Genomic DNA, 81,702 nt, shown 5'->3' on the forward strand with positions numbered 1-81,702 from the left:
TCGCCTTCCTTCTTCCGGCCACCTTGGCTTGCAGTAGGGTGGCGCGCCCGAGACCGGAGGACATAGGTCAGAGGGTTTGGGCCCCGGCATTGTGAACTGCCGGGGCCCCGCTGCAACCGTGCGGCTGGATTACTCCTCGCCAGCGCGCAGGATCGCGAGGATCCGCAGGATCTCGGTGTACAGCCAGACCAGAGTGACCGTCAGGCCGAAGGCCGCAGTCCAGGAGTAGCGCTGCGGAGCGCCGTTGCGGACGCCTTCCTCGATGGACGTGAAATCCATGATCAGGGAGAACGCGGCCAGGCCGACGGCCAGGACGCCGATGAGGACGCCCAGCGGGATGCCGAAGATTTCGACGCCGGTGCGCAGGCCCCAGGGGTCTTCGGAGACGCCGAAGATCATCAGGCCAAGGTTGACCAGGCTGAAGACGGCGTAACCGATCATCGCGATCATGAAGAACCGGACGGCCTTGGGGGTGGCGCGGACCTTGCCGCTCTTGAACAGTGCCAGCGTGACGCCGAAGACGGCGAGCGTACCGATCACCGCCTGCAGCGCGATGCCCGGGAAGATTCCGTCCAGGACACCGGAGATGCCGCCGATGAACAGGCCTTCGAACCCGGCGTAGGCCAGGATCAGGGCCGGCGAGGGCTCGCGCTTGAAGGCGTTGACCAGGCCGAGGATGAAGCCGACGATCACGCCGACGATCATCAGGCCGGGGATCATCCAGCCGACCGCCGCGCCGACGAGCACCAGGGCCAGGCAGCCGAGGGTCTTCATAATGACGTCGTCATAGGTCATGCGGCCCATCTGGGCGGGGCCAGCGGCAGGCATGTTGTACATATCCTGCAGCTGCTGGCTGCTCATCTGGGACTGCTGGACCGTGGGGGCCGCGCCGAAGCCGACCGTTGGATAATTGCCGCGGGATTGTTCGCGGAAATTCTTCCCGTTGAACACGGGATTGCCGCCGAGTGCCATGTGACTGTCCTAACGAATGTGTGGGAGCCGGTTAGCTACCTAAACCCTATCAATGTCAACGATCGGGCAGGCAGAAAATTCCCCAGGTTCGCCGAGGCAACCACGTGGCGTGGGCAGGCGGTGGCTAAACTAAGTAAGGTCTGCCCTCCACCCACTACCGACTGGACCCGCATTGCCCCCCGTTGACTCTGCCCAAGAAGCTCCTCCCACGTCCCTACCGCTGCGCATGCTGCACGACCGCATCCTGGTCTCGCTCGACAAGGAAAGCAGCGAACGGCGCTCCTCCTCCGGCATCGTCATCCCGGCCACGGCACAGATGGGCAAGCGGCTGGCCTGGGCCGAAGTCGTCGCCACCGGGCCGAACGTGCGCCAGGTGGCCATCGGCGACCGTGTCCTCTTCGATCCGGAGGACCGCTCCGAGGTGGAGATCTCCGCCAAGGAATACATCCTGCTCCGCGAGCGCGACATCCATGCCGTGGCCGAACCGGAGGAAGCCGCTACCAGCATGGGCCTGTACCTCTAGGCAGCGGCCTTCAGCTGTTCCGGTCCGGGCAGGGTCATCAGTGCTTGCCTGAGGCTATAACAGGACTCCGCACAGCAAACACCAGGCATCCCCGATCATTTCGTACCAGACCATCCCATCCCCCCTTCCCAGTCCGTTATGCCGGGACAACGAACAGGACAACCGGATAGTTCAGGTGGGGACGGTTGCGCGTTCAGGAAGGCTTCCCCTGGTCACCGTGATGGTGCCCCAGGTGGGACTCGAACCCACACTTTGCGGATTTTAAGTCCGCTGCCTCTGCCAATTGGGCTACTAGGGCGTGCTCCGGCACCCATCAAGACTACTCGATGGCGCGCCTGAAGCGCGCAGCACGGAAGCTACAGTTCCGAGAACGGTCCAGCGTAGCGGAAGGTCCCGCGCCCGCAGGCACCGCCCAGCGCCAGCGCCATGAAATGGTCTCCCCAGGCCGGATCCGGTGCCTGGATGCCCAGCGATGCCGCCGGCACGAACCCGAACCGGGGATAGTAATCCAGGTGCCCGAGCAGCACGATGGAGCGCTCCCCCATCTCCCGCGCCACCCGGATGGTCTCCTGCATCAGGGCGGTGCCAATCCCCCGGCCCTGCTCCCCGGGCAGGACGGCAATGGGCCCCAGCCCGAGGGACGGCTCCTCGCCGATCCAGCCGCGGGTGGTAATGACGTGGCCCAGGACCCGGCCGTCCGCCTCCGCCACCAGGGACAGTCCGGGAATATACTCCCGGCTGCGGAACAGCCGGCGCAGCAGTTCCACCTCGGCCGGTTCGGGCCCGGGATCGTCGGAGCTCCGGAAGGCCTGGGCGGCAATCTCCAGGACGGCCGGCCGGTCCTGCGCTGTTTCGGGTCGGATAAGCATTCTTCGCAGTCTACGCTTTCGGAACCGCGCTTAAGCGTGCGCGGCGGCGGCCGGTGACCCGCTTCAGGTGACTAGCTGGCCGCCTTGACCGGCTCCGTCTTCTTCTTCCGTTCCCGCGCGGTGCCCACCGGTGCCACGGACGGGGTGGCCATCTTCGGCGTCGGGGACGTCGCCTCGCGGAAGGTGCGCTGCGGATCGTTGGCATTGAGGATCTGCGTGGTGTCCTTGCCGGCCACCCAGTTCAGCACCCAGTTGCCGATGACGCGGACCTTGCGTTCCATGGTGGGCATGGCCATGCCGTGGTAGCCGCGGTGCATCAGCCAGGCCAAGGGGCCGTGCAGCTTGAGGACCAGCTTGCCGGCACCCACCTTCGCCACGCCCTTGTACATGCCCAGGCCCGCGACCGCACCGATCGTGGTGTGCCTGTAGTCGGTGACCGGTTGCCCCGACCGCTGGGCCAGAATGTTCTTGGCCATGTGCTTGGCCTGGCGCAGGGCGTGCTGCGCATTGGGCACGCAGAAGCCGCCCACGCCGCCACCGGACAGATCCGGCACCGCGGCAACGTCGCCGGCGGCCCAGGCGCCTTCGACCACGCCGTCATCACCGGTCACGCGCAGGTCGGCACCGGCACGGATGCGTCCGCGTTCGTCAATCGGGAAGTCGGTCTTGCGGACCATGGGGTTGGCCTGCACGCCCGCGGTCCAGACCAGGGTGTCGGCGTCGAACTCGCCAGCGGGACTCTTGTCCGCCATGTTGATCAGCTTCAGGTGGCCCTCCTCCGCCGACGCCAGCGAGGTGTTCAGCAGGACCTCGATGCCGCGGCCGCGCAGTTCCTCCACCACCCGCTCGGCCTGCTTTTCGGTGACCTCCGGCATGATGCGGCCCATGGCCTCCACCAGGACGAAGCGCAGCTCCGAGACATCCAGCCGGTTGTTGCGTTCGGCGGCGGAACGGGCCAGGTCTTCAAGTTCGGCGAGGATCTCGATGCCGGCGAAGCCGCCGCCGACGACGACGAAGGTCAGGGAGCGCTTCCGGATCGCCGGATCGCTGGTCAGGGAGGCGGTTTCAATCAGCTCCAGGACCTGGTTGCGCAGGGCCATGGCCTCTTCGATGGCCTTCAGGCCGATGCCGGCCTCCTCGAGGCCCGGGATCGGGAAGGTGCGGGTGATGGAGCCGGCCGCGATGATGATCTCGTCGTACGTCAGCGGGAAGGCCGGTTCGTTGTCCACCGGCTGGATGGTGGCGGTGCGGGCGGCGTGGTCGACGGCGATGACCTTGCCGTTGATCAGCTCGGTGTCCCGCAGATGGCGGCGGTGGGACACCACCGCGTGCCGGGATTCGATGTTGCCGCCGGCCACTTCAGGCAGGAACGGCTGGTAAGTCATGTAGGGCAGCGGATCGACCAGGGTCACGATACCGCCCTGGGACTTGATCTTCTTCTGCAGTTTCAGTGCAGCGTAGAGGCCAACGTAGCCTCCGCCGACGATGAGAATGCGCGGGCGGTCGGACAACTCGGGAATCAGTGCCATAAATCCAGCGTAACAGGGTTTGTGAAAACTTTCACGAGTAATTTTTCGGGCTGTGCCTACCGCCCTTTCACCGCAGGGATGCTGCCTGTCTCCCCCTCCTCTTCCTGCGGGTTTTCCAGGGCGTATTTGCGGGCCCGCACCGTCTGGTAGGTCCCGCCGGCGATGACAAAGAGAATCAGTCCCGCGAAGCCGAAAATGATGCTCGCAGGAAGGACGTCGCCGCTGGAAGCCGGCTCGGCGGCAACCGGAACCGTCGGCTCGGGGATGGCCGGTTCTTCCGCAGGAGCAGGAGCCGGAGCGGACTCCGGCGGCGCGGCACTCCCGCGCCGGTGCACCCTGATCCAGTCCGCCATGCTGCCCAGCGGATTCGCCTCGACCACCGGCACCTGGGCGGTCAGGGCGGCGTTGGCATCCAGGATGCCGTAGCCGTAAATCGGATCCTTCCCCGGTTCCCCGCCGTCGCGGGCGGTGCTGATGATGCGGTTGACCACCTGTGCTGCGCTCAGCTCCGGATAGCGCGCCCGGATCAGGGCCGCAACGCCGGAGACCAGCGGAGCTGCGGCGGAGGTGCCGGACCAGTCCGCATAGAGTCCGCCCGGCAGGCCTCCGACCAGCTCCTCGGCAGGTGCTGCGACACCGATGCTGATCCCCTGCGAGGAGGAATCCCAGCTGGCTTCCCCCGCCCGGCTAAGCCCGGCAACCGTCAGCACACCGGGAATCGTGGCAGGAGCGCCCACCTGCACTATTCCCACCCTGCGGTTGCCGGCGGCGGCGACGATCACCACGTCGTGCTGCTCGGCATAGAGGAAGGCATCATCCCAGCTCTGCGGCCAGGCCGGAGAGGAGCTGCCCAGGGACATGTTGATCACCTGCGCGCCGTTGTCCACGGCCCAGCGCACTGCGGCCGGGATCTGGTCTTCGATGCTGATCCCGGCGGGATTCTGGGTCCCGATCCAGGCGGAAACACTCAGGATTTCGGCGGCGGGGGCGACGCCGATAATGCCGTCCGGCCCTGCGCCCGGGCCCGCTTCCGGCGCGGGGGACGCCTCAGGCGACGCCTCGGCACCGGCTTCCGGGGCGGTTTCCCCCGCAGTGGGTGCGGGCGCCGGGGGTGCGGGCGCTGCGTGGCCGCGTCCGGCCAGCAGCGTCGCTACCAGCGTGCCGTGCTCCGGGGTCTGTCCGATGCCCTGCTGGCCATTGGCGCTGCCCGCTCCGGAAACATCCGTGCCGCCCACGACGGCGCCGGCCAGGTCAGGATGCGAAGCGTCCACGCCGCTGTCGATGACGGCAACCTTGACGCCTTCACCCTGGCTGACCTTCCAGGCCTCGGCAATGCCGTACTCCGCGAGCCAGTACTCACGGTCGCGCGTCGCATCCGCGACGGCGGCGGGCGGAACCAGCAGTCCGCCGAACAGCGCGAACGCGCCGAAGACCGCGGCGATCCTGGCCAGGGCAAGGGATGCCTTCCCGGCACCCTGTCGATGGCCATTGAGCATGCTGTCAATCCTTCTCTTCAGACTGCGTCCCCGGTCGGCTGCGCGAAGATGCTATGTAAGCATTGTCACAGGCGCGCTGCGCTCAGGGCGATTCCGTCGAGAATATCGTGTTCGCTGGTCACAGCGGAGGTGACCCGCCCGCCGGTCAGCTCGGCCATGCGCTCGACGATGGTCTGCCAGATCAGGGCTCCGGCTCCGATAACATCCACGCGGCCGGGGTGCATGTACGGCAGGGCCGCCCGCTGGTCGTGGGTCATGTGCAGCAGATCCGTAGCGGCGCGCGCAGTCTGTTCCACGCTCAGCTCGGTGCCGTGGATGACGTCCGGCTGGTACTCGGTCAGCCCCAGGGCGTGGGCGGTCACGGTGGTGATCGTTCCGGCGACTCCGACGACCTTCGCCACGTCCCGCAGCGGCACCTCGGCCAGGACACCGTCGATAATCGCATTCACTTCGGCGCGGGCAGCCGCAATCTGGCCGGCGGCCGGCGGATCGGAACGCAGGTAGCGCTCGGTGAAGCGGACGCAGCCCATGTCCACGCTCCGTGCGGCCTTGACCCCGGAGGCATCGCCCACCACGAACTCCGTGCTGCCGCCGCCCAGGTCGACCACCAGGACACTTTCCGCCGCCGACGCGCCCAGCACGCTGGTGGCGCCGGCGAAGGACAGCCCGGCCTCTTCGGCGCCGCTGATGACCTCCGGTTCGACGCCCAGCCGCTGCCGGATGCCGTCCACGAAGGCCTGGCGGTTCGCTGCGTCGCGCGTGGCCGAGGTCGCCACGAAGCGGAGCCTGCTGGCCCCGTACTCCCGGATCAGGCCGGCGTAGTCCTCCGCCGCGGCGAAGGTGCGCTCCAGCGCCTCGTCGGCCAGCCGCCCGGTGGCATCCACCCCCTGGCCCAACCGGACCACGCGCATCAGGCGGACGACGTCGGCCAGTCGCGCGCCGCCGTCGTTGTTTCCTTCCGCAGGGGTGCGGGTATCCGCGATCAGCAGGCGGATGGAATTGGTTCCGCAGTCGATGGCGCCAACACGCATTAGTCCTCCTCGGTTTCCGGCGCTTCGGTTTCCGGCGCTGCCGGGCGGCGCTCGGCGCGCTTGCGCGCGAGCTCCTCCGGGCTCAGTCCCTGGGTCTTGGTGTGGCGGCTCAGGTCTTTGCGGGGGGCCTCCCCGCTGACATCCCAGGCGCCCTGGCAATAGCAGCGGTCGAGGGTCCACCATTCGGCAATCCGGTCCAGCGCTTCGTCGCCCAGCGGATTGATGCCCGGGCCCACGGCCAGCGAGTGCCCCACCAGCACATGCAGGCACTTGACGCGGGTGGGCATCCCCCCGGCCGTGACGCCGTCGATCTCCGGCACCGGGCCCACGCCCGTGCGCTCGCCGATCTCGTTGCGGACCGCCAGATACTGCTCATGCGCGGCGCGGTAGCGCGCGGCAAGCTCCGGGTCCTGCTCCAGCCGCTCGGTCATCTCCGCCATGACGCCGCCGGCCTCCAGCCGCGATACCGCGGACGTAATCACCGGATGCGTCAGGTAGAACGTCGTGGGGAAGGGAATGCCGTTGCCCAGGCGCGGCGCGGTGGTGGCCACCAGCGGATTGCCACAGACGCAGCGCGCCCCGATTTCGACGACGTCACGCACCGGCCGCCCGAGCTGGCGGCTGAGCGTCTCCAGGTCCTGGGGGGTGGGTGTGCGTTCTGCCTGGTCCATGACCGCGTTCCTTCCTGCCCCGGTTGACCCTGCTGTCCCGGTCACCCGTTGCGGTTACGGCCGGTTCAGTCTGTCGCTGAGCGATTGACGGACTCCCAGAGTGCGTCGACCCATGGCAGGTCCTCCGCGGATTTGCCTTCGGCGGAATCCGACGCGGATTCCGGAACGTCCCCAGTGCCGGGTTCGGCACCGAATACCAAGTATTGCTTCTCCCCCGGCATAACCAAAAACAGCCGGTCCCTGGCCTGCTGCTTGATATAGGCGGGATCATCCCACCGGGCCAGCTGCCGTTCGAGCTGGTCCTGGGTCTGCAGCTGCTGCGCGATTTCCGCTTCCAGCGCGGAAATTTCCCCCTGCTGCTGCAGGAAGGTCTTCACGGTCGGCGCCAGCATCACGGTGATGGCAACCAGTACGACGGCGAGTGCCAGCAGCCGTCCGGAAAAAGCCTTCGCGGGTACCGGCTTGGAATCCCCGACCGTCCGGCCACCCTGGCGGGCCTGGCCGCCGGGCTGGTCCATGCCCGGCGCTGCCTCGGAGCCCGCGGCGGCGTCTGCCGGGTCGCTCCGGGAGATGACGGCGCCGCCCATGCCGTCCGGCTGCCGGATGCCTTCGGCAAGCTGCCTCCGGGCTGCGAGGCGGGCTTCCGACGGCGTCGGCTTCCGCTTCCCGCCGGGATGCTGGCCGGAACTCTGCTGGCCATCGCCGGAGCGGTGGAAATTGAGGCGCAGGACCTCCCCGCCGCCGTCGTATCCCCGCCCCGGAACGCCGGCACCCGACGTCCCTGCCGGTTCCGCTGCAGCAGGATCCGGCTGCCCCTGGGCAGGGGCAGCTCCCCTGCCCGGAACTCCGCCGGCCGACCGCGCGGACCGGGGCATATTGGGACGTCGGGTGGACATTCAACTCCTCAGTTCACAAGCCTGGTCCGGAGCCGATGGGCCCCTCTTAAAGAGGGTACCCACCGAGCGCGCGAACTTAGGCCGTGAAACGCGGGAAGGCGTTGCGGCCTGCGTAGCGGGCGGCGTCGTCGAGTTCCTCTTCGATGCGCAGCAGCTGGTTGTACTTGGCAACGCGCTCCGAGCGGGCCGGTGCGCCGGTCTTGATCTGGCCGGCATTGGTGGCCACGCAGATGTCCGCGATGGTGGTGTCCTCGGTCTCGCCGGAACGGTGCGAGGTGATGGTGGTGTAACCGGAACGCTGGGCCAGCGAGATGGCGTCCAGGGTCTCGGTCAGGGTGCCGATCTGGTTGACCTTGACCAGCAGGGAGTTGGCGGTATTGTTCCGGATACCCTGCTCCAGGCGGGCGGGGTTGGTGACGAACAGGTCGTCGCCGACCAGCTGGACCTTGTCGCCGATCGAGTCGGTGAGGGCCTTCCAGCCGTCCCAGTCGTTCTCATCCAGCGGATCCTCGATGGAGACCAGCGGGTAGTCGCGGACCAGCTCTGCGTAGTAGGCGGACATCTCCGCCGCGCTCTTCTGCTGGCCCTCGAAGGTGTAGGAGCCGTCCTTGAAGAACTCCGAGGACGCCACATCCAGGGCCAGGGCGATGTCCGTGCCCGGGGTGTAGCCGGCCTTCTGGATGGCCTCGAGGATCAGGTCCAGCGCCGCGCGGTTGGAGGGCAGGTTCGGAGCGAAACCGCCCTCGTCGCCCAGGCCGGTGGCCAGGCCCTTGTCGTTGAGGACGGACTTCAGCGCGTGGTAGACCTCAACGCCCCAGCGCAGGCCTTCGGAGAAGGTTTCCGCGCCCAGCGGAGCGATCATGAACTCCTGGATATCGACGTCGGAATCCGCGTGGGAGCCGCCGTTGAGGATGTTCATCAGCGGGACGGGCAGCACGTGCGCGTTCGGTCCGCCGAGGTAGCGGTACAGCGGCAGGGCTGCGGATTCGGCGGCCGCGCGGGCCACCGCGAGGGAGACGCCGAGCATGGCGTTGGCGCCCAGGTTGGACTTGTTCTCGGTGCCGTCCAGGTCGATCATGGCCTGGTCGATGGCGCGCTGGTCAGCGGCGTCGAAGCCCAGCAGGGCCGGCTGGATCTGCTCGATGACGGCCTCGACCGCCTGCAGCACGCCCTTGCCGAGGTAGCGGCCCTTTTCCCCGTCGCGGCGCTCGTTGGCCTCGTATTCGCCCGTGGAGGCACCGGAGGGAACCGCCGCGCGGCCGAACGTGTCGTCGTCGAGCAGGACTTCAACCTCAACGGTGGGGTTGCCGCGGGAATCGAGGATTTCGCGCGCGTGGATGGCATCGATTGTCGCCATGAAAAAGTGCTCCTGTTCTTGGGAAGCTGTCTGACGGTGAAAACCGGGACCCCAGTCTCGGCACTAGCCTAGCCGAGGTCCCGGGGCTGCCGGTCATCGCGAAGCCGTGTTACTCAGGGCCGGCCGGCGGCTGATTTTCCGGGGCATTTGCGGCAACCGTTTGCCGGAACCGGCGGACCGCGGTGCGCAGCGCCCGCTCGGGGTCAAGTCCCTGCTCGGCGGCCCGGCCGACGACGGCGAACAGGAAATCGCCCAGGTCGTCTTCCGTCTGCGGTATCCGGTGTTCCGCGTCCTGCTGCCGGGCGTCCGGCTGCCGGCCTGCGCCGTGCTCCACCCCCGCCCGCCGCGCCCGGCCAAGGGTTTTCGCAGCCAGCGCAAGGGCGGGCAGCTGCTCCGGGATCCCGTCGAACGGCGAGGCGCGCTGCGGACGCTCGGCCTTCTTGATGTCATGCCAGGTCCGGACGATTTCCTCGACAGTGGCCGGGAAGGACTCCTGCAGGCTGCCGTCGGGCCGGAAGACATGCGGATTGCGCCGGATCATCTTCTCCGCCAGCCCGTCCACGACATCGGCCATGGCGAAGTTGCCGCGTTCCTCCTGCAGCTGGGCATGGAGCACCACCTGCAGGAGGACATCGCCCAGCTCGCCCTTCAGCTCCGCGGCGTCGGCCGCTTCGACATGGCCGGTCTCGATCGCGTCGATGAGCTCGTAGGACTCCTCCAGCAGGTACTCCACGAGCGATTCATGCGTCAGGGCCCCCATCCAGGGACAGTGGAGGCGCAGCTGGCCAATGATCAGGACCAGCCGCGCAAACGCCGGGCCGGCACGCTCCGGTTCCACCGGCTATCCGGCGAGGTTTTCGTACGCCTCGACGATGTAGTCCGCCAGCGCTTCGCGCTCTTCCAGCGGCAGGAAGGCGGCTTCGGCGGCGTTGAGCGTCAGGACCCGAAGATCGTCGAGGTCGTAGTCGAAGGCCTCCACCAGCAGCTCGAACTCATCGGTCAGGCTGACGCCGCTCATCAGCCGGTTGTCAGTGTTCACCGTGACGTGGAAGCCGGTCTGGTAGAGCAGGTCGATGGGGTGGTCCTCGATGGCTTCGCCGAACTGCTCGATCGCACCGGTCTGCAGGTTCGAGGACGGGCAGATCTCCAAGGGAATGCCGCGGTCCCGCACCCAGGCGGCGACGCGGCCCAAGGTGACCATACCGACGTCGTTGGCGTTGTCCTCGTCGGTGGTGAACTCGACCTGGATGTCCTCGGCAATCCGTACCCCGTGTCCCAGGCGCAGGGCGCGGCCATGGACCAGTGCGTCCACGATGCTGTCCAGGCCGGCGGCCTCGCCGGCATGGACGGTGGCCGGGAACTGGTTTTCCGCCAGATAGGTGAAGGCATCCTTGAAGCGGGACGGCGGGAAGCCGTCCTCGGCGCCCGCGATATCGAAGCCGACGGCTCCCCTGTCCCGGTGCCGGACCGCCAGCTCGGCGATTTCCATGCTCCGGTCCGCGTGGCGCATGGCCGTGATCAGCTGTCCCACCTGGATCTGCCGCCCGGTTGCCTCAACCGCTTCGACGCCGGCCTCCAGCCCCGCCTGCACGGCCTCCACGGCCTCGTCAAGGGTGATTCCCTTGGTGAGGTGCTGCTCCGGTGCCCAGCGCACCTCGCCGTACACGACGCCGTCGTCCGCCAGGTCCTCCACGAATTCCTTGGCGATGCGGGACAGCCCCTCCTTCGTCTGCATCACGGCGATCGTGTGGTCGAAGGTTTCGAGGTAGCGGACCAGCGAACCGGAGTCGGCGGATTCCCGGAACCACTGACCCAGGGCGACGGGATCCTCGGACGGCAGCCGGTGGCCGGCCTGGGCCGCAAGTTCGATGATGGTGGCCGGACGCAGGCCGCCGTCCAAATGATCGTGAAGCGACACCTTGGGCAGGCTGCGAAGGTCGAAGTCGATAGCGGAGGCAGGGACATCATTCACAATGGGCTCAGTCACAAGCCCCACTCTACAGTTTCCGCAGGGTCCCGCCCGTGTGCTTCGGACTGCTCCCGCCGACTGTCCCTGCGCTTGGCGAAGTGGTAGATGATCTTGTCGATCGTGAACCCGAGGATCAGTGCCAGCACGATCGCCACGCCCGCGCCCAGGAGCGGGTAGTCCTTGATCCAGGCGCCGGCGAGGAGCCCGATGCCCACCGAGTACAGCGACCAGGACGTTCCGGCGACGAGCGTGAACAACAGGAAGCGGTGGCGCGGGAAACCCGTGGCTCCGGCAGTCATGTTCACCGCAACCCGGCCCACCGGGATGTAGCGGGCCGTCAGGATCAGCAGTGCCCCGCGTTTGTCCAGTCCCTTCCGTGCCCAGGCGAAGGACTTGGCGACGCGGGGCCGGCGCATCCAGCGGAAGCGGTCGGCACCGATCCTGCGGCCGATGGCATAGGCGATGTTGTCGCCGATGATGGCCCCGGCTGCCGCAATGAGCATGACGATCCAGATATTGGGCATGCCCACGGACATGGCGATGGCTGCCAGCGCAACGACGACCGATTCACTGGGCACCGGCGGGAAGAAACCGTCAATGATGCACAGCGCCAGCAGCAGGAGGTACACCCAGGGCTGGCCGGCTGCGCCGAGGATCAGTTCATTGATGGTTTCCATAACTTCCAAGCGGGTGCTCCTTGCGCGGATCGATTCGCCGCGTCCAGCGACTGACTGAGGTCTTAACGATGCCACGGCCGCATTCGTGCCACCCAGCTGCTAGGAAATCCGGTCAATGATGAGCCGCTGTGCGGGACGGTCCCCTTCCGGAGCAATGACGACGGCGTGCTCCAGGGCATCCCGGGCCCGGCCGAATTTCTCCGGGGTATCGGTCAGCAGGGTCATGAGCGGCTCGCCGGCACGGACCATCGCCCCGGGCTTGGCGTGGATCCTGACGCCCGCGCCGGCCTGGACCGCATCTTCCTTCCGGGCCCGGCCGGCGCCAAGCCGCCAGGCGGCGACGCCGACGGCCAGCGCGTCCAGTTCCAGCAGGACGCCGTCCGCCGGTGCGTAGACCACGTCGGATTCGGCGGCCACGGGTAGCTTGGCATCGGGATCGCCGCCCTGGGCGCGGATCATGCGCCGCCAGACATCCATGGCGCGCCCGTCCTGCAGCGCCGCGGCAGGATCGGCATCGGGCTGGCCCGCTCCGGCCAGCATTTCGCTGGCCAGCTGCACCGTCAGTTCCACCACGTCCGCCGGACCGCCGCCGGCAAGCACTTCGACGGCTTCCTCGACTTCGATGGCGTTTCCGGCGGTCAGCCCCAGCGGCGTGGACATATTGGTCATCAGGGCAACGGTATTGACTCCGGCGTCCTTGCCCAGGGCCACCATGGTTTCCGCCAGCTCGCGGGCGCTGTCTTCGTCCTTCATGAACGCGCCGGAACCGACCTTCACATCCAGCACCAGCGAGCCGGTTCCTTCGGCGATCTTCTTGCTCATGATCGATGACGCGATCAGCGGAATAGCTTCGACGGTGCCGGTGACATCCCGCAGCGCGTACAGCTTTTTGTCCGCGGGAGCCAGCCCCGCTCCCGCCGCGCAGATCACGGCTCCGACGTCGGCGAGCTGGGCCATCATTTCGTCGTTGCGCAGCGCTGCCCGCCATCCCGGAATGGATTCCAGCTTGTCCAGCGTCCCGCCGGTGTGCCCCAGTCCGCGGCCGGACAGCTGCGGCACGGCAACTCCGAAGACCGCCACCAGCGGCGCCAGCGGCAGCGTGATCTTGTCCCCCACGCCCCCGGTCGAGTGCTTGTCGCTGGTGGCTTTGCCCAGGGCGGAGAAATCCATCCGTTCGCCGGAGGCGATCATCGCCGACGTCCAGTGTGAGATTTCCGCACGGTCCATGCCATTGAGCAGGATGGCCATATTCAGCGCGGCCATCTGCTCATCGGCCACGGCGCCGCGCGTGTAGGCGTCGATCACCCACTCAATCTGGTCCTGGCTCAGGATTCCCTTGTCCCGTTTGGTCCGGATAATGTCGACGGCATCGAACTTTTCAGTCATCTGGATCTCCTAAATCTTCGGCGAGGTTCTCCGGTCCGAACGCATCAGGCAGCACCTCGTCCATGGACCTGATGCCGCTGACTGTCAGCAGCTGCATCCCCGGTGCCCGGTGCTCGTACAGCAGCTGGCGGCAGCGGCCGCAGGGCATCAGGGTCCGGCCGGTGCCGTCGACACAGACGAACGCGGCCAGCCGGCCGCCGCCGGTCAGGTGCAACTGGCTCACCAGTGAACATTCGGCGCACAGGGTCAGACCGTAGGAGGCGTTCTCCACATTGCAGCCGGCCACGATCCGGCCGTCCTCGGTCAGCGCGGCTGCCCCAACCGGGAACTTCGAATAGGGGACGTAGGCACGGGCCATCGCGTCCCGGGCGGCCGTGGTCAGCGCGTCCCAGTCAACGGCATCCGGTTCCATGTCCTAACCCTTCACGTACGGGACGCCGCTGGCCGACGGGGCCCGCGATCTGCCAACCAGGCCGGCGACGGCGAAGATGGTCACCAGGTACGGCAGCATGGCCAGGAACTGGTTGGGAACGGGGGTGCCCAGGATGCTGAGCACGAACTGCAGGTTGGTGGCGAAACCGAACAGCAGGGAGGCCAGGAACGCGCCGATCGGGTTCCAGCGGCCGAAGATCAGGGCCGCCAGGGCGATGTACCCCTGGCCTGCCGTCATGTCCCGGCCGAAGCTGGAAACGGCTACCAGTGTGAAGAAGGCACCGCCGAACCCTGCCACCGCCCCGCCCAGCAGGACATTCCAGAATCGGGTGGCGTTGACCTTTACGCCCAGGGTGTCCGCGGCCTTGGGGTGTTCGCCGACGGCGCGGGTGCGCAGGCCCCACTTGGTGTGGTAGAGCGCCACGTAGATCACGATGACCGCCGCGTACATCAGGTAGCCGACGATGGTCTGGCTGAACAGGATCGGCCCGATGACCGGGATGTCCGCCAGCAGCGGGATCTCGATGATGGGCAGCCGCGGCGGCGAGTTCCAGGTTTCGGAGTCCCGGCTCAGGACGGTGGAGAACAGGAAGCCGGTCAGTCCGGACACCAGCACGTTGAGGACGACACCGACAATCACCTGGTTGACGATGTACTTAATGCTGAACACAGCGAGCACCAGCGAGACGAGTACCCCCGCGAAGGCCGCCGCGAGCAGGCCGACAAAGGCGCTGCCGGAGAGCGACCCGGCGACGGCGGCGGCGAAGGCGCCGAACAGCAGCTGGCCTTCGATGGCAATATTCACGACGCCGGAGCGTTCACACAGTACGCCGGAGAGCGAACCGAAGATCAGCGGCACGGCCAGCGTCACCGATCCGGCCAGCAGGCCGGACAGTGCCACACTGGGCGTGCCGGCGCTGCCCACCACCCACGTCAGGAACGCGGCGACGAACAGCGCGCCGAAGACCGCCAGGGACCAGCCGGGCACCGGGAGCCCGGCGCGGACCTTGGCAATGGCCAGCAGCGTGATGCCGACCAGCAGGACCGTGCAGAACCACCCCGCCACGGGGGCGGAGACCACCAGGTCCGGTACGAAGAACCGGTCACCTTCCTGCGAAAGGCGGAAGGTCGGCGTCGTACTGGGGCTGCCGATCGCGAAGACCACCAGCGAAAGCGCGGCGAGCACGGCGAGGATGACAGGCGTCTTCCAGCTGCGCACCTCGGCCGCGGCGCCGGGGCGCTGGCCGGGGGCGTTCCGCTCGGGAGCCGTTGTGGTGGTGGTGGTGCTCATGCTGCGCCTCCAGCGGGAACGGAGCTGCGGGCTTTGCGGGATGCGCCCCGGGTCTTCTGGCCCGGTTCGGGCAGCCGGAAGATGGACCGTACCAGCGGCGGTGCGGCGATGAACAGCACGATCAGGGACTGGACCACCAGCACGATGTCGATATTGGTACCGGTCAGGGTCTGCATGGTGACGCCCCCGGCGCGGAAGGCGCCGAACAGCAGCCCCGCCACGAAGGTCCCCCAGGGGCTGGACCGCCCCAGCAGCGCCACGGTGATGGCGTCGAAGCCGAAGCTGGCCGCCACCCCGGCGGTCAGGACGTGTTCGGTCCCGGCCACCTGCGCGACGCCGGCCAGTCCGGCCAGGCCGCCGGCGAGCAGCATGACGACGACGTAGCCTTTGGTCACGCTGATGCCTGCGGTCCGCGCGGCGTTCGGATTGGCACCGACGGCGCGCAGTTCGAAGCCGATGGTAGAGCGGTTGAGCAGCCACCAGGCAAAGACCGTGGCCAGGATCGCGATGACGAAGCCCCAGTGCAACCGGAAGCCTTCACCGAACAGCAGCGGGTACTGGGCCGATTCCGCCAGCTGCGGGCTGATCGGGTTCGACGAGCCGGGCCGCTGGAAGGCCGGCGTGTTCAGCAGGTAGAGGACCAGGTTGATGGCGATGTAGTTGAGCATGATGGTCAGGATGACCTCGTGGGCCCCGGTCCTGGCCTTGAGCAGCCCCGCTATCCCGGCCCAGACGGCGCCGCCGATGATCCCGGCCAGGATGACCAGCACCAGGTGCAGGCCGGCGGGCAGATCCAGGGTGAAGCCCACCCAGGCCGCCAGGGTGGCTCCGATGATGATCTGGCCCTGCGCGCCGATATTGAACAGGCCGGCGCGGAACGCCAGCGCGACGCCCAGGCCGGCGCAGATCAGGGGCGTGGCCACGGTGAGGGTGGCCGTCAGCGGGAGGATCATTTCCTGGAAGGTGTCGCCGCGGGGGTTGAAGATGGCGCCGGCGAACAGGGCCGCATAGGCCTCGCTGGCGGCGTTCCAGATGGCCGCGAAGGTGTCGCTGGGCCGGGCGAAGAAGTAGCCGGCGGCTTCGGCGACGGCCTCATCCGTGAAGGCGATCAGCAGCCCGCCGACGACCAGGGCCAGCACGACGGCCAGCACCGCCACCAGGGCATCGCCGGCCATGATCTTCTGCAGGACCGTCTGCGTCCGGTGGGCCTCGGCGAACAGGTCGCCGCTCTGGGCGGTGGCCGGGACGGCCGGCGGGGCCAGGCGGCCGTCGGCCGTTTCCGCAGCGGCTTCCAGCCGGTTTTCCTCCGCCTTGGCTTCCCTGTGCTCCTGGCGGTGCCCGTCCCGGGGCGGCTGGCGGTGCTCGGGGGTCATGGGTGTCCTCCCTGCGGGGTCGCGGGACTCTGCTGCTGTGCCTCGTCGGCGTTCATGCCGGCCATCATGAGGCCGAGCACATCGCGGGAAGTGTCGCCGGGGACGATCCCCATCAGCCGGCCGCGGTACAGCACGGCGATGCGGTCCGCGAGCTCCAGCACCTCATCGAGCTCCGTGGACACGATCATCACGGGAGTGCCTTTGTCCCGCTCGGCGATGATGCGCTTGTGCACGAACTCGATGGAGCCGACGTCGAGCCCGCGGGTCGGCTGGGAGGCAATGAACAGTTTCAGCGGGCGGGACAGTTCCCGGGCCAGCACCACCTTCTGCTGGTTGCCGCCGGAGAGGGTTCCGACGGCGGCGTCGATGCTTGGCGTGCGGACGTCGAATTCCGCGATCTTCTCCTTGGCCTGCCGGGTGACGGCGGCCAGCTTCATGCCCAGGCCCTTGGCGAAGGGGCGCCGGTCGTACAGGTCCAGCACCATGTTCTCCGCCACCGAGAAGGGGCCGACGAGCCCGTCGACGGTCCGGTCTTCGGGGACGAAGCCGACGCCGGCGGCCAGCACCTTCTTGACGCTCTTGCCCAGCAGCTCTTCGCCGTCGAGCTTGATGGAACCGTGCACGTGCTCCTGCAGGCCCAGGATGGCCTCGGTCAGTTCCGTCTGCCCGTTGCCCTGCACTCCGGCGATCGCCAGCACCTCGCCCTGGGCGATGTTGAAGGAGATGCCGTCCACGACGCGGCTTCCGGCGGCATTGGCCACCACCAGGTTGCGGACCTGGAAGGTATTGTCGCCGCGGTGCGGCGGTTCCTTTTCCAGGGTCAGGCTGACCGAGCGGCCCACCATGAGGGAAGCCAGTTCCGTGGTGGAGGCCGCGGGGTCGGCAGTACCGACGACCTTTCCGCGGCGGATCACGGTGATCTGGTCCGAGATCTCCTTGACCTCGCGGAGCTTGTGGGAGATGAAGACGATCGAGGTGCCGTTTTCCTTCAGCTGGCGCATGATCGCGAGCAGTTCGTCGGTTTCCTTGGGCGTGAGCACCGCCGTCGGCTCGTCGAGGATCAGGACCTCGGCATCCCGCACCAGCGCCTTGATGATCTCCACCCGCTGCTGCACGCCGACCGGCAGGTCCTCCACCAGGGCGTCCGGATCGACGTCGAACCCGTACTTGCCGGAGATGTCCCGGATCTTCCGGCGGACCTGGTCCAGGTCCAGCAGCCCGGCGGCCTTCGTGGCCTCGTTGCCGAGTGCCACATTCTCCGCCACGGTGAACACCGGCACCAGCATGAAGTGCTGGTGGACCATGCCGATCCCGGCGGCCATGGCGTCCCCGGGTCCGCCGAAGGTGACGGGCCGCCCGTCGATGAGGATGCGTCCCTCGGTCGGTTCATAAAGGCCGTAGAGGACATTCATCAGCGTGGATTTTCCCGCACCGTTCTCGCCGAGGAGGCAGTGCACCTGGCCCGGCTCCACAACCAGGTCGATATGGTCGTTGGCCACGAGGGAACCGAATCTCTTGGTAATTCCCTGCAATTCGAGTTTCACGGCTGGCACCAATCGTCAGCTACTGCTGGGGGCTGGCCGGCGACTCGACCGTGATCTCTCCGGAGATAATGCCGGCCTTGATGTCCTCCAGCTCGGTCTTCATCTCCTCGGAGACCTCGCTGTCCAGGTCGTGGAACGGGGCCAGGGCAACGCCGCCGTTCTCAAGGGTTCCGACGAACGGCGTGGAGTCGAAGTTGCCTTCCACATCGGAGCGGATGACCTCTTCCACCGCATCGCCCATCAGCTTCATCACGGAGGTCAGGATGTATTCCTCGCCCTTGCCTGCGGTCTCGTAGCCATCCGAATCCACCCAGATGACCTTGACGTCCTCGCCGGCGGCGTTGGCCTCGATCACGGCGTCCATGGTGCCCAGTCCAACCGGTCCGGCGACGGGCATGATCACGTCCGCACCTTCATTGATGAAGTTCTGCGTGTTGGTCCTGCCGCTGGCCTGGTTGTCGAAATTGCCGACGAAGGTACCGTTCTGGGCGGCCTTGTCCCAGCCCAGCAACTGGACGTTGACGCCCTTCTGCTGGTTGTAGTAGGCCACACCGTCCGCGAAGCCGTCCATGAATATGGTCACGGTCGGGATGTTCAGCCCGCCGTAGGTGGCCACCTTGCCTGTCTGCGACTGGCCGGCGGCCAGATAGCCGGCCATGAACGCGGCCTGGGCCGTGTCGTAGATGATCGGCTTGACGTTCTCCAGGTCGATGCTGTTGTCGTCGACGATGGCGAAATGGGTGTCCGGATTCGCTTCCGCGGCCGCCCGGGTGGTGTCCGCCAGCAGGAAGCCGACGGTCAGCACCAGGTTGCAGCCGGACTGGACCATACTGTCCACGTTGCCGGTGAAGTCCACCTCGGACTGGGATTCGGCCTGGCGGATGCTGATGCCCAGATCCTGCTCGGCGGCCTGCAGGCCTTCGTAGCTGGACTGGTTGAAGGAGCGGTCGTCGAAACCGCCGGCGTCGGAGACGATGCAGCCCGCGTAATCGCTGTTCCCGCCGCCTGCTGCACCGCCCTCTTCCGACGGCGGTGCGCCGCAGCCTGCCAGCACGAGGGCCGAGGCTCCCAGGAAGGCAGCCCCGGCGGTGGCCTTGCGTCCGGCCGTGGCGCGCAGTCGGTTCTTCGGCAACGAATTCTTCACTGTTCCTCCAGGACAATCGGCATCGCAGAAGGTTCGCGATGCTCCTCAGGGCGCGGTTACAGTGCCTACCCTAGTGCCACGCCGTCCCGCGGAGGGGAAGAACCGGAAATTTATTGAACGATTAATGAAGAGCATTCAAGAGCCGTTACCGGCAGGTAGCTAGTGCCGGTAGCCGCGGACGGCCCGCACGGCTGCGCCGGCCATGACCCGCACCCCGCAGCTGATCGCATGCTCATCCGGTGCGTAGTCGCCGCGGTGCAGGTCAAAGGTTTCCCCGCCAGGCCTCCGCGTACCCAGCCGCAGCATGGCGCCGGGTATTTCCTGCAGCATCCAGGCGAAGTCCTCCCCGCCCATGGACTGCGGGGTCAGTACCACGGCGTCCTCGCCCAGTTCGGCGCGGGCGGCAGCCTCGATCAGGCCGATCTCCCTCTCCGAATTCACCACTGGAGGCACGCCGCGGATGTGTTCGAGCTTCACGTCCACGCCGTACGGTTCCGCCACCTGCTTAACTACTTCGTCCAGAAGCTGGCCGGCCGAATGCCAGGCCTCCGCTTCCAGGCAGCGCATGGTCCCGGCCAGATAACCGGCGGCCGGGATGGCGTTGGGCGCCGAACCGGCGCGGATCTGTCCCCACACCACGGAGACGGCGCTGCGCACATCGATGCGGCGGGACAGCACAGCGGGGACCCCGACCGCGATCTGGGCCATGGTGTAGACCATGTCCTCGGTCAGGTGCGGACGGGAGGTGTGGCCGCCGCGGCCGGACAGCTCGATCCGGACGGTGTCCGAGGCGGACGTGATGGCACCAATGCGGGTCCCAATGAGGCCGACGTCGATCCGCGGGTCGCAGTGCAGCGCCAGTATCCGCGGGACCTCCGCCAGCACGCCCTGTTCGATGACGGACAGGGCGCCGCCCGGCATTGTTTCCTCGGCAGGCTGGAAGATGATCCGCACCCGCCCATCAAACGGTTGCTCGTCGTAGAGCCGGGCCAGCGCCAGGGCGACGCCGAGCATCACCGTGGTGTGGATGTCATGGCCGCAGGCATGGGAGATGCCCTTGTGCTTGGATGCATAGGGCAGTCCGGTTTCCTCTAGGATCGGCAGCGCGTCAATGTCCGCCCTCAGCCCCAGCTTGATCGGCCCCTCGCCGACGTCCACAAAGCAGCCGGTATCCTCCAGCCGCTTCGGAGTCAGGCCCGCGTGCTCAAGCCGGTTCACCAGCTGGTCGGTGGTCCGGTATTCCTTGTGTGAGAGCTCCGGGTGGGCGTGCAGGTCCCGGCGGAAACTCGTCAGTTCGTCCAACAGGGGCGCTACCCAGACGCCCATGTGGGGCAGCGTGACTCGATCGCCTACTTTGTTCTGCACATCACAAGGGTAACGTTTTTACAGGACGTCGTGGTCGCCGCTGGCTTTCAGGTGCTCCACGGCACTCTTGACCTGCTGCGCGTGTTCCTTGGTGGTCACCAGCAGGGCGTCCGGGGTATCCACCACGACGACATCGTCGATGCCGATCAGCGCGATGACCCGCTTGGTATCGGAAACCACGATGCCGGAGGCGGCCTCGGAGAAGACCCGTGCGCCCTCGCCCATCACCGTCAGGTTGGAGTTGACGGCTGCCGGGTTCAGCCGGCCGATCGCGGCGAAATCCCCAACGTCGTCCCAGCTGAACTCGCCGGGGATCATGGCGACATCGCCGGCCGCCGCCGCCGGTTCGGCCACGGCATAGTCGATGGCGGTCTTGCGCAGGGCAGGCCAGATCCGCTGCGTGACTTCGGCACGCCGGGGCGTGTCCCAGGCCTGGGCGATTTCCATCAGGCCGGCGTAGAGCTCCGGCTCCCCCGCTTCGAGGTGCTTGAGCAGCAGGGAGACCGGCGCAACGAACATGCCCGCGTTCCAGTGGTAGTCGCCGGTTTCCAGGTACTTCCTGGCGACATCCTCGGACGGCTTCTCCACGAATTCGGCAACCGCGAAGGCGCTTGGCGCCCCGCCGACGTCGAGCTTGCGGCCTGCACGGATGTAGCCGAAGCCGGTGGACGGATGGGTCGGCTTGATGCCGATCGTGACAATGTACCCCTCCGCCGCCGTATGGATGGCCTCGCAGACAGCTTCGCGGAAGTCGCTGTCCGGGGTGATGACCTGATCCGCGGCGAAGGAGCCCATGATCGTTTCCGGATCCCGGGTATAGAGGATGGCCGCAGCCAGACCGATCGCCGCGGCCGAGTCCTTGGGCTCGCTTTCAAGCACCAGGTCCGATTCATCCAGTTCCGGAAGCTGGGCTTTGACGGCAAGGCGGTGCGCTTCCCCCGTGACCACAAGGATGCGGCGGCCGGCAAGCGGCTCCAGCCGGTCATAGGTGGAGCGGATCAGGGTACTGCCCGAACCTGTCAGATCGTGCAGGAATTTGGGTGCGGCTGCGCGGGACAGCGGCCACAGGCGGGTTCCGGTTCCGCCCGCGGGAATCACTCCCACGAACCGGTCAAGCACCGCACTCCGCTGTGCGGATTCCTGGGGCCCGGTCTGTGCCTGGGGCCCTGTTTCCTGGGATACGGCTGGCGCCTTGTCTGTACTCATCAGTGCACATCCTAGACCACGGAGAAGAAGCGGATCCCAAAACGCCGAACACTACTAAACTTGGTATTCCTACAGCCTGAAACTGTGTGAAATTGGCTACACAACGGCGGGGGTCCCGCAATTAACGGTAGCCCCATCCGTAAAGTTCCACATAGGAACTACTAAATTGAATAAGCTTGAGGCCGAACCTAGATTAGGTTGGAGCTAAAGCGAGCTCGCCATCGTCGTCATCCTCTGCGTGGATCCCGCGCGAACGTCCTTGGCGACGCAGGAAGGTTAATTCAGTGTCGAAGACATCATCCGGCACCCTGTACCGCGGCCGTGAGGGCATGTGGTCTTGGGTCGGTCACCGCATCACCGGAGTCGCTATCTTCTTCTACCTGCTGGTGCACGTCCTGGATACCTCGCTGGTGCGGGTTTCCCCTGAGGCGTACAACGTCGTGATCCAGTCCTACCAGAACCCGATCATGGGACTCGGTGAGGCCGGCCTCGTCGCCGCCGTCGTTTTCCACGCGTTCAACGGCCTGCGCATCATCCTCGTTGATTTCTGGAAGAAGGGCCCCAAGTACCAGCGCCAGCTGCTGTGGGGTGTCCTTGGACTGTGGGTGGTTGTCATGGTCCCGTTCCTTATCCGCCACCTCTCGATCGTGTTCGGAGCCTAAATCATGTCGACTGCAAACATCGAGTCCCCGCGTTCGGGCCGCATCGCCCCGGAGTACACGCGGAACAAGTCCAAGGGCGGCAATTTCGAAATGCTGGCCTGGCTGTTCATGCGCCTGTCCGGCATTGTGCTCGTCGTCCTGGTCTTCGGCCACCTGTTCGTCAACCTGATGGTCGGCGAAGGTATCCACGCGATCAACTTCGGCTTCGTCGCCGGCAAGTGGGCGGATCCGTTCTGGCAGATCTGGGACCTGGTCATGCTCTGGCTGGCCATGCTGCACGGCGCCAACGGCGTGCGCACCGTCATCAACGACTACGCAGAGAAGGACGGCACCCGCTTCTGGCTGAAGACCGTCCTGTACGCGGCCACCGTGGTGATCATTGTGCTCGGCACCCTGGTGATCTTCACCTTCGATCCGTGCCCGACGGGTGCAGCCAGCGAACTGCTGCCCTCCTTCTGCCCGGCCCCGTAGCCCGGCTCACGCCTTCACCTTCAGATTCAACAGAAAGAGCATCCGGTATGCAGGTCCATAAGTACGACGTCGTCATTGTCGGTGCCGGTGGCGCCGGTATGCGCGCCGCCATCGAATCCGGGCAGCGCGCGCGAACCGCTGTACTGACCAAGCTGTATCCCACCCGTTCACACACCGGTGCGGCACAGGGCGGCATGTGCGCCGCATTGGCCAACGTAGAAGAAGACAACTGGGAATGGCACACCTTTGACACCGTCAAGGGCGGCGACTACCTGGTAGACCAGGACGCGGCAGAGGTCATGGCCAAGGAAGCCATCGACGCCGTACTGGACCTGGAAAAGATGGGCCTGCCGTTCAACCGCACGCCCGAAGGCCGCATCGACCAGCGCCGCTTCGGCGGGCACACCCGCGACCACGGCAAGTCCCCGGTCCGCCGCGCCTGCTACGCCGCCGACCGCACCGGCCACATGATCCTGCAGACGCTGTACCAAAACTGCGTCAAGCACAACGTGGAGTTCTACAACGAGTACTACGTCCTGGACCTGCTCGTCGTCGAGGACCCGGCGGCCACCGCCGCCAGCGGCCAGCCGCAGAAGCGGGTTGCCGGCGTCGTCAGCTACGACCTGGCCTCCGGTGAACTGCACGTCTTCCAGGCCAAGTCCGTGATCTTCGCCTCCGGCGGCGCCGGCAAGGTCTTCAAGACCACCTCCAACGCGCACACCCTGACCGGCGACGGCATGGGCATCGCGTTCCGCCGCGGCATCCCGCTGGAGGACATGGAGTTCTTCCAGTTCCACCCGACCGGCCTGGCCGGCCTGGGCATCCTGCTCTCCGAAGCCGCCCGCGGCGAGGGCGCCATCCTGCGTAACTCGGATGGTGAGCGCTTCATGGAGCGCTACGCTCCCACCATCAAGGACCTGGCCCCGCGTGACATCGTGGCCCGCTCGATGGCCAATGAGGTGCGCGAGGGACGCGGCTGCGGCCCGAACAAGGACTACGTGCTCCTGGACCTGACGCACCTGGAACCGGCGCACATCGACGCCAAGCTCCCGGACATCACGGAGTTTGCCCGCACCTACCTGGGCGTGGAACCGTACACCGAGCCGGTCCCGGTCTTCCCGACGGCGCACTATGCCATGGGCGGTATCCCCACCAACATCAAGGCCGAGGTACTGCAGGACAATGACACAGTGATCCCGGGCCTGTACGCCGCCGGTGAGGTGGCCTGCGTGTCCGTCCACGGCTCCAACCGCCTGGGCACCAACTCCCTGCTGGACATCAACGTCTTCGGCAAGCGCGCCGGTATCAACGCCGCCGAGTATGCCAAGACCGCCGACTTCGTCGAGCTGCCGGAGAATCCGGAGGCCTTCACCATCGAGCTGCTGGACACCGTCCGCAACGCCAGCGGCACCGAGCGGGTGGCGTTGCTGCGCAAGGAGCTGCAGGACACCATGGATGCCAACGTCCAGGTGTTCCGCACCGAGGAGAGCCTGCACGAGGCGCTTACGGTGATCGGCTCCCTCAAGCAGCGCTACAAGAACATCAACGTCCAGGACAAGGGCAAGCGCTTCAACCTGGACCTGCTCGAAGCGGTGGAGCTGGGCTTCCTGCTGGAGCTGGCCGAGGTCATGACCGTGGCGGCCCTGCACCGCCAGGAGTCCCGCGGCGGCCACTTCCGCGAGGACTTCCCGGACCGCGACGATGAGAACTTCATGAAGCACTCGATGGCCTACAAGGATGATTCGGCCTCGGCCGAGAGCATCGCCGGCATCCGCCTGGGAACAAAACCCGTCGTATTCACGCGCTACGAACCGATGGTGAGGAAATACTAATGAGCACCCCGACCGAAATTCCCGAAGGACCGTCAAAGGTCGAGTTGGCCCCCGGTGTCGGCGGCGGTGGAGAAATCCCCACCTTCGATATCACGCTGCGTGTCCGCCGCTACGACCCCGAGGTTTCGGACGAGGCCCGCTGGGACGAGTGGAAGCTAACCATGTACGGCACCGACCGCGTGCTGGATGCCCTGCACAAGGTCAAGTGGGAGCATGACGGCTCCGTCTCCTTCCGCCGCTCCTGCGCCCACGGTGTCTGCGGCTCCGATGCCATGCGCATCAATGGCCGCAACCGCCTGGCCTGCAAGACCCTGCTGAAGGACCTGGACACGTCCAAGCCCATCCTGGTCGAGCCGATCAAGGGCCTGCCGGTCGAGAAGGACCTGATCGTGGACATGGAACCGTTTTTCCAGTCCTACCGGGAGATCATGCCCTTCCTGGTCAACTCCGGCCACGAGCCGACGAGGGAGCGTCTGCAGTCCGTCGAGGACCGCGAGCGTTTCGATGACACCACCAAGTGCATCCTTTGCGCCGCCTGCACGTCCTCCTGCCCGGTCTTCTGGACCGACGGCCAGTACTTCGGCCCGGCGGCGATCGTGAACGCGCACCGCTTCATCTTCGACTCCCGCGACGATGCCGGCGACATGCGCCTGGAGGTCCTCAACGACAAGGAAGGCGTGTGGCGCTGCCGCACCACCTTCAACTGTTCGGAGGCCTGCCCCCGCGGCATCCAGGTCACCAAGGCCATCGCCGAAGTCAAGCAGGCGATCCTGAGCCGCTCCATCTAGCCTTCGGCTTTGCATCGATGGGCGTCCGCTGTACACCAGTGGACGCCCATCACCGTTAACAGGAAACGCGTTACCCGGAACCAGCGACAACAAGGGGCAGGACATGACCAGGACCGTGGACGTAACTTTCACCGGCTCGGGAGGGCAGGCTCTGGCCGGCGAACTGGACCTGCCTGAGGGCCGGGTCCGGGCCTATGCTCTGCTGGCGCACTGCTTCACCGGCAGCAACGGCGGCCCGGCGGCCAACCGCATTTCCCAGGTGCTGCAGCAGGAAGGCATCGCCGTCCTGCGCTTCGACTTCACGGGCCGGGTGGCATCGGGCGGGGAGCACGCCGATGCGGCGTCCGGCGCCGATGATCTGCTCTGCGCGGCCGATTTCCTGCGCACGCACCACCGGGCACCGTCGCTGCTGATCGGCCATTCCCTGGGCGGTGCCGCGGCCCTGGCCGCCGCGGGCCGCATACCGGAACTGAAGGCCGTCGTCACCGTCGGCACTCCCGCCGATCCGGCCCGGCGCCGGCACATCGCCGAACTCCGCTGCCCGCTGCTGGTCCTGCACTCCCCCATCGACAACACCGTGGGCGTCGGGAACGCGGGCCGGATCTTCGCCGCGGCCCGGCACCCGAAGTCCTTCGTCTCCCTGGACGGGAGCAACCACCTGCTCACCGGAAAGGGGCAGGCCGCGCGGGCGGCGGCGCTGATTGCCGCCTGGGCGGCACCCTATCTGGGCATGGAGGACGACGGCGGGACGCTGGAACCGGGCCTGGTAACCGTCGTGGAGAACGGACAGGGCAAGTACGGGCAGACGATCCGCGCCGGCCGCCACACCTGGTTGGCCGACGAACCGCTGTCCCTGCCCGGTGCGGCGGACTCGGGCCCGACTCCGTACGATCTGCTGCTGGCGGGGCTGGGCGCGTGCACCTCGATGACCATGCGCATGTATGCCGACCGCAAGGACATTCCACTGGAGAACGTCACCGTGGGCCTGCGGCAGGAGCGCATCCATGCCGCCGACTGCGAAAGCTGCGAAGGCAGGGACGGCCACATCACGCTCATCAGCCGGGAAATCGCCATCGAAGGGAACGTCACCGCCGAGCAGCGCGCGGGACTGCTGCGGATCGCGGATAAGTGCCCGGTGCACCGGACGCTGCACGGCGAGATGGAGATCGTGACCAAGGACGTCTCTGCCCCCGGCCAGTAGCGGGGAGGGGGCGGTTGTTACCGGTGCGCGGCGCGGGCACGCTGGCGCAGCGACAGCTGCCGGCCTTCGCGCCGGGCGGCCTGCCGCTTGGCTTTCACGTCCGCCATTCCCACGGCTCCCCAGGCGGTGGCCATCAGGTAGACCTGGCTCAGCAGGAAGAACCACACGAACAGGCCCAGGATCACCGCGAACGGCGCCAACAGCGGATTGTTCCCGACATTGCCCAGCAACGTGGAGCTGAACATCCGCAGCAGCGTGCTGCCGGCGCCGGCAATCAGCGCCGCCTGGAAGAGCACGGACCGTGGCATCCGGATCCCCGATGCCGCCCGGAACAGGACCACAGCCACCAACATATCCAGCAGCAGCATGACCAGGACACCGGCCGCCCGGGTGAAGAAGGCCGCGATCGCCGATTCGATCGCCAGGAAGTCCAGCACCGCGCCCAGTGCGGTGTTCGAGACGGCCGCGACGACGGACGTCACCACCAGCGTGATGCCGAGGATCAGCAGCGTGCCGAGGTCCTTGAGCTTGATCAGCAAGAGATTGCCCTGCAGCGGCGGAAGGGCGAAGACGCCGCGCATCCCTTCGCGCAGGCTGGCGATCCAGCGCAGCGAGGTCAGGAGCATGGCGGCCGTGGAGATCACCAGCGCCCAGCCGTAGCCGGATCCGGAGGCGAACAACTGCTCCTGGCTGGCCAGGCCGCCGCTGCCGGTATCGATCAGGCCCGGCGTACTTTCGGCGACGCTGCGCACCACCATGTCCTGCAGGGCCTGGTTCCCGGCGGCCACGATGCCGAAGATCGAGAAACCGGCCACCAGCAGCGCGGCGATGGAGAAAAACATGTTGTAGGAGGAGCCTGCAGCCATCAGCGGACCGTGCCGCGTGCTGTAGAGCTTCCACACCCGCATCGGCAGAACAGTGTTCAGCTTGGCCACCAGGAACTTGGCTCCCGCCAGCAGCTTCGACAGCGGCCCGGCATCCTCCCGGCGGACCCGGCCAAAAGCCCGGCGGGCGTCCAGTTCCTCCATCCGCAGTTTGGCCCGATCCAGCGGATGGGACGATTCAGCGTTCCGTCCGGCTGACCGGGACTGCGCCTTCCCTGCCTTGCGGTTGGTCTCCAAAGCTCAATTCTTCCCGTAGTATCCACACACCGGTTTTGTCATGCTCGTAGAGTCCCATGGTACGCACGGGGAAGGTCGCTTCGTAGTCCCGCAGCTTCACCTCGGCCGCGTCCATGCTGGTTTCGCTGACGTCCTGGGCCACCGTGACGTGCGGGTGGTAGCCGAACGGCAGCTCGCGCTCCAAGGGTCCGGCTTGCAGCTTTTCGTGCAGGGCGACGCATTCGGCGAAGCCGTCGTCCAGGGTCACGAAGACCACCGGCGATACCGGACGGAAAGTGCCGGTGCCGCGCAGGGTCACCGTGAAAGGCCGCTGCTCCAGCGCCACCCGGCGCACATGTTCCAGCGTTTCCTCCCAGTCGTCCGTGGGCGTGGTGGTCACCAGTGTGATGTGCGCGGGAACGACGGCGGCCATCGGGTCCCCGAAGGACGCCCGCCAGCTCCGGAGCTCGGAGGCCATCGGCTCGGGAACGGCGATGACGACCCCGACCCAGCATGACTCGCCGTCAGGAACAGCCACTGGCTACCGGACCGCGTCGCTCATCGCGGCCTGCAGCGGCAGTGCGGCCTGGGCCGGCAGGAAACCCATCCGGTCATACACCTGGGCCAGCGTGCCCGCCGCGATCTCGCGGGCGCGGGCGGCGCCGCGGGCCAGGATGCGGTCCAGCTCCGCCGGGTCCCCCAGCAGCTCGTTGGTCCGGTTCCGCAGCGGAGTCACGAAGTCCGTGACCACCTCGGCCAGATCAACCTTCAGGTGGCCGTACATCCTGCCCTCGTACTCCGCCTCCAGCTCGGCGACTGTCTTGCCGGTCAGCGCGGAATAAATGGTCAGCAGGTTGGAGATGCCCGGCTTGCCTTCGCGGTCGAACCGCACCTCGGTACCGGTGTCCGTCACGGCGGACTTGATCTTCTTGGCCGTGACCTTCGGCTCGTCCAGCAGTTGGATCAGCCCGGCCGGGGACTCGGCGGACTTGGACATCTTTGCCGTCGGATTCTGCAGATCGTAGATCTTAGCGGATTCCTTCAGGATCAGGCCCTCCGGCACCACGAACGTTTCGCCGTAGCGGCTGTTGAAGCGCTGCGCCAGGTTGCGGGTCAGCTCCAGATGCTGGCGCTGGTCCTCCCCCACCGGGACGAGGTGCGCGTTGTACAGCAGGATGTCCGCGGCCATCAGGGTCGGATAGGCGAACAGGCCCACCGTGGCGGCGTCCTGGCCGTAGCGGGCCGTCTTGTCCTTGAACTGCGTCATCCGCGATGCCTCGCCGAAACCGGTAATGCAGTTCAGGACCCAGGCCAGCTGCGTGTGCTCGGGCACGTGGGACTGGACGAACAGGATGGCCTTCTGCGGATCGATGCCCGCCGCAAGGTACTGTGCCGCCGTCGTGCGTGTGCGCACCGCCAGTTCCTTCGGATCGAAGTCCACGGTCACCGCGTGCAGGTCCGGGATGAAGAAGACCGCCTCGTGCTCCTCCTGCAGCCGGACCCAGTTCCGCACGGCTCCCACGTAGTTGCCCAGGTGCAGCGAGTCCGCCGAGGGCTGGGCGCCGGAGAGCACGCGGGTCCGTCCGGCGGCCGTGCCGCTGCTGGTTTCCGCGGATTCAGTGATGCGTTCGGTGGTCATGGAGGCTTCTTTCACAATCCTGTCAGTGGCCCGCGGGGCCGGGAAGATCTGGCTGGAACCGGTAGTCGACGACCACCGGTGCGTGGTCGGAGAACCGGGCATCGTAGGAGGCGGCACGGTCGACGACGGCGTTGCCCGCCACCGCGGCAAGCTCCGGCGTGGCCATGTGGTAATCAATGCGCCAGCCGGCGTCATTGTCGAAGGCCTGGCCGCGCCAGGACCACCAGGTGTAGGGCCCGGGGACGTCGCCACACTGGCTGCGGTGCACGTCCGTCCAGCCCATTTCCTCGCCGAAGAAACGGTCGAAGTAGGCCCGCTCCTCCGGCAGGAAGCCTGCCCGCTTGACGTTGCCCTTCCAGTTCTTGATGTCCAGCGTGGTGTGGCCGACGTTCAGGTCGCCCACCACCAGCGCATGGTCGCGGGTGGCCTTCAGGACCGGCAGCCGCGTGCACATCACGTCCAGGAAGCGGTACTTGTCCTCCTGTTTGGGGGTGTCCGCCTCGCCCGAATGCACGTAGGCGCTGACCACCGTCAGCAGCTTGCCGTCCTCGAGCTTGAAATCGGCCTCCACCCAGCGGCCGGAGGTGGCGAAATAGTCGTCACCGATGTGGTCGCGGGTCTCCACCGGCGCAACCCGGGAGGCGATGGCAACGCCGGCACGGCCCTTGGCCTCAGCCTCGGCGTGGACGATGTACCAGCCTTCACCCAGCAGTTGGCGCAGGATGGCGTCCGGAGCGCGGACCTCCTGCAGGCACAGGATGTCCAGGTCGCGGTCCGCCAGCCACTGCTCCATGCCGCGCTTGTAGGCGGCGCGGATGCCGTTGACGTTGACCGTGGCGATGCGCAGGGCGCCGGGGTCCTTCGGTGCCGGTGCGGCGGCCGTTTCGGCCGCGGCGGCTACGGTCCCCGCCGTGGGTTCTGGAGTGGGCTGCTCCGCCGTCGTGGGAGCTTCCTGGATGGTGTCTAATGCCGGACTCGTCACCCGAACAACCTTACCCCCGCGCTTTACGGACATCTAACCGGCGCCTGACCGGCCACTAATCTACGACAGTGCCGGAAACCGGCTCGCCGCCGTCGTCGTTCTTGAGCATGCCGCGCGCATTGTGTGCCGTGATCTCGATGGTTTCGATGGCCCGGTCCACCGTGTCCTGGTCCTTGCCCAGGTTGTCGCGCACCACCCGGGCCTGGACCTGGACGATCTTGAAGCTGTGGTCCAGCTTCTGGTCGCGGATAGCATCGGCGCGGCCACCCTCATTCACCAGCGTGGTACCGCCCTTGCCGCGCTTGCCGCCGGCGTCCGGCGACGCCGGTGCCCGCCCGTAGGCCTGGTCGAACTGGGCCTGGGCATTGGCCAGCTTGGCGGACGCCCGCTTCGCTGCGGCGCGGATGCTGAAGACGACGAAGGCAAAGATCAGCAGCCAGCCCAGGGAGACAATCACCACGAGCCAGCCGACGACGTCGTTCTGGTTGGCTGCGAACACCACGGCGACCAGGAACACGAACAGCATCAGCGTCATGCCGATGGTGCCCATCTTCAGGCTGATACCACGGCGGGGGGTGCTGCCGGAGGCAGGATTGCTGGGATTACCGAGAGATTGCATGCGTTTATTCTCTCAAATCCCCGGACCCCGCCGTTCACTCTTCCCCCGCAGGCGAACGGCGGCCGGAACCGGCGGGCGCGGCGGCCGGTGCTGTTTCGAACATCCCCCAGACCGGACCCGCAACCAGCCAGATACCGGTGATCAGCGCAGCCCGGGAAATCCAGCCCCACAGCGCTTCGGCCTGGTCCGCCGGGGCGACGAGGAGGATGAGGAGCAGCAGGACCGCCACCGCGATGGCGCAGGCCGCAACAACGCGGAACCACTCAAGCCAGATAGCGCGCCGGCTGGGCATCGCGGAGACGACCGTGAAGACGCACGTGTCCCGCGTCCTGGCCAAGCTGGGGATCAGTTCCCGGGTCCAGGCGGCGATCTACTACCGGGAAACGCAACGCGCCGGGCGGCCCGAATAACCTCGGCCGGCAGGCGTCACGCTGCCGCGGTCAGCGCAGGAACAGCTGCCGCAGCCGGACCGTGGTCAGGACCAGGCCAAGCAGGGTCATCACCGCGTAGTACAGCACATGCAGCCCGGTGGCGGCGGTGATGGCCCCGACGCTGAGCTGGCGCAGCAGTTCAACGCCGTGCCACAGCGGCAGGGCCTGGATGAGCCACTGCACCGGCTCCGGGTAGACGGACAGCGGATAGAACGTAGCGGAGAAGAGGAACATGGGCAGCAGGAAGAAATTGACCCAGTCCATCTGCTGGAAGGTCTTCATGTAGCTGGTGATGCCCATGCCGAAGGCAGCGAAGCCGAAGGCAATCAGAACGGAAGCCGGGACCATGAGCAGGGCCCACGGCGTCGTAATCAATCCCATGGCGCCCATGACGGCGGTGAAGCCTGCCGCGTACAGGGCGCCGCGCAGCAGCGCCAGGAAGATCTCGCCGATGGCCACATCCAGCGGCCCCAGCGAGGTGGACAGCATCCCCTGGTACAGCTTGGCGAAGTTCATCTTGAAGAAGACGTTCCAGGTGGAGTCGTACACCGCCCCGTTCATCGCGGAGACCGCCAGCAGGGCGGGGGCGATGTACGCGGCGTAGCTGATCTGCTGTCCGCCGGGTCCGACGACGGTCCCCACCAGGGCACCCAGACCCACCCCCATCGACACCAGGTACAGCACCGGCTCGAAGAAGCCGCTGAGGATGACCACCCAGTTGCTGCTCCGGGTGGCCATCAGACCGCGGCCGATCACCGCGCGGGCATTGCGGGCGTACAGGGCGCCGAAGAGGCGCCGCTGCGGTTCCAGGGTGAGGTTGCGGCTCATTTGCCCACCCGCCTCATTTGCCCAGCCGCCGGGCGAAGATCCGCTTCGTCGCGGCCCAGCCGGCCGCTGCGAGCGCCGCCAGGTACAGCACATGGACTGCGGCCAGCCACACCGGCTCGGCATAGCCGTAGCTGAAGACCCGGCCCAGTTCCGTCCCGTGCCACAGCGGTGACAACCAGCCGATCCACCGGATGCCGGCGGGCAGCGTGTCCAGCGGGAAGAACGTGCCGGAGAACAGGAACAGCGGGGTCACGATGAAGCGCATGACCAGGGCGAACTGGCCCTTGTCCTGCTCCAGGCTGGAGGCGTAGGCCATCAGCGGAAGTCCGAAGGACAGGCCGCACAGGACCGCCAGGGGCACCGTCAGCCAGCCCCACGGGGACGGGCTCGCGCCGAAGAGGGCGACGATCGCGAAGTACAGCACCGACTGCACCAGCAGCCGCATGCAGACGGCGATGATATGGCCGTTGGCGATCTGGTGCGTCTGGAGCGGACTGGCGTGCGGGCCGTAGAAGGTCCGCCGCCACTTGAAACCGTCCATGATCGGGTAGGTGAATTCGGCGGTGACCGTCATGACGGCGGCCGCGGCGATCAGGGCGGGCGAGATGAAGGTCAGGTAGCTGACCCCGCCGAAGACCGCCTCGCCGCGGGCGGTGTCCACCAGCGTGGCCAGGCCCACGCCCATGGCGAAGAGGTACATCAGCGGGTTGCCCACGCTGTAGGCCAGCAGTTCCCAGCCATAGGCCTTCTGCACGCGCAGCACGTGCTCGGCGAAGTACCAGGAGCCGAAGCGGCGTGCCTTCGCGGCGGCGACGGCCGGCGGGTGGGCGCTAGTCAATGAGGCTCCTGCCGGTCAGGCGCAAAAAGACGTCCTCCAGGCTGGAGCGGCGCACCAGCGAGGTCAGCGGGTGCAGCCCGCGGCCGGTGACCTGCTCCAGTGCCGCCTCGCCGTCGCCGGCGTAGATGAGCACCCGGTCCGGCAGCGTCTCGGACCGTTCCCCGATCCCCTGCAGGTCCGCGGCGACGGTGGCGTTGCGTTCGGAACCGAAGCGCAGCTCCAGCACCTCGCGGGTGGAGTACCTGCGGATCAACGACGACGGCGAACCTTCGGCCATGATCTTCCCCTTGTCCACCACGATCAGCCGGTCGCAGAGCTGTTCGGCCTCGTCCATGTAGTGCGTGGTCAGAATCAGGGTCACGCCGGCTTCCTTCAGCCGGAACAGCCGGTCCCACAGGATGTGCCGCGCCTGCGGGTCCAGGCCGGTGGTCGGTTCGTCCAGGAGCAGGATCTTCGGCTCGTTGATCAGGGACCGGGCGATGGTCAGCCGGCGCTTCATGCCGCCGGAGAGCGCGTCCACCTTGGCCTGGGCCTTGTCCGTGAGCTGGGCGAATTCCAGCAGCTCATCCGCCCTGGGCCGCAGGTACCGCAGCGGCAGGCCGAAATAGCGCCCGTAGATGATCAGGTTGTCCCGGACCTTCAGTTCCTCGTCCAGGTTGTTTTCCTGCGGCACCACGCCCAGGTGGGCTCGCACCTCCGGCCCGTGCCGCTGCGGATCAAGCCCCATGATGGTGAGCTCACCGGAGGTCCGCTGGGAGACTCCGCCGATCATCTTCATGGCGGTGGATTTGCCGGCACCGTTGGGCCCCAGGAGCCCGAAGGACTCCCCCGCCGCCACCTCGAAGCTGATGCCGTCGACGGCGGCCATGTCACCGTACTTCTTGGTCAGGCGGCGCGCAGAGATGACCGGGGAAGGACGGCCGCCGGCGGCCACGGACCGGGTCTGGCTGCCAGCCGTCTGCTGGGCGTCTTCGGGCACCCATCCAGCGTAATACGCCTCACACCGGTTCCGTCAGCCTTCAGTGCTCCGCGGGCATTTCATCCGCGAGCGCCGAGGATGCGCCGGGCAGGGTCTGGGCGTTGAAGTCGACGATCTGCCAGCCGCGTTCGGGGTGCTGTTCCAGGACGGTCCACGCGCAGTTGGCCATGCCGGCGAACATTTCGCGCATGTGCGGCGGGGCGTCGAAGAAGGCCAGCAGGCCGCTGCGCAGCGCGGCCCCATGGCCCACGAGGATGCCCGTTTCACCTTCGCCCAGTGCTTCGGCCGCGTCCCGCATCACGGCGGCCATGCGCTCGTTGACCTCGGACGGCAGTTCCGCGCCGGGCACGCGGTAGTTCTCCTCGGAGAAAAACTTTTCGTAAATCTCCGGTTGCAGCACCTTGAACTCGGGGAAGGTCGTCCCCTGCCGGATGCCCACGTTGTATTCGCGCAGCCTGGCGTCGATGACCAGCTCGTTGCCCGTCAGTGCCACCAGTTCCTCGGCCGTGTGCCGTGCCCGCTGCAGGTCGCTGGACCAGACGAAGGTGGGATTGAAGGTGGCCAGCAGCCGCGCGGCTTCCTTGGCCTGCACGCGGCCGACGTCGTCCAGCGGGATGTCCGCGTGGCCCTGGGCCCGGTCCTGCACGTTCCATTCCGTCTGCCCGTGGCGCCACAGCACCAGCCGCCGCCGGCCTTGCCGGGTGGTTTCTTCCGTCCGCTGCATCTGTTCCGCTCCTTGGGAATGTCCTTCGAAACTCCGGCCGTCCCCATCGTGCCTGCGAAACGTGGCACGCGCCAAAACTCGTTACGCCGGCAGGCGGCCGCCCATCGCGGACGCCGCCGGCGCCCGGGACTGGACGGTGCCCGAGGTTGGGAACAATGTGACAGCAGGTGTTCACAGAACCTGATCCGGCCCGTAGGCTACGAGTGTTCCGTAGGGTAGCGGACCGTGCGCGCCCTGCTGCGCCTGGTCCGCCCGACTGGAAAGAGACCAGCATGCGCGACGATGTACGGGAGTGGTTCTCAGCCAGGAGCTATAAGGGCCGGCAGTGGTGCCGGGACGAACTGCTGTCCCGGAAAGGGCCGCAGCGGGTGAGCGTGGTCCTGCCGGCACGGAACGAAGAGGGAACGGTCGGAACGATTGTCAGGGCCCTGCGCAGCGAGCTGATGGAGACCGTGCCGCTGATCGATGAATTGGTCGTCATCGATTCGAACTCCACGGACGGCACGGGTGCAGCCGCCGCTGACGCCGGCGCCCGCGTGGTCCCCCAGGGAGAGATCCTGCCCGGCATGGGAAACATCCCGGGCAAAGGAGAGGCCCTGTGGAAGTCCCTGGCGGTCACCGACGGGGACATCATCGCGTTCATCGATTCGGACCTGCGCCACTTCGACACCCAGTTCGCCGTGGGACTGCTGGGTCCGCTGCTGGACAACCCGGACGTCCACTTCGTCAAGAGCTGCTATGACCGTCCGCTGGACGACGGCGTCACGGTCATGCCGGCGGGCGGAGGCCGGGTCACCGAACTCGTGGCCCGCCCGCTGCTGAACCTCTTCTGGCCCCAGCTGGCCGGCATTATCCAGCCGCTGGCCGGCGAATACGCCGCCCGCCGCTCGCTGCTGGAGCGCATTCCCTTCGTCTCCGGCTACGGCGTCGAGGTGGGCATGCTGATCGACGTGCTGAACGCCGTCGGACTTCACGGACTGGCGCAGGTGGACCTCGGTGAGCGGCACCACCGCAATTCCTCCGATTCGGCCCTGGCACGGATGGCCATGCAGGTACAGCTGACCGTCCAGTCCCGGCTGCACCAGCACGGGCGGATCACCGTGGCGGACCATCCCTGCACCCAGCTGACGCAGTTCCTGCGTGACGGGGACCGGTTCATCGCCGAGACGAACACCATCGAGCTCTCCGAGCGTCCGCCGATGATCGACATCCCGGACTACCGGACCGGGACCGGACGCCTGCCGGAGTTTTCCTTCACCGTCGACAGCGTCGCATGAGGGCCGGCCCCGCGGGGAACCGTCCGCTGCGCGTGCTGGTCAACGCCGGTCCCTGGCTGCCGGTGCCGCCGGCCGGCTACGGGGGCATCGAGACCGTGGTGGCCACGCTGATTCCGGAACTGCGCCGCACCGGCGTGCACGTTACGCTGGCCACCGTCGGACCCAGCTCGATTGAAGCGGACGCTTACCTCCGTCCGCTTGGCCAGCCGCAGTTCCGGCATATTGCGATGCCCTACAACCGTGTCTCCGGCATCGCCCACGCCCACATGCAGGGCGTGGTGGAGGCCATCCGGGAGGCCGCCGATGGTCCGGACCCGTGGGACCTGGTGCACGACCATCTGGAGGTGGTGGGGCCGTCCATCCTGGGAGCGATGGGAACGGCCGCGCCCCCGACGCTGCAGACCCTCCACTGGGACCTGCGCAAGCACGCCGATTTCTACTCCTCGTTCAACGGCCGCGGCCGGGTCAGCTTCGCAGCAGTGTCCCAGTCCCAGCTGGAGCGTGCCCCCGAAGCACTCCGGCGGCAGACCATCGGCGTCGTGCCGCTGGCCGCCCCGCGCCCGCTCGACGTCCACGTGGCGCCGGGTGAGCATGCCCTGGTGTTGGCCCGGATCACCGCGGACAAGGGACAGGACACCGCCGCCCGCATCTGCCGGGCCGCGGGCATCCCGCTGGTGCTCGCCGGGCCGGTGGCCGGCATCAACGATCCGGAGGAACTGCACCGCCGGACCGCCGACGGGGACGAAGCGCTGCTGTCCCACCCCGATGTGCAGTTCTACCTGGAGAAGGTGCGGCCGCTGGTCGACGGCGTCCACGTGCGGTGGATCGGCGGTGTGGCCGGGGAGGAAAAGGAACGCCTCCTGCGTTCGGCCCGCGCCCTGCTCACCCCGAACCGCTGGGCCGAACCCGGCGCCACCGGCGTGGTGGAGGCACTCACCCGCGGGGTTCCCGTCGTCGGAACGCCCCTGGGTGTGCTGCCGTCGCTGGTGGACCATGGCCGGACCGGCTTCCTGGCGGAGGACGAGGATGAGCTGGCCCGCTGCCTGCAGAAGCTGGACACCATCGATCCGCAGGCCTGCCGCGAGCGGGCGGCCGAATGGTCGCCGGAAACCACGGCGGCCCGCTACCTCGACCTGTACGGACAACTGCTCGAGAGGAACCGATGACCCTCAACATTGCTTTGATCGGTGCCGGCTCCGTGGGACGGCGCCATGCCGGCGTGCTCAGCGGGTTCGACGGCGTCAAGGTCGCCAGTGTGACCGATCCGCACGAGGCGGCGGCCGGAAAGCTGGCGCAGGAGTTGGACGTGCCGGCCTTCACGGATCCCGAGGCAGCGCTCGACGCCGTGGACGCCGACGCCGTGTACGTCTGTGTTCCGCCGTTCGCGCACGGGCCCGGCGAACGCGCCGCGCTGGCCCGCAGGCTGCCGCTCTTCGTCGAAAAGCCGGTGGGGCTGGGCCAGGAGATCGCCGAGGAGATCGGGCGCCTGGTCCAGGAAGCAGGCGTTGTTACGGGCACCGGCTACCACTGGCGGTGCATGGACTCGGTGGAGGCAGCCCGGAAGCTGCTGGCGGACAGCCCGCCCCTGCTGGCCAACGGCTACTGGCTGGACAAGCGCCCGCCCGTGCCGTGGTGGGCGCGGATGGACCGCTCCGGCGGACAGGTGGTGGAACAGTTGACCCACGTGCTGGACACGGCGCGCTGCCTGCTGGGCGAAGCCGTGGAAGTTTACGCTGTGGGCGTGCGCCAGCCGGCCGAAGCCGCGGGCTCCGGCGCGGGCTTCGGCGCCGCGGTTCCTGGCGCTGCGGACGACGGCGATGTCGACGACGCGACGGCCGCCACCGTCCGCTTCGCCTCCGGTGCGGTCGCGACGCTGGCGGCCACCTCCGTGCTGGCGGCCAAACACCGCGCGGCCCTCCACACCGTCAGCCGTGGTCTGTACCTGGAACTGTCGGAGGACGGATTGACCACCTTCGACGGCACCTTGCGGAGCGAGCAGAAATGCACAGAGGATCCCCGCATTGCCGTCGACCGTGAGTTCATCGAAGCCGTGCGCGGGGAACGCGAGGCCACCCGGGCCCCCTATGCGGAAGCCCTGCGGAGCCACCGGCTGGCCTGTGCCATTGCCGAATCCGCCCGCACCGGGCGCGCCGTCCGGCTGCCCGGGGAGGCCGCATGAGGCAGCGGCGCAACCTGGTCGTGATGGCACCCGGGCAGATCGAAATCGTCGAGGAACCGCTGCCCGAGGTGCCCGTCGGCGGCCTGCTGCTGGAAACCCTGACCACCGGGCTGTCCGCCGGCACCGAACTGGCCTTCGTCAAGGGCGACCACCCCGGCCTGCGCTCGCGCCTTGATCCGGAACTGGGCCTGTTCCTGCCCGATTCCGCCGAAGCCGGCTACCCGGTGCGCCGCCTGGGCTACATGGAAGTGGCCCGCGTGGTCCGCTCCCGCACCGAAGCCTTTGCCGAAGGGGACGTGCTGGCCACGGCCTACGGGCACGCCACCGCGCACGTGTCCAACCCGCTGGCGGAGCACCTCGTCCCGCTGCCGGCTGACCTGGATCCGGTGCTGGGCGTCTTCGTTGCCCACTTCGGGCCGATCTGCGCCAACGGCCTGCTGCATGCGGCCGCCGACGCCTGCGGTGCCCTGGTCCGGGATCTGGGCGCCGGCGTGGACGGCAGGCTGGTCCTGGTGACCGGGGCAGGGCCCATCGGGCTGGTCACTGCACTCTTCGCGCAGGCCCTGGGTGCACGGGAGGTGGCCGTGGCCGACTCCGATCCCCGGCGGCGGCAGCTGGCCGAGGACATGGGGTTCCTGCCCCTGGACCTCGACGACGATCCCGGCAGAGTCCTGAAGACCCGCTGGCGGCACGCTCCCGGGGACCGGGGTGCCGACGTCGTCTTCCAGTGCCGCGGCCGGCCCGAGGCCCTCCATGCTGCGCTGCGGGCAGTGCGTCCTCAGGGCAGCGTGATCGACCTGGCCTTCTACACGCAGGGCGCGGACGCCGTGCGCCTGGGCGAGGAATTCCACCACAACGGGTTGAGCCTACGCTGCGCGCAGATCGGCCGGGTGCCGCGCGGGCTGGCCGGCACCTGGGACCGGGGCCGGCTGTCCGCGGAGACGGTCCGCCTGCTGAGGTCCCGCGGCGGCGAGGTGCGCCGCCACCTAGTGACCGACGTCGTACCTTTCGACGACGCGCCCCGGCTGATGCGCGACGTCGCGCGCCGGCGGCGGCACGTTCTCACTGCCGTCTTCGCCATGGACAATTCGTTCCTGCGGTCCAACTGAGCCGGCGGCCGGAATGGACAGGCACCTGCCGCCGGAAACGGACCACGAGTATCCGCTACCCTCAGCCGTGCTGGTGGACGTCGACGGTACGCTGGCGCTGCGGGACGGCCGCAGCCCGTACGACGAATCGCTGGTGGCCCACGACCTGCCCAACCACGCGATCATCACGATCGTCCGGGCGCTGCACAAGGACGGCCACCGGATCATTGTGCTGTCCGGCCGCACCGAGGCCAGCCGCGAGGATACCGCCGACTGGCTGGACCGGCACCTGCAGGTCCCCCTGGATGCCCTGTATCTGCGGGCCAGCGGTGACCGGAGGCGCGATGTGGACGTCAAGTACGACATCTACCGGCACAACATCGCCAACCAGTACAGCGTGCTGTGCGTGCTGGAGGACCGGAACCAGGTCGTGGACCTGTGGCGGTCGCTGCACCTGACCTGCCTGCAGGTCGCCCCCGGCGACTTCTGACCCCCAGCCTTTCCCTCTTTCCCTCCCCACACACCGCCGAAACCTCAGTTTTTGCTGAAAATGCGCCCGAAAATGGGCAAAAACTGAGGTTTCGGCGGAAGGGGTGGGTTCGGCGGAAACGGAAGGGGTCAGTCCACGATGATCCCGGCCTGCCGTTCGGCGGCCTCCACGACGTTGGCTACCAGCATCGCGCGGGTCATCGGACCCACACCGCCCGGATTCGGGGAGATCCAGCTGGCCACATCCGCCGCGGCCTTTTCCACGTCGCCGGTCAGCTTGGCCTTGCCGGTCTTCTCGTCGATGACCCGGCTGACGCCGACGTCGAGCACGATCGCGCCATCCTTCAGGTCCTCGGCCTTGACCATCTCCGGCATGCCGGCGGCCGCAATGACCACATCCGCACGGCTCAGGTGGTCCAGGATGTCCACGGTACCGGTGTGGGCCAGGGTCACGGTGGCGTTGATGCTGCGGCGGGTCAGCAGCAGGCCCAGCGGGCGGCCGACGGTCACGCCGCGGCCGATCACCAGCACCTCCTTGCCGTTCAGGGAAATGTGGTGCCGCAGCAGCAGTTCCACGATGCCGTGCGGCGTGCACGGCAGCGGAGCGTTGACCGGGCCGGACACGTTGAGCACCAACCGGCCGAGGTTGACCGGGTGGAGGCCGTCCGCGTCCTTGGCCGGGTCCATACGCTCCAGGATGCGGTTGGTGTTGATGTGGTCCGGCAGCGGCAGCTGGACGATGTAGCCGGTGCACAGCGGATCCGCGTTCAGCGCGTCGATGACGGCCTCCAGGTCTTCCTCGGACACGTCCGCCGGCAGTTCCTGGCGGATCGAATGCACGCCCACCTCGGCGCAGTCCCGGTGCTTGCCGGCCACGTAGGAGTGGCTGGCCGGGTCCTCGCCCACCAGCACGGTGCCCAGGCCCGGGGTGATCCCCTTGGCCTTCACCGCCTTCACCCGCTGGGCCAGTTCCGCCTTGATCTGCTTGGCTGTCGCCTTGCCGTCCAGGATCCGCGCGGCCCGCGGCGTGCCGAACGGCGTTTTCGGATGCGCCGGTTCCATTGTCCCGGATGCCTGGCCGGAAGGCTGGGTCTCAGTAGTCTGGGCCATATTGTTTACCACTCCTCATGTCCGGGGTACAGCGGGAAATCCTGGACCAGCTTGGTCACGCGGGCACGCAGAGCGTCCACGTCGGTGCCCGGCTTCAGCGCTGTGGCGATAATATCCGCAACCTCCGTGAATTCGGCAGACCCAAATCCGCGGGTGGCCAGGGCCGGGGTGCCGATGCGCAGGCCGGAAGTGACCATCGGCGGGCGCGGGTCGAAGGGGATTGCGTTGCGGTTGACGGTGATGCCCGCCGAATGCAGCAGGTCCTCGGCCTGCTTGCCGTCCAGCGCGGAGTTGCGCAGGTCCACCAGGACCAGGTGCACGTCGGTGCCGCCGGTAAGCACGGAAACGCCGTGTTCGGCGACGTCCGCGGCGCTCAGGCGCTCGGCCAGGATGCGCGCGCCCTCCAGCACCCGCTCCTGCCGCTCCTTGAACTCCGGCGAGCCGGCGATCTTGAAGGCCACGGCCTTGGCGGCAATCACGTGCATCAGCGGCCCGCCCTGCTGGCCCGGGAAGACGTTGGAGTCGATCTTCTTGCCGAACGCCTCCTTGGCCAGGATCACTCCGGAGCGCGGTCCCGCGAGGGTCTTGTGCACGGTGGAGGTGACGACGTCGGAATGCGGCACCGGGTTCGGGTGCAGTCCGGCGGCCACCAGACCGGCAAAGTGCGCCATGTCCGTCCACAGCAGCGCGCCGACCTCGTCGGCGATGGAGCGGAAGGCCTCGAAGTCGAGGTGCCGCGGATAGGCGGACCAGCCGGCGACGATCACATCGGGCCGCTCTTCCAGGGCCTGCTCGCGGACCCGGTCCATGTCGATGCGGAAGGTGTCCGGGTCCACCTCGTAAGCGGCGACCTGGTAGAGCTTGCCGGAGAAGTTCAGTCGCATGCCGTGGGTCAGATGGCCGCCGTGGGCCAGGGACAGGCCCATCATCTTGTCCCCGGGCTTGATCATCGCGGCGAGCGCGGCGGCATTGGCCTGGGCTCCGGCGTGCGGCTGGACGTTGGCGTACTCAGCGCCGAAGAGCGCCTTCACGCGGTCGCGGGCCAGGTTCTCCGCCACGTCGACATACTCGCAGCCGCCGTAGTAGCGGCGTCCGGGATAGCCCTCGGCGTACTTATTGGTCAGCACGGAGCCCTGGGCCTCCAGCACGGCGCGCGGGGCGAAGTTCTCCGACGCGATCATTTCCAGGGTGTGTCGCTGGCGGCCCAGCTCGTTTTCAAGGACGGCGGCGATCTCCGGGTCCACCTCGGACAGCGGAGCATTGGTTACGGCGGTTCCGGCGGATACGGCAAAGTTGGAAGATGTCACGGAATTCTCCTTCAGAGGCGGGACTTCCACTACAGGTCAGGCTACCCGCTGGGTCCCCATTGGAACATGGAAAAATCCCGGCAGGCAGGAACATGACCCTCGGTCCCAGGCGTGCGATCCGTGGCCTACGCTCTGCGCGGCAGGCCACCGGCTTCCGCCGGCAACTGTCCGCGCCGCCGCTTCCTGATGGTGCTCCACCCTACGCCAGTCGCGACGGAACCAATCCTAAACCAGCCGGGCCGCCGCCGTCGTCCTTCTCCCCTTCCCACCCACCCCCGGTTCGCTCAGCGCCACACGCACGTTCAGAGCGCGCAAACGAGCGCTTCGCGCGGACTCAGCGGGGCCGGGGAAGAAAAGAACGACGGCGGCACGCGGGTACGCTAGGAACCGTGACTTCGCTGCCTGGCACCACTGACCCGAATCCCGCAGCGGCCGCCGGCACCGGCACCGCCGCCTATTCGCTGACACTTTCCTGCGCGGACCGGCCCGGAATAGTCCACGCCGTCTCCGGAGCCCTGGTGGCCGCGGACTGCAACATCACCGAATCCCAGCAGTTCGGCAGCCCGGACAGCGGCCGGTTCTTCATGCGGGTGGCGGTCGACACGGCGTCCTCCCTGGGGCGGCTGCGTGAGCGGCTGCAGCCCGTGGCCGAACAGTTCGGCATGAAGTGGTCCCTGAACCGCGAGGGCGTGCCAGTGCGCACGCTGGTGATGGTTTCCAGGGAGGCGCACTGCCTCAACGATCTGCTGTTCCATCAGCGCTCCGGCACCCTGCCGATCGAGATCCCGGCCATTGTTTCCAACCATGAGGACCTGGCCGGGCTGGCGGCCTTCTACGGGGTGCCGTTCCACCACATCCCGGTGACGGCGGATTCCAAGGAGGACGCGGAGAACCGGCTGCGGGCCCTGATCGCCGAGCATGACATCGAACTGGTGGTGCTGGCCCGCTACATGCAGATCCTCAGCAACGGCCTGTGTCGCGAACTCACCGGCCGGGCCATCAACATCCACCATTCCTTCCTGCCCTCCTTCAAGGGCGCCCGCCCGTATGCGCAGGCGCATGCCCGGGGCGTGAAGCTGATCGGCGCCACCGCACACTATGTGACCTCGGACCTGGACGAGGGACCGATCATCGAGCAGGAGGTCATCCGGGTGCAGCACACCCACTCCACCGAACGGCTGGCGGCCATGGGCCGGGACGTCGAGGGCCGCACCCTGGTCCAGGCCGTGCAGTGGCACGCCGAGCACCGGGTGCTGCTGGACGGACGCCGGACGATCATCTTCAACTAGCGCCATCGCGCGCGTCCCCACCCTCGTTATGCGGCTAGGCTGATGACATGGCTCACATCATCACCTTTGACGGCAAGACTCCGACCATCGACCCCACCGCCTTCGTGGCCCCCAGCGCAGCGCTGATCGGCGATGTCGAGCTCGCCGAGCAGGCCAGCGCCTTCTATGGCGTGGCCGTCCGCGGCGACACCGCCGCCATCCGCGTCGGCAAGGGCAGCAACCTGCAGGATAATGTGGTCCTGCACGCCGATCCCGGATTTCCGACGACGGTCGGCGCCGGCGTGAGCGTCGGCCACGGAGCCGTCGTCCACGGCTGCACGGTCGAGGACGACTGCCTGATCGGCATGGGAGCCACGGTCCTCAACGGCGCGGTGATCGGCGCCGGCACCCTGGTCGCCGCGGGCGCCGTCGTCCTGGAAGGAACCGTCGTTCCGCCGCGGTCGCTGGTTGCGGGAGTGCCGGCCAAGGTCCGGCGTGAACTATCGGACGAGGAGTTCGCCGGAGTCCAGCAGAACGCCGCGCACTACGTGGAACTGGCCCGCGCGCACGCCGAGGCGAACAGCGCCGGCTGACCTGCGTTAACTTCTTGACGCCAATCGGCACGTACTCCACCCTTCGTGTATGCCCGCTGCATCCACCTCAATGGCGAGGGGCTGGAGGCGGCCGGGGACCTGCTCGAGTCGATGCTGCGCCGGGCGGGCGTAGCCCGCGGCACCGTCCTGAGCGCCGGCGTCGGAATCCCCGTGCCCGTCGACAACGACGCCAATCCGGGCGCGCTGGCACAGGTGACCTGGGGGCCGCACAGCGCGGTGGAGAACCTGGCGTTCATACCATGATTGAACTGCTCAGCCGCGGCCTGCCCCAACCGATCCGCCGGCATCCGCAGCAAATGAGCCCCGGCGGCCAGGTCTTGGGTTAAACCCTTGACCCCAAGGCATGTGACGTGGGTAACATTCTTCAGCGGTCCCCACGGAACCGCACCGGACAACGATGTCAGCAGGAACCTGCATGCCTACCGCAAACACCATCCTCGAAATGCGTTCCATCACCAAGGAATTCCCCGGCGTGAAGGCGCTGTCGGATGTCTCCCTGAGGGTCCGGGAGGGTGAGATCCATGCCATCTGCGGCGAGAACGGCGCGGGAAAATCCACCCTGATGAAGGTCCTGTCCGGCCTCTACCCCTACGGAACCTACAGCGGGCAGATCTTCTACCGGGGCAACGAGGTCCGGTTCAAGGACATCCGCTCCAGCGAACATGCCGGCATCGTCATCATCCACCAGGAGCTGGCGCTGATCCCGGAACTGTCCATCGCGGAGAACATCTTCCTGGGCAATGAACCCACGCGCAACGGTTTCATCGACTGGCCGTTCGTGTACCGGAGAACCCGTGAGCTGCTGGCCATGGTCGGCCTGAGGGAGGATCCGCTGACCAAGACCAAGGACATCGGCGTCGGCAAACAGCAGCTGGTGGAGATTGCCAAGGCGCTTAACAAGGACGTCAGGCTACTGATCCTGGACGAGCCCACAGCGGCCCTGAACGAGGCCGATTCGCAGCATCTGCTGGAGCTGATGGACGGCCTCCGTGCCAAAGGCATCACCTGCATCATCATTTCCCACAAGCTCAACGAGATCGAGCAGATCGCCGATTCGATCACCATCATCCGCGACGGCCGGACTATCGAGACGCTGCGCGTGAAGGAGGAGGGCGTCGACGAGGACCGGATCATCAAAGGCATGGTGGGCCGCTCGCTGGAATCCCGCTTCCCAGACCACACGCCGAAGATCGGCGAGGTGTTTTTCGAAGTCAGGAACTGGACGGTCCGCCACCCCCAGGTGCCGGAGCGGCTGGTCTGCAAGAACTCCAGCTTCACCGTCCGGCGCGGGGAGATCGTCGGCTTCGCCGGCCTGATGGGCGCCGGACGCACCGAACTGGCACGCTCCGTGTTCGGCCGGTCGTACGGGCACTACCTCTCCGGCACCATCCTCAAGGACGGCCGGGAAATCGTCCTGCGCAATGTTCCGCAAGCCATCGCCCACGGGTTGGCCTACGTGACGGAGGACCGGAAGTCGCTGGGCGTGAACCTGCTGGACGATATCAAGACCACCACCGTCTCCGCGGCCTTGAAGAAGATCACCAGGCGGTTCGTCGTGGACGAGAATGAGGAATACCGCGTGGCCGAACGCTACCGGCAGTCCCTGCGCACCAAGGCCCCGTCGGTCGACGAGGGCGTGGCCAAACTTTCCGGCGGGAACCAGCAGAAGGTGGTGCTGGCGAAGTGGATGTTCACCGATCCGGACCTGCTGATCCTGGATGAACCCACCCGCGGGATCGACGTCGGCGCCAAGTTCGAGATCTACGGCATCATCCAGCAGCTGGCCAGCCAGGGCAAGGGCGTGATCGTGATTTCCTCCGAACTGCCGGAGCTGCTGGGGCTGTCCGACCGGATCTACACCATCTTCGAAGGCGCCATCACCGGGGTGCTCGCCAAGGAAGACGCCAGCCAGGAGAACCTGATGAAGCTGATGACCGCGGCCAGGAAGTCCGCCTGAGCGAGTTGAGGAACAATGAACGCCCTTAAGAAACTCTTCGGCGGCAACACCCGCCAGTTTGGAATGATCTTCGCGCTGCTGGCCCTGATCATCCTGTTCCAGGTCCTCACCGGCGGGTTGACGCTCACACCGAACAACGTGATCAACCTCTTCAACGGCAACTCCTACATCCTGATCCTGGCCATCGGCATGGTGCTGGTCATCATCGCCGGGCACATCGACCTCTCCGTAGGTTCCGTTGCCGCCTTCGCCGGGATCGTCGTCGCCATGACCATGCGGGACTGGAACCTGCCGTGGTACGCCGGCATCCTGGTCGGCCTGGTGCTGGGTGCGCTCATCGGCGCCTGGCAGGGATTCTGGGTGGCGTACGTCGGTATTCCGGCGTTCATCGTCACCCTAGCGGGCATGCTGCTCTTCCGTGGCGCCAACCAGTTCGTCGGCAAATCGAACACGGTTCCGGTACCGGAGGACTTCCAGTACATCGGCGCCGGTTACCTGCCGGAAATCGGGCCTAACACCGGCTATAACAATCCAACGCTCCTGCTGGGCCTGGTCCTGGTCGCCGTCGTTGTCTACACCGGCTTCAGGGCGCGGCGGACAGCGGTCCAGGTGGGCGGAGTTCCGCAGGAACTCTGGGTGACCATCACCAAAATGGTGGTGCTCTGCGCAGCCATCATTTACGCCACTCTGCTGTTCGCCAGCGGCCGGGTCGGCACCTCCTTCCCCGTCCCCGGCATCATCCTGGGCGTGCTGGTACTGGTCTACGGCTTCATCTCCACCAAGACGATCGCCGGCCGGCACATCTACGCTGTGGGCGGCAACCGCCATGCGGCGGAGCTTTCCGGTGTTCAGAGCAAGAAGGTGGACTTCATGGTCATGATGAACATGTCCATCCTGGCCGCCCTCGCCGGCATGATCTTCGTAGGCCGGTCCAGCGCCTCGGGCCCGTTCGATGGCGTGGGCTGGGAACTGGACGCCATCGCGGCCGTGTTCATCGGCGGCGCGGCGGTGACCGGCGGCGTCGGCACCGTGATGGGTTCCATCATAGGCGGCCTGGTCATGGCCGTGCTGAACAATGGCCTGCAGCTGCTGGGCGTGGGCGCCGACTTGACGCAGATCATCAAGGGCCTGGTGCTGCTGATCGCCGTGGCCTTCGACGTCTACAACAAGAGCCAGGGCCGCAGTTCCATCATCGGCCTGATGATGCGTAACTTCGGCATGCGCCGCGGCGCCGCGGAGGTGCCGGAGGAAACCAAGGAGCCTGTCGTCGTGCAGGACACCCGAGAAGTCATCCACCGGGAAAGCTGAAGAAAGTGCCAACCATGCGCAAGATTACGAAATCCCTCACCGTCTTCGCCGCGGCCTCGGCCCTGGCCCTGACTTCCTGCGGCCGCAGCGACGAGGGGGTCGCCCAGGGCGGGGCGGGCGGCTTCGAAACCGGTTCCGTGATTGGGGTCGCCCTGCCGCAGAAGACCTCCGAAAACTGGGTCCTTGCCGAGCAGCTTTTCAACGAAGGCCTGCGGGAAGCGAACTTTGAGGCCGACATCCAGTTTGCCAACGGCGGCGTCTCGGAGCAGCAGAACCAGATCAGTTCAATGGTCACCAAGGGCGCGGAGGTGATTATCGTCGGCGCGATCGACGGCTCGCAGCTGGGAACGCAGCTGGCGGCCGCCAAGGACGCCGGAGCCACCGTCATCGCTTACGACCGGCTCGTGCGGAACACGGACGCGGTGGACTTCTACGTCGCCTATGACAACTTCCGGGTCGGCGAGCTCCAGGGCCAGGCGCTGCTCGAAGGGATGCGGGCCAGGAAGCCGGAGGGCCCCTACAACATTGAGCTCTTCGCCGGGTCCCCCGACGATGCCAACTCCCAGATCTTCTTCGACGGCGCGATGAGCGTGCTCCAGCCGGAGATCGACAGCGGAAACGTGGTGGTGGGCTCCGGCCAGACCGCCTTCAACCAGGCGGTTACCCAGGGCTGGAAGGCGGAGAACGCGCAGCGCCGCATGGACACGCTGCTCTCCGCCAACTACACGTCGGCCGAACTGGACGGCGTCCTGTCCCCCAACGACACGCTGGCGCGCGCCATCCTGACCTCGGTCCGGGCCACCGGCAAGCCGCTTCCGGTGGTCACCGGACAGGACTCGGAGGTCGAGTCGGTGCGGTCCATCATGGCCGGGGAACAGTACTCGACCATCAACAAGGACACCCGGGATCTGGTGGAGCATGCGATCACCATGGTCAAGGACCTCTCCCAGGGCAGCGTGCCGGAAACCAATGACGATGAAACCTACGACAACGGCGTGAAGACCGTTCCTGCCTACCTGCTGGAGCCGGTCATCGTGACCCGCGAAAACGCCGCAGAGGCCTACGCGGATGTCCCGGCATTGGCCCCGCTGACACAGCAGTAGCTGCCGGCATAAGTACGACGGCGGCGCCCCGCTTGCCGCCGTCCTGCTGGGAGCCGGCCCGCCGCCGTCGGCCCCTTGTCCAACCCCGCAGGGCGGGGAATCATGGTGGCCATGGATCCCTTCCTGACTGCCCAGAAGATCTGGCCAACCATCCAGGCACATGATGCCCCCGCCCTGATCGATTTCCTCGTCAGCACCCTCGACTTCACCAAGATCGCCGTCTACATGGAAGGCGAGGCCTACGTCGCCCACGCCGAACTGGCCGCCCCGGACGGCGGCGTGGTCATGCTGGGCTCGCACAAACCCGGCGCCGACTGGTCCACGCCGCCGGGCACCGCCGGGATCTCCGTCTACTCCGCCGACCCGGATGCGCTGTACTCCAAGGCCAAGGCGGCCGGCGTCGAAATCATCCGGGAGATCACCGACGAGGACTACGGGGCCCGCGGTTTCGGGCTTCAGGATCCGGAGGGCAACCTCTGGTATTTCTCCACCTACCAGGGCGAGAATCCGACCATCAAGAACGACCCCGGCAGCGCCGGATAAGCCGGCGCCGGACCAGGTCAGTACCGGATCGCGTCGATCACCTTGACCCGGACTGCCACCAGGGCCGGGACCAGGCCAGCGAGCGCCCCCACCACGGTGGCCGCCGCGATGCCGACCAAGGCGGCTTCCAGCGGGAACGCCGGCACGTCGGTCAGGCCCTGGGCCATCAGCTCCACGACCCACGGGCTCTTCAGCACCGCGACCGCCAGCATCACGCCCGCCACCCCGGCCACGAAGGTCGCCACCACGGATTCGAGCATGATGCCGAAGAAGATCCGCCCGGACGTGGCGCCGAAGCTGCGACGGATGCCGATCTCCCGCACCCGGTACCGGACGGTGACCATCGAGATGTTCACCAGGCCGACCGCACCCAGGAGCAGGACCATGCCGGCAATGCCGCCGATGGCCAACTGCATGGTGGACAGCGGGTCCCCGAAGGCGGCGAAGTCGGTCCGGTTGACCATGACATTGTCGTTCGGGAACTGCGCCGCCAGCTCGGCCTGGATGGACGCAACCAGCGGATCCGCCAGTTCCGGCGGGACCCACAGCTGCATGGACACGGTCATGGCCGGGCCGCCGGGCAGCCAGCGGTCGTAGTGCTCGGACAGCATCATCGCCTGCGGCGGAACCTGCAGGAAGTCGTCCTTAATGACGCCCACGATCGTGGCGGTGATGCTGCGCTCGCCGGCGATCTGCACCACCGGATGGGTCCGCAGATCCGGCGCGCCGAGGGCGGCATGGAACCGCTCATTGACGACGACGGCGGGAGCCAGCCGCTCGCCGTCGTCCTCGGCGAACCAGCGGCCCTGGACCATGTCCACCCGGCGCATCGCGCCATAGTCCGGGTCCACCACGACGGTGTCGGACTGGCGGACCCCGTCGGGGAACTGGAACGGGACGGCCGACTGGTAGCGCAGCGACGCGTACCTGACCGCGTAACGGTCCGCAACAGCGGTGTAGGCCCGGCGGATTTCGTCCGTGTCCACCTGGCCGCCGTTCGGATAGACCTCCAGCGAAATGGTGGCCTCACGGCCGCCGCTGCGTTCGGACGATTCAACGAACCCCTGGCGGGCCATGTCCCCGAGCGCGACCACGCTGGTCAGCGCGGCCACGGACAGGGCGACGCCGATCAACGCCAGCAGGATCCGGGTCTTGTGCACCCGCAGCTCCGACCACGCCTCCACGATGGCCGCCACGGCCCCGGTCATTGTGCCGCCCCCGCCCGCTGGTCCGGGTACGCCGCGTACTCCAGGTCCCCGGGATGGAGCACTCCGCCCTCGAGCCGGTAGTGCCGGTGGGCCAGCGCCGCCACATTGGCGTCGTGGGTGATCGTCACCAGCGCCGCGCCCGATTCCAGCGCCACCGCATCCAGCAGCGCCATCACGGCCTGGCCGGTTTCGATGTCCAGTGCGCCCGTCGGCTCGTCCGCCAGGATGAGCTTCGGCGAACGGACCAGCGCCCGGGCAATCGCCACGCGCTGCTGCTCGCCGCCGGAGAGCTTGTGCGGCTGGTCCTTCAGCCGGGCTCCCAGCCCCACCTGGTCCAGCATTGCCGCGGCAATTTTTTCGCGCTGCCAGAACCGGCGTCCGCCCGCGTACAGCAGCGGTGTCATCACATTCTCCAGCGCCGTCCGGCCCGGCAGCAGGTTGAACTGCTGGAAGATGAACCCGACGGCGGCGCCCCGCATCCGCGCCCGGCGCTTCTCGCCCAGGGACCGCACCTCGTGGCCGTCGAACTCCATGCGCCCGGCGGTGGGCAGGTCCAGCAGCCCCAGGATGTTCAGCAGGGTCGATTTGCCCGAACCGGAGCGCCCGACGATGGACAGGTGGTCCCCCGCCGCCACCTCAAGGTCCACCCCGCGCAGGATGCGCAGCGGCTCATGGTCCGGGATCTGCACCGTGCGGGTGACACCGCTGAGCCGGATGAACGGAGCCGGACCCGGGCCGGCGGCATGTTCGGCCACGCTCAGCCTCCCATGACCACGCCGGGGCCCATCGGACCCATCGGACCCATCGGGCCGTTCTGGTCCGGCGCCGGCGATCCGGGAACAAACTGCAGGATCTGCTCGCCCGCGGAGAGGCCCTCGACGATTTCCACATTGCCGCCGTCGTTCAGGCCCAAGGTGACATTCCGCTCCTGCGGAGTGCCGGCGTCGTCCATAATCCACACGATGCCTGTGCCCACCGAGCCCTTCACCGCGGTGGTGGGAACGGTCAGCACGTCCGCGGCTTCGCCGGCGGCGATGTCGATGGTCGCACTCAGGCCGGCGAAGACCGGAACCTCCGCCGGTACTGCGCAGGTGACGGTGCCGGTGGCGGCGGCTCCCGCGTCCGGGACAGTCGGACCGAAGGCGGCAGGTGCGACGCCGGTCCCCGCCCCGGGGGCCGTCTCGCCGGCACCGGGGGCCTCGCCGACCTCCACCGCACCGCAGTCGAAGGGAGCCGGTCCGCCGGTGACTGTCACGGACGCACTGCTGGGCCGGCCCAGCAGCCGGAACTGCTGGTCCGGGGTGAGGCTGCCCGTCACCGAAAAGGTGCCCGGGTCAATCGTCGCCGCGTCCATGCCCACGGTGACCTGTTGGTCGGGCAGCACGCTGAGAGTCCCGACCGTACCGGCCGCGGTGGCGACGACGTTGGCGTAGGTGTACCGCGGCTGGGGCTGGACCACCGCAGGGAGCGCAGCCGGCACTTCCGCTGCCGCCGCGGCTCCCCCATCCCCGGTTTCCCCAGCTGGCGCGGACGGTGCCGGTACCGCGGCGGTGACCGGCGGCGTCGTCATTTCCACCGGCTGGCGCACCTGGAAGAGTGGATCACCGACGGCGACCGCAGAGCCCTCCGCCACGAAGATGTGGCTGACTTTGCCCTCTGCGGTGCTGCGCACCGTAACCGGCTTGTCACTGACGACGCTGCCCTGCAGCTGGACCACATTGGTGACCGTGCCCCGGCCGACGGCCACCGTGGGGGTCATCAGGGCGGCCTCCGGCACCGCGGGCACGCGTTCGGGTTTGATCCCGTCCACGAAGGCCAGCTTGAACAGTGCAGCCGCGATGACGGCGAAAACCGCCAGCCAGGCCACAGGCACGACGTATCTGCGTATGACACCCAATGAACCAATCCCCCTGGAATATTGCTGCTTGAGACTTCGCACCGCGGGGTGCCGTTTGAACATAGGCAGGCGCACGCGGCGCCGTCCATTTGTGTCGTCGCACGGCGGCAGTGCCGTTTGCCCGCCAGTGATGGACGGGGCCGTACCCGGCAGACAAGATAGGCTCATGAGCAAATCGCCGCTGATCCCCGCACCGCCCTGCGCTGAGCCGGGTGCCCAGAGTCCGCTGGTCGCAACGGGCCGTCCGCTCCGCTGGGGCGTTGTCGCCACCGGCCGCATCGCCGCCCGGGTCACCGAGGACATCGGCCGGCTGGAGGACGCGGTGCTGCAGGCGGTCAGCTCGCGGTTCGAGGCCAACGTGGTGGACTTCGCGGACCGCTTCGGCTTTGCCGGCTACTACTTCGACGACGGCGGCACCAAGGCGTTCCAGCGATTGTTCGAGGATCCACAGGTCGACGTTGTCTACATCGCGACCCCGCACGGGCAGCACTACGAGATCACCAAAGCGGCCCTGCTGGCAGGCAAGCACGTGCTCTGCGAGAAATCCCTGACCATCAACGCGGCCGAGGCTGCCGAACTGATCGAGATCGCCCGGTCCCGCAGGCTCTTCTTGATGGAGGCCCTGTGGATGCGTTTCCTCCCCTCCATCAACCGTGCCTGGGACATCATCGCCTCCGGTGAACTCGGCGAGATCCAGTGGGTCCAGGCGGACATCGGTTTCCCGGCTGCGTACGATCCGGCCAGCCGGCTCTGGAATCCGGCAGCGGGCGGCGGCGCCCTGCTGGACATGACGGTCTACCCGCTGACCTGGGCGCTCGGCGCGCTGGGCTTTCCCGCGGCGGTAACAGCCGTAGGTACCCTGAACGACGACGGCATCGACACCCAGAACGCCCTCACCCTGAGTTACTCGCACGGAGCGCAGGCCCAGCTAACCTCCTCCCTGCTGGCCAGTTCCCCGCGCACCGCCACAGTCTGCGGTTCCGAAGGCTGGTTGCGTTCCGGCTCCCCACTGCACAATCCGTCCGAGCTGATCGTCCAGGAACACTTGGGCGAACGCAGGGTCGAACGGTTCGAGCAGGTGGGCAATGGCTTCACCTACGAACTGCGGGAGGTCACCCGCTGCATCCAGGAAGGCCTGCTGGAATGCCCGACCATGCCGCTGGCCGACTCGCTGGACACCATGCGGCTGTTCGACGGCGTGCGTGCGCAGATCGGCGTTCGGTACGACGCCGACCGGTAGCCGGTTCTTCGGCGGGCGCATCCGGCGGCCGCCCAACAGCTACCGCAGTTGGGGGTCTGCCTCGCGTGGGCGTCCCATGGACGCCGCGGGGACCGGACGGTTGGGGTCGTCAATCGTCCGGCGGCGTCCCCTCAGCCGCTGCCGGACAGGGAAGGGGAACCCGGTCCGGCAGCGGACGATTACCGCTGCGTCCGGCGCCGCGGGGCGGTCCGGCGCAGCAGCACGGCTCCGACCAGCAGCAGAAGCAGGCCGATGCCTACTATTTCGACGTCGGTCAGCCCGGTCTCGGCCAAAGTCCCGGAGGCTGCGGCCCGGTTGGAGGAAGCAGCCGGGGAGGTGCCGGCCGCGGCACCGGTGCTGCTGTTGGCGCCGGTGCCGGTGGCAGCCGGGGTTCCGGCGTTGGCACCGGTGTCGCTGTTAGCGCCTGTCCCGCTGTTAGCGCCTGTCCCGGCACCCGAAGCCGCCATACCGAATGTGGTGCCGCCTGCGCCGAAGGGTGCAGTTCCGGTCGGGACAGCAGTTCCGGTCGGGACAGCAGTTCCGGTCGGGACAGCAGTTCCGAAGGAGGCAAAGACGCCGGAAGCGGCAGGAACAATGAAGCCGCCTGACTGACCGGCGGTCTGGACTGACGTCTCCGAGCCGGCGTCCGCCCCGGGGGCACCCGTCACGCCGCTATCGGAAGGAGTCTCGCTGCCAATGGGCGCACCTCCAGAAGACGTACCATCCACGGTTCCCTCAGGCTCCTCGCTCTCCGAAGGGGAAGCTGCAGGGTCCGCCGGTTCGGACGGCCCCGCCGGAGCCGGATCAGCGGGCGCAGCGGGAGCACCAGGTGCTGCGGGAGCAGCCGGCACGGCCGCACCACTGCCCACGCTCAGCCCTGCAGCGGCCGTCAGTGTCTCCGTCCCGGTATCCTGGCCGCCGAGGACCACCTCAGCCGCGACGGCAGCGTCAGCCAGGACAGCAGGATCCAGCGCAGTGCCTGGCTCTGCACCAAGCACGAGATCCGCATCCACCGCAGCATCAACAAGACTCGGATCGGAACCGAGAACCACATCAACAGCCGCATCAGCTACCAGAGCCGGATCAGACGCCACAGGTCCGGCCGCCCTCACCACCACGTCCGCATCCACTGCAGCATCAACCAGCGCAGCGTCCGCCACCGGTGCAGCATCGAGGGCTCCAACGGCAATATCCACCGAGGCATCTACCGCAGCGGGAGCAGTGCCGACGGCCAGATCGACGTCGGCCGTCAGTGGATCGGGTGAAACCAGTGCCGGGTCCACTCTGACCGGCTCGGCCACGGCCGCACCGACCGTCACGGCAGCATCGGCTGTCAGACCAAGGCCGGTATCCGCAGGCTGAGCGGTAGGCTCCTCCAGCAGTCCGCCGACCATGACTGTCACATCGGCGTGAGCATCTGCGGCCAGGGTGGCCGCATCAAGTTCGGCGGCCTGCGCCGCACCTGTGCCGAGGCACGCAAGTCCTCCGGCGATGGCAGCCCCGTACAGGGACCGCCTGATAAAGGCGTACATGATTGTTCTCCTGACAATGAGTAGTTTGTCGTCCCGCACGGGACAGATGCCTTCCGCTGCCCGCCCGGCGGACAGCATGGGCCTACTCAGTCAGGTGAAGATCCAGGGTCGTGGGGCAGTGAAGCCGGCAGGGTCCAGTCCGGGTTCTGTGCACTGCTCACGAGAACTGATGCCGGTACGAGAGCCGCATCGGAGAGATTAGCGGCGATGCCCTGACCGGATTCGGCAGTGTGCGCGCCGCGGGGCGCGGAAGGTGAGGGTGCCGCGGGTGTCGACGGTGCCGTCGGTGCTTCCTGTCCGGGGACATTTCCCTGCTTATCCACGGCCGACACGCCGCCTGACGAGGCAGCCTGAATAAAGGCCCCAGCAGCCAACGGAGCGGCAGGACCAGACGGCGTTATGGCAACCTGCTTCGCAAACTCCGTGATGAGTGCCGGAGCCGCAGCCACAGCGGGAACGTCACCTTCGGTGACCGCAGGAACAGCGCCGTCAACGACGGCGGCCGGAACGCCGGCGTCGTTCGCTTCAGTCTGGACCGGAACGGTTTGGGCAGCTGAGCCGGCGTCTGGCGTCCGGGGCGCGGCCGGCGCCGGAGCAACCGGCTGGACGACCGGCAGAACCGCAGCCGCCTCAGGCACAGCGGCAACCACAGTGTCCAGCACCGGTTCCGTGATCGTCTGGACGGGTGCTTCACCGACTAGGTCACCGACGACGGGAACGGCCGACACTATGTTGTCCGCTGCTTCGAGCGCCGGCTGGACCGTCCGGACAACGGGTTCAAGGACGGGTTCAATGACCGGCGCCACCACCGGCTTCACGACCTGCACGGTCTCGGCAACCGGGACGGCCTCCAGCACCGGCTGAACAGCCGCAACGGCAGGGGCCAGAGGCTTCGCGCCAGCGTCGGCAACCGATTCAATCACCGGCCGGACGACCTGCGGGAGCGCTTCCGGCGCCGCGATGGGAACCACGCGATCGGCGGCGGGCTGGACAGCCGCTGCAACGCGCTCCACGGTAGAGGTCACGGACGTGGAGGTCAGGGCATCCAGATGCGGGACGCCGGCGCGATCATCATTGGCGGCATGGGCAGTAACGGCTCCGAAGACCATCCAGGCCAGTGCAACCAACCCGGCCACCAAGAGGTGCCGGACAACCGCCGCAACTGGCAAGACCGGTTCGCCGCGCGCCATCACACCCCCGCCCCAAAAAGATGCTGCGGCCGCGGACCGGCCGCACGTGGTTACATCCTAGGCCCGGCCTTCAGGAACCGTCCAGAGGTACTGCGGCCCCAGGCGCCGTGCCTTGGATACTGCTCGTGGCTGTCAGCGGCGGCCGATACCCTGATCGCAGTGCTGTAATCCGCAGGATCCACAATCCAGGTGAGGAGCCCGGCCAATGACCCCCGCTGACGAGCCCGAAGCACCGCTGCGCAGTCAGGCGCAGGACAGTCCCTGGCACCTGCGGACGGTAGACGCCGTCACCGGAGCCTTGGAGGTGGATGCCCGCACAGGCCTCGATCCCGCTGCCGTGGAGGCCCGGCGGGCCGAGTACGGTCCCAATGCCCTTGACGAGGCGAAGCGCGAGCCGGCCTGGAAGCAGATCCTGCGGCTGTTGGCGGACCGCATGACCCTGGTGCTGCTTGCCGCCGCCATCGTCAGTGCCGTTGTCTCCCGCGAATGGGAAACCCCGGTGGTCATCCTGGTAGTGATCACGCTGAACACGGTGCTGAACTTTGTCCAGGAACGGCGCGCGGAGAGCAGCCTGCAGGCGCTGCGGAACATGTCCGTGGAACGGTCGCGGGTCCGCCGCGGCGGCCGGGAACTGCTGCTGCCGCGGACCGACCTGGTGCCGGGAGATATCGTGATGCTCGACGCCGGCTCCACCGTTCCGGCCGACGGGCGCCTGCTGGAGGCGGCCCGGCTGGAGGTGGCCGAGGCGGCGCTGACCGGCGAATCCCAGCCGGTTCTTAAGCAAACCAAACCGCTGGACGACGCCAACGCCCCGCTTGGCGACCGCAGCAACATGCTGTTCATGAACACATCGGTGACCCGCGGCCGGGCCACCATGGTGGTCACGGAGACCGGCATGCGCACTCAGATGGGCAGCATCGCCCGGCTGCTGGGCAGCGCCCAGCAGGAACGGACGCCGCTGCAGCGGCGGATCGACCAGCTGGCCCGGACGCTGACCATCGTCGCGCTGGTGGTGGTCGGGCTGGTGTTCATCCTGGGCCTGGTCCGGGGGCAGTCGCTGTCCGAGCTGCTGATCACCGCAGTGTCCCTGGCGGTGGCGACGATCCCCGAGGGGCTGACCGCCGTCGTTGCTTTCACCTTGGCCATGGGCGCCTCCCGCCTGGCCGGCCGCGGCGCCATTATCAAGCAGCTGTCCGCAGTCGAAACCTTGGGCAGCACCACGCATATTGCCACGGACAAGACCGGAACGCTGACGCTCAACCAGATGACCGCCCGCCGGCTCCACGCTTATGGACGGACCTTCCGGATCAGCGGCGAGGGCTACTCCACCGAGGGCCACATCCTCGCCGGCGACGGGCAGCCGCTGCCCGACCTTACCAAAGCCTTCGTGGCCATGGCGCTGTGCAGCGACGCGTCCGTGGACCGGGGCTCGCTGCTGGGGGATCCCACGGAAGGCGCGCTCGTGGTGCTGGCGGAAAAGGGCGGGATCGACGTGGACGGCCTGCGCCGGGCCCATCCGCGGATGGCCGAAGTGCCGTTCGATTCCGACTACAAATTCATGGCAACCTTCCACGCGGCCGAATCCGGAGGCACCCGGTGCTTCGTCAAAGGCGCGCCGGGCATCCTGCTGGAGCGGGCCGGCTCCGTCCTGGCAACGGAAGGCCCGCGGCCGCTGACCCAGGAGGACCGCGAGCGCATCAGCGGGCTGGTCAAGGAGCTGGGCGCCGAGGGGCTGAGGACCATGATGCTCGCCGGCCGGACGTTCGACGCCGGCGACAGCCACAGCGGCGACGGCGGCTTCGCTGACAACGACGGCCTGCACGGCGCCGTCACCGACCTGACGCTGTTCGCCCTGGTGGGGATCGTCGATCCGCCGCGTCCGGAAGCCGCTGCCGCGATCCGGACGGCGCAGGAGGCCGGCATCGCCGTCCACATGATCACCGGCGACCACCTGGTCACCGCGTCGGCCATTGCCAAGGACCTGGGCATCCCCGGCGAAGCTGCCACCGGCGCCTCCCTGGACGGGCTCGGCGAGGGGGACCTGCGGCGGCGGGCAGCCGGCTACGGGGTACTGGCGCGGGTGGCGCCCGAACATAAGATCCGCGTGGTCAAGGCCCTGCAGGATGAAGGTGAAGTGGTGGCGATGACCGGCGATGGCGTCAACGACGCGCCGGCGCTCAAGCAGGCGGACATCGGCGTGGCCATGGGCATCACGGGCACCGACGTCTCCAAGGGCGCCGCCGCCATGATCCTCACCGATGACAACTTCGCCACCATCGTCTCGGCCGTGGAGGAAGGCCGCGGCATCTATGCCAACATCATCAAATTCGTGAAGTTCCAGCTGACCACGGCCTGGGGCTTCGTGCTGATCTTCCTTGCCAGCGGGCTCTTCGGCATCGCCGGCGGCGCACCGTTCACTGCGCTGCAGATCCTGTGGGTCAACATCATCATGGACGGTCCGCCGGCCCTGTCGCTGGGCGTGGACCCGGCAGAGCCGGACGCCATGAAGCAGAAGCCGCGGCCGGCCAGCGAGCCCCTGCTCACGCGCGAGCGGCTGCTGCGGCTGCTGTTCCTTGGCGCGGTCATGGCCGCAGGAACGATTACCGTCCTGGCGCTTGCCCCGGGCTGGTTCCCCGGGGCGGACCCCGCGGTCACCGGAACGCTGGCCTTCACCACGTTCGTCTTCTTCCAGGTCTTCAACCTGCTCAACGTGCGCAGCGAAACCCGCTCCGTCTTCTCCCTGCAGACCTTCACCAACCGCAGCGTCTGGGTGGCGCTGGGGGCCGTCGTCGTCCTGCAGATCCTGGTGGTGCACCTGGACGTGCTGCAGGGCTTCTTCAGCACCGCCCCGCTGACCTCGGCGCAGTGGCTGGTTGCTCTCCTGATCGGGTCCTCCGTGCTGTGGATCGAGGAGATCCGCAAGGCCGCCGTCAGAACGGTGCGGGACAGGGCGGTGCGGGACAGAGCGACGCGTTAGCCGCGCTTGGCGCTATATACAACAGGCGGCGCGGTGGTTACGCTCCAATCATGGGCGCAGAGGTTAAGTCCAAGACGTTCACCCGCGAACAGCGGACCAGATACCGGCAAAGACTTCTGGAGAATCTCGAGAGCTTCGATCAGTACCTTTCCAGCGCCACCTTCGCGGACACCGGATCCATCGGCCTGGAACTTGAGCTGAATCTGGCCAACGCGGACTTCTCCCCCGCACTGCGCAATTCCAAGGTCCTGGCGGAAATCGGCGATCCCGCCTTCCAGACGGAGATCGGCACGTTCAACATCGAGCTGAACCAGCCGGCCCTGTCCGTCGCCGGCCACGGGCTCAGGGACCTGGAAGACAGCCTCCGCGACCAGCTGAACCGGGCCGATGACCGGGCCGCGGCAGCCAATGCGGACATCCTCATGATCGGGATCCTGCCCACCCTGAAGCGGGAACTGCTCGACGACATGTCCTGGCTGAGCGCGGGAAAACGCTACGCGGCCCTGAACACGTCCGTCCTGCAGGCCCGCGGCGAGGACATCCTGCTGGACCTGCGCGGCACCGAGTCGCTGCGCTTCTACGCCAAGAACATCGGGCCGGAGGCGGCCTGCACCAGCGCCCAGCTGCACGTCCAGGTCCAGCCCGAGGAATTCGCGCCGGTCTGGAACGCCGCCCAGATCATTGCCGGTCCGCAGGTGGCGCTGGCCGCCAACTCCCCCGTGTTCATGGAAACCCTGCTCTGGCATGAGACGCGCATCGAACTGTTCAAGCAGTCCATCGACACCCGGCCGCCGGAGATGCGGAACCAGGGCGTGCGGCCGCGCGTCTGGTTCGGCGAAAACTGGATCACGTCCATCTTCGACCTGTTCGAGGAGAACGTGAGGTACTTCCCGGCGCTCCTGCCCGAAATGTCACGCCGCCCGGGAGAATGCACCGCCGCCGGCGCGCCGCTGCTGCCGGAGCTGCGCCTGCACAACGGCACCATCTACCGCTGGAACCGCCCCATCTACGATCCCGGCGACCAGGTGCCGAACCTTCGCCTTGAGAACCGGGTGCTCCCGGCCGGGCCAACGGTGCTGGACACCCTCGCCAACGCGGCCTTCTTCTTCGGACTGGTCCGGGTCCTGCGCACCGCCGACCGGCCGCTGTGGTCCCGGCTGGCGTTCAAGACGGCCACGAACAATTTCCTGGCCTGTGCCCGCAAAGGGCTTGAGGCCAACGTGTACTGGCCGGGCATCGGCGACATTCCGGTGGACGAACTGATCATCCGGCACCTCATTCCGCTGGCCGCCGAGGGTCTGGCGCAGCTGGAGGTCGACGGCGACCTGGCCGCCCGCTACCTGGATGTGCTGACCGCCCGGGCACAGTCGGAACAGAACGGTGCCTCCTGGCAGATCAAAACCATCCGCCAACTGGAGGCGGCGGGACTGGACCGGGCCGCGGCCCTGACGGAGATGACGCGCCGCTACTCCGAGAACATGCACAGCAACGCTCCGGTCCACACCTGGCCGCTGCCGTAGCCGGCTGCACCGCACACCCGGCTCGGCGGCCGTGGCGAATGGGCTAACCTCAAGAAGGTAGAAATCTTGAGGGGGGGACATGTCCACGCCGGTTACGGACCAGGCTGCACGCCGGATTCGCCGGTTTTCCGCCGCAGCCTGGCTGGTCGGTGCGGCCATCGTGGCCACTGGCATCTTTGCCGCGCCGCGGCTGCTGCCGGGTTCTCTGCCCGCGGATGGCCCGCCCCTGGCGGCCGGCATCCGGGACGCCCGCGCGGAGTCGGATACCGATCCCTGGGAGCCCGGCAGCGGTGCGCCGACGCTCGCTCCCGAAGCACCCGGCAGCTGGTCCGGCTCCGGTGACGCGGTGCTGCACTACACCGCACCGGCCGGATCCGGCGGCCTGTTCCAGGCAGCGGCCACGTCCGAGGACTCCATCGAGGTATCCCTGGATGATCCCGCGGAGCCGGAATACCCCAACCACCTGATCTACGGCATCGGATCGGATGAGAGCACTGAAACCTTCGCCACCGAACGCGGCAGCTTCGTCCTCTACGTGACTACCGACGGAGACTGGACCGTGAGCATTGAAGAACTGAGGTATCTCGACGTCAACGGTCCCATGGCCGGAACCGGCCGCGCCTACCTGCGCTACGAGGGGGACGGTGCCGTCGCCGGCTTCAGCAACGACGGCGATTCCAACGTGACCGTCAAGGGATTCCAGGAAGGTGGCTGGGATCTGCTCGTCAACGAAATCGGCGACTACCGGACCCGGTTCTCCTGGCAGCCGGCGCCGGTGGTGTTTTTCGAGATCGATACCCACGGAGCCTGGACCTTCGAGGTCGAAGAATGACCGCGGCCGCCCGGCCCGGTAAATTCGTTCCTGCCACACATAATCACAGGGGGAAATCACTCCATGGCCTTTGCCCACACGCTGGCCCAGGCGCTCAAGGCCCGGATTCCGGTGCTGTACATCGAGAGCTACGAGGAAGCCCGCGTCCACGCAGAAGTACTCAAGTGCGCGGCGTCCCTGCGCAAACCCCGTCCGGTGTGGACCTGGAACGCCAGTTCCGGGCTAGTCTCCCCCTCGGACGGCCAGCAGGCCAACACCGCCAGCCCCGCACGGGCGCTGGACCGCGTGCTGGGCACCCATGATCCCGGCGTCTTCATCTTCTTCGACCTGCATGCCTACTTCGGGACGGATCAGCGGCCGGCGGATCCGGAAGTCGTGCGGAAGGTCCGCGACGCAGCCGCCGCGTTCCGGCAAGGCGGCAGCGCCCGGGTGCTGATCGTCGTCGCTCCCCTGCTGCGGATCCCGCCGGAACTGGACAAGGTGGTCACGCTGGTGGATTTCCCGCTGCCCACGCACGATGACATCAAGGCCATGCTGGACCACATGATCCGCCAGAATGCCGACGGCGGCCGGATCAAGGTCTCCCTCACCGACGAGGAACGTGAAAATATGGTCCAGGCCGCGCTCGGCCTGACCATGGCGGAGGCGGAGAACGCCTTTGCCCGCGCCATGGTCGACGACGGCCGGCTGACGGCCGAGGACGTGCGCGTGGTGCTGGACGAAAAGCGCCAGACCATCCGCAAGTCCGGGCTGCTGGACTACGTGGACCAGCAGATCAGCCTGGACGAGGTCGGCGGCCTGAACAACCTCAAGCGCTGGCTCGGCAAACGCAAGGGCTCCTGGCTGGAGGATGCCGCCGGTTTCGGCCTGCCCACTCCGAAGGGCGTCCTGATCACCGGCGTGCCCGGCTGCGGAAAGTCCCTGACGGCCAAGGCCATGGCGTCTGCATGGGGCCTGCCGCTGCTGCGGATGGACATCGGCCGGGTCTTCGCCGGGCTGGTCGGTTCGAGCGAGCAGAACATGCGCAATGCCATCGCCACGGCGGAGGCGATCTCGCCGTGCATCCTGTGGATCGACGAGATCGAGAAGGGTTTCGCCGGTACCACCGGTGAAGGCGATTCTGGTACAGCCGCCCGCGTCTTCGCCTCCTTCCTGACCTGGATGCAGGAGAAGCAGCATCCGGTGTTCGTAGTGGCGACCGCGAACAACATCGACCGCCTCCCGCCGGAATTCATGCGCAAGGGCCGCTTCGACGAAATCTTCTTCGTCGACCTCCCGACGGAGGCGGAACGCAGAGTCATCTGGGAGATCCAGATGCGGCGGCGGGCAACCGACCTCAACAAGCTCGAAGCCGTGGCGGACGATCCGGCAGCGATCGAACTGCTCACGGCCGCCTCGGCCGACTACTCCGGTGCCGAGATTGAGCAGGCAGTCATCGCGGCGCTCTTCGAGGCCTATGCGGAGTCCCGGCCGGTTCGGCTGGAGGACCTGGAACAGTCCATCACCCAGATGATTCCGCTGGCCGTCACCCAGGCGGAGGAAGTGGGCGTCATCCGGCAGTGGGCGGCGCTGCGTGCCGTGGCAGCCACCGGCAGCGAAGACCGTGAGGACAGCGCGGGACCCGCCGCAGCCGCGGTCTCGGCCGGCGGGGCCAGCGGACAGCCGGCCGTTCCCACCGAGCCGCCTGCCCGGGGCGGACGCACCGTCGACTTCTAGAACACCCACCGCCGCAGCCAGGAGAAGCCATGGACCAGAAACAGCTCATCGTCAGGATCAGTCCCGACGGTTCCATCAATGCCGAAACCAAGAATCTGTACGGGGACGAGTGCCTGGACTACATCACCGTCCTGGAGGACCTGCTGGACGCTCAGACCGTGACCAGCTCCTTCACCGAGGACTATTCGCGGCAGGCCGCGGTCACCAGCAACTACCAGCGCAATGACACCTCAGGGCAGTAATGATGCCCGAGCCCACTAACGGCAGCGCTCCCCCGACCGTCCCGGCGGAAACCATCCGCTACGCCCGCTTCCTTGCCGCCACGGACGCGGAAGGTCCCGGCCGGCGGGCCGCGCTCTGGCTGCAGGGCTGCTCCATCCGCTGCCCCGGCTGCTTCAACCCGCAGCTGTGGGCGGCCCGCGGCGCCACGGTCGCCGGCACCGCGAAGCTGGCCGCGCAGCTGGTGTCGCAGGCGCTGGAGGCCGGCTCCGAAGGGGTGACACTGCTGGGCGGCGAGCCGTTCGAGCAGGCGGCGGCCTCCGCCGTCGTCGCCCAGGCTTTCCGCGCTGCCGGGCTGTCCGTGATGACTTTTACCGGCTACGTGCAGGAGGATCTGCACCGCTGGACGGCTGACCGGCCGGATATCGCCGATCTGCTGGCAGCCACCGACCTGCTGGCCGACGGACCGTACCTTGCCGGCTTGCCCGAACGGCGGCGGCCGTGGATCGGCTCCACAAACCAGCGGCTGACCGCGCTGACGGACCGCTACCGGCCGCTGCTGGACCGGATCGGGACCCAGCCGGACCGGCTTGAGATCCGCGTGGCGCCGGACGGAACCATCGGCGTCAACGGGTGGGCGGAAGCGGACCAGCTGGATGCGCTGCTGGCCGGCCTGGGCCGGCGGGCGGACAGACCGGGAGCAGACAAGAACCTATTGCCGGCAGGCACAGAACCAGGAGGAGCATCGTGAGCGTTTCCATACTGCTCATACCCGCGGCGATCGCGGCAGCCGCGGCCATCAGTTCGGCCGTGGACAAGTCGGTCAAACCCGGCACCGGCGCCGGCACCAAGGAGAAAGCGCAGTTGCCGCAGGTCCAGGTGCGGACCCGCATGCGGGACCTCAGGCTGCTGCAGGCGGCGCTGGCCGACGCCAAAGCCCGGGTCCTTTCCGCCACCGAGTCGGAAATCCGGGCCGCCTGGAGCGACGCCACCGCAGCCTTCCGCCGCGATCAGGAGGGCATCTGGCAGGTGCACTTTACCGGTGAGCACATCGACCGGCGGCAGGCAGAGGACATCATCCGCGCGATCGATGCCGCCTACGCCCGCCACGTCCAGGCGGCCGTGGTACAGCGGCTGCGTGAACGCGCCGGCGCCGCCGGCATGGAACTGGCCTCCGAGACCGTGGAAGAGGACCAAAGCGTCACCATGGTCCTGAACGTCCGGCGCTGAGCGCGGCCGCAGACAGTAAGAGCATTCAATGGAATACAACGATCGCCGGCCGGGCACCGGATGGATGGCCACGGCCAGCCTGTGGCTGGTCTTTCCGCTGCTGACCGTGGGCGTGCTCGGCGGAGCCGGCTTCCTGGCCATCGGTATCCTGGCCCGCCGTGCTGCGTGGACCGCCTCCGGCGTGCTGTACCTGCTCATGGTGGTAGTTTCTTTGGCCATGATCGACAATGCCGTCGCAACCATGCGCGTCCTCCTCTGGATAGCCGGTGCGGTCCACGCGCTGGCCATCAACCCCGCCTGGCTCAGGGACCGCTGGTCCATCCGGGAGCAGAATCCGGGCCTCAGCCCCCTGGCCGCGTTGGTGCGCCGGTCGCCGTCCAGCCAGGGCACGACAGCGGTGTCCCAGGCTTGGCGGGCAACGGCCCGCCCGGCCGGCAGCCGGGCCGCGCGCTCCCAGAACGCCGGTGCCCCCGCCCCCGTTCCGGCTGAAGCCGAAGGCCTGCTGAGCGACTCGCGGCTGGATGCCCGCAGCTATTTTGCAGGCGGAACCGGCGGCGCAGAAACCGGCACGGCTGGGGCCGCCCGAACTGCCGGGGCGGGCGCCGCGGAACCTCTCGACCTCAACACCGCCACGGCCGGCCAGTTCGAAAAGCTGCCCGGCTTCTCCCGCAGCAAGGCCCGCAAGGCCCTCCGGCTGCGCGAAGCCCGCGGGCACTTCCAGTCCGTGGAGGACTTTGCCGCAGCTATGTCCCTGCAGCCGCACGAGTTCCAGCGGCTGCGCAGCCGGGTGGTCTGCAAACTGCCGCCGGCCGCGCCGACGGTCTTTGGCCGCATGGTGGACTACTAATGGCTTCCGAATCGGGCAGGCAGCCGGGTGCGTGGTGGAACATCACGCAGAGCTGGTGGCTGCTGGTGGTGGTCGGGACCTTCGGTTTCCTCGGCGGGGCGGCGCTGCTGACGGTCGGCGCCCGCGCCCGCCGGCCGCTGTGGGTTCTCGCCGGCCTCGTGCACCTGGTCTCTTCCGGGGCGGCCGTGGCCCTGGTCGATGAAGGCCCTGCCGCCGATGAACTGTTTATGTGGCTGGTGCTGGGCTCCTGGGTTGCCGGCAGCGCCTTCGCCGTATCCATTAATCCGGAGTTCCTGCGGATCAAATGGAACCGTAAACTCGAGCAGTCGCAGTCGGCGGCAACGAGGCGCCGCGCGGCCATGGGCCGGCCTACGGGCCGCCGGGCCGGCAGTTCGATCAACAAGAGCCGCGCCAGGACAGCACCGGCACCCCGCACCGCGGATGCACCTCCCGCCGCGCCGGCACCGTCCGCTATGGCAGCTCCGTCCGACACCGCACGGAAGAAAAGCCGGAAAGGCTCCGCCCCCGCACGCGCCAAACACACGCCACCCGGCTTCGGCCGCAAGGTCGATTACTAGATGCAGCGTTAAGCGCCACGACCCCGCGCCTTCCAACAGGAAGCGCGCGGGGTCGTGGGATTTTGGCTCTTCGCGCCCGCCCACCGGGCGTAGCGTCGGGAGCGCTAGCTCAGCGTGGCAAGGACCTCGTTGAACTTCGCCGACGGCCGCATGACCGCTGCGGCTTTGGCCTCATCCGGACGGTAGTAGCCTCCGATGTCCACGGGGGAACCCTGGACGGCCAGCAGTTCGTCCACGATCGCCTGCTCATTGGAGCCCAGCGCGTCGGCCAGGCCGGAGAAGGCCTGGGCCAGTTCCGTGTCCTCGGCCTGCTTGGCCAGTTCCTGGGCCCAATACAGGGCCAGGTAGAAGTGGCTGCCGCGGTTGTCGATCTCCCCGGCCTTGCGGCTCGGGGACTTGTTCTCCAGCAGGAAGGTGCCGGTGGCACGGTCCAGCGTGTCCGCCAGGACCTGGGCGCGCTTGTTGCCGGTGGTGCTGGCCAGGTGCTCAAAGCTGGCCGCCAGGGCCAGGAACTCGCCCAGGGAATCCCAGCGCAGGTGGTTCTCCTTCAGCAGCTGCTGCACGTGCTTCGGCGCGGACCCGCCGGCACCGGTTTCGAACAGGCCGCCGCCGTTGAGCAGCGGAACGATGGAGAGCATCTTGGCGCTGGTGCCCAGTTCCAGGATCGGGAACAGGTCGGTGAGGTAGTCGCGCAGAACGTTGCCGGTCACCGAGATGGTGTCCTCACCCTTGCGGATCCGCTCGATCGTGAAGGCAGTTGCCTTCTCCGGAGACATGATCTCGATCTGCAGGCCCTCGGTGTCGTGGTCCTTCAGGTATTCCTTGACCTTGGCGATCAGATTGGCGTCGTGGGCGCGGGTCTCGTCCAGCCAGAACACCGCCGGGGTCTGGGAAGCGCGGGCACGGGTGACGGCCAGCTTGACCCAGTCGCGGACCGGCACGTCCTTGGTCTGGCAGGCGCGCCAGATGTCGCCGGGGGCGACCTGGTGCTCGATCAGGACGGCACCGGAGCGGTCGACCAGCTGGACGGTGCCGGCGTCCTGGATCTCGAAAGTCTTGTCATGGCTGCCGTATTCCTCGGCGGCCTGGGCCATCAGGCCGACGTTCGGCACAGTGCCCATGGTGGTGGGATCGAAGGCGCCGTTGGCCCGGCAATCATCGATCACGACCTGGTAGATGCCCGCGTAGGAGCTGTCCGGAAGCACCGCAAGCGTGTCGGCCTCCTGGCCGTCCGGTCCCCACATGTGGCCGGAGGTGCGGATCATGGCCGGCATCGAAGCGTCAACGATGATATCGCTGGGCACGTGAAGGTTGGTGATGCCCTTGTCGGAATCAACCATGGCCAGAGCCGGGCCCTCTTCCAGGCCCTTCTTGATGGCCGCCTGGACACCTTCGCGGACGTCGGCCGGCAGTCCCTCGAGGCCGTTCAGGATGGAGGCCAGGCCGTTGTTCGGGCTCAGGCCTGCAGCGGCGAGCTTGTCGCCGTACTCGGTGAACAGCTCGGAGAAGTACGCCTTGACGACGTGGCCGAAGATGATCGGATCGGAGACCTTCATCATGGTCGCCTTCAGGTGCGCGGAGAACAGCACACCCTCTTCCTTGGCCCGGGCCACCTGGGCGGCCAGGAACTCGTCCAGGGCAGCGGCGCGCATCACGGTGCCGTCGACGACCTCGCCGGCGAGGACCGGGATCGACTCCTTCAGCACGTTGACCGTGCCGTCTTCGCGGACCAGCTGGATGGTGAGCGTGTCATCGGCCGGAATGACCACGGACTTCTCATTGGAGCGGAAGTCGTCTGCCTCCATGTGGGCCACGTTGGTCTTCGACTCGGGGGTCCAGGCGCCCATGGAGTGCGGGTTCTGGCGCGCGTAGTTCTTCACCGAAAGCGGCGCCCGGCGGTCGGAGTTGCCTTCACGCAGGACGGGGTTGACAGCCGAGCCCTTGATTTTGTCGTAGCGGGAGCGGATTTCCGCCTCTTCGTCGGAGGACGGATTGTCCGGGTAATCCGGCAGATCGTAGCCCTGGCCCTGCAGTTCGGCGATGGCGGCCTTCAGCTGCGGGATGGACGCGCTGATGTTCGGCAGCTTGATGATGTTGGCTTCCGGCTTCTTCGCCAGCTCGCCCAGCTCGGCCAGCGCGTTGCCGGTCCGCTGCTCCTCGGTGAGGTAGTCCCCGAAGACCGCGATGATGCGGCCGGCCAGCGAGATGTCGCGGGTCTCCACTTCCACACCGGCGGTCGAAGCGAAGGCCTCGACGACCGGCAGGAACGAGTACGTGGCCAGCATGGGCGCTTCGTCTGTATGGGTGTAGATGATCTTGGCCATTGGTGAGGCGTCTCCTACGAAGGTCTGCGGATATCTGGTGTGATGTATCCAAACTTACCTGAGTAGCTGCGCGGGTGCGGCAGAGATGACGACGGCGGCCCCCCGCCGCAGGTGCGCAGGGAACCTGGGCGGGGCCGCCGGGAGAGCCTAGTGGAAGAAGTGGCGGGCGCCGGTGAAGTACATCGTGATGCCGGCTTCCTTCGCCGCCGCGATGACTTCCTCGTCCCGGACCGAACCGCCGGGCTGGACGACGGCGCGCACGCCGGCGTCGATCAGGATCTGCAGGCCGTCCGCGAACGGGAAGAACGCATCCGAGGCGGCAACCGAGCCGCGGGAGCGCTCGTAGCTCTGGCCGTCGGCATCCGCCGGGCCCAGGGAGTTGGCGCGTTCGACCGCCAGCTTGCAGGAGTCCACGCGGTTCACCTGGCCCATCCCGACACCGACGGCGGCACCGTTGTGCGCCAGCAGGATCGCGTTGGACTTGGCGGCCCGCACGGCCCTCCAGGCAAAGGCGAGGTCCTTGAGCGTGTGCTCGTCTGCGGCGTGGCCCGCGGCCAGGGTCCAGTTCGCCGGGTCGTCGCCGTCAGCCTGGATGGTGTCCGCCATCTGCACCAGCATGCCGCCGGAGACCTGCCGGATTTCGGCCGGATCGCGGCGGTAGCCCTCGGGCAGGGCGAGCAGGCGGATGTTCTTCTTGGCGGACAGGAGCTCCACGGCCTCCGGCTCGAAGTCCGGGGCGATGACAACCTCGGTGAAGATGTCCTTGACTATGTTCGCCATGCCGGCGGTGACGGTGCGGTTGGCCGCGATCACGCCGCCGAACGCGGAGAGCGGATCGCAGGCGTGGGCCTTGGCGTGGGCGTCGGCGATCGGGTCCGTGGCATGGGGGGTCGCCACCGCGACGCCGCACGGGTTGGCGTGCTTGATGATGGCGACGGCGGGCTCGTCGAAGTCGAAGGCCGCGCGCAGCGCCGCGTCCGCGTCGACGTAGTTGTTGTAGGACATGGCCTTGCCGTGCAGCTGGTCCGCCTGGGCGATGCCCGGGGTGGCGGCCTTGTCCACGTACATGGCCGCTTCCTGGTGCGGGTTCTCGCCGTAGCGAAGCACTTCGGAGCGCTCCAGCGCCAGGCCGGCGTAGGCCGGCCAGGTGTTCCCTTCCTCGGTGCCGTCGCCGAACTGGGCGGCGGTCCAGGAGGCCACGGCGGTGTCATAGGCGGCGGTGTGGGCGAACGCATCGGCGGCCAGCCGGCGTCGTGCATTGAGGTCGAAGCCGCCCTCGGCGGCCGCGGTGACCACCTCGCTGTAGCGGGCCGGATCGACGACGACGGCGACACTCGGGTGGTTCTTCGCGGCCGCGCGGACCATCGAGGGCCCGCCGATGTCGATCTGTTCGACGACGGCATCCTGGTCCGCGCCGGACCTGACCGTCTCCACGAACGGGTACAGGTTCACGACCACCAGGTCGAAGGGCTCAACGCCGAGCTCGGCCAGCTGGGCGACGTGGTCGTCGAGGCGGCGGTCCGCGAGGATGCCGGCGTGGACGCGCGGATGCAGGGTCTTGACCCGCCCGTCCAGGCACTCCGGGAAGCCGGTGAGCTCGGAAACCTCGGTCACCGGGACGTTGGCCGCGGCGATGGTCTTGGCGGTGGAGCCGGTGGACACGATCGTGACGCCCGCGGCATGCAGACCCTGAGCCAGCTCCTCCAGACCGGTCTTGTCGTAGACCGAGATCAGGGCCCGGCGGATGGGAACACGGTCAAGCTGCTTCATGCTCACGCAAATCTCCAAAGTTATTGGTCAACGTCTTCAAATTCCCTTCAGTCTATTCCACCGCTTTCGGGGACAGTCTGCGTCACACATGGGAACAAAGTGATAGCTGGGGATAAAGTTATTCCTGTTCTTTGATTTACTCTCCCGGTGCCGTTTTCACCCTGGAAGGCATGTCCCTTGATCAAGAAACCACGATTCCTCCCGCTCGTCGCGCTGAGCACCCTGGCACTGGTGGGGAGTTCGCTGGGCGCCATTGTCCCCGCCTCCGCCCAGGTTTTCAATCCCTGCGACCGGCTCAGCGCCGGCCAGGTCAAGTACTCCGGGCACGGCGCCAACCGCGTGACGTTCGCGACGGCCAGCCACCGCTGGGAGTCCAGGGCCCTGGTTACCAGCTGTGTCCGTTCCGGGGACCGCTACGTCCAGGAGTGGCAGGTCAACGGGTATGTCGGCGGCAGCGGCTTCAAGGCCCCCGGGGTGCCCAGCGGCCACACGATGAACCTCTACTCCCCTACCGGGTCCTTTACCGTTCATGACGCCTTCGGCCTGCAGAACCCAGGCACGGCGTTGAGCTACCGGACGCTCAATCCGAACTCCCGCTGGGGCGGCCGGATCGGCCCGGAGTACAACCGGTACCTGGAGTACCCGGAACTCGCCCGCTGGCCGGACGAGAACCTGTGGTACCTGGCTACCCGGCCGGAAGGCGACTACCGGCAGGCCGTGGTCATTGACTACAACCGCGGCCCCGGTGTGCCCATCCAGCAGGGCGACGGTTTCGCTATCTTCCTGCATGCCAATCCCGTACCCACTGCCGGCTGCATCGCCATCCCGGAGCACATGGTCACGCGGTTCATCCAGACCGCGGTTCCGGGCGACCGGATCATCATGGGCGCGGTCGATGACATCTTCACGCCGCACTCCAACTACCCGTTCGGTGCCATCGCCAAAAAGTACGCAGCCATGGGCGGCCAGCTGGGCCCCGGCAATCCGACATCGAATGAGGTCGGTGGGCTCCGCAACGGGGGTGCGTACCAGAGCTTCCAGCGCGGCTCCATCGTCTGGTCCCCGTCCACGGGGGCCCGCTTCCTCACCGGTGCCATTCGCCAGAAATGGCAGCAGCTGGGCTCCGAGCGGGGGTCCCTGGGCTATCCGACGTCGGAGGAGGTCGCCGGACTGGCGTACGGCGGGGCCTACCAGAGCTTCGAAGGCGGGGCCGTGCTGTGGTCGCCGGCCAGTGGGGCCCACGTGGTCAGCGGCGGCATCCGTTCGGCCTGGGTCTCGCAGGGCAGCCAGAGCGGCAAACTGGGCTACCCCACCACGGACGAATACGTCATTCCCGGTGGCGTAGCGCAGGACTACCAGGGCGGCCGCATCGTCTGGTCCCCCTCCACGGGCGCGCAGATCCTCGGCGGCGCCATCGGCACCAAGTACTGGGCCATCGGCGGCCCGCGCACCGGACTGGGCTACCCGGTCGCCAAGTCCGTCGGCGGACTGGCATACGGAGGCTACCGCCAGGACTTCCAGGGCGGCACCATCGTCTGGTCGGCGGCCTCCGGCGCCTACGTCTCCTCCGGAGGCATCCACTGGGCCTGGATATCGCAGGGAGCACAGGACGGCAAGCTCGGCTACCCCCTGACTGATGAATACGCCATTCCGGGAGGCATGGCCCAGGACTACCAGGGCGGCCGCATCGTCTGGTCCCCCTCCACGGGCGCGCAGATCCTCGGCGGCGCCATCGGCACCAAGTACTGGGCCATCGGCGGCCCGCGCACGGGCCTCGGCTACCCGGTCGCCAAGTCCGTCGGCGGACTGGCCGCGGGCGGCTATGCCCAGGATTACCAGGGCGGCACCATTGTCTGGTCACCGGCGTCGGGGGCGCATCCGATCACGGGCGAAATCCGCAGTACCTGGGTAAACATGGGCGGACAGGACAGCTTCCTGGGCTACCCGACCACAGATGAAACGGCTGGCCTGGCCGGCGGCGCGCGACAGAAGTTCCAGGGCGGGGCCATCATCAAGACGCCGACGGGCGTGTTCACCTCCGGCAACGGCATGTACGGGGCCTGGGCCGGCCAGGGCTTCGAGAACGGCACACTCGGGTACCCCACGTCCGCCGAGTACACCACTGCCGACGGCGGCGTCATGCAGGACTTCCAGGGCGGAAAGATCGCCTGGTCCCCCTCGACCGGAGCACGTATCCTCACCGGCGCCATTTCGGACAAGTACCTGGCAGCAGGCGGACCGGAGAGCACGCTGGGCTACCCCGCCGGCAACGCCACCGCCACCGCCGGCGGCGGACAGTCCCAGCGGTTCCAGAACGGCGAAATCGTGTGGAACCCGGCAACGGGCGCGCAGATCGTCACGGGCGGCATCCGCTGGGCCTGGATTTCCCAGGGCAGCGAGAACGGCGAACTGGGCTACCCGACCACGGATGAGTACGTGACGGAGGACGGCGCCGCCCAGGACTTCCAGGGCGGCCGGATCACCTGGACGCCGGCGGAGGGCACCGTAGTGCAGCTCGGCGGCGCGGCGGCCGGTCCGGCTGAGACCACGCCGGCTGAGACCAAGCCGGCCGAGGCCGAAGAATCCGTGCCGGCAGAAGCAGACCGGCGGGAGCAGCAGCAGGCACCGGCAGTCCCGGCTGTCCCATCCGCGCCGAAGACGAGTGCTCCGGCAATGACGGCCCCCGCCGAGGCTCCGGCCCCGTCGGTGACGCCGACGCCGTCGGCCATTCCCGTACCGTAGCGGCAACCACAACGACGCCGGCCCCGCACCGTTATGGTGCCGGGCCGGCGTCGTACCGTTCGCGTCTAGTAGCGAAGCTTGGACAGGGACTTCGCGTAGGCCTTTTCCGCCTCTTCCTGGATCGGCACCTCCGCCGCGTACAGCACGCCGTAACCGAAGGTATCCTCACCGGCCTTGCGGGCCTCCTTGGCGGTGCTGCGCAGGAACTGCTGGAACATCTGGCTGTCCCGGTGGGCACCCAGGGCGTCCTGGACCTTCTCCGCCCGGTTCATCAGCTTCTTGAGCCGCTTACCTGAGGTGAAGTCCGGCGCGCCGGAAACGGACCTGATCGCGTAGCGCAGGCGCTTGGACTTCTTGCGGACGTCATGCAGCAGTGTCAGCTGCTCGGCTGGGTCCTCGCAGGCTTCGGCGTCGCGGGCCATCCGCATCACCCGCTTCGTCTGGCGCTGAAAGCACGCGGCCAGTTGCTTGGCCGCGCTGCCGCCGTCGCCGTCCTTGAGCGGGACGTCGGCGATGAAGTCGTCCAGCGCATCAAGGATGGCAAAGTACGCGGGCGAGTTCAGCTCCTCGAGCACCTTGTCGTGGGCCGCCCTGTATTCCCGCTCCTTGGCGCGCCGCAGCCGGTTGGCCGCCTGCTTGGGCACCAGCCCCACGGGCTGGCGGGCAACGCGCTCGGCCGCATGGTCCCGCGTCACCTCGGCGTCACGGGCCGTGCCCAGGATCCGGCCCAGCTCCTGCATCTGGGCCGCGAGCGCGTCCGCCCGCTCCGCGTCAAGCACGGGCTTGAACGTCTTGAGCATGCTCCGGATCGCCCGGGCGGAGACCCGCAGCTGGTGCACGGAGTCCTCCTCGTCCCGGCGCACCCGCGGGTCCCAGGACTTCAGCTGCGCGGCTTCGAGGCGGAAGGCCTCTGACAGGACAGCGCGTACCGACTTGCCGCTGACCGCCGGTCCTTCGGCCGGCCCGGCTTCCTCGTCCCGGCCCAGGACCCGGGCCAGCTTGGACGCCCGCTGCGCGCGGGTGGCCCCGGTATCCAGCAGGCGGTGTTCGACCTCGTCCAGCAAGGCGGCCTGAGCATCCTCCGGATCGTGGACCGTATCCAGCAGCTCCACCTCCCACTCGCGCCAGGAATGGTCCTCGCCGCTGGCAACGTTGTGCGCCTCAACTGTGTCGTCGCTGACCTCGGCCAGTTCCCGGCCCTTTGAGCCGAGGATCACCGTGACAGCACGCAGCGTTTTCATGGTCGCGACCGGCCGCAGCGCCCTGCCGCGGACATGGACCCGGACCAGTTCCTCCACCTCCGGCGGCACGCCGTCATGGTCCTTGCGCAGCGGCAGATGCACCTCCAGCCGACCCTGTTCCGCCGGAAACTTCGTGTGCCAGCCTTCGTCCTTGCCGCCGCGGCGGCTGCGCAATGTGATGCCGTGCCGCTGCAGGGTGCCGTCCTCGGTGTCGTAGTAGGCGGCGTTAAGTTCGACAACACCGCGGTCATCGATACCGGTGACGTAGGGCACACCGGCCAGACTTGGCAGCTTGGCTGCCACATCGACGTCGTACTTGCGTTCGATTTCCAGCTGTCGTGAAAGGGCCATGGCTAATTATGGGCTGTTCGCAGCTTCATTCCATAGCAGCGGCAGCGGGTCCGCCGCGGGTCTAGAGTTCGCGGGTCTAGAGTTTCAGATGAATGCATTCGCTCCGGAAGGCTCCGACAATGCCCATCAATCTTCAACTGCCCACCGGCGACCATGTGGTCCAGGAACTGCCCTGGCGATGGCGGGTGCAGGGCAAGATCTTCCTGATCGGCGGTCTGGGCTTCATGTTCGATGCCTGGGATGTTACGCTCAACGGCTTCCTCATTCCCCTGCTCTCCTCCTACTGGGACCTGACCCCCGGCCAGGCTGCGTGGATCGGCACCTCGAACCTGATCGGCATGGCCGTCGGCGCCTTCGCCTGGGGCGGCATCGCGGATCTGATCGGCCGCAAGACCGCGTTCACGCTGACGCTGCTGATCTTCTCCGTCTTCACCGTGGCGGGCGCCCTTGCACCCGAATTCATCACCTTCTGCATCTTCCGCTTCCTGGCCGGCTTCGGCCTGGGCGGGTGCATTCCGGTGGACTACGCGCTGGTCGGCGAGTTCACCCCGCGCCGGCACCGCGGCCAGGTGCTCACCGCCATGGACGGCTGGTGGCCCATCGGCGCCACCCTCTGCGGCGTGGTCTCCGCCCTGCTGATCGCCCAGTTCGGCGACTGGCGCTACCTCATGCTGGTCATGGTCCTGCCCGCGCTGCTGGTCTTCTGGGTGCGGCAGTCCGTCCCCGAATCGCCGCTGTACCTGGTGCACAAGGGCCGTACCCGGGAAGCGAAGGCGGTCATCGATTCGCTGATCCGGCAGACCGGGGCCGAGGTGGGCCCCTGGCGACTTCCCGAGCCGGCCGCCATGCCCAAGCTGTCCATCGGCGACATCACCAAGCAGGTCTCCGAGCTCTGGCGGTTCAGCTGGAAGATCACGCTGACCGCATGGGGCCTGTTCGTCAGCATCCTGCTGGTGTACTACGGCGCCCTCACCTGGATGCCGGCGATCCTGCGCGCCGCCGGGTACGGCGACACGGCTGCCTTCATGGCCACCGCGGGCATGACGGGCATGGGTCTGCTGGGCGTGATCGCGGCGGCCGCGCTGGTGGAGACCATGGGCCGCAAGTGGTTGCTGGCCATCACCGGCCCGCTGTCCGCCGCGTCGCTGGTGGTCTTTGCGCTGTTCCTCGACGCCGGCGCTCCGCTCTCCGCGCAGCTGGCCCTGCTGTTCTTCGGCTTCATCGTGCAGGTGGCCATACCCGTGCTGTACACGTACGTGTCCGAGCTCTACCCGACCGAGCTCCGCGGCAGTGGCTTCGGCTGGGCCTCAACCGTCTCCCGCGTGGGGGCCGGCCTGGTCCCGCTGATCTTCGGTTCGGTCCTGTGGCCGACCTTGGGCCTGCCTATGACGTACGTAGTCACCGGTGCGCTGGTGGTCGTCTTCGTAATCTGGATGGCCCGCTTCGCCCCGGAAACCAAGGGCGCGGAGCTGCACTGAGCCGGTTTCGTGGGTGAGCCGGTGGCTGAATGAGCGCCAGCGAGTCGAAGCCTCTTCCCGCACCTCGAAAGCCCTCGAAATCCGTTTGCCAACGACGACGGCACCGCTTTCTTGAACGTCGGCACCAGCTGAGTATCTAGCAGCCGATGCCGGCCGGGTTCTCGATGCAATCGTCAGCGTAGTTATTGCTGACCGTGCGCCAGACACTGATTGTTTGAGGAGCCGTGGAGAATTCACCGCTGCCTGGAATGGGCAGGGCCGGACCGCCGTTGACGCTGTACGTTCCCTGGAAGTAAGTGGTCAGGACAACACTGTAGTCGCCCGTCTCGGTGTAGACGTGGCTGGTGCGCGTCTCCTCACCCCAGCGTTCACGCGGCAATGGGCCGCCCCCCCAGGTATCAGGTTTCACTTATGGTGCGAGATCAGTCCTTACGGTAGCGCAGGGTTCAACAAGAGATCGAAAGTTATCCACATTTGGCGCTTCACAAATGAATCGTGACATCGGTCGGGTCCGGGACTCGACCCCGCTGGCGCTTCGCCACCGTCGCCCAGCCACCGCCGCCCAGCCACCGCCGCTCAACCAGCGGCGGCAAGCCTCTGCAGGGTCTGCACCAGGAGCTTGCGCTCCTCGACTTTGATCCGCTCGTGCAGCTCTTCCTCCGTATCCCCTTCAAGGACCGAGACCGCGGCCTGCGCCAGGATGGGGCCGGTGTCCACGCCCGAATCCACCAAGTGCACGGTCACGCCGGTGACCTTGACGCCATGCGCCATGGCATCGCGCACTCCGTGGGCGCCGGGGAAGGACGGCAGCAGCGCCGGATGCGTGTTCACGATCATGCCGGCGAAGGCGTCGACGAATTCGGTGTCGACGATGCGCATAAACCCGGCGAAGACGATCCGGTCCACGCCGTAGGAAGCCACCTTGGCCTGCAGCGCACGGTTCCATTCGGTGCGGGAGGGGAAGTCCGCCGGTGCCACCACGAACGTCTCCACCCCTGCCGCGCGGGCCCGCTCCAGGCCAAAGCATCCGGCGACATCGGATCCAACGGCCACAACCTCAGCGTCCAGCGCGTGGGTGGCCACCGCGTCGAGAATCGCCTGGAGATTGGAGCCGGAGCCGGAGACCATGACAAGAATGCGCATGGGTCAACCTTAAACGCCGGACTACCTTAGGCTTGAATCCATGCACGACGCCGGTCCCCCAGTCCCGCCCGACACCCGCCGCCCGCGGCCCACCGAGGCTGAGTTGAAGAATGCGCAGCTCTACATCCGTTGGTCCGCGGCGCTGCTCATCGGCGCTGTCCTGACCACCGGCCTCTTCCTGCCCTGGAAGCTGATTCCGGTCGCGCTGGGAGCGGCCGCCGTCGTCGTCGGCATTATGTCCCTGGTCAAGATGATCCGCGTCGGTTTGCCCGCGATGCTGCGCGTGGCGACGCTGTTCGGCATCGTCGCGGCGTTCATGCTCACCACCGTTTCCGGCCTCCAGGTCCTGGTCTGGCCGTTCACTCTGGACTACGAGCAGTGCATGAGCCGGGCACTGACCGAGCAGGCCAAGGACCAGTGCCTGACCGACTATCAGGAGCGCCTGCTCAGGTTCTCCGATGCGGTCCAGCCGTAGGTCCTATTTTGCGGAGCGCCGCTTCGGTTCACGTTCCAGCCATGGGCCCGCGGCGTAGCCGATCACGACGCCGGCAGCCACCTCGAGGGCGACGAAGGCCGCCGTGAGCAGCGGGTTGGGTCCGATCTCGGTGAGCCGGCCGATGCCCAGCGAACCGCGCGCCAGCCAGGCCAGCGCCATGGACAGCAGGCCGCAGACAGCGCCGATGAAGAGTCCCAGCACCACCGTGGAGGCAGCAGCGGTGAACCAGCGGGCGCGGATCTTGATGGCCAGCCATTCGTCGAAGTGGTTCTCCCCCTCGCGCAGGAACCACCAGCCAGCCAGGATGCCGCCGGCGACGGGCAGCAGCATGGCCAGGTACCCGAATTCCAATGTCCCCGGCGGCAGCGCACCGAGCACGGGGAAGACCGGCAGCGGCCCGACGGTGGTGCCCAGTGCGCCGATTGAGCTTCCCGTCCCGATGGCGAATCCCGCACCGGAGGCCCAGGCCAGGGTCCACACCGCGAAGTTCGGCAACAACCCCAGCTGGGCGATGGTGACCACTGACCCGCCGACGATGCCGGCGTCGAGCTTTTCATAGAGGAACACAATGTCCGCCCAGTGAATCGCCAGGTTCACGGCCAGCAGCAGTGCGGACAGTCCCACCGCCGCAATGGTTCCCACCACACCGGCGCGGACGCCGGCCCAGACGTAGGAGCCGGCCCAGCGGGAGTGCTGGCTGGTTGAGGCGATCCGGTCGGCTGCATTGACACCGATCAGCCGCGCCCACGATCCTGCTTCCCGGTAGGCGCCGACCACCAGCCCCAGGCCGGTGGAAACCAGGGGAACCAGGCCCGCAGTCCACCACTGCACCTCGACCTCGGGACTGCTGGTGATGTAGGCCGTGCCGACACCGATGGCCGCATAAACCGCCAGCGCCCCCAGCATCGCCTGCCAGAGCTGGTCCTTCTTGGACGCACGGGCCAGCCTGCGGCCGGCCCGCCAGGCCAGGAAGAACGGTATGAGCGTCAGGCCCAGCGGGATCAGGGACAGCGTGCCGTGGATCGTTTCGGCCGAACTCGTCCCGCCGGGCAGGTGCAGTTCCAGCGGCACGCCGTGGATCAGCAGCCAGGCCTGGCCCGCCAGCCGCGCCAGCGACTCGAACGAACGCTCCTGGAAGCCGCCGGTCAGCCAGACGCCGAGCAGCGGCAGCGCCACGATGAGCGCGGAGAGCACCGCGGCCTGGCCGAATTCGAAAATGCCCTGCAGCCACAGAGGCATGGGCAGGGTTCCATGCCCTTTCGGGCGTACAGAAAGTTTCATCTGTCCTATGGTGCCATTCACACGGTCCATGCGGCGGCAATGCAACGCCGGGCAGAGCGTCCGGGGCGCCTACGCGGCCAGGTCAACCAGCCCCTTGACCAGCGCGCCGGCGGCGCCGATGATCGCCAGCAGCACGACGGCGGCCCGTACGTGTTCCTCGCGGGTGCGGCGAAGCAGCTTCTCACCGAGGAAAATGCCGCCGATGACCACCGCCACGATCAGCGCCCAGTACCACCACCCGAAGCCGGGCAGCTGGCCCGGGGCCACGATCAGTTTCGTGCCAACCGTGAAGAGTCCCAGGACGATGAAGAACGGCTGCAGCGTGGCGGCGAACGGCCGCTGCGGCCAGCGGGCCAAGACCGCGTAGGCGCTTACGGCAGGACCGCCGACGCCGGCCAGGGCGTTGGTAATGCCGGAGAGGAACCCCGCCGCAGCCTTGGGGCCGTCGCCGCGCAGCACGAAGGACGTCCGCTGCAGGAACAGCGACAGCAGCAGCGCGGCGAGCACGATTGCCCCGACTCCCACGGCCAGCGGCGCCGGAGGCAGGCCGGCGCCGGCGATGGAACCGACGACGGCGGCAACGCTGGCGGGCATGGACAGCCACCAGAACATGTTCCAGTCGATGTCCCGCCAGACGCGGCCCACGATCAGGAAGTTGGCGACGACGGCGCAGATGTTGACCATGAGCACGCCCTCGTGCGGCCCCATGATCATTACCAGGAACGGGGCGATCAGCAGCGCGAAGCCCAGGCCGGCCATGCGCTGGGCTACGGCGCCGGCGAAAACCGCGATGAGGATGCTGGTCAGAAGTCCCAATGTCACCGAACCACTCTAGGCGTCCGCCCGCCGGCCCCTTGTACACGTCCCCATCCTGAGTACGCTGGCCGCAGTGGCACCTTGACAAAAATACTTGACGCTTCAACAATAAGGAGGTATTGTCAGTAGTGATTTTATTGAACCTTCAACTAATCGAGTGGCTTGCATGAAGAATCTCCTGACCCGCCTCTTTGGAAAGAAGAAGAAAATGACTGACATCACCATCATCGGCGCCGGCAACATGGCCCGCGGCATCGGAACCCGGGCTGTCGCGGCCGGCCGCTCCGTCCAGATCCTCGGCCACCAGGCCGCCGACGCGCAGAAGCTGGCCGAGGAACTCGGCTCCGGCACCAGCAGCGCCGCCGCCACCGAGGTTCCAGCCGGCCGGATCGTGGTGCTGGCCGTTCCGTTCGATGCTGCCAAGGAACTGGTCCGCAGCTACGGCGATGCGTTGAACGGCAAGACCGTCATTGACATCACCAACCCGGTCAACTTCGAAACCTTCGATTCCCTGGTCGTGGAGCCGGGCACGTCCGCGGCGGAGGAAATCGCCAAGCTGGCCCCCTCCGGCGCCTCCGTGGTGAAGGCCTTCAACACCACCTTCGCCGGAACCCTGGTCGAGGGCCATGTCGCCGGCCAGCCGCTGGACGTCTTCATCGCCGGCGACTCGGAGGAAGCCCGCAACGAGGTGGCGGACTTCGTCACCGCTGCCGGGCTGCGCCCGCTGCAGGTCGGCGGCCTGCACCACGCCCGGGAGCTGGAAGGCTTCCAGCTGCTCATGATGGCCATGCAGGCCAACCCTGCCTACGACAACTTCAACTGGGGCACGGGCCTGAAGGTCCTCGGCTAGACCCGGCCCCCCGCTGTCCCGCCGCGCCCAGCTTTAGCCGCGTGCCGCCGTCGTTCACCGGCGTGTCCGACGGCGGCACGCACCTTGACCCTCGAAAGCCGGGCCGGGCGGGACAGCAGTTCCGCTTCCACCCGCATCAATCCCCGAAGGAACCATGCCGATCTTCCCCCAGAACCCGAACCCCGCCCACCTGCGCCAGCGGAAGGCCGACGAGCTGCTGGCCGCCGGGACCGCGATGGGCGCCGTCGAACTGCTGGTCCATGACGTGGACGCAATGCTGAAGTACTACACCGAAGCGATCACCCTGGAGGTCCTGCAGCACAGCGGCAGCACCGCCGTGCTGGGCAGGCACGGGAAGACGGCCATGACCCTCAAGCAGGTCAAGGACCTGCCGCCGGCCAAGCCCGGACAGGCCGGCCTGTTCCACACCGCCATTCTGTTCGAAGACGCCGCGGCGCTGGCCGCCGCCGTGGCGCATGCGGCCACCAAGGCACCGCATTCCTTCACCGGCAGCGCCGACCACCTGTACAGCGAGGCCTTCTACTTCGACGATCCGGAGGGCAACGGCGTCGAGCTCTACACCGACCGGCCGCGGGAGACCTGGCGGCACGAGGACAACGGCCTGCTCAGCGTCGCCACGAACTTCCTGGACCCGAATGCCTACCTTCAGAATAATCTGACCCAGGAAAACCTGGCCAGGCCCACGGCGCGGGACGCCAAGCTGGGCCACGTGCACCTGCAGATCGGTGATATCGAGCACGCGCGCGCCTTCTACGTGGACACCCTGGGCTTCGGGCTGATGTCCGACGTCGGCTCCGCCCTGTTCATCTCCGCCGGCGGCTACCACCACCACATCGGCCTCAATGTCTGGAACAGTGCCGGTGCCGGTCCGCGTGCCGCAGCACTGGGCCTGGGCCAGGTGAACATCGACGTCCCCACGCTCGACGACGTCGCCGCGCTGGAGTCCCGCCTGAAGGGCCACGGGATCGCCACCCGGCATGACGGCGCCACCCTGCGCTTCGACGATCCGTGGAAGACGCTGATCCAGGTCAGCGCCGCCGCCTAGGAGACTGCTGAACAAGGGGCGATTTGAAGGGCTGGTGAGGGCGAATTGACGCTCGAACCAGCCCTTCGGCGTTTCTGGGTATGAAGGAGC

General features: G+C 67.5%; 77 protein-coding genes and 1 tRNA gene. 34 read left to right on the forward strand and 44 right to left on the reverse strand.

All coding sequences use genetic code 11. The features are described 5' to 3' along the window. Positions 1-129: 129 nt before the first annotated feature. Positions 130-972, reverse strand: a complete 843-nt coding sequence (locus AC5RWU_RS12185) for a Bax inhibitor-1/YccA family protein (protein WP_494030786.1) — start codon at positions 970-972, stop codon at positions 130-132. Between the two features lie 226 nt (positions 973-1,198). On the opposite strand from AC5RWU_RS12185, the gene AC5RWU_RS12190 reads away from it, so the two are divergent. Continuing rightward, a complete protein-coding gene (locus AC5RWU_RS12190; RefSeq protein ID WP_494030785.1) occupies positions 1,199-1,495 on the forward strand; it encodes a GroES family chaperonin in 297 nt (98 codons plus the stop codon). Between the two features lie 221 nt (positions 1,496-1,716). On the opposite strand, the gene AC5RWU_RS12195 is transcribed toward AC5RWU_RS12190, so the two are convergent. From AC5RWU_RS12195 to AC5RWU_RS12285, 19 genes are all read right to left on the reverse strand, one after another. Beyond that, positions 1,717-1,793: transfer RNA gene (locus AC5RWU_RS12195), tRNA-Leu, on the reverse strand. Positions 1,794-1,851: 58 nt separating this feature from the next. Beyond that, positions 1,852-2,364 carry a GNAT family N-acetyltransferase gene (locus AC5RWU_RS12200; RefSeq protein ID WP_494002622.1) on the reverse strand — a complete coding sequence of 171 codons (513 nt, stop codon included), beginning with the start codon at positions 2,362-2,364 and terminating at the stop codon, positions 1,852-1,854. A 71-nt stretch (positions 2,365-2,435) separates the two neighbouring features. Continuing rightward, positions 2,436-3,893, reverse strand: a complete 1,458-nt coding sequence (locus tag AC5RWU_RS12205) for an NAD(P)/FAD-dependent oxidoreductase (RefSeq protein WP_494030784.1) — start codon at positions 3,891-3,893, stop codon at positions 2,436-2,438. Positions 3,894-3,949: 56 nt separating this feature from the next. After that, positions 3,950-5,389, reverse strand: a complete 1,440-nt coding sequence (locus tag AC5RWU_RS12210; protein WP_494030783.1) for a S8 family serine peptidase — start codon at positions 5,387-5,389, stop codon at positions 3,950-3,952. A 65-nt stretch (positions 5,390-5,454) separates the two neighbouring features. Beyond that, complete coding sequence (locus AC5RWU_RS12215) at positions 5,455-6,420, reverse strand: Ppx/GppA phosphatase family protein (RefSeq protein ID WP_494030782.1); 966 nt, start codon at positions 6,418-6,420, stop codon at positions 5,455-5,457. Beyond that, on the reverse strand, positions 6,420-7,091 hold the full coding sequence (locus tag AC5RWU_RS12220) for a DUF501 domain-containing protein (protein ID WP_494030810.1): 672 nt from the start codon (positions 7,089-7,091) through the stop codon (positions 6,420-6,422). The genes AC5RWU_RS12215 and AC5RWU_RS12220 overlap by 1 nt, the downstream gene beginning before the upstream one ends. 65 nt (positions 7,092-7,156) lie before the next feature. Then, complete coding sequence (locus AC5RWU_RS12225; RefSeq protein WP_494030781.1) at positions 7,157-7,987, reverse strand: FtsB family cell division protein; 831 nt, start codon at positions 7,985-7,987, stop codon at positions 7,157-7,159. 76 nt (positions 7,988-8,063) lie between these two features. Further along, entirely contained in the window at positions 8,064-9,344 is a 1,281-nt protein-coding gene (eno, locus tag AC5RWU_RS12230; protein ID WP_494030780.1) for a phosphopyruvate hydratase, read from the reverse strand. Between the two features lie 109 nt (positions 9,345-9,453). Continuing rightward, on the reverse strand, positions 9,454-10,104 hold the full coding sequence (locus AC5RWU_RS12235; RefSeq protein WP_494030809.1) for a MazG nucleotide pyrophosphohydrolase domain-containing protein: 651 nt from the start codon (positions 10,102-10,104) through the stop codon (positions 9,454-9,456). 81 nt (positions 10,105-10,185) lie between these two features. Further along, positions 10,186-11,331 (reverse strand): adenosine deaminase, encoded by a 1,146-nt coding sequence (locus AC5RWU_RS12240; protein ID WP_494030779.1) that lies wholly within the window; start codon positions 11,329-11,331, stop codon positions 10,186-10,188. Continuing rightward, complete coding sequence (locus tag AC5RWU_RS12245) at positions 11,328-11,990, reverse strand: DedA family protein (RefSeq protein ID WP_494030808.1); 663 nt, start codon at positions 11,988-11,990, stop codon at positions 11,328-11,330. The genes AC5RWU_RS12240 and AC5RWU_RS12245 overlap by 4 nt, the downstream gene beginning before the upstream one ends. A 99-nt stretch (positions 11,991-12,089) precedes the next feature. Beyond that, positions 12,090-13,376, reverse strand: a complete 1,287-nt coding sequence (locus AC5RWU_RS12250; protein WP_494030778.1) for a thymidine phosphorylase — start codon at positions 13,374-13,376, stop codon at positions 12,090-12,092. After that, a complete protein-coding gene (locus AC5RWU_RS12255; RefSeq protein WP_494030777.1) occupies positions 13,369-13,788 on the reverse strand; it encodes a cytidine deaminase in 420 nt (139 codons plus the stop codon). Before AC5RWU_RS12255 ends, AC5RWU_RS12250 begins: the two co-directional genes overlap by 8 nt. Positions 13,789-13,791: 3 nt before the next feature. Beyond that, positions 13,792-15,099 (reverse strand): ABC transporter permease, encoded by a 1,308-nt coding sequence (locus tag AC5RWU_RS12260; RefSeq protein WP_494030776.1) that lies wholly within the window; start codon positions 15,097-15,099, stop codon positions 13,792-13,794. After that, positions 15,096-16,472, reverse strand: coding sequence for an ABC transporter permease (locus AC5RWU_RS12265; RefSeq protein WP_494030775.1), 1,377 nt, complete (start codon positions 16,470-16,472; stop codon positions 15,096-15,098). The genes AC5RWU_RS12260 and AC5RWU_RS12265 overlap by 4 nt, the downstream gene beginning before the upstream one ends. After that, positions 16,469-18,016: an ABC transporter ATP-binding protein gene (locus AC5RWU_RS12270; RefSeq protein WP_494030774.1), complete on the reverse strand. Its 1,548-nt coding sequence runs from the start codon at positions 18,014-18,016 to the stop codon at positions 16,469-16,471. Before AC5RWU_RS12270 ends, AC5RWU_RS12265 begins: the two co-directional genes overlap by 4 nt. A 19-nt stretch (positions 18,017-18,035) precedes the next feature. Beyond that, positions 18,036-19,160: a BMP family lipoprotein gene (locus AC5RWU_RS12275; RefSeq protein ID WP_494030773.1), complete on the reverse strand. Its 1,125-nt coding sequence runs from the start codon at positions 19,158-19,160 to the stop codon at positions 18,036-18,038. Between the two features lie 159 nt (positions 19,161-19,319). Further along, positions 19,320-20,486 carry an amidohydrolase gene (locus AC5RWU_RS12280; protein ID WP_494030807.1) on the reverse strand — a complete coding sequence of 389 codons (1,167 nt, stop codon included), beginning with the start codon at positions 20,484-20,486 and terminating at the stop codon, positions 19,320-19,322. 57 nt (positions 20,487-20,543) lie between these two features. Further along, the gene (locus AC5RWU_RS12285; RefSeq protein WP_494030772.1) at positions 20,544-21,731 is read right to left on the reverse strand and encodes a mannose-1-phosphate guanylyltransferase; all 1,188 of its coding nucleotides are present in this window, start codon (positions 21,729-21,731) and stop codon (positions 20,544-20,546) included. Positions 21,732-22,015: 284 nt separating this feature from the next. Here AC5RWU_RS12285 and sdhC point away from each other — a divergent pair, with 284 nt between their 5' ends. The 5 genes from sdhC (at position 22,016) to AC5RWU_RS12310 (ending at position 26,685) form a co-directional block, all read left to right on the forward strand. Then, positions 22,016-22,393 carry a succinate dehydrogenase, cytochrome b556 subunit gene (gene sdhC, locus AC5RWU_RS12290; protein ID WP_494030771.1) on the forward strand — a complete coding sequence of 126 codons (378 nt, stop codon included), beginning with the start codon at positions 22,016-22,018 and terminating at the stop codon, positions 22,391-22,393. Positions 22,394-22,396: 3 nt separating this feature from the next. Then, a complete protein-coding gene (locus tag AC5RWU_RS12295; RefSeq protein WP_494030770.1) occupies positions 22,397-22,864 on the forward strand; it encodes a succinate dehydrogenase hydrophobic membrane anchor subunit in 468 nt (155 codons plus the stop codon). A 47-nt stretch (positions 22,865-22,911) separates the two neighbouring features. Then, on the forward strand, positions 22,912-24,696 hold the full coding sequence (gene sdhA, locus AC5RWU_RS12300; protein WP_494030769.1) for a succinate dehydrogenase flavoprotein subunit: 1,785 nt from the start codon (positions 22,912-22,914) through the stop codon (positions 24,694-24,696). Then, the gene (locus tag AC5RWU_RS12305) at positions 24,696-25,484 is read left to right on the forward strand and encodes a succinate dehydrogenase iron-sulfur subunit (RefSeq protein ID WP_494030768.1); all 789 of its coding nucleotides are present in this window, start codon (positions 24,696-24,698) and stop codon (positions 25,482-25,484) included. Before sdhA ends, AC5RWU_RS12305 begins: the two co-directional genes overlap by 1 nt. Before the next feature lie 103 nt (positions 25,485-25,587). Then, positions 25,588-26,685, forward strand: a complete 1,098-nt coding sequence (locus AC5RWU_RS12310) for an alpha/beta fold hydrolase (protein WP_494030767.1) — start codon at positions 25,588-25,590, stop codon at positions 26,683-26,685. A gap of 17 nt (positions 26,686-26,702) precedes the next feature. On the opposite strand, the gene AC5RWU_RS12315 is transcribed toward AC5RWU_RS12310, so the two are convergent. The 6 genes from AC5RWU_RS12315 to AC5RWU_RS12340 all read right to left on the reverse strand — a co-directional run bounded on the left by AC5RWU_RS12315 (position 26,703) and on the right by AC5RWU_RS12340 (position 31,317). Beyond that, positions 26,703-27,806, reverse strand: a complete 1,104-nt coding sequence (locus AC5RWU_RS12315) for a YihY/virulence factor BrkB family protein (protein ID WP_494030766.1) — start codon at positions 27,804-27,806, stop codon at positions 26,703-26,705. Continuing rightward, complete coding sequence (locus AC5RWU_RS12320) at positions 27,748-28,263, reverse strand: 2'-5' RNA ligase family protein (RefSeq protein ID WP_494030806.1); 516 nt, start codon at positions 28,261-28,263, stop codon at positions 27,748-27,750. The genes AC5RWU_RS12315 and AC5RWU_RS12320 overlap by 59 nt, the downstream gene beginning before the upstream one ends. Before the next feature lie 63 nt (positions 28,264-28,326). Continuing rightward, complete coding sequence (trpS, locus tag AC5RWU_RS12325; protein WP_494030765.1) at positions 28,327-29,424, reverse strand: tryptophan--tRNA ligase; 1,098 nt, start codon at positions 29,422-29,424, stop codon at positions 28,327-28,329. Positions 29,425-29,446: 22 nt separating this feature from the next. Continuing rightward, positions 29,447-30,271 carry an exodeoxyribonuclease III gene (locus AC5RWU_RS12330; RefSeq protein ID WP_494030805.1) on the reverse strand — a complete coding sequence of 275 codons (825 nt, stop codon included), beginning with the start codon at positions 30,269-30,271 and terminating at the stop codon, positions 29,447-29,449. Between the two features lie 190 nt (positions 30,272-30,461). Further along, on the reverse strand, positions 30,462-31,025 hold the full coding sequence (locus tag AC5RWU_RS12335) for a hypothetical protein (protein WP_494030764.1): 564 nt from the start codon (positions 31,023-31,025) through the stop codon (positions 30,462-30,464). A gap of 34 nt (positions 31,026-31,059) precedes the next feature. Then, positions 31,060-31,317: a hypothetical protein gene (locus AC5RWU_RS12340; RefSeq protein WP_494030763.1), complete on the reverse strand. Its 258-nt coding sequence runs from the start codon at positions 31,315-31,317 to the stop codon at positions 31,060-31,062. A gap of 13 nt (positions 31,318-31,330) precedes the next feature. On the opposite strand from AC5RWU_RS12340, the gene AC5RWU_RS12345 reads away from it, so the two are divergent. Further along, positions 31,331-31,435, forward strand: coding sequence for a hypothetical protein (locus AC5RWU_RS12345; protein WP_494030762.1), 105 nt, complete (start codon positions 31,331-31,333; stop codon positions 31,433-31,435). A gap of 30 nt (positions 31,436-31,465) precedes the next feature. Here AC5RWU_RS12345 and AC5RWU_RS12350 read toward each other — a convergent pair whose 3' ends face one another. The 4 genes from AC5RWU_RS12350 to AC5RWU_RS12365 all read right to left on the reverse strand — a co-directional run bounded on the left by AC5RWU_RS12350 (position 31,466) and on the right by AC5RWU_RS12365 (position 34,825). Next, positions 31,466-32,284: an ABC transporter permease gene (locus AC5RWU_RS12350; protein ID WP_494030761.1), complete on the reverse strand. Its 819-nt coding sequence runs from the start codon at positions 32,282-32,284 to the stop codon at positions 31,466-31,468. Between the two features lie 13 nt (positions 32,285-32,297). Next, a complete protein-coding gene (locus tag AC5RWU_RS12355) occupies positions 32,298-33,122 on the reverse strand; it encodes an ABC transporter permease (RefSeq protein WP_494030760.1) in 825 nt (274 codons plus the stop codon). Next, positions 33,115-33,990 carry an ABC transporter ATP-binding protein gene (locus tag AC5RWU_RS12360; RefSeq protein WP_494030804.1) on the reverse strand — a complete coding sequence of 292 codons (876 nt, stop codon included), beginning with the start codon at positions 33,988-33,990 and terminating at the stop codon, positions 33,115-33,117. Before AC5RWU_RS12360 ends, AC5RWU_RS12355 begins: the two co-directional genes overlap by 8 nt. A gap of 151 nt (positions 33,991-34,141) precedes the next feature. After that, positions 34,142-34,825, reverse strand: a complete 684-nt coding sequence (locus AC5RWU_RS12365; RefSeq protein WP_494030759.1) for a histidine phosphatase family protein — start codon at positions 34,823-34,825, stop codon at positions 34,142-34,144. Between the two features lie 272 nt (positions 34,826-35,097). Between AC5RWU_RS12365 and AC5RWU_RS12370 the strand changes: the two genes are divergently transcribed. The 5 genes from AC5RWU_RS12370 to AC5RWU_RS12390 are packed head-to-tail and all read left to right on the forward strand — an operon-like array spanning position 35,098 to position 39,859. Continuing rightward, positions 35,098-36,102, forward strand: a complete 1,005-nt coding sequence (locus tag AC5RWU_RS12370) for a glucosyl-3-phosphoglycerate synthase (protein WP_494030758.1) — start codon at positions 35,098-35,100, stop codon at positions 36,100-36,102. Then, positions 36,099-37,268, forward strand: a complete 1,170-nt coding sequence (locus AC5RWU_RS12375) for a glycosyltransferase (protein ID WP_494030757.1) — start codon at positions 36,099-36,101, stop codon at positions 37,266-37,268. Before AC5RWU_RS12370 ends, AC5RWU_RS12375 begins: the two co-directional genes overlap by 4 nt. Next, complete coding sequence (locus tag AC5RWU_RS12380) at positions 37,265-38,281, forward strand: Gfo/Idh/MocA family protein (protein ID WP_494030756.1); 1,017 nt, start codon at positions 37,265-37,267, stop codon at positions 38,279-38,281. The genes AC5RWU_RS12375 and AC5RWU_RS12380 overlap by 4 nt, the downstream gene beginning before the upstream one ends. Continuing rightward, the gene (locus AC5RWU_RS12385; RefSeq protein WP_494030755.1) at positions 38,278-39,390 is read left to right on the forward strand and encodes a zinc-dependent alcohol dehydrogenase; all 1,113 of its coding nucleotides are present in this window, start codon (positions 38,278-38,280) and stop codon (positions 39,388-39,390) included. The genes AC5RWU_RS12380 and AC5RWU_RS12385 overlap by 4 nt, the downstream gene beginning before the upstream one ends. A gap of 13 nt (positions 39,391-39,403) precedes the next feature. Continuing rightward, positions 39,404-39,859 carry a phosphatase domain-containing protein gene (locus tag AC5RWU_RS12390; RefSeq protein ID WP_494030754.1) on the forward strand — a complete coding sequence of 152 codons (456 nt, stop codon included), beginning with the start codon at positions 39,404-39,406 and terminating at the stop codon, positions 39,857-39,859. Positions 39,860-39,987: 128 nt separating this feature from the next. On the opposite strand, the gene AC5RWU_RS12395 is transcribed toward AC5RWU_RS12390, so the two are convergent. Further along, on the reverse strand, positions 39,988-40,920 hold the full coding sequence (locus AC5RWU_RS12395) for a bifunctional methylenetetrahydrofolate dehydrogenase/methenyltetrahydrofolate cyclohydrolase (protein ID WP_494030803.1): 933 nt from the start codon (positions 40,918-40,920) through the stop codon (positions 39,988-39,990). A 53-nt stretch (positions 40,921-40,973) separates the two neighbouring features. Continuing rightward, positions 40,974-42,275: a serine hydroxymethyltransferase gene (gene glyA, locus AC5RWU_RS12400; protein WP_494030753.1), complete on the reverse strand. Its 1,302-nt coding sequence runs from the start codon at positions 42,273-42,275 to the stop codon at positions 40,974-40,976. A 398-nt stretch (positions 42,276-42,673) separates the two neighbouring features. Between glyA and purU the strand changes: the two genes are divergently transcribed. The 7 genes from purU to AC5RWU_RS12435 all read left to right on the forward strand — a co-directional run bounded on the left by purU (position 42,674) and on the right by AC5RWU_RS12435 (position 49,068). Continuing rightward, positions 42,674-43,564, forward strand: coding sequence for a formyltetrahydrofolate deformylase (purU, locus tag AC5RWU_RS12405; protein ID WP_494030802.1), 891 nt, complete (start codon positions 42,674-42,676; stop codon positions 43,562-43,564). A 47-nt stretch (positions 43,565-43,611) separates the two neighbouring features. Then, positions 43,612-44,136 (forward strand): gamma carbonic anhydrase family protein, encoded by a 525-nt coding sequence (locus AC5RWU_RS12410; RefSeq protein WP_494030752.1) that lies wholly within the window; start codon positions 43,612-43,614, stop codon positions 44,134-44,136. 45 nt (positions 44,137-44,181) lie between these two features. Beyond that, positions 44,182-44,400: a hypothetical protein gene (locus tag AC5RWU_RS12415; RefSeq protein WP_494030751.1), complete on the forward strand. Its 219-nt coding sequence runs from the start codon at positions 44,182-44,184 to the stop codon at positions 44,398-44,400. Between the two features lie 172 nt (positions 44,401-44,572). After that, a complete protein-coding gene (mmsA, locus tag AC5RWU_RS12420; protein ID WP_494030750.1) occupies positions 44,573-46,114 on the forward strand; it encodes a multiple monosaccharide ABC transporter ATP-binding protein in 1,542 nt (513 codons plus the stop codon). 15 nt (positions 46,115-46,129) lie between these two features. Then, complete coding sequence (mmsB, locus tag AC5RWU_RS12425; RefSeq protein ID WP_494030749.1) at positions 46,130-47,422, forward strand: multiple monosaccharide ABC transporter permease; 1,293 nt, start codon at positions 46,130-46,132, stop codon at positions 47,420-47,422. 14 nt (positions 47,423-47,436) lie between these two features. Beyond that, complete coding sequence (locus AC5RWU_RS12430) at positions 47,437-48,525, forward strand: substrate-binding domain-containing protein (RefSeq protein WP_494030748.1); 1,089 nt, start codon at positions 47,437-47,439, stop codon at positions 48,523-48,525. Between the two features lie 102 nt (positions 48,526-48,627). After that, positions 48,628-49,068, forward strand: coding sequence for a VOC family protein (locus AC5RWU_RS12435; RefSeq protein ID WP_494037007.1), 441 nt, complete (start codon positions 48,628-48,630; stop codon positions 49,066-49,068). 17 nt (positions 49,069-49,085) lie between these two features. On the opposite strand, the gene AC5RWU_RS12440 is transcribed toward AC5RWU_RS12435, so the two are convergent. From AC5RWU_RS12440 to AC5RWU_RS12450, 3 genes are read right to left on the reverse strand one after another with little or no spacing between them, the layout of a single operon-like run. After that, positions 49,086-50,276 (reverse strand): ABC transporter permease, encoded by a 1,191-nt coding sequence (locus AC5RWU_RS12440; protein WP_494030746.1) that lies wholly within the window; start codon positions 50,274-50,276, stop codon positions 49,086-49,088. Then, complete coding sequence (locus AC5RWU_RS12445; RefSeq protein WP_494030745.1) at positions 50,273-51,031, reverse strand: ABC transporter ATP-binding protein; 759 nt, start codon at positions 51,029-51,031, stop codon at positions 50,273-50,275. The genes AC5RWU_RS12440 and AC5RWU_RS12445 overlap by 4 nt, the downstream gene beginning before the upstream one ends. A 2-nt stretch (positions 51,032-51,033) precedes the next feature. Then, entirely contained in the window at positions 51,034-52,149 is a 1,116-nt protein-coding gene (locus AC5RWU_RS12450) for an efflux RND transporter periplasmic adaptor subunit (RefSeq protein ID WP_494037008.1), read from the reverse strand. Between the two features lie 190 nt (positions 52,150-52,339). Between AC5RWU_RS12450 and AC5RWU_RS12455 the strand changes: the two genes are divergently transcribed. After that, positions 52,340-53,413 carry a Gfo/Idh/MocA family protein gene (locus AC5RWU_RS12455; protein WP_494030743.1) on the forward strand — a complete coding sequence of 358 codons (1,074 nt, stop codon included), beginning with the start codon at positions 52,340-52,342 and terminating at the stop codon, positions 53,411-53,413. Between the two features lie 179 nt (positions 53,414-53,592). Here the strand turns inward: AC5RWU_RS12455 and AC5RWU_RS12460 are convergent, their stop codons facing one another. Together AC5RWU_RS12460 and AC5RWU_RS12465 are read right to left on the reverse strand one after the other, a co-directional pair. Next, on the reverse strand, positions 53,593-54,945 hold the full coding sequence (locus AC5RWU_RS12460) for a hypothetical protein (RefSeq protein WP_494030742.1): 1,353 nt from the start codon (positions 54,943-54,945) through the stop codon (positions 53,593-53,595). 86 nt (positions 54,946-55,031) lie between these two features. Next, entirely contained in the window at positions 55,032-56,072 is a 1,041-nt protein-coding gene (locus AC5RWU_RS12465) for a hypothetical protein (RefSeq protein WP_494037009.1), read from the reverse strand. A 268-nt stretch (positions 56,073-56,340) separates the two neighbouring features. Between AC5RWU_RS12465 and AC5RWU_RS12470 the strand changes: the two genes are divergently transcribed. From AC5RWU_RS12470 to AC5RWU_RS12510, 9 genes are all read left to right on the forward strand, one after another. Further along, positions 56,341-59,112, forward strand: a complete 2,772-nt coding sequence (locus tag AC5RWU_RS12470; RefSeq protein WP_494030740.1) for a cation-translocating P-type ATPase — start codon at positions 56,341-56,343, stop codon at positions 59,110-59,112. A gap of 50 nt (positions 59,113-59,162) precedes the next feature. Continuing rightward, entirely contained in the window at positions 59,163-60,632 is a 1,470-nt protein-coding gene (locus AC5RWU_RS12475) for a glutamate-cysteine ligase family protein (protein ID WP_494030739.1), read from the forward strand. Positions 60,633-60,711: 79 nt separating this feature from the next. Next, positions 60,712-61,464 (forward strand): hypothetical protein, encoded by a 753-nt coding sequence (locus AC5RWU_RS12480; RefSeq protein WP_494030738.1) that lies wholly within the window; start codon positions 60,712-60,714, stop codon positions 61,462-61,464. Between the two features lie 63 nt (positions 61,465-61,527). Continuing rightward, positions 61,528-63,180: an AAA family ATPase gene (locus AC5RWU_RS12485; protein ID WP_494030737.1), complete on the forward strand. Its 1,653-nt coding sequence runs from the start codon at positions 61,528-61,530 to the stop codon at positions 63,178-63,180. A 29-nt stretch (positions 63,181-63,209) separates the two neighbouring features. Continuing rightward, entirely contained in the window at positions 63,210-63,422 is a 213-nt protein-coding gene (locus tag AC5RWU_RS12490; protein ID WP_494030736.1) for a DUF2997 domain-containing protein, read from the forward strand. Further along, positions 63,422-64,150: a 4Fe-4S single cluster domain-containing protein gene (locus AC5RWU_RS12495; protein ID WP_494037010.1), complete on the forward strand. Its 729-nt coding sequence runs from the start codon at positions 63,422-63,424 to the stop codon at positions 64,148-64,150. Before AC5RWU_RS12490 ends, AC5RWU_RS12495 begins: the two co-directional genes overlap by 1 nt. Further along, positions 64,147-64,629 (forward strand): hypothetical protein, encoded by a 483-nt coding sequence (locus AC5RWU_RS12500; protein WP_494030734.1) that lies wholly within the window; start codon positions 64,147-64,149, stop codon positions 64,627-64,629. Before AC5RWU_RS12495 ends, AC5RWU_RS12500 begins: the two co-directional genes overlap by 4 nt. A 28-nt stretch (positions 64,630-64,657) precedes the next feature. Next, positions 64,658-65,476 (forward strand): ComEA family DNA-binding protein, encoded by an 819-nt coding sequence (locus AC5RWU_RS12505; protein ID WP_494030733.1) that lies wholly within the window; start codon positions 64,658-64,660, stop codon positions 65,474-65,476. Next, on the forward strand, positions 65,476-66,054 hold the full coding sequence (locus tag AC5RWU_RS12510) for a hypothetical protein (protein ID WP_494030732.1): 579 nt from the start codon (positions 65,476-65,478) through the stop codon (positions 66,052-66,054). The genes AC5RWU_RS12505 and AC5RWU_RS12510 overlap by 1 nt, the downstream gene beginning before the upstream one ends. A gap of 104 nt (positions 66,055-66,158) precedes the next feature. Here the strand turns inward: AC5RWU_RS12510 and AC5RWU_RS12515 are convergent, their stop codons facing one another. Both AC5RWU_RS12515 and purH read right to left on the reverse strand, forming a co-directional pair. Further along, positions 66,159-68,378: an NADP-dependent isocitrate dehydrogenase gene (locus tag AC5RWU_RS12515; protein WP_494030731.1), complete on the reverse strand. Its 2,220-nt coding sequence runs from the start codon at positions 68,376-68,378 to the stop codon at positions 66,159-66,161. A gap of 147 nt (positions 68,379-68,525) precedes the next feature. Beyond that, positions 68,526-70,148, reverse strand: a complete 1,623-nt coding sequence (gene purH / locus AC5RWU_RS12520) for a bifunctional phosphoribosylaminoimidazolecarboxamide formyltransferase/IMP cyclohydrolase (RefSeq protein ID WP_494030801.1) — start codon at positions 70,146-70,148, stop codon at positions 68,526-68,528. 177 nt (positions 70,149-70,325) lie between these two features. On the opposite strand from purH, the gene AC5RWU_RS12525 reads away from it, so the two are divergent. Continuing rightward, positions 70,326-72,890, forward strand: coding sequence for a hypothetical protein (locus AC5RWU_RS12525; protein WP_494030730.1), 2,565 nt, complete (start codon positions 70,326-70,328; stop codon positions 72,888-72,890). A gap of 65 nt (positions 72,891-72,955) precedes the next feature. Here AC5RWU_RS12525 and AC5RWU_RS12530 read toward each other — a convergent pair whose 3' ends face one another. Continuing rightward, entirely contained in the window at positions 72,956-74,482 is a 1,527-nt protein-coding gene (locus AC5RWU_RS12530) for a CYTH and CHAD domain-containing protein (protein ID WP_494030729.1), read from the reverse strand. A 119-nt stretch (positions 74,483-74,601) separates the two neighbouring features. On the opposite strand from AC5RWU_RS12530, the gene AC5RWU_RS12535 reads away from it, so the two are divergent. Then, complete coding sequence (locus AC5RWU_RS12535; protein ID WP_494030728.1) at positions 74,602-75,960, forward strand: MFS transporter; 1,359 nt, start codon at positions 74,602-74,604, stop codon at positions 75,958-75,960. Between the two features lie 136 nt (positions 75,961-76,096). On the opposite strand, the gene AC5RWU_RS12540 is transcribed toward AC5RWU_RS12535, so the two are convergent. Then, complete coding sequence (locus tag AC5RWU_RS12540; protein ID WP_494030727.1) at positions 76,097-76,339, reverse strand: hypothetical protein; 243 nt, start codon at positions 76,337-76,339, stop codon at positions 76,097-76,099. Between the two features lie 197 nt (positions 76,340-76,536). Further along, the gene (purN, locus tag AC5RWU_RS12545) at positions 76,537-77,103 is read right to left on the reverse strand and encodes a phosphoribosylglycinamide formyltransferase (protein ID WP_494030726.1); all 567 of its coding nucleotides are present in this window, start codon (positions 77,101-77,103) and stop codon (positions 76,537-76,539) included. A gap of 40 nt (positions 77,104-77,143) precedes the next feature. On the opposite strand from purN, the gene AC5RWU_RS12550 reads away from it, so the two are divergent. Further along, entirely contained in the window at positions 77,144-77,578 is a 435-nt protein-coding gene (locus AC5RWU_RS12550) for a hypothetical protein (RefSeq protein WP_494030725.1), read from the forward strand. A gap of 3 nt (positions 77,579-77,581) precedes the next feature. Here the strand turns inward: AC5RWU_RS12550 and AC5RWU_RS12555 are convergent, their stop codons facing one another. Together AC5RWU_RS12555 and AC5RWU_RS12560 are read right to left on the reverse strand one after the other, a co-directional pair. Beyond that, entirely contained in the window at positions 77,582-78,880 is a 1,299-nt protein-coding gene (locus AC5RWU_RS12555) for a cell division protein PerM (protein ID WP_494030724.1), read from the reverse strand. Positions 78,881-78,949: 69 nt separating this feature from the next. Further along, positions 78,950-79,702: a TSUP family transporter gene (locus AC5RWU_RS12560; RefSeq protein WP_494030723.1), complete on the reverse strand. Its 753-nt coding sequence runs from the start codon at positions 79,700-79,702 to the stop codon at positions 78,950-78,952. A 202-nt stretch (positions 79,703-79,904) separates the two neighbouring features. Here AC5RWU_RS12560 and AC5RWU_RS12565 point away from each other — a divergent pair, with 202 nt between their 5' ends. Together AC5RWU_RS12565 and AC5RWU_RS12570 are read left to right on the forward strand one after the other, a co-directional pair. After that, complete coding sequence (locus tag AC5RWU_RS12565; RefSeq protein ID WP_494030722.1) at positions 79,905-80,546, forward strand: NADPH-dependent F420 reductase; 642 nt, start codon at positions 79,905-79,907, stop codon at positions 80,544-80,546. Between the two features lie 154 nt (positions 80,547-80,700). Beyond that, complete coding sequence (locus AC5RWU_RS12570) at positions 80,701-81,612, forward strand: VOC family protein (protein ID WP_494002569.1); 912 nt, start codon at positions 80,701-80,703, stop codon at positions 81,610-81,612. Positions 81,613-81,702: the final 90 nt, after the last annotated feature.

It is taken from the genome of Arthrobacter sp. B0427-1-12 (assembly GCF_059092905.1).

Coding starts and splice junctions, on each gene's coding strand:
- AC5RWU_RS12260 (WP_494030776.1), bottom strand. CDS start 15,099: ATGAGCACCACCACCACCACAACGGCTCCCGAGCGGAACGCCCCCGGC.
- AC5RWU_RS12380 (WP_494030756.1), top strand. CDS start 37,265: ATGACCCTCAACATTGCTTTGATCGGTGCCGGCTCCGTGGGACGGCGC.
- AC5RWU_RS12255 (WP_494030777.1), bottom strand. CDS start 13,788: ATGGAACCGGATGCCGTTGACTGGGACGCGCTGACCACGGCCGCCCGG.
- AC5RWU_RS12280 (WP_494030807.1), bottom strand. CDS start 20,486: ATGGGCGTCTGGGTAGCGCCCCTGTTGGACGAACTGACGAGTTTCCGC.
- AC5RWU_RS12495 (WP_494037010.1), top strand. CDS start 63,422: ATGATGCCCGAGCCCACTAACGGCAGCGCTCCCCCGACCGTCCCGGCG.
- AC5RWU_RS12515 (WP_494030731.1), bottom strand. CDS start 68,378: ATGGCCAAGATCATCTACACCCATACAGACGAAGCGCCCATGCTGGCC.
- AC5RWU_RS12435 (WP_494037007.1), top strand. CDS start 48,628: ATGGTGGCCATGGATCCCTTCCTGACTGCCCAGAAGATCTGGCCAACC.
- AC5RWU_RS12370 (WP_494030758.1), top strand. CDS start 35,098: ATGCGCGACGATGTACGGGAGTGGTTCTCAGCCAGGAGCTATAAGGGC.
- purN (WP_494030726.1), bottom strand. CDS start 77,103: ATGCGCATTCTTGTCATGGTCTCCGGCTCCGGCTCCAATCTCCAGGCG.
- AC5RWU_RS12185 (WP_494030786.1), bottom strand. CDS start 972: ATGGCACTCGGCGGCAATCCCGTGTTCAACGGGAAGAATTTCCGCGAA.
- sdhA (WP_494030769.1), top strand. CDS start 22,912: ATGCAGGTCCATAAGTACGACGTCGTCATTGTCGGTGCCGGTGGCGCC.
- AC5RWU_RS12505 (WP_494030733.1), top strand. CDS start 64,658: ATGGAATACAACGATCGCCGGCCGGGCACCGGATGGATGGCCACGGCC.
- AC5RWU_RS12285 (WP_494030772.1), bottom strand. CDS start 21,731: ATGAGTACAGACAAGGCGCCAGCCGTATCCCAGGAAACAGGGCCCCAG.
- AC5RWU_RS12210 (WP_494030783.1), bottom strand. CDS start 5,389: ATGCTCAATGGCCATCGACAGGGTGCCGGGAAGGCATCCCTTGCCCTG.
- AC5RWU_RS12490 (WP_494030736.1), top strand. CDS start 63,210: ATGGACCAGAAACAGCTCATCGTCAGGATCAGTCCCGACGGTTCCATC.
- AC5RWU_RS12340 (WP_494030763.1), bottom strand. CDS start 31,317: ATGCCCAGCCGGCGCGCTATCTGGCTTGAGTGGTTCCGCGTTGTTGCG.
- AC5RWU_RS12430 (WP_494030748.1), top strand. CDS start 47,437: ATGCGCAAGATTACGAAATCCCTCACCGTCTTCGCCGCGGCCTCGGCC.
- AC5RWU_RS12385 (WP_494030755.1), top strand. CDS start 38,278: ATGAGGCAGCGGCGCAACCTGGTCGTGATGGCACCCGGGCAGATCGAA.
- purH (WP_494030801.1), bottom strand. CDS start 70,148: ATGAAGCAGCTTGACCGTGTTCCCATCCGCCGGGCCCTGATCTCGGTC.
- AC5RWU_RS12205 (WP_494030784.1), bottom strand. CDS start 3,893: ATGGCACTGATTCCCGAGTTGTCCGACCGCCCGCGCATTCTCATCGTC.
- mmsA (WP_494030750.1), top strand. CDS start 44,573: ATGCCTACCGCAAACACCATCCTCGAAATGCGTTCCATCACCAAGGAA.
- AC5RWU_RS12305 (WP_494030768.1), top strand. CDS start 24,696: ATGAGCACCCCGACCGAAATTCCCGAAGGACCGTCAAAGGTCGAGTTG.
- AC5RWU_RS12390 (WP_494030754.1), top strand. CDS start 39,404: ATGGACAGGCACCTGCCGCCGGAAACGGACCACGAGTATCCGCTACCC.
- AC5RWU_RS12200 (WP_494002622.1), bottom strand. CDS start 2,364: ATGCTTATCCGACCCGAAACAGCGCAGGACCGGCCGGCCGTCCTGGAG.
- AC5RWU_RS12535 (WP_494030728.1), top strand. CDS start 74,602: ATGCCCATCAATCTTCAACTGCCCACCGGCGACCATGTGGTCCAGGAA.
- AC5RWU_RS12295 (WP_494030770.1), top strand. CDS start 22,397: ATGTCGACTGCAAACATCGAGTCCCCGCGTTCGGGCCGCATCGCCCCG.
- AC5RWU_RS12365 (WP_494030759.1), bottom strand. CDS start 34,825: ATGCAGCGGACGGAAGAAACCACCCGGCAAGGCCGGCGGCGGCTGGTG.
- AC5RWU_RS12235 (WP_494030809.1), bottom strand. CDS start 10,104: ATGGGGGCCCTGACGCATGAATCGCTCGTGGAGTACCTGCTGGAGGAG.
- trpS (WP_494030765.1), bottom strand. CDS start 29,424: ATGACCACCGAACGCATCACTGAATCCGCGGAAACCAGCAGCGGCACG.
- AC5RWU_RS12410 (WP_494030752.1), top strand. CDS start 43,612: ATGGCTCACATCATCACCTTTGACGGCAAGACTCCGACCATCGACCCC.
- AC5RWU_RS12455 (WP_494030743.1), top strand. CDS start 52,340: ATGAGCAAATCGCCGCTGATCCCCGCACCGCCCTGCGCTGAGCCGGGT.
- AC5RWU_RS12565 (WP_494030722.1), top strand. CDS start 79,905: ATGACTGACATCACCATCATCGGCGCCGGCAACATGGCCCGCGGCATC.
- AC5RWU_RS12470 (WP_494030740.1), top strand. CDS start 56,341: ATGACCCCCGCTGACGAGCCCGAAGCACCGCTGCGCAGTCAGGCGCAG.
- AC5RWU_RS12245 (WP_494030808.1), bottom strand. CDS start 11,990: ATGGAAACCATCAATGAACTGATCCTCGGCGCAGCCGGCCAGCCCTGG.
- AC5RWU_RS12265 (WP_494030775.1), bottom strand. CDS start 16,472: ATGACCCCCGAGCACCGCCAGCCGCCCCGGGACGGGCACCGCCAGGAG.
- AC5RWU_RS12375 (WP_494030757.1), top strand. CDS start 36,099: ATGAGGGCCGGCCCCGCGGGGAACCGTCCGCTGCGCGTGCTGGTCAAC.
- AC5RWU_RS12570 (WP_494002569.1), top strand. CDS start 80,701: ATGCCGATCTTCCCCCAGAACCCGAACCCCGCCCACCTGCGCCAGCGG.
- AC5RWU_RS12485 (WP_494030737.1), top strand. CDS start 61,528: ATGGCCTTTGCCCACACGCTGGCCCAGGCGCTCAAGGCCCGGATTCCG.
- AC5RWU_RS12550 (WP_494030725.1), top strand. CDS start 77,144: ATGCACGACGCCGGTCCCCCAGTCCCGCCCGACACCCGCCGCCCGCGG.
- AC5RWU_RS12215 (WP_494030782.1), bottom strand. CDS start 6,420: ATGCGTGTTGGCGCCATCGACTGCGGAACCAATTCCATCCGCCTGCTG.
- AC5RWU_RS12360 (WP_494030804.1), bottom strand. CDS start 33,990: ATGGCCGCCGTCGACGGCATCAGCTTCGAGGTGGCGGCGGGGGAGTCC.
- AC5RWU_RS12320 (WP_494030806.1), bottom strand. CDS start 28,263: ATGGCCTCCGAGCTCCGGAGCTGGCGGGCGTCCTTCGGGGACCCGATG.
- AC5RWU_RS12475 (WP_494030739.1), top strand. CDS start 59,163: ATGGGCGCAGAGGTTAAGTCCAAGACGTTCACCCGCGAACAGCGGACC.
- AC5RWU_RS12250 (WP_494030778.1), bottom strand. CDS start 13,376: ATGACTGAAAAGTTCGATGCCGTCGACATTATCCGGACCAAACGGGAC.
- AC5RWU_RS12480 (WP_494030738.1), top strand. CDS start 60,712: ATGTCCACGCCGGTTACGGACCAGGCTGCACGCCGGATTCGCCGGTTT.
- AC5RWU_RS12395 (WP_494030803.1), bottom strand. CDS start 40,920: ATGGAACCGGCGCATCCGAAAACGCCGTTCGGCACGCCGCGGGCCGCG.
- AC5RWU_RS12350 (WP_494030761.1), bottom strand. CDS start 32,284: ATGAGCCGCAACCTCACCCTGGAACCGCAGCGGCGCCTCTTCGGCGCC.
- AC5RWU_RS12555 (WP_494030724.1), bottom strand. CDS start 78,880: ATGAAACTTTCTGTACGCCCGAAAGGGCATGGAACCCTGCCCATGCCT.
- AC5RWU_RS12225 (WP_494030781.1), bottom strand. CDS start 7,987: ATGTCCACCCGACGTCCCAATATGCCCCGGTCCGCGCGGTCGGCCGGC.
- AC5RWU_RS12440 (WP_494030746.1), bottom strand. CDS start 50,276: ATGACCGGGGCCGTGGCGGCCATCGTGGAGGCGTGGTCGGAGCTGCGG.
- eno (WP_494030780.1), bottom strand. CDS start 9,344: ATGGCGACAATCGATGCCATCCACGCGCGCGAAATCCTCGATTCCCGC.
- AC5RWU_RS12190 (WP_494030785.1), top strand. CDS start 1,199: ATGCTGCACGACCGCATCCTGGTCTCGCTCGACAAGGAAAGCAGCGAA.
- AC5RWU_RS12335 (WP_494030764.1), bottom strand. CDS start 31,025: ATGCAATCTCTCGGTAATCCCAGCAATCCTGCCTCCGGCAGCACCCCC.
- AC5RWU_RS12310 (WP_494030767.1), top strand. CDS start 25,588: ATGACCAGGACCGTGGACGTAACTTTCACCGGCTCGGGAGGGCAGGCT.
- mmsB (WP_494030749.1), top strand. CDS start 46,130: ATGAACGCCCTTAAGAAACTCTTCGGCGGCAACACCCGCCAGTTTGGA.
- AC5RWU_RS12460 (WP_494030742.1), bottom strand. CDS start 54,945: ATGTACGCCTTTATCAGGCGGTCCCTGTACGGGGCTGCCATCGCCGGA.
- AC5RWU_RS12530 (WP_494030729.1), bottom strand. CDS start 74,482: ATGGCCCTTTCACGACAGCTGGAAATCGAACGCAAGTACGACGTCGAT.
- AC5RWU_RS12510 (WP_494030732.1), top strand. CDS start 65,476: ATGGCTTCCGAATCGGGCAGGCAGCCGGGTGCGTGGTGGAACATCACG.
- AC5RWU_RS12220 (WP_494030810.1), bottom strand. CDS start 7,091: ATGGACCAGGCAGAACGCACACCCACCCCCCAGGACCTGGAGACGCTC.